Here is a 115,343-nt window from a genome sequence, read left to right as displayed (position 1 = left end):
AGTGGAAGCCGCGCAAAAAGAGATCCTGGCAACGGCTCGACGCCTTGCTGATTCGGGTGAAATTATGCTCGGCGGCGGTGGCGGTGAGGAGTTCCTGTAACCCATGGCAGAAAAAAAGCTATATCGTGGCAAACCGGTCAGCTCCGAAGCATTAGATGAGTTGCTGGAAAACTGGCCAATTCCTAATGTCGAAGAAGACTTAAGCAAATATTCCGGGCGCTCCACGGCAATGGGCACGCCACTTGAGGAGCTGTATCAGCAAAAGACGCAACAAACCGCGCCTGAGCCTGAGGAAGAAGAAGTGCCCATGCTTACGCTGGAAGAGCTGGAGCAGATCAGACAAGATGCCTTTGAAGAAGGTCTGAAACAAGGTCACGAGCAAGGGTATATTGAAGGCTTTGACAAAGGCGTCAGTGAAGGCAAAGAAGCGGGTTACAAAGAAGGCGTGACACTCGGTAAGGAACAGGGGATTGAAGAGTCAAAACCGCTCATTGAAGAACGCCTGCAATCGCTGTCTGCATTATTGGAGGCGACACAAAAGCCGTTGCGACAAATTGACGAAGCCGCTGAAAAACAACTACTTCAATTAGTCAATTTATTGGCAGAGCAAGTCATCTTCGAACAAGTTAAAACCCGTCCAGAGCTGATTCTGCAAGCCTTAAAAAAGGGGCTTGATGCGCTGCCACTGCACGATACTCAAATGCGGATTAATCTACACCCTGAAGATCTGGCGTTAGTAAAAGAAGCCTATGGGGAAGAAACCATTGCCGAGCAGCATTGGCAGCTGGTGCCCGAACCAACGCTTGAGCGTGGTGGGTGTCACATCAGAACGCCGGACTCATCCATCGATTTGAGCCTGAAAAATCGTATTAGCGAAGTACTTGGCAGCTTTTTACAAGACAGTGGTGTAGACCCTTAACACTTTTCATTACTCGGTACCTGCTGGTGGCGGTACCGTCCTTTCTAAAAGTTGGTTAGGTTTTTGCATGAGTGGACTATCTCAATTTTTCACTGATAGCAAATGACAATATCCAGTTCATCAGAGCAGCCACTGGCGGAGCGCCTGCAAAAATTTCAAAAACACATTCAACCCTATGGGGTTGCGGTGGCGGGCAGCCTGACTCGTGTGGTTGGTTTAACCTTGGAGGCAAAGGGCCTCAACGCACCGGTCGGCAGTCAGTGTAAAATAGAAACAATACGTGGCTTTGTGGATGCTGAAGTCATTGGCTTTAATCACGATACCCTCTACCTGATGCCGAACGATCATATCTCTGGCGTGTTACCCGGTGCCCGGGTTATTCCACAGATCAAAGAAGCTGGTTTGCCAGTGGGAATGAGCTTATTGGGTCGGGTTGTTGATGGACTGGGCCGACCATTGGATGGCTTAGGAACTATTGAAGCAGAAACTCATCTTAAATTTGCACAGTCAGCCATAAACCCATTGGCCAGACGCCCAATCAAAGAGCCTATGGATGTAGGTGTACGTGCAATCAATTCTATCGTGACGGTCGGTCAGGGGCAGCGTATGGGTCTGTTTGCGGGCAGTGGTGTTGGTAAATCCGTCCTGCTTGGCATGATGACACGCGGCAGTGAGGCGGATGTCATCGTCGTTGGGCTGGTCGGTGAGCGGGGACGAGAAGTTAAAGAGTTCATCGACGAGATCCTGGGAGTTGAAGGACGGCGTCGCTCCGTGGTGGTGGCGGCACCCGCTGATGCGTCTCCACTGATGAGGCTGAAAGGGTGTGAGAGCGCAGTCACAATTGCTGAATACTTTCGAGATCAGGGGCTGAATGTGCTGTTGTTGCTTGACTCTGTAACTCGCTACGCCATGGCGCAACGTGAAATTGCACTGGCGGTGGGAGAGCCGCCGGCAACGAAAGGATATCCGCCTTCGGTATTTGCTAAGCTGCCTGCTTTGGTTGAACGCGCAGGAAACGGCGGAGAGGGACAGGGATCCATTACTGCCTTTTTTACCGTGCTGAGTGAAGGGGATGACATGCAGGACCCGATCGCGGACTCTGCGCGTGCAATTCTCGATGGTCATATTGTTTTGTCTCGTGATCTTGCCGACAGCGGGCACTATCCGGCTATAGATATTGAGAAGTCCATTTCCCGGGTTATGCCTCAGGTGGTGTCTGAAAGTCATATGCAACAGGCCAGAGTACTCAAGCAGGTTTATTCCATGTATCAACAGAATAAAGACATGATCACGTTAGGAGCCTATCAGCAGGGGAGTGATCCTATGTTAGATCAGGCCATTAATATGATGCCAAATATTAACGCCTTCTTGCAGCAGGGCATGAAAGATGTCCTGCATTACGATGAATGTCTGCAAGGCCTGGCACAACTACTGGGACAAGGCTAATGGCAAATAATAAACTCGATTTACTTTATAAACTTGAAAGTGAAAAAGAAGAAAAGCTCCGCCTCAACTTTATCCAGGCCGAGCAAAATTTTCACGCCAACCAACAGAAGCTCAATGGTCTGAACGAATTTCGCCTTGAGTACAGCCAGCAGCTGCATCAAAAGGCATTACAGGGCCTGTCGAGCGCTGGGTTTGGCCAATATCATGCATTTATCAACAAAATTGAAGAAGCCATTCGCCAGCAGGCCAACACAGTTGCAACGGCCAAACGGGTGGTCGACCAACGCCGCAAGTTATGGTTAGAGCAGCAAGTCAAGGCCAAAGCAATCGCGAAGCTGATTGAGAAAAAGGCGCTGGAACAGCAGCAAAGACTTGCTAAAGCTGAGCAAAAAATGCTCGACGAGTTTGCCACTAATATTTTTATGCGTCGTAAGCAGGCTTACTAAGATATATCAAAAATTGCACAATAATGGCGTGTTTTTTGCAAAGTCATTACAGCACATCAATTTAATCCGGTTAGCGGCGTGAAGTTGCCGCATATAAAGGTGAGAGTATGGTCAATGTTTCGCTAGAAGTAGCAATCAATAACGGAGTTTCGGCGAAGGGAAAGGATCAAACGGAACAGTCCGAGGACTCGGGCTTTCTCGCAATGTTAGCTCAGGCAGAGCAAGACAGTAGCGATGAGGCGTCACAGTCAAATACGGATGAGACGGGAGAGTATATTCCTTTACCAGGTGGCCTTGACCGCCGTTTAGGGTTGGATGACAGCCAGATTTCCGCTGGCAAAAAAACACTGCCGGATGAACCTTTAAAGCTGGATGATTCAGAGCTCCCCGGTCAGACAGACCCGAAAGTGGTTGTCGGTACGGTTGTCAATCCTGGTAGTGATGCAGCGGCAGATACCAGCGGCAGTCATGCTGATGACTTGCTTTTACAAATCAAGTCATCGAATGCGCAAAGTACCGATTTAGCACAAAACTTGGCACCGGTTCCTAAAGCACTGAAAGATTACTTGTCTAAAGTCGAGCAGGTAACTGGTCCGGATAATAAAAAACCGGTTGATGGTATCGGGCCTGTTTTACCTATACCTGCTGAGCAAAATAGCGATGACACTGAGTTACCTGATGTGTCTGTAGATGCCCAAGCGCAAAATGGTGCAGTGAAAAAGCCAACTCAGGACGCAAGCCTGTATGCCAATGGTAAACTTGGTCAAGGTGAAGTACCGGTAGAAAAACTGGCTGACCCGATTGTTGCCAAACGAGTTGATAAGATAGGCCCTGTTATCACGCAGCCGACGGATGAACCGGGGTTACAGACTCAAAACAAGCCAGCAGAGGGAGATGCAAAACTGGATCCCGTTGTTCAGCTTGCTAAAGGTGAGAGTGCTGATAGTGCAAAACAAACCGCAAACACCGCAACTGGTAAACAAGGTAGCACAGAGACTTCTGTAAAACTGGTAAATGAGCAGCAATCAGCAAAGGCCGACGTTGAACTACGACCTGCACGGGATAGCGCACCCACTCATATTAGTGCTGCGCACAGCGATGTGAGTGAGCAACAGCCCACTAGCGCCGGGAAATCTCAACGTCCAATTGATCAGATTGGTCCCGTAATTACTGCACCTCAAGCAGATAAAGAGGACATCAAGGGTGACGAACAGGTTATGAAACCTCAGCAGCCAGCAAAAAGCAGTGCAACTTCGGCAACGTCCACTGAATTGAAGGCAATGGCAGATTCTCTCACCCCGGAGCAAAAGCAAGTACTGGAGACAAACCTGCGTGCGCAATTAAAAAGTGGCGAAATAAGTAATCCCGAGCAGCGCGCCAAGGCCGAACAACTGTTGCAGGAGCTTGGGGCAAAGCCTAGCGAGAGTGCTGCAAACAAACCACAAACAACCATAGAGTCAGGCTCCAGACAGGCAGAAGTAACGGACAAGTCGATACAGTCGGTGATTGCTGAAAAGGACGCTAAAGTGCCGAGTAAAACAGATCCTGTTAAACCTGAGAAGGTAAATACACAAGCTGCTGCGCTAAGCCAGACGGGCGTAAGTAGTGCAGATACAAAATCTCAGGGCAAAGAAAACTTGCAGCAAACAGTGGTGTCAGACTCATTAGAGGGTGAGCACCCCGAGTTAGCCCAGCTTAAAAAAGAAGGCGGCCAGTCGGAGCAGCAGAATTCACAGCAACGCAGCGCAATACCTGCGCCTGTTGAAAATATTTTTAAGGCAATTCGTGGTGAGCGTCCAGACGAGGGCATGAAGCACGAGTTCAATGAAATGCTGGCGCAAGTTGAGCAGGTTAGACAGAGTCAGCAGGTCAACCAGCAAAGTGCTGTCAACCAAAAAGCCATGCAGGCAGATCCCGCTCTCAGTCAGGCCATTAATATTGCCCGAAATGACGCAGTTAAGGCCTTACAAGAGCGTGTCAATATGATGCTAAATATCAACAATAAGGAAGCCGAGATCCGTTTAGACCCGCCTGAATTGGGTAGTATGCAGATACGCATACGCTCCGAGGGGGAGCAGGCTCAGGTGAACTTTGTTGTGCAAAACCAGCAAGCCAAAGAGCAACTAGAACAGTCCATGCCGAAACTCAGAGAGATGTTGGCCGAGCAGGGGATCCAGCTTGGAGAAAGTAACATTCAGCAAGGACAAGGCGGAGAACAACAGCAGCAGGAAGCATCACAAGGTCATGGAACACTTGCTAATAATGGCAGTGAAGCGCAAAATAACGGCCAACAATCAACAACTAGCAGACGGCAAAGTGATTCAGCAATAGATTACTATGCGTAACAGCTGCTATGATTAAGGTTAGAGTGACTTAAAGAAGCGCGGATATGGCAGAAGAAAGCGATTTAGAAATAGAAGAGACGGGTGGCTCAAAGAAAAAATTAATCATCATCATTGCTGCTGTGGTTGTTGTTTTGGCCGCAGTTGCAGGCTACTTTTTATTTGCAGGGTCAGATGACGCTCCCGAATCGTTGGCTGAAGAAACGACTGAGCAACAGGCACAGGCTACCCAGCAAAATTCGGCACAAACGGGCAGTGCATTGTATGTTGCTATGCCGCGTCCCTTTGTATTTAATGTACCCGGCGCAAGTCGGGACCGTATAGTACAGATTAAAGTACAATTACTTGTACGTGGTGACGTCAACGAAGAGGTGGCTAAAAAGCATATTCCTCTGATTGAAGGCACTTTGCTAAGTGTGTTTTCTACCACCACAGCTGACGAACTGAGTACCAGTGCAGGCAAAGAAACTCTGCGACTGAGTGCATTAGATAAGGTTCAGGCTGCAATGGAGAGTGTTGAAGGCAGTAAAGTGGTTGAACGCGTGTTATTTACCGGTTTTGTAATGCAGTAGGAAGAGTCAGTGAGCGACTTATTATCACAAGACGAAATCGATGCCTTATTGCACGGCGTTGATGAAGTCGAAGAAGAAGAAGTCCCCGATAGTGACGATGGTGGGACGAGTAACGCCTTACAATACGACTTTTCGTCGCAGGACCGAATCGTTCGCGGTCGTATGCCGACCCTCGAAATTGTTAATGAACGATTTGCCCGTCATATGCGGATCAGCTTGTTCAATATGATGCGTCGCACCGCTGAGGTATCCATCAACGGTGTACAAATGCTCAAGTTTGGCGAATATATTCATACTTTGTTTGTTCCCACCAGTTTGAACATGGTGCGCTTTCGTCCTCTCAAGGGAACTGGATTGATCACTATGGAAGCCCGACTGGTATTTATACTGGTAGATAACTTCTTCGGAGGTGATGGGCGCTATCACGCAAAAATTGAAGGGCGAGAATTTACACCAACAGAGCGGCGGATAGTTCAGATGCTGCTCAAAATTATCTTTGAAGATTACAAAGAAGCCTGGGCACCGGTCATGGATGTGTCGTTTGAGTATCTTGATTCGGAAGTGAACCCCGCGATGGCGAACATAGTGTCACCCACCGAAGTTGTGGTGATCAGTTCATTTCATATCGAGCTGGACGGCGGGGGAGGGGACTTCCATATTTCTTTGCCTTATTCAATGCTTGAGCCGATTCGGGAATTACTCGATGCGGGTGTCCAATCAGATACCGAAGATACGGATCTGCGTTGGAGTAAAGCGCTACGCGATGAAATTATGGATGTCGAAGTGGAACTGTCTACGCAGCTACTAGAGGTCGATCTGTCTCTGGAGCAGATAATGCAGTTGAAAGCGGGTGATATTATCCCTGTAGAAATGCCTGAGCATATTACAGTATTTGTAGAAGAGCTGCCCACTTTCCGGGCTAAAATGGGGCGTTCCCGCGATAATGTGGCGTTGCAGATCAGCGAGAAGATTAAACGTCCAGAATCTGTTAAGTCTGAGCTTCATGTCTTTACAAAAGGTGGCAAAAAGCTCGACTCGGATGCCGAGTTGGCAGAATTAGAAGAAGATCTGCATCTGTCTGAAGGTGTGGATTTGGATTGGTGATGAAGAAGTTGATTAAGGTAGTCAGTGCATGAGCGATGATCAAGATACAATGGACGAATGGGCGGCTGCACTTGCAGAGGCCGAGGAAGCTGACCAGGACGGTGCTGAAGCCGAAGTTGCGGAACTGGAAGAGTTACAGGACAGCGGCGCTAATCTGAGTGCAGATGAAAAGCGCAAACTCGATACGATTTTAGATATCCCGGTCACCATTTCGATGGAAGTGGGCCGCTCTAAAATCAATATCCGTAATTTACTCCAACTTAACCAGGGATCCGTTGTGGAGCTGGACAGGGTTGCCGGTGAACCTCTGGATGTGCTGGTTAACGGCACATTGATTGCGCACGGCGAAGTGGTTGTTGTAAACGATAAGTTTGGTATTCGCCTGACTGACGTGATCAGCCAGGTTGAGCGTATCAAGAAGCTTCGCTAGCAGTTAGCGTAATGAATGCTTTAATGTTCTCAAGTGTGGCTGCGGTGCAGCCACCAAGCGGGCTCAGCAGTGAGTTATTGTCGGTTGGCCTGTCACTGGCTTTAGTGGTATTGGCGATTATCGGGTTGGCTTTGCTGGTTAAGCGCTTCAACCCAAACCTGGGTAATAGCCAGGGTTTTAAAGTGATACGCAGCTTACCACTGGGCAGCAAGGAGCGCCTGCTGGTTATCGAAATTGACGATAAACAACATTTGCTTGGTGTCACGCCACACAGTATCAATTATTTATATCAGTTAGAGTCGCCACTAGAGGTGACACCCACGGCGCCCTTTGCCAAAGAACTCAGTCGCTTAATCTCTGGCGCAAATAACAATAAGAAATGAACGTATGATCCGAATTCTCCTCCTCATCAGTGTGTTTTTCTTTGCATCAAATGCCTTTGCTGATGGTATTGAGGCTTTGAGCGTTACAACTAATCCGGATGGCTCTCAGGAATACTCTGTAACCCTGCAGGTATTGGCCATCATGACAGCACTGAGCTTTATCCCTGCTGCTGTGATTATGATGACCTCGTTTACACGGATCATTGTGGTATTGGCTATCTTACGTCAGGCAATTGGCTTGCAGCAATCGCCGTCAAATCAGGTATTAGTGGGCATGTCGCTGTTTCTGACCTTTTTTATTATGGCGCCAATATTCAATCAGATTAATGACCGCGCAGTGCAGCCTTATTTGAACGAAGAATTAACGTCGATACAGGCATTGCAAGAAGCCAAAGAGCCAATCAAAGCATTTATGCTTTCCCAGACTCGTATAAAGGATTTGGAAACATTCGCCAAGATAGCCGGTTACGATAAACTGGATAGCCCGGAAGACACGCCGTTTGTGGTCATTATTCCGGCGTTTGTGACCAGTGAACTGCAGACTGCTTTTATCATTGGCTTTATGTTTTTTATCCCTTTCCTGATAGTAGACCTGGTGGTTGCCAGTGTATTGATGGCGATGGGTATGATGATGCTCTCTCCGATGATTGTGGCTTTACCTTTTAAGATCATGCTGTTTGTGTTGGTCGATGGTTGGTCTTTGATAATGGGCACGCTGGCGCGAAGTTTTGGTTTAGGAGTGTGACATGGAACCAGAAGTTTTTGTCGACATTCTCAGTGACTCGCTCTTTATTGTTATCAAATTAGTAACCGCAATTGTACTACCCGGTCTGATGATAGGTTTGGTGGTCGCGGTTTTCCAGGCTGCAACATCGATTAACGAACAAACTCTGAGCTTTTTGCCCAGGCTCATCATCACCATTGTGGCACTGATTTTCGGTGGCCACTGGATGGTGCAAGTGCTGATGGACTTCTTCAACCAGTTGGTACTCCAAATCCCCGAAATTGCAGGGTAGTGCTATGGAGTACCCCTTAGCAATCATCATACAGTGGCTGAGCGACTACATGCTACCGTTTGTCCGGATCAGCTCCATGATCATGATTATGGCCGGTCTGGGTGCCCAAAGTGTCCCAACCCGGGTGAAGCTTGCCCTCTCAATTGTGGTGACTGTGGCGGTTGTGCCTGCCATTCCTCAGACTCAGTTTACTGACTTATTTTCCTTCGCCATGATATTGGTAGTGACACATGAAATGATTGTCGGGGTTGCAATTGGCTTTGCCTCGGTATTGTTGCTAAATACTTTTATCGTTGCGGGCCAGATCCTGGCAATGCAAACAGGGTTAGGTTTTGCGTCTGTGGTTGACCCCGCGAATGGTCTGAGTGTGCCAGCCGTGGGTCAGTTTTATCTGATCCTGGCGACTTTATTGTTTTTTGTCTTCAATGGCCATCTGATGATGATCAACATGGTGGTCTATAGCTTTCAGACCTGGCCTATCGATGGTAACTGGTGGGTGGCCGATAACTACTGGTTGATAGTTACCTGGGGGAGCTGGCTGTTTGCTACCGCACTGGCGTTGTCTTTGGCACCTTTGACTGCCATGCTACTGATTAACTTGTCATTTGGCATAATGACCCGAGCTGCACCGCAGATGAATATTTTCTCTGTGGGGTTTGCGTTTACTATGGTGGCTGGCTTGTTGATCATCTGGATGACGATGGGCAACTTTGTGATTCAATACGAGTTCCAGTGGCTGAAAATGACAGAGCTGATGTGTAACCTGATTGGTTGCACGGTGTAATCGAGTACCGGGAGTAAGAAAATGGCAGAAGATTCTGGTCAGGAACGTACGGAAGAACCCACAGACAAGAAAATTTCTGACGCCCGAAAGAAAGGCCAGGTTGCTCGCTCAAAAGAGCTGGGTACGACGTTCGTGCTCATATTCTCGGCCGTTGCATTGTTGCTGTACGGACCTGACATTGCCAAAGGCCTGTATAACATGATGGGTCGCATGTTTACACTGAACCGCAATGAAACTTATGACACCACTAAAATGTTTTCTGTCTGGGGTGATGCATTTTCTGAGATCATCTTTCCGCTCAGTATGTTCGTTTTGATTATTATGGTAGCCGGTATCATTGGCAACACTCTGTTAGGCGGTTTTAATTTCAGCTGGCAGGCTGCGGCACCTAAGCCGAGTAAAATGTCACCAATGAAAGGCATCAAGCGGATGTTTGGGCCTCAGGCGGCCGTAGAGCTGGTCAAATCTATCCTCAAATTTGTGCTGGTGGCCGGATTTGCAATTTTGCTTATCAAGATGTTCTTTTATGAGATACTCCATTTAAGTATTGAGCAAATTCCAGGCAGTATTTTGCACTCACTGGAAATTCTCGCCTGGATGTTTCTGGCACTGAGCTGCACTATGATCATTATTTCCGCCATTGACGCACCTTATCAGAGCTACAATCATCACAAACAGCTCAAGATGACGCTACAAGAGGTAAAAGACGAGTATAAGAACTCGGAAGGTGACCCCCAGATCAAGGCCCGTATTCGGCGTACACAGCGAGAAATGTCTCAGCGACGCATGATGCAGGAAGTACCCGATGCCGACGTGGTTGTAACCAACCCAACCCACTATTCTGTGGCGCTTAAGTATGACACTGAAAAAGCAGGGGCACCTATGGTCATCGCTAAAGGGGTTGATGAACTGGCGATGCAGATCCGTAAAATAGCCAAAGGTAATGAGGTCCCGATTGTTGAGTCGCCTGTTTTGACTCGTTCCCTGTACCATACCACAGAAGTGGGCGACCAAATCCCACAACAGCTGTTCACTGCCGTGGCACAGGTACTGGCCTATGTATTCCAGTTGAAAAAGTTCAATAAAGGGCGAGGCAAGCGACCCGTAGCCCTGAAAAAAGACCTCCCTATTCCAGATGAACTAAAACACTAAGCTAATTGGTATTAAACTTGCTTTAATGTAACTGCGTCAATAATTTGTGGTTTGTAAGTTATGGATTTTAAAGCGGTTTTACAGCAGATTAATCGAGATAAAAAAGAGTACGCCAAAGGCGTCGGTACTCCAGTGCTGGTACTGGCGGCATTAGGTATGGTGGTGTTACCTATGCCTCCTTTCCTGCTTGATATCTTGTTTTCGTTCAATATCGCCCTGGCATTGGTTGTTCTGTTAGTGACAGTTTACACCATGAAGCCGCTTGAATTTGGCATGTTTCCCTCAGTATTGCTGATCGCGACGATTTTGCGATTAGCACTGAACGTCGCCAGTACCCGGGTGGTACTGCTGGAAGGTCATAACGGTGGAGACGCAGCCGGTAAGGTGATCGAAGCGTTTGGCTCCGTTGTAATCGGCGGTAACTACGCGGTTGGTCTGGTGGTTTTCCTGATCCTCATTATCATAAACTTTGTGGTTATCACCAAAGGTGCTGGCCGTATCTCCGAAGTATCAGCCCGTTTTACCCTCGACGCGATGCCCGGTAAACAAATGGCAATTGACGCAGACCTGAATGCCGGTTTCATTTCGGCAGACGAAGCCAGAGCAAGGCGTGAAGAAGTAACCCGTGAAGCTGACTTTTATGGCTCGATGGATGGTGCCAGTAAGTTCGTAAAAGGCGATGCGATAGCGGGCATTGTGATCCTCGCCATTAACATCATTGGCGGTCTGTTTGTGGGCATGGTGCAGCATGACTTGAGCTTTGGCAGAGCCATGGAAGTCTATACCTTACTTACGATAGGTGATGGTCTGGTTGCTCAGCTTCCTTCGTTATTATTGTCAATTGGTACTGCGATTGTTGTAACTCGTCAGAACGAATCACACAACATGGGCGAGCAAATGACCCAGCAGCTAGGCAACGAGAAATCCTTGTCTATCGCAGCAGGGATCCTGATTGTCATGGGATTAGTACCTGGTATGCCACATGTTGCATTTCTGGGCTTAGGCGCACTCATTGGCTATCTGGCTTACTATTCACACCAACAAAAACTTAAAGCACAAGAGCAGGAAGCTGAAGAATCGAAAGGCGGCGCTGTTGCTGCTCAGCAGCAGGAACAAAAAGAATTAGGTTGGGATGATGTACAACCGGTGGATGTGATAGGCCTGGAAGTGGGCTATCGCCTGATCCCGCTGGTTGATCAGTCTCAGGGTGGCGAATTGTTGAATCGTATTAAAGGGGTGCGTAAGAAGCTGTCACAGGAGCTCGGTTTCCTTGTACCACCAGTTCATATCCGTGACAACCTGGAGCTGGACCCGAACGCTTACCGTATTACCCTGATGGGTGTGGGCTCAGGAGATGGCGAACTGAAGCATGGTGATGAGCTCGCGATCAACCCGGGCCAGGTTTTTGGTCCAATTAATGGCGTTGCTACTAAAGATCCGGCTTTCGGTCTGGAAGCTGTGTGGATCAAACCAGAGCAGAAAGACGAGGCTCATTCACTGGGTTATACCGTTGTGGATGCCGCCACGGTGGTTGCCACACATATTAGTCAGCTGTTGACCAACAATGCGTCCTTACTGTTGGGTCATGAAGAAGTTCAGAACCTGCTGGATATGCTGGCCAAGAGTCATCCTCGCCTGGTTGAAGGTCTGGTGCCGGATGTATTACCTCTGACCACTGTAGTAAAAGTGCTACAAAACCTGTTAAACGAAGGCGTTGCAATTCGTGATATGCGCTCCATTGTTCAGACTCTGGTTGAGTATGGGCCGCGCAGTCAGGACCCCGATGTATTAACGGCTGCGGTGCGAATTTCACTGCGCCGACTCATCGTTCAGGATGCGGTTGGCGGGGCTGATGAAATCCCTGTCATAACATTGGCGCCTGAGTTGGAACAGATGTTGCATAAGTCACTTCAGAACGCAGGTGATGAGGGGGCAGGCATAGAGCCAGGCCTTGCAGAGCGGCTTCAAGGTTCATTAAGAGAAGCCCATCAAACGCAAGAAATGCTCGGCGAGCCGTCCATCTTATTAACCTCAGGTATGTTAAGAAGTGTGCTGTCACGATTTGTAAAACACACCATCCCGGGACTCAGAGTCATGTCGTATCAGGAAGTGCCGGATGAAAGACAAATTAAGATAGTGAGCTCAGTTGGACAGTAGAGGACTAGAAGGGGCTGACCATGAAAATCAAACGTTTTTTTGCAAAAGATATGCGTACTGCTTTGAAAGAAGTGAAAGAAGAGCTAGGCGCTGATGCGGTAATTATGTCAAACAAGAAGCTGGCTGACGGTGTAGAGATCGTTGCTGCAGTTGATAATGACCGCACACCTGCTCCACAGCCTCAGACTGCGCCTCAACAGCCAGCTGCGCAAGTTGCCCCTCGTCAGGTTGCACCTCAGCAAAGTGCACAGCAAGGCTATAATCAAGCAGCCAGAATGGTTCGCCCTCAACCTCGTCGTGCCGAACCGCAAAAACAGGCACAGGTTGCAGACAGTCTAGAAGCCTTGCTTGAGCGCCAAGCCCCTCGTCCTAAGTCGCCTGAGCTTGCTTCGATGTTTTCTCAATCTGGAATCAACACCGACGATATGTTTGGCTCTCAACAACGCAGTGAAGCCCCTGCTCAGGCCATGCCTCAGGCAGCACGTCAACAGCGCTATGAGACACCGAGTCATAGTTTTGACGCACGCCAGGAAAGCACATCCTGGGAGTTTGGTGATGATCTGGAGCAGGGCTTTGGTGACGAACCTGCTGCGCAGAAAAAAGCAAACGATGATGAAATGTCTTCTATGCGTGATGAAATGAACGCGATCCGCCAGCTACTTGAGTTTCAGTTATCCGGCCTGATGACTCAGGAAATGGCACGTCGAGATCCAACTCGTGCTTGTCTTGTCGACCGTCTAAAAGGCATGGGGATCGGTGCAGAAGTTGCTGAACAGATGGCTTGTTTTATTCCTGATGATGTCTCTCGCAAAGAAGCGTGGAATGCGTTGCTTAATATGGTTGTCAATCAGATGCATACAACTAACAACGATATCTTGCGTCAGGGTGGTGTGTACGCCATGGTTGGACCAACTGGGGTAGGAAAAACAACAACTGTTGCAAAACTTGCAGCGCTGGGTGCCCAAAAATATGGTGCTGACAATGTGGCACTGATCACTACAGATACCTACCGTATCGGTGCTTATGAGCAATTGGCAACGTATGGTCGGATCATTGGTTGTCCCGTTAAGCAAGTAAAAGATGCCAATGAACTTGCAGAGGTTCTTTATCATTTACGTAATAAGCGTCTAATATTAATAGACACGGCAGGGATGAGTCAGCGCGACTTACGTTTAACCGAACAGTTGAACACTCTGATGCGCAGTAGCCGTGTTGACATTCGCAGCTACCTAGTATTAAGTGCAACAGCACAAATGCATGTACTGCAAGAGACCGTAAACCACTTCAAAAAAGTCAATTTAAGTGGTTGTATTTTTACAAAACTTGATGAAAGTCTAAGTTTAGGCGAGATTATTAGCATAGCGATTCAAAATCGTCTGCCAATAGGGTATCTTACCAATGGTCAGCGAGTGCCTGAAGACATTCGCGTGGCAAACGCTCAGAAGTTAGTCAAAAAGGCTGAGCAATTGTATTTAAAGAGAACAAAAGCGCAACATTCGCGACGTGTACCAGTGGCGTCCCAGACAGTAGGAATGTATGATTAATACAGTTTTAGATCAAGCAAGTGGCCTGCGGAGAATGAACCAAAAAAATAACCACAGTGTAAAAGTAATCGCAGTGACTGGTGGTAAAGGTGGTGTAGGTAAAACCAATGTATCCCTTAACACTGCCATTGCATTAGGACAGCAGGGTAATCGGGTCTTGGTGCTTGATGCTGACTTAGGTTTGGCCAATTGTGATGTTATGTTGGGCTTACGGGTAGAGAAAAATTTATCTCATGTTTTGTCTGGAGAATGTGAACTAGACGAAATCTTGGTTGAGGGGCCTGCTGGCATCCGCATCGTACCTGCGACGTCTGGCTCGCAAAGTATGGTGGAGTTAACACCTGCCGAGCATGCTGGGCTAATACGTGCGTTCAGTGAACTCAGTAGCGAATTTGACATTTTAATTGTCGATACCGCAGCAGGTATTTCAGACATGGTTTTGAGCTTTTCTCGTGCTGCTCAAGACGTGTTGGTCGTGGTATGCGACGAGCCGACTTCGATTACCGATGCTTACGCGTTGATCAAAGTCCTAAGCCGCGAGCATGGAGTGTATAAGTTTAAAATTGTGGCCAATATGGTACGCAGTTTAAGAGAAGGGCAAGAGCTTTTCGCAAAACTATCCAAAGTCACCGACCGGTTTTTAGATGTTGCTCTGGAACTGGTTGCAACGATTCCGTTTGACGAAAATATGCGTAAATCTTCGCGACGTCAAAAAACCATCGTTGAGCTTTTCCCCAATTCACCTGCTGCCGTGGCATTCAGAGGCCTGGCAAGCAAAGCTGTCAAGTGGCCCATCCCCCATCAACCATCAGGTCATTTGGAATTCTTTATTGAGCAACTGGTAAACGGTTAACGATGGCTTCACCGGTCAACCGCATGGCGGGATATCAAACGACGGACCACCTTCACAAGGTGGTTGAGCGTCATACACCTTTGGTAAAAAAGGTGGCCTGTCATTTGTTAGCTAGGTTACCAGCCAGTGTTCAGTTAGATGATTTAGTTCAGTCAGGCATGATTGGATTAATTGAAGCCTGTAAAAATTTTGACGCAAGCAAAGGGGCAAGCTTTGAAACGTTTGCAGGTATTCGAATCCGTGGCGCAATGATAGACGAGATACGCCGCGGTGATTGGGCTCCACGCTCTGTCCACAAAAATGGCCGAATGGTAGCAGAAGCCATTGCTGAGCTCGAATCTCAGCTTGGGCGTGAACCAAAAGATACTGAAATCGCTGAAAAACTTGATATTACGCTGGATGAGTACCATCATATTTTACATGATGTGAATGCGAGTAAAGTTATCGGCATCGAAGACCTTGGGGTCGACGAAGACGTAATTTCTCCCGCAGGCAACGATTTTGCGCTAGACAAACCATTCAATAATGTTAAAAATGAGCGCTTTAACGAGTCGTTAGTCAATGCTATCAAGACTTTACCTGAGCGCGATGCTTTGGTGCTGTCTTTGTATTACAACGACGAGATGAATTTAAAAGAGATTGGCGCGATTTTAGAGGTCAGCGAATCTCGAGTGAGTCAGATTCACGGTCAAGCAATGATCAAGCTTCGTGCAAAGATCAATGACTGGATCAATTAGAGTAAGTTTTACAATATAGGTTCAAACCTCACCGGAGGAAGTTTTGGATAAGAACATGAAAATTCTCGTGGTTGATGATTTCTCTACGATGAGAAGAATAATCAAAAACCTGCTAAGAGACTTAGGCTTTACCAATGTTCAAGAGGCTGATGATGGCAGTACGGCACTTCCAATGTTGCAAAATCAGGACTTCGACTTCGTCGTAACTGACTGGAATATGCCGGGCATGCAAGGTATCGATTTGTTACGCGCAATTCGTGCTGATGACAAGCTTAAACACATCCCAGTACTTATGGTTACAGCAGAAGCGAAAAAAGAACAAATCGTTGCCGCTGCCCAGGCTGGAGTTAATGGTTACATCGTTAAACCGTTTACGGCAGGAACCCTGAAAACCAAACTAGAAAAAGTGTTCGAACGTTTAGGCTAGTATTGATAAGGGTAGGCTTATGTCAACATCTTCTGTGCCACAGATAACTCTGGAACAGGCTAAACTGCTCGTTGAATACCTAGAACAAGGTGAGCAGGAAAAGGCTGATGAGATATTAATTGAGGCCACTAACAAAGAACAATCAGAGCTATTCGCTGAAGTGGGTAAGCTGACTCGACAACTTCATGAATCATTGAAAAACTTTGAGTTAGATACCCGTTTAGCTGATCTCACGACAGAAGCCATTCCAGATGCGAAGCAGCGCCTAAATTATGTCATGGAGATGACAGAAAGCGCGGCTAATAAAACCATGGATGCCGTAGAAGCGAGTCTTCCCTTAGCCCAAGAACTTGCCGATGAACTCTCAGAAATCAAACCCACTTGGGACAGACTGATGAGCCGGGATATCCAGCTTGGAGAGTTCAAATCTTTATGTCACGATCTTGACAGTTTTATGCAGTCGTCCAGAGGCCGTACAGATGAATTACAGAGTCTGATGACCAACGTACTGATGGCGCAAGATTATCAAGATTTAACCGGACAGGTGATCCGGCGTGTTATAGAGCTGGTTCGTGAAGTAGAAGACAGCCTTATTCACTTGTTGACTGTATTCGGCAGTGCAGATGAAAGTCAACAAACTGCAGCCCAGCCGCAGTCACAAACTAAAGCCACCCCCGTTGCTGATGAGTTATCAGGTCCAGAGGGTCCAATAATGGACGCTGAGTCTCGAGATGATGTCGTATCCGGGCAGGACGAAGTTGATGACCTGTTGTCTAGTTTGGGCTTCTAATAGGAGAGTATGCGAATGAGCTTTGAAGTCGATGAAGATATCTTACAAGACTTTCTTGTTGAAGCTGGGGAAATACTCGAACAGTTATCAGAGCAGCTTGTCGAACTAGAAAATAATCCGGAAGATAAAGAGCTGTTAAATGCCATTTTCCGAGGCTTCCATACCGTCAAAGGGGGGGCTGGCTTCTTAAGCATGACCGAACTGGTTGATGCCTGTCATGGTGCGGAAAACGTGTTTGATGTCCTACGTCAAGGGCAGCGTCACGTTACGGCTGAGTTGATGGATGTGATTTTACAGTCACTGGACACTATCAACGAAATGTTCTCGTGTATCCAAAACCGCGAACAACCCGAGCCAGCTGATCCCCATTTGTTGGAGGTGTTACACCAACTTAGTCAGCCGGAATCTGAAGATGAGGTGATTGCTGCTCCAGCCGCTGCAGAGCCTGAGCCAGTTGTCGCGACACCCAGTGCTGACGATGTGCTTTTTGATGCACCGTCCGATCCTGTAAGCGAGTCTTCTGGTGAAAGCTCTGACAGCATTGATGAAATATCCGAAGAAGAATTTGAGAGTTTGCTGGACGAACTACACGGTTCAGGAAACGGTCCATCGGCAGCTTCACAAGAACCGGCTAAGCCGAGCGCTGCACCAAGCTCTCCGAGCAGCGATGACGGTGATATTACCGACGACGAATTCGACAGTTTGTTAGACGAGCTACACGGCGTTGGACAATTTGGTGCAACACCTGCTGCCGCAGCACCCACACCGGCACCACAACAACCCGCAGCTGCTGAAAAGGCACCTGTGTCGGGTGGTGATGACGACGAGATTAATGACGACGAATTTGAAGCCTTACTGGATGAGTTACACGGTAAAGGGCAAGCGCCTAAGTCAACAGAAGCAGATGTAGCTGCGCCTAGCGAAGCCGCAAAAGCACCGCCTAAGCCAGAACCTAAGCCGGCAGCACCTGCAGCTAAACCTGCACCGGCGCCAGCGCCAGCAGCCAAAGCTCCAGCTGCAAAACCCGCATCTGAGGCTAAGCCGGCAGCAGATAATAAAGCGGTAGCGAAGAAACCTGCCGCGCAAGCTGAAACCACAGTTCGGGTTGATACCAAACGCCTGGATGAGATCATGAATATGGTCGGTGAGTTAGTGTTAGTGCGTAACCGCTTGGTTAGTTTGGCCAATAACTCCAACAGCGAAGCAATGGGCAAGGCAATTTCAAACCTGGATGTGGTTACAGCAGACCTTCAGGGTGCTGTCATGAAGACCCGGATGCAGCCAATTAAGAAAGTATTTGGCCGCTTCCCCAGGGTTGTTCGTGATTTGGCTCGTAGTCTTAAGAAAGACATTAGCCTGGTATTGGAAGGGGAAGATACCGATCTGGATAAAAACCTGGTTGAAGCCCTTGCGGATCCCTTGGTTCACTTGGTTCGAAACTCAGTGGATCATGGTATTGAAATGCCAGACGTGCGTGAAGCCGCAGGTAAATCAAGAACCGGTACAGTGACGCTATCTGCATCTCAGGAGGGCGACCACATTCTGTTGACCATCCGTGACGATGGGGCAGGTATGGACCCTGAGAAGCTGAAGAAAATTGCTATCAGCAAAGGTGTTATTGACTCTGATCAGGCAAGTCGCTTATCAGATAACGAGGCATACAACCTCATTTTCGCACCTGGTTTCTCAACCAAAGAACAAATTTCCGACATCTCTGGCCGAGGTGTGGGTATGGATGTGGTCAAAACCAAGATCACTCAGCTCAATGGTTCTGTTAATATCCAGTCTGAGTTGGGCGTGGGCACTATCCTTGAAATCAAAGTGCCTCTGACATTGGCAATCTTGCCAACCTTAATGGTTATGATTGGTCAGCAAACATTTGCTCTGCCGCTTGCCGGCGTGAGCGAAATTTTCCACCTGGATTTGACTAAGACTAATGTCGTTGATGGGCAACTGACCATTATAGTACGTGAAAAGGCCATCCCTTTGTTCTACCTGGAGCACTGGCTTGTGAAAGGTGCTGACAGAGGCGCTCGCAAGGCTGAAGGGCACGTTGTCATCGTTCAGATGGGCACCAAGCAGGTTGGGTTTGTTGTTGATTCTCTTATCGGCCAGGAAGAGGTGGTAATTAAACCGCTTGACGCCTTGTTGCAAGGTACACCTGGTATGGCCGGGGCAACAATCACTTCTGATGGTGGTATCGCGCTTATCCTGGACGTCCCAGCATGTTGAAATATTACGCCGGTAAGTAAATACCTGGCGAATTTATACCGACAAAGTGGTGTCTTTGACACCACTTTTCGGATCTGTAACGAATAAAAGAGCAATGCCAATGGCAGTTAAAGTATTAGTTGTAGATGACTCGAGCTTCTTTCGTCGCCGAGTGAGTGAAATACTAGAAAAAGATCCAGAAATTCAAGTGATTGATTTTGCGGTAAATGGTCAGGAAGCAGTCGATAAAGCTGCTCGCCTCAGACCGGATGTGATCACTATGGATGTGGAAATGCCGGTGATGGATGGTATCAGCGCAGTGAAGCAGATCATGCAGAGCTCACCCACTCCTATTCTGATGTTTTCGTCGTTAACGCGTGAAGGTGCCAGTGCGACTCTGGATGCATTAGATGCAGGTGCAGTCGACTTCTTGCCCAAAAAGTTCGAGGATATTGCACGTAATAGTGAAGACGCGATCCGCTCTTTGCAAAACAAAGTCAAAGAGATCGGCAGACGCCGGGTAAGCAGATTTACCCGCCCGATCAGTTCTTCGTCAACGCCTTCACCTACTAGAAGTACAACAACCGCTGCGTCCTCGGGGTTGCGTTCAACGGCCAAACCGATAGCACAGCCAGACCGTTCTTTTTCAAGGCCAGCGGCCGACACTCCAAGTACTGGCGCGTCGTTTAAGGCGTCAGGCAAAAAATACCAAATTGTTGCAATTGGCACCTCGACAGGTGGTCCGGTTGCACTTCAAACAATTCTGACTCAGCTGCCAGCGAACTTTCCGCATCCGATCCTGCTGATCCAGCATATGCCGGCGGCATTCACCCCAGCATTTGCACAGCGCCTGAATAGCTTATGTAAAATCAAAGTGAAAGAAGCCGAGCAGGGTGACAGGTTACAACCTGGTGTTGCCTATCTGGCGCCGGGCGGCCAGCAGATGCTGGTTGAAGCCAGAGGTGGTAGCAAAACTCTGAAAGTGTTTGAAGATGATAGCCCCCGTATTACCTATAAACCCAGTGTTGATGTCACTTTTGCCAGTACCGCCAAAGCATACGGAGGAGATGTGCTAGCTGTGATCCTGACTGGTATGGGAGCAGATGGGCGTGATGGTGCCAGAATGTTGAAACAAAGTGGTGCGACTATTTGGGCACAGGATGAAAAAACCTGTGTGGTATATGGTATGCCACAAGCTGTTGCCAGCGCCGGTATTTCGTCAGAAGATATCGCTTTACAGGATGTTGCACTGAGAATAAACAAAGAGATAGGTTGTGCATAGTTGATATATGCCTGAATACTTGACTGTGTTTGGCCGAAGGAATAAAAGAAAAACGTGAAAATCTGGACGGTAGCAAACCAAAAAGGCGGGGTGGGTAAAACCACCACTACAGTGAGTCTCGGCGGGATCCTGGCGCTTCAGGGAAAGCGAGTATTGTTAATCGATACAGACCCTCATGCGTCATTGACTTACTACTTCGGCATTGACTCAGAAGAGTTAGAGGTCAGTGTATACGATATCTTTATTCGTGGCTCAAACATGGCCAGTGAGGAGATCTTGCAGGCACTTTGTCCATCAACCATAGAGAATTTGGATATTCTGCCGGCGACTATGGCCATTGCTACGCTAGACCGTAGTATGGGTAACCGCTCCGGTATGGGACTTATCCTGAAAAAGGCGCTTGCCAAGATCAGCGAGCACTACGACTATGCTATCCTTGACTGCCCTCCAGTACTAGGAGTGCTCATGGTCAATGCACTTGCCGCGAGCGAACGAATCTTAATCCCGGTGCAAACAGAGTTTTTGGCTCTAAAGGGATTAGATCGCATGATGCGAACAATGTCATTAATGCAAAGTTCGCATTCCAAGCAATATCAATATACTATAGTGCCAACTATGTATGATAAGCGCACAAAAGCATCTCTTGAAGCATACAAATCTCTGGTGGAAACCTATCAGGATAAAGTTTGGCCCGGGGTTATCCCTGTCGATACCAAATTCAGAGATGCCAGTCTAGCGCAACAGGTGCCAGTTCAGTATTGTCCAAAATCACGCGGCGTTTATGCGTATAGAGCCTTACTGGAACATCTGGCAGAAGTTGATAGAGGTAACGATGAGTAAGCATCTGTTTGCCAATGAACAGGTCATGAAACAGTATTTGGGTGCTTTGTTACGCGAAGAAGAGGAAGATGAAGTCGCGCTTGCACCTGTCGCGAAGCTTTTGGAATCAGTGCCTGAAGCGCAAGAGAGTCTTGCAACATCAGGCCCGGCTGAGCAAAGCGTTGCCGATGATATCGTTACTGAAGCATTACCAGAACCAATCGCTGCTGAGCCTACGGCAGAATTGGCTGTATCTCATGAAGTTGAGCCGCAAGAGCAGGTAATAACCCCGGCTGATGATCTTGAGATAACTGAAAATACTACTATTATCAAAGAAGAAGCTGAACAGGCTGTGCCGGCTCGTGCGCGGGATGCCTATCTTGAAAATGAGTTTCAGGCGTTATTCTTTGAAGTTGCCGGGCTGACTTTAGCGGTGCCGTTAAAGTCGCTTGGTGGCATACACCAGCTTACAGAAGTTAATCAGTTGTTTGGTAAGCCAAAATGGTTTAAAGGTGTGATGCTCAACCGGGAAGAAAAGCTCAATGTTGTAGATACTGCACGTTGGGTTATGCCGGAAAAGTTTACACCTGAGCTGGAAGAAAAGCTTAATTACCAGTATCTGATCATGCTGGGAGATAGCCAGTGGGGACTATTGGCAGAAAATCTGGTCAATAATATTACGTTGAAACCAGAAGACGTTAAATGGCGAACGGCCGACGGTAAAAGACCATGGCTGGCGGGCGTCATTAAAGAAAAAATGTGCGCACTGATAGATGTTGAGAATTTAAATCGATTGCTAGAGCATGGCCTCGATAGCCGAGAGCAGTAACTAGCATCTAACTGGAGTAAAATCATGAGTCAAGAGAGAATACTTTCGGCTGATAAAAATGCAGATAGTAATGATGAAGTCCTTCAGTGGGTTACCTATAAGCTAGAGGATGAAACCTACGGCATTAACGTAATGCAGGTGCAGGAAGTATTACGCTATACCGAGATTGCCCCTGTGCCAGGTGCGCCAACTTACGTACTTGGGATCATCAATCTCCGTGGTAACGTGGTCACTGTCATTGATACTCGCTCTCGCTTTGGGTTGCCTAGTTCAGAAGTAACTGACAACTCTCGTATCGTGATCATTGAGGCTGAAAAGCAGGTAGTCGGTATTTTGGTCGACAGCGTAGCCGAAGTGGTGTACTTGCGCAGCTCTGAGATTGATAGCGCGCCAAACATTGGCACCGAAGAGAGCGCGAAGTTCATTCAGGGCGTGTCCAACCGTGAGGGCGAGCTACTTATTCTTGTTGATTTGAACAAACTACTCAGCGATGATGAGTGGGATGAGTTGAGCCATATTTAACCCGTGCAAGCAGTAACCCAAAACGAGATTTTATTGCTCCTGGTCATTGCCTCAAGCCTGCTATGTTTAGTGTGCTTGGGGTTTATTTTTGCGCTGAGTAAAAAAGTACAACAACAAAACCATGAACACGGTAAGTTGCTTCAGCATATGAAGCGAGAAAACGAGCAAGTTGCTATCTTACGCAGTGAAATCGCCGAAGTTCGCGCCAGTGTACTGAGTATTGGAAAACGCCTGGTTGCTTGCGAGAATTACGCAAAGGATCTGGCCCAGCAACAGGCCGCGCAAAAGTACGATGATCCGGATGCTAAAATTTACTCACGCGCAGTCAAAATGGTTGAACTGGGCGCAGACATAGAAGAAATCATGCGCGAGTGTGAACTGCCACGCGCTGAAGCAGAACTGTTAATGTCCCTACACAACAAGCAATCATAGTGTTGCTCATAACCAGTTAACGAGAAAAAGCGGAATCAAACCTGCTTTTTTTCGTTGGCTGTAGCTCTTTTTCTCAGTCTATTTCGCGCACTCGATAACTCTCCGGTGAAAGGGCCTCAGGCCTTGATATTCAGCTTACCCTGAAAGTTTTTCCAGCCGGGGGGAAATTTACCGCGCAGAACATACGAAAAAGCAATCAGCTCTGCAATCACATAATAGAGTTCTTTGGGGATTTCTTCGTGCAAGTCAAGCTGGCTGAGCGTCTGGACCAAAGTGGCATCTTCATGGATCATGATGTCTTTCTCTTTGGCAAGTGCAATGATCTCTTCGGCAAGTTCTCCAAAGCCCTTACAGACGACTTCGGGCGACTTACCCGCTTCATATAACAGGCCAATGGCGGTTTTTTGTTCCATAACATTTAACTATACAGACATCTTAGTATCAAAGTAGCATGTAACACCGTCAGATAAAAACCCTTACCCGGATTAATATCCGGATAAGGGGGGCAATTTGGCAGTTATACCAATTTGCTTAATTAAGTGTTCTACTTTGAGGCAACACAATAGGGTCGATAACACCGCTTCGCGTCCCGCTACCGCTGAGGCACTTATATTCATATAGGCGAGGCAAAAATTTGCGAACTCATACCTTAAGTAAAGGTTCTAAATGAGAAATTTTTAACACAGCTAGCGTTATATTTGCTCCGTCAAATTGAGCAGGCATTAAGTGAAATCGGTATTGCGTTACACTCTAACTTATGGAAAACAGGCTGTGATCCTGACGAGCAAAATTTAAGTTACACCTGAATACTCACAATGGCGTGGCTGTCGTAAAAGCGCTTCACCTGGGAGGCATCTTCGCGTAACTCTATCTCACCGACCTGAAGGCCATGTGCGGCCAGCTTGCTGCGTAGTGCATCCAGGTGGGGTTGAGCCAGCTGACAAACCGACGCGCTGTCACCAACAATCTCGCAATCGACGGCTTTGTCCATCAACTCAGCTTGCACACTTAGCTGGCCAAGTTTTGCATAGTCGAAGTTAAGCCGCACAAACCAGACTTGTTTTTCTGGCATATTGGCTTTGGCCGGTTTTTTGTATTTACCTATCTGTAATTCACTCTGGCGACATTCCTGTGGCAATTTGAGGGGCATAAATAAATTGATCAGCAACTGACTTTCGCTATCGAACTTTTGTGCCAGTGGCGGTGGACTGGCATTGTTGGCTAAGTTGTTTTGCAACAGCGCCAGGTCGTCCATCAAACGAGACTGGGCTTGCTGAGTCACCGCCTGCATAAACTGACCGGGAGACGAGAGTTTAGTACCGGGCTGCAGGGTTTCAACCAGGGCTGCAACACGCTGCTCCAGGTTAGTTTGCGGCGGTAAGTCCTGGGCCTTGGCTGTCAGTTGGGTGCCGAGTAAAGTAACGATGAGCTTGTCCAGTGCTTGCGCAAAGCTGCTGTTGGGCAAAGTGGGTTGGATCTGGCTGGCAAGCGCCGGCAACCGTGCAAACAGTTCATGGCTCACCTGCTCCGGAGAGTGGCGCGTTTCGTCCATCATTTTACTAAAGGCCTGATGCACCAGGCGCATCAGATCGGCCGACTGCGGGCTGCGAAATTGCTGAGTTGCAGACAGGGTTTCACTGAGCTGTTGTTGCAGTGGGGGGCCCGATTGTGTCGGTGTTGCCTCTATCTGGCGCAGTGTTTTACTCAGGATCTGGGCGATTGGCAAAGATAAACTAGGTTTGGCCGATGCTGCCTGCTCAGCTTTTGCTGAGCTTATTTGGCTTGGTTGGTTGTCAGTGGTTTTACCTGCCGACTCGTCACTCATTGTTTGTGCCTGTTGTAACTGAGGGTTTATAAGCTGCGCGCTGTAAGGCTTTTGTTGAGGAACCACGGCAGCAAATACCTGTTGGAGTATTGCCAGACGTTGAACAAACGCGCTGGACGGCTGCGAAGCAGCAGCTGGTTTGTCTGCAATTGCAGGCGCGCCCGTCTGTGCATCTTTGGCTGTGGCAGCAGAGCCAAAGGCCGGTATCGGCGCAGGTGCGTGTGACAAAGCCTTACTGATTTTGCTTGGTTCTTGTGGTGTTGCCCCGGCTGGTGCCGAGCCGGTATTGCGTTCAGCGACTGGGCTACCTGAAGATGATACAGGGGTTTGCACGTTACCTTTAGGTGTAGCCTGCTTAGTGATGTTAGTAAATACTTGCTCTACGTTATCCAATAGCTGTAAAAGAGGTTGGCTGTGTACAGGAGTCATGCTTTTTAGTACCAGCGCGGCATTGTTGGCTGCACTGTGAGGTAAAGTCGCATTGGGTGATTTGGCAGCTGTGGCAGGCGGCTGATTGACTGTCGGTGCTTGAGGGCCCTGAGCTTGTTTGGTGTTGAAAAAGGGCCTGGACAGTAGCTGCCCCAGGGCTTGTTTGACCGTCTGTTTTATGTCTGCCATTGAGACGTTGAGCAAAGGCTTGTCGTAGCTGAGTGTAGACTTACTGTCAGACGCAGGGCTAATGGCTTTTTCCAGCTCGGCGGCGAAACGGTGTGTGGCCAGTTTGGGCAGTGCCTGCTGTAAAGGCGTGGCCAGTTTTACCTCAGTTGATTGCCTGGCTACGCCGATTTGCAGCCCGTCCGGCTGGGCTTTTAGCTGAGCATTGAACCAGCTGTTGAGCTTCAGCGCACTCTGGGCTTCAGGGGTCTTCACTTCAACCTGCTGGTTGGCAAGCTGTAATGTGGCATTGCTGCGGCCAAGCTTAATCTTGGGTTGCTCCTGATTGCCAAGTTGGGCCAGTAAGGAGGTTAGTTTGTGTTTACTTACCTGGGCTTTCATCAGCTCATCGCCAAAGGCATTAAAAATCTGTAGCAGCAAGTTATTCTGCCGTGCACTGAGGTTGGCGACGAGTTTATTCTCTTGTTTGAGTAAGTCTGCCAGGGCAGGGGGAACCGGCAGTGCCAGGCCGATTTTTTCCAGCATTAAAGTGGATTGATTGCTGCCTTTAAGCTGCGCATCCAGCTGTAACGCACTTTGTTTGCCAAGCCCTTTGAGCAGACTCAGCATGCTCAGCAAAGTTTGTGTGGGTTTGATCTGTAATTTCAGTTCCGGGGTGCTAACCGTCAGCAGTGTGCCGTCGGCACTGAGCTTGACCTCGGCTTCGGGCAATTTCAGCGGCTGCTGCAACTGGCTCTGACTGGCCAGTCGTACGCCTTGCCAGCGGCCATCTATGGTAACCTCCATTTGAATGCTGTCGGGCTTGATCACCAAATTGCGGGCATTGAAGGTCTGTTCAGTCGCTGCGGTAGTGTTTGCTGATGACCCGCGTTCATTCAGCTGTGATGTGGCCAAATGTGCATTGTTTTGAATAGAAATCGTCGGCTTATTCATTATTTTAAATCAAATTTTCGTTGATCGGTCGCATCCAATTATTCGTATTACCCTACCATTATGATAGACTAACGCCCAATTTTTTAGCGTCAGAGAGTCGCGCCTTGCTAGAGATTAAGTCCGTCACGTGTGTAAAACAGGACCGCTGTTTATTTGAGTCATTGAGTTTTTCGCTTCAGGCGGGTCAGATCATGCAAGTTGAAGGCCCAAATGGTGCAGGTAAAACGTCTTTATTACGTATTATCGCTGGTTTTGCCCGTGCCGACGAAGGCCAGATCTGTTTTGAAGGCCAGGACATTAGCCGGGACTACGATACCTTCGCCGAGTCTTTGCTGTTTATCGGGCACAAAACCGGTGTAAACCAACAACTGACGGCCTATGAAAACGTCCAGTACTGGTTACAGGTTCACGGTTACGGGGCAGACGAAGACGAAATCTACACGCTGCTAGGCCAGCTTGGCCTAGTTGGGCTGGAAGATGTTCCCGTTCGGACCCTCTCCGCAGGTCAGCAACGTCGGGTCGCGCTGGTGCGGCTATGGTTGAATAAAGCCCGCCTGTGGATCCTCGACGAGCCCTTTACTGCACTCGATAAAAAAGGCGTCGCGCTGCTGCAACAGCAGTTTGAATCGCACCTGGCAAATGGTGGCGCCATTTTACTGACTACTCACCAGGATCTGACGACTCAGTTCAGCTCCCTGAAAACCCTGGCTCTGGAGTACCGCCATTAATGAAGGTTGAGCATTCTTACTGGCATTTATTTGTCGCTGTTTATCGTAAAGATGTGACTTTGGCTTTTCGCCAACGCGCCGAAATCGTAAACCCACTTCTGTTTTTTCTGATAGTCATTTCGTTATTTCCGTTGGCAATTGGACCCGAACCGGCCTTGCTGGGGCGCATGGCTGCAGGTATCATTTGGGTAGCCGCGCTGCTGTCGACCATGCTGGGTTTGGACAAGCTATTTCGCGATGATTATGCCGACGGATCGTTGGAGCAAATGATAGCTTCACCCTATCCTATGTCTTTGTCTGTGCTGGCCAAAGTGGCCGCGCACTGGACCATCACCGGATTGCCTATGGTGCTGATGGCACCGTTATTCGCGCTGTTGATGAACCTCGACAGCCAGGCTCTGGGCGCAACCATTCTGACTTTGTTGATTGGAACGCCGTTATTAAGTTTTATTGGTGCCATAGGCGCCGCATTAACCGTGGGTCTGCAAAAAGGCGGTATTTTGATGAGTCTGCTTGTTTTGCCTTTGTATATCCCGGTTCTGATTTTCGCAACCTCTGCCATTGATACCGCCAGTATGTCGGTCGCTTATGGTGGACAACTTGCGATCCTTGGTGCCATGCTGGCCGTTGCCATCGTCACGGCGCCAATTGCCATATCGTCAGCTTTAAGAGTGAGTGTAAGTTAAAATGTGGAAGTGGTTACATCCCTATGCCAAAGCGGAGCGTGCTTACCAATTGTGTAACACCTTGCTTCCGTACTTTGTTACCGTAACGGCGGTCTGTATCGCCGTAGGATGGGTCTGGGGCCTGGCGTTTGCCCCGGCAGATTATCAGCAAAAGGACAGCTATCGCATTATCTTTATCCATGTGCCTTCGGCTATTTTATCCATGGGTGCCTATTCTTCTATGGCCATTGCCGCTATCGTTGCATTGGTGTGGCAAATTCGTAATGCGGAACTGGCCGTGATTGCCATTGCGCCGGTTGGCGCGGCGATGACCGCCATTGCCCTTATCACGGGCGCTGCCTGGGGTAAACCTATGTGGGGTGCCTGGTGGGTGTGGGATGCGCGTCTGACCTCTGAACTGATCCTATTGTTTTTGTACTTTGGTGTATTGTCTTTGTATCACGCCTTTGAGGATAAAAAATCCGGTGGTAGAGCAGCCTGTATTCTGGCCATTGTCGGGGTGATCAACCTGCCGATTATTCATTTCTCTGTTGAGTGGTGGAATACGCTGCACCAGGGCTCAACCATCACTAAATTTGATACGTCCGCCATCGACTCGTCTATGCTGTGGCCGTTGCTTATCAATATTTTAGGGTTTGCCGCCTTTGTTGGCGCGCTGTCACTGGTCCGTCTTAAAAACGAGATCCTTCAGGTCGAGAAGCACCGCCCCTGGGTGCGCCAGCTGGTTAGTCGAGGTTAAGTATGCAGTTTGAATCTTTGAGTGACTTTTTTCACATGGGCGGTTATGCCTTTTATGTCTGGTTATCGTTTGGTAGCTGTGCCTTTATCCTGCTGGGCTTGGTATGGGCATCGTTGAACGATGCTAAGCGTATTAAGCGTGAAGTCGATGCACAAATGAAGCGCGAAGCACGTATCAAACAGGCCCAAGAGGAGGCTAAAGCATGAACCCAAGACGTAAAAAGCGCTTATTTGCTGTATTGGCCGTGATATTTGGGATCGGCTCAGCGGTCGGTCTGACCCTGTATGCATTACAAGAAAACATCAATCTGTTCTATACGCCCAGTGAGTTGATTGAAGGTAAGGGCCCTGAAAAAGAGCTGCCTTATATTGGTCAGAAGCTACGCATCGGCGGCATGGTTGTACCTGGCAGTGTGGACCGGGAAGAAACGTCTCTGGATGTGACTTTTAAACTCATTGATACCGGTCCTATGGTCACTATCAAGTACCACGGTATTTTGCCAGACTTGTTCCGTGAGGGTCAGGGCATAGTTGCGCAGGGCACTCTGGTTGAACCTAATGTCATTGAAGCATTTGAAGTACTGGCAAAACACGATGAAGAGTATATGCCAGCCGAGATAGCTGAGGCCGTGAAAGGGATCAAGCACGAAAAACCCAAATATAATTTAAACAGCGAGAACTAGTATGATCCCTGAGATAGGTTATTTTTCATTGGTTCTGGCCATGGGCCTGAGCTTGCTGTTGTGTATTTTTCCTCTCTGGGGCGCTTATAACGGCAACTTACGCCTGATGCGTACAGCGCCTTCACTGGCCGTGGGTCAGTGTCTGCTGGTGCTGTTCTCTTTTGGTGTACTGATTTATATCACACTCGCCGACGACTTTACCGTTGCTTACGTTGCACATCACTCTTCCAGTACGCTGCCTTGGTATTACAAGGTCACGTCGACCTGGGGAGGCCATGAAGGCGCCATCCTGTTGTGGTTGGTGATGCAGGCAAGCTGGACGGCATTAGTTGCCATGATGTCTAAATCTCTGCCCTGGGTGCTGCGTGCACGTGTACTCGGCGTGCTGGGATTCCTGGGCGTAGGCTTTATGCTTTATACCCTGTGGATGTCGAGCCCGTTTGAGCGTTTGCTGCCTTATTACCCGGTAGAAGGGCGCGATTTGAACCCGCTGCTGCAAGATCCTGGTATGATCATTCACCCACCTTTGCTCTACATGGGGTATGTGGGCTTGTCAGTGTCCTTCTCTTTTGCAATTGCCGCACTGTTAACTGGCAAACTGGATAACACCTGGGCCAAGTGGTCGCGTCCCTGGACCATGGCGGCATGGGGCTTTTTAACCTTAGGTATTACCATAGGTAGCTGGTGGGCATACTCTGAACTAGGCTGGGGTGGCTGGTGGTTCTGGGATCCGGTTGAAAATGCCTCTTTGATGCCCTGGCTGGTGGCAACTGCACTTCTGCACTCTCTGGCTATTACAGAGAAACGCGGCGTGTTCAAATCCTGGACTGTTTTATTGGCTATCGCCGCATTTAGTTTATGTTTGTTAGGTACGTTTATTGTTCGTTCCGGCATCATTGTATCGGTACACGCGTTTGCCACCGACCCCGATCGTGGTTTGTTTATTCTGTCTTTCCTGGCCTTAGTGGTTGGCGGCAGTCTGGCACTTTACGGATTGCGGGTAAGCCAGGTTTACAGCGAAGGCCGCTACAAGCTTGTTTCCCGCGAAGTCGGGCTGTGGGTGAATAACATCTTCCTGGTCGTAGCAACCCTGATTGTATTGCTGGGCACACTGTTGCCAATGATCCATAAAGAGCTTGGACTGGGTTCCATCTCGATTGGTGTACCTTTCTTTAACCAAATGTTTGCCATCCTGATTGTGCCCTTTGCCATCTTGATGGGTATAGCGCCTATGTTGCGCTGGAAGCAAAATAAGTTGCCACCACTGGCCAAAAAGTGGGCCGCTATTTTTGTCGCCACTATCGTGATCACCAGTACCTGGCTGTTCTCCAGCTTTGATGACATCAGTACGCTGACTTATCTGGCTACCGGATTAGCGGTATGGATCTGTATCGCTACTATGGTTGATCTGGTTGAAAAAGTGAGTGTTCATCCGAGGACAGCTCAGGGTCTGAAACGCCTGGGTATGAGCTACTGGGCGATGGTGCTGGGCCATGTGGGTATCGCGTTTGTGATTGCCAGTGTGACCCTGACCTCAGCGTATTCTGTTGAACGCTCCGTGGTGATGACAAAAGGCGAAACTGCCATGCTGAACGAGTATGAGTATCGCTTTGAAGGCGTGAATGAGATCCGCGGCCCTAACTACGGTGGTCATGCCGGTGAAGTCACCGTATTTAAGGACGGCGAGTATGTAACCTTGTTACATGCAGAAAAGCGTTTGTACGATGTGGGCATGCAATTTATGACCGAAGCGGCAATTGATGATGGTTTCTTCCGCGACCTTTACCTGGCGCTGGGCGAGTCCATGGGCAATGGTGCCTGGTCACTGCGTATTTACCATAAACCTTACGTTCGCTGGATGTGGCTAGGCGGTATTCTGATCTCCCTGGCTGGTTTTATAGTTCTGGCCGATAAACGTTATCGTCGCCGTAAGCAACCCTCTGTGGAGCACGCATAATGAACAAGAAGTTTTTAGGCCTGGTGCCACTGCTGATCTTTGTATTGTTGTGTGTGTTCTTGTATCAGGGATTGTTCGGTAACCCCAGAGAGCTGCAAACTGGCCGCCTGGGTCACACTATGCCGGCGTTCGAGTTGCCCGATCTGATGGATGAACAAAAGCGCTGGACTGATCAGGACCTGTTGGGTGAGGTATACCTGTTGAACGTGTGGGGCACCTGGTGCCCGACCTGTATCGCGGAGCTGGGTTATCTGACCGAGCTGCGTGAGCAGGGCGTACGGATCATCGGTTTATACTACGAGCAAGCCTATGATCCCGATTTTGGCGATCAGTTTGATATTAACTACCTGCGCGCCGACGTACAGCAAATGCTGTCGCGTGCAGGTGACCCTTATCAGTTTAATATCCTCGACCTTGAGCGCACTCTGGCGCTGGATTTAGGGGTTTCCGGCGCGCCGGAAACTTTCCTGGTAGATAAAAACGGTAAGATCATTTTACACCACACCGGCGACATTAATCCGCGCGTGTGGCGCAGCAAATTTGCTCCGGCAATTCAGGAGTTGCAACCATGAAAAAACTAATGCTGGCATTGGCATTACTGGCAGGACTGTGGTCGCTCAGTACCCATGCTGTTGAAGACAAATACCAGTTCAAAAATGCCGAACGAGAGCAGACCTTTAAAGAGCTGGTACAGGAACTAAGGTGCCCTAAGTGTCAGAACCAAAACATTGCGGATTCTGATGCGGTAGTTGCTAAAGACTTACGCGACCGCGTGTTGGACATGGTTCAGGAAGGCAAGTCTAAGCAAGAAGTTATCGACTTTATGATCGACCGTTATGGTTACTTTGTTCATTACCAGCCGCCCGTGACCCCGGCCACTATTGTATTGTGGGTGATGCCTGTGGTGATCCTGGTGTTAGGTTTTGGCTTTATCGTGTTCAGACAGAAAAAAGCCGCCCGTAAGCAAAGCTGGAGCCCGGAAGATGAACAAAAACTGGCTGAACTAATCAAACAAAGCCAGCGTAAGGAGCGTACTTCATGAATGACATGATGCAAATGTGGGGCATGTTTGCGCTTCTGACTGTGCTGGCAGGCCTGTTTGTGGTGATGCCGTTTTTCCGTCGTGACAAGCTGGTCGCTGTGGACCACGATGCCAATGCCGAGCGCATAGACATCTATCAGCAGCGTTTACAGGAGCTGGCAGAAGAGCTGGGTAATCAACGTATTGACAAGAGCAGTCATGATGAATCTGTACTGGAACTTAAGCGGCGGTTGCTGAACGAGTTATCACCGGAGCGTACACTGGATACACGGGGTAACAACCTGGTGCTTGCCGCGACGGGTGTGACGTTCTTGCTGGTAGTCAGTGCAGTCTTTTACTCTTTCACGGGCAGCCAAAAACAAATCGCTGACTGGTACAAAGCGGTTGATATGTTGCCCGAGTATGGTCAACGTGCGGTGATGCAAACGGGTGAGCCGCTCAGTCCGAATGAGCTTCAGGCATTTGCGCTGGGGCTGCGTACTAAGCTGGCAAACAGTGGCGACGACGCAGTTGCCTGGATGCTGCTGGGCCGTGTTGCTATGTCACTTAACGATTTTGAAATGGCCATGCAGGCATTTGATAAAGCACTGGCAATGCAACCGGACAACAGTAATGTGAAGGTCAGCTATGCTCAGGCGCTGCTGGTTGAAGGTTCTGAAAATGCCATGAACCGTGCTGCCCGCATGCTGTCTCAGGTGTTAAAGCGCGAGCCACGTAATATTGATGCGATTTCTTTATTGGCCCTGATAGCCTATGAGCGCCAGGACTGGAAAGAGTCCAAAGCGGCCTTTGAAGTTTTACTGGCGAGCATGACTCAGGACGACCCGCGTTACGCGATGATCCGTCAACGTATTGCTGAGCTGAACGAGAAGTTGAGCTCAGCACAAGCCTCACAGCCAGCAATGCCTGATGATGGGCTGCAAGTGACAGTGACACTTGCGGATGAGTTAGCTGATAAAATACCTGCAAATGCAACTTTGTTTGTCTTTGCCAAAGCGGCGGAAGGTCCGCCTATGCCATTGGCAGTCGCTAAACTTACAGATTTTAACTTGCCATTGAGTGTCAACTTGGACGATAGTATGGCGATGATGCCTAACCTCAAGCTGTCAGGGTTTAAAGAAGTGGTTGTAACAGCACGTATTTCCGTGGATGGCAACGTGGCGCTGCAACCTGGTGAGTTAGAAGGCGTGACTCAGACCATCACTTTAACCCAAGAAGTGCAGCAGGTCGCGGTTACTATCAGTCGTGTTATAACCAGCACAGGAAGCTAAATGTATAAGAAACTCGTTGGCGCCGCTTTGGCGCTAATTTTATCAGGGTGTGCGCAAGTCCCCGAAGAAAAACAAGACCCCCGAGATCCGTTGCAGTCACTCAACCGTCCCTTGTATGACTTTAATATGGATGTTCTGGACGCCTATATCTTGCGCCCCGCTGCGAAAGGGTATATTGCGATTACACCAGCACCGGTGCGCAGCAGTCTTGTAAACTTCACAACTAACCTGGCGGCACCTACAGATGCCGTGAACGCCGCCTTGCAAGCTAAACCAGGTGATGCAGGTGTCAATGTTGCACGTTTTTTGGTGAACACAACCGTGGGTATTTTTGGCTTGTTTGATGTCGCCAAGACGCTGGGCCTGGAACACAAAGATGAAGACTTTGGTCAGACACTGGGTGTTTGGGGAGTTGGTGACGGCGCTTATCTGATGATCCCGGGTTATGGCCCGTCAACGGCTCGTAACCTGACGGGTGACGTCGTCGATAATGTTGTGCTGCCAGAAATTGCTTTGTCTACACCGCAAACTATTCTGGTATTTGCGCTGCGTGCAGTCGAAGCGAGAGCCAGTCTGATGTCGCAGGAAAAATTACTTAACGAGTCGCTCGACCCGTATATCTTCCTTAAGGATGTCTATTTCCAGCGTCAGCTTTATGAACTCCACGATGGCAATCCACCCGTTGAGGAGGAGCCAGAAGAGTTCGATGAGGACTTCCTCGAGAACTTATAAACAGTAATGAGATAAGCCGGCTTAATGTCGGCTTATTTTATTCCAGCTGATCCCTTCACTCTGATAGTCAGCGCCACTCAGCACGAGTTTGGATAGTTAGGGCATACTTTCTCCGCCTAAAAACCAGATTAGATGGTCTGGCTCAGCGCCTCTATAGACACTTTGTTGACATTCACACCGTTACAGTAATTGCGATTTCACTCAACAAGGACCTATGACATGAAATACCTACAATCACTTTTGGCAGTGTGTATTGCCCTGAACCTGAGCGCCTGTGGTGATGATGACAGAATTCACCCGCCAGGCGGCGGAGGTGAGGTGCCAGACACTGGCCGAGTTGTACATGATATAGCGCTGAGCTCACCTTCAGCAGAGCGTCAATTAGTCGAAGACTTTCCGGTTGCACAGTACCTGACGTATGACGGTGGTGCGCAGCCGCTGACGAGCCTCACCAGCATTGATGTGAACTGGCCCGAGATCCATACCTTTCAGCAGGGGATTGAGGTCGGCCTGATTGATGCCTCGACGGAGTCGCTGATTTATCGTTCTCTGGATATTCAATTGAGTGCGCTGGATAGTATCGTGGCCACTGAGCTGTTTGAGCATGAATTATGGTATGTGGCAAGTAGCAACGAGTTATACAGGCGCAACCTGAACAATGACGAAACGCGCTACTGGCGATTCGGGGGCGATGTTAGTCTGACTGAACTGGCGATCGACAGCGAAAATAATCGCGAAATTTGGAGCTATGATGCGCACACGCACCAGGTATATCGCTTTACTCCAGATACAGAGCAGCTATTACGCTATCCCTTGTCAGATAATATGACGATTCAGGGGCTCTCGTTTGCTCAAGAGCAGCTCTGGCTGCTCGCGGCGGAGCAGGGTCAGGCCGTGGTATTTCAGTTTGAGGTCGTGGATGAGCAGATCAACCCGGCAAATGCCTGGATGGTGAGTGGCTTTGATCAAACCGAGTTTACCGATCTGACGCTGATGCCGGATGGTCGGATCGCGGTGGCAAGTAATGATCAGGAAAACAACCTGTTTTTACTGGCCGACAGAGACAGGTTATTGGGAGATGGCCCCATCGCAGACAGTGGTAACCTGGTCGTGCAGCAACGTTTTACGCTCCCGGCGGGGATTAAACAGCCTTCGGGTTTATGGCAGTGGCAGAGCGGCGGCTGGGAAATCGTCACCGATCAGGCCGAAGTCTTCTCGTTAAATGAAAGCCTGGAGATCCAGAGCCGCAGTGAACTGGTATTTTCCTCAATAAACTGCAGCCAAGGCTGCACAGAAGCCGTTACCGGTACAGCTGATGGGTTATTTGTACTGGCAGACAACGGGCTGGTTGGACACTTTATACAAACGGGGCAAGGTTATGAACTGGCTCGGGAGTATGCTCTCACATTACAAGGAAACGACGCGCAGCCGCTGGAGTTTGCGGGTATTGCGTATGATGAGCAAAGCAACCTTTTTTTCCTGGTGTCCGATAGTGATGATGAGTCGCAACAGGACTGGCTGTTCACGCTGGACAACCAGTTCAACCTGATATCACGTCAGCCGCTCAGTTATGCAGCTGAGACTGAAGGCAGTATTAATGAATATACCGCCCAGGGGCTATACTTTGCTGATGGCGCACTATGGCTGCTCTCGGAGCAATTCACTAAAGTGGTCAAATTGAACTTGAGCGCAGAGGTGGTGGCAGTCTACGACTTGTTACCGGAAGATATGCCGATACCCAGCGACTTGGTTGTCAAAGAAGGTAAGGTTTACCTGATTGGAGACCACGAAAACGATGAGCCAGTGCCACCATTGACTGAGTTTATCATTAAATAGTGGTTTGGGGGCAGGCCCCCAAACCGTTTGCTGGATCAAAAGCGCCAGTTCACATTGGCCCACAGCGTGCGACCAGCTTCGTTTACTTTGTCTATTTGCGCATAGCCGCTGACCATAGCGCCGGCGCGACTCAGGTGCTCGGCATAGGTTTTGTCGAGCACATTGTCGACTCCGAGACTCAATAGCATTTCATCTGAATAGCTATAGGACACATTTAGTGCCAGTGTACCAAAGCCGTGGCTGGCTCCAACGTCCTGACCGGCAATATTACCCTGGCCAATGGCAACACGATTCTGACTTTTTACGAGGCGCCATAAACCGCCAACCTGCCATTTATCCAGCGTGTAATCCATAGCTAAACGTGCCTGCAACGGTGGTTGCTGCGCGAGCGCGGTATGATCCGTTTTATTGCTGCCACGCACATAATTGATACTGGTCGTGAAATTCAGCCGTTTACTGAGCTCCATTCGGGTTTCCATTTCGAGGCCCATGGTTTGAGCATCTATGTTGCGGGTAACCGCCAATGTTTTGTCCATCACTTCGTAGCGATTGTCAGTCAGCAGATAGTCTTCAATGCGGTTGTAGAATAAAGAGACTGACGTTGTCATGCCGGATTTTTGTAACATCCAGCCGATATCCAACTGGTTAGTCTTTTCCGTCTCTAGTAAGAAGGCGCTCATGCTATCCACGCTACGGCGTCCGCCACCCATCAGCTCCCAGTAATCCGCAAAGCGTTCGCTATGGCCTGCGCCAATGTAATAGCTCATATCCTGATGCTGAACCTGATAGCGAGTAAAACCGCTCCACAGGGAATCATCTCGGGTATGATTGGCCGTGGGGTTAACCATTGGCATCATCATGGAGCCAAGTTGTTGGCGCTTATCAGTGGCAGACCAGTCATCAAGGCGTAATCCACTCACCCATTGGCTACGTATTGAGCCTTCTGTGCGCAGGGCATATTCCAGCTCGCCGAATAGTCCGGTTTGTTTAAACTCGGCGTTGTTGCGGCGCGGCATAGATTCTACTGGCATCTCTGGCTGGTTCATACTGACGCGGATACGATGGCGGTTTTGTTGATGATCGACACCATAGCTCAATGTGTGCTGTTTATTGATGACAGAAGTGAGCATGATCTTGCCACCCCAGGTACGCCGATCCGGGTTGGATGAGGTCGGGCTTTTCATCATTATATTAGGGGTGAATGTTCGCAGGCTATGGTTATCCATGATGTGATCTATGTTGTTGTAATACACATTGGCTTCCAGCGCAGTAACCAACCCTGTTAGTTCGCTCAACTCAATGTTCAGCGCAACGTGATTTCTATCGAACTTGCTGCCATCCATCATGCGATCCGCGTAGGCGACCTTGCCATCACTGCGGCCAAGGCTCAGGCTATACAGGCTGTCTTCATCCGGAGTGTAAGCAAACTCTGAGTCGAGGTTCCATTTATCATACGCGGAGTGAATGGAATTGCCTTCGCCGTCTTCATAATCATCGGCATCGCTCTTACTGGCGGCAACTCGGGCGTAGTAGTCTTGTGTACCGCCTTTGATATCGGCATTTACCATACGCTTGCCAAAACTACCTGAAGTTGCGTTGGCAAAGCCTTGCCAGCCTGCCTCACTCAGGCGCTCCGATTCGCGCTCAAAAATCACTGTGGCGGCACTGTTTCCCGGGCCATAAAGTACCGTCTGTGGGCCTTTGATCACGGTCAGCGTATCGTAGGTTTGCGGTGTAATATAGGCTGTAGGTGGATCCATACGGCCGCCACAGCCACCAAGTGTCAGGCCACCATCGGTAATAATATTCAGACGCGAACCAGCCATCCCCCGAAATACAGGATCGCTGCTGGCGCCACCTTTTTTAATCAAAGAGAAACCGGCAATACTGGACAGCAAATCGGCACCATCCTGAGCGGGTAAAGGTTGTCTGGGGGCCTTTGGATCAGTTTTGATATCCAGTGGACTATGCATGGGGGCGATAACCACGATGCGTTCCAGGCTGTCTGTGTGTTTGTCGAGTTGTGTATCCTGGCTGTGTGCAGAAAAAGCGGCGGCTACTGCAAGCCAAATGAGGTTTCTGGTCATGATCCATCCCAAAGTATTTTCACGTTTTTATTGAGAGGAATTTTACTTGCCAGACAAATGCTTGGGATGTGACAAATTGTCGCACCTGAACGGATTTAGCAGCAGAAAAAAGAAAACATTGACCTAAAACAAAAACAGCCACCGAGAGGGGCTGTTTGGTAAACCATAAAACAACTGCCAGTGCTAAATTGACATCACTTCCATTTGTTGATCGCACCACTGCAGCGCTTCGTGGTAATAGTCTGGCAGCAGATCCGGGTCCAGGCTCAACTGTTGCGCCAATTCGTTCGCACCTTGCCAGTTAGCCTGTTCATACATTTTGATAAGCGTCAGGTAACTGGCCAGCAGACCCTCTTGTTTTAAAAGAGCATCTTTGATTTCAATGGCCAGTGGTAGCTTGTTCATTACACTGTCCATGCTTTCATCCAGGATGGCGTCCATCAGTGACATCATGCCCGCCAGAAAGGCCATACCAGTGTCCTTGAGCTTGTTATGTTTCACTGCCAACAGTTCAGCAAAGCGTGCGCGAGTGAGTGACAGGCGTACCAGCTCAAGCGGTTTCTCTGAAGAAACCTGCGAGGCAAACAGCAAAGATAAAAACTTTTTAAGTTCCTGGTTACCTAACACCACCAGAGCCTGCTTAATGGTAGAAATTTCGGCGCGACGCTTAAACGCGGCTGAGTTAGAGTAACGCAGTAATTTATAGCTCAGGTTAACATCGCGCTCGAATACCTGGGTAATACGCTTTAGGTCAACGTCGACGCTTGATGTTTCGTACAACAGCTCCGCCAGCGCCATCTCTGATGGCGGTAAGGTTTTACTCTGAACCACTTCGGGTTTGGCAAAAAAGAACCCCTGGAAGTAACTAAAACCAAGCTCAAGTGCCTGCTGGTACTGCTCATGTGTTTCGACTTTTTCAGCGACTAGTTCAATATTCTTGAACGGCGCAATGGCTTCCTTGATTTCTTTAATGGTTTCTATGTCTGTGGTCAGCACATCTATTTTGATCTGGTCGATAAACGGATAGAAGTGTCGCCACACCTTTTGATGCTGATAATCGTCCAGTACTATGGTGTAGCCTTTGCTCTTGAGATCCTGCACGGCAGCAAGCAGGCGCTTGCCCGGCTGCACTGTTTCGAGGATTTCCACAACCAGCTGCTCGCGTCCCATCATAGTGGGGTAGCCTTTGAGTAAGGTTTCGAGCGTGAAGTTGATATAGGCGGGTTTGTTGTCGGTTAAATCTTCCAGGCCAAAGTTAAACTGACTACCTTCGATCAACCTTGAGGTTGCCTCAGAGCCATCAATTTCCGGGAAGACATTATCTAATCCATCACGAAATAATAGCTCGTAACCCACGAGTTCTTTGTTTTTATTTAGGATTGGCTGCCTGGCGGCATAAAAATACATGAAAGATACACCTGACTAAATACTTCTACTGCACAACAATATAAGGCAATCTCAGGCTTATTTCATTAATTAATTCAGCTTGTTTCAGCTTTTGGTATTAAGGTATGAGGGTGTTTGCGCGCAATTCATGCCCGGTTCACCCCGTGTAACTTGGGTGGTGATCTATGCCATGTTATAGTGGACCTTTCGCAATGGCTTTTGTCCCAATCTCAGCTAAGAAAAACAGCATCTGATATTGTGGAGAGGAGCCCGAACTAAAGGAGGTAATTTTGGAAACAGGCACTATGATCTCACTTGCCATGTATTTCATCGCCATGCTGGGTATCGGACTGTACGCGTATCGTAAGTCAACCAGCGACGTGTCGGGTTATATGTTGGGTGGCAGAAGCCTTCCACCTAGTGTCGCGGCCTTATCTGCGGGTGCCTCGGATATGAGTGGCTGGATCCTAATGGGTCTGCCAGGCGCCATGTTTGTCAGTGGTTTCAGTAGCACCTGGATAGCCATAGGTTTGGTAATAGGTGCCTTTTTAAACTATTTATTGGTGGCACCACGTCTGCGCGTGTACACCGAACTGGCCAATGATGCGATCACCATTCCAGACTATTTTGCTAATCGCTTTGAAGACAAAGGCAATGCATTGCGTATTGTCTCGGCGCTGGTGATCATTATTTTCTTTACCCTGTATACATCAGCAGGTGTGGTTTCCGGTGGTAAACTCTTCGAAAACTCGTTTGGCATGAGCTACGAATCCGGCCTGTATATCACGACGGGTGTGGTGGTCTTATACACCTTGTTCGGCGGTTTTTTGGCGGTTAGCCTGACCGACTTTGTGCAGGGCTGTATCATGTTCCTGGCGTTAATTCTGGTGCCAGCCGTCACTTATTCACTGCTCGATAATCCGCTCAGTGTCACACTCAACGATATTAACCCTCAACTGCTTACCTGGGTTGGTGCTGGTGGTGCAATCGGCATCATCTCTGCCATGTCCTGGGGATTGGGGTACTTTGGTCAGCCACATATTATTGTACGTTTTATGTCAGTACGCAGCGTGAAAGACATGCCTACGGCGCGACGCATTGGTATGAGCTGGATGCTGGTGGCGACAATTGGCGCTATCACAACCGGTCTGTTTGGCGCGGCTTATGCGCACGAAAACGGCATTGTGGTTGAAGATCCGGAGACGATCTTCCTGATCTTATCTGAATTGCTGTTCCACCCCCTGATAGCAGGCTTTTTACTTGCAGCTATTCTGGCAGCCATTATGAGTACCATTTCTTCGCAGTTATTGGTGAGCTCAAGCTCCTTGACCGAAGATTTTTATAAAATCTTCCTGCGCAAAGATGCCTCAGACAAAGAGCTTGTTCTGGTTGGCCGTATTAGTGTTGCCTTGGTATCGCTGTGTGCCATTTATCTTGCCTACGACAGAGACAGCACGATTTTGAGTCTGGTAAGTAATGCCTGGGCTGGGTTTGGTGCTGCATTTGGCCCACTGGTATTGCTGAGCTTGTTCTGGAAACGGATGAACTTTGCAGGTGCTTTGTCGGGCATGATAGTGGGTGCTGCAACGGTACTGTTCTGGATTTATGGTCCAGTGACTGTTAACGACCAGCCACTAAGTGCGCTTATCTATGAAATTGTACCTGGATTTATCGCCTCAGCGGTTGCGATTGTGGCGGTAAGCCTGGCAACTTCTGAGCCCAGTGTTGCAATCACCGATAAGTTCGAGGAAATGCAAACCGCACTATAAGTGTTGCAGCCAAATCAATAGCCGCGGTATGCTGACCGCGGCTTTTTTGTGTCCCAAAGGTATGGCCTGGTTGCCTTCAGGGCCGAGTTAAACTTACGATCAGGTATGTGATAAGGGCCGTAAATCGGCGAGACGGCGGCCGGTTTGTCGTTTTGTTGTTCCAATTTTTCTAATTTTCCTTATCATGAACAGTATCGTGATCCGGTCAGTATTAAGCTTTTTGGCCAATTTCATGGTGTACGAGATCATCCGCAATTCAGTGAATTTAAGGCAATTAATGCTTGTTACTATATGGCAATAAGGTTAACATGTGCGTAACCTTAGTGGGTGGTCCTTTCAATTCATTAGAAGGACGGAAAATATGAAGTTTTTTATAAAGAGCTTAAATAATAAATCAAAAATGACCCAGCTAGAGAGAGTTTCTGGGCTGAGCGAAGAAAGTGCACGGCTGGTTGCCGGTGGCACTGGAGGAGGTGATGGGTCACAACCTCGAGCTCGCAATTTGTCTCCTGAGTCTGCACTATTGTTTGTTGGTGGGTAATCGGTAAGGTTTTAGCCAAGCATGAATGAGTTTTATCAAGTTACTGGATGGATAATAATAGCATTAGAGCTGTTTGTTGTTTTGTTTTTGCTCCATAGCTTTAAACAGCATCGCTTTGATTTATTTTTCGGTGGAAAAAGTACCTTGAAAAAGCAAAGCGATCACGAGCTACATTCATGCTTTCTAGCTTCCTTGGCTGTTCTTGTGTTTTACACATCTAGTCGTAGCCTGGGCCAGTACATTCTTAGCCTGCCTTTTGAAGTGATGCAGATGCGCCAAATTTACTACTTCTCACTAGTATGTACGGGGGCTGCATTTATTACTGTATTGTACTTATTGCATGCTATCCGGGGTTGCAGCTTTTCTGCTACTGCGCGTGTAGTCGCATACATCGCATTAGCAGTCATGTTTATGAACTTCGCCCAGTTAGTCCTGCGTGGTTACTTAAATAGTGACATATTGTTTGATGCATATGGGCCATTTGTTGTAATGGGGAACGTGTGTACATTTGTTATCTTAGCCAGATTTCCATTCTATAAACTAATGGAATCAAGACTTGCCAAGGGAGAGATATAATAATGGAGTTAGTCTACATCGGCAGTATGCTAATTGTCGTAGCATTTATTTTTGTATTGGCCATGATCGTCAAAGGTTTAAGGCTCAGGCCTGTTGAACAGCGTTTTAAATCGCTGATCATAGTTGCTAAGGACAATGATGATGAGGTGGAAGATAAATACACTGAAGCCTATGAAATCGTCATGGAGTTTGGTGACTTACTTGCCGCGGAAAAGAACCTGGAACAATATTACGGCGTTAAAGATATATATGACCGTGTTGAAGAGTTTCGGGCAGAAAACCACCAGATGGCCAAACAAGAAAAAGTCACACTTAAACTTGTTAAGTAACCACGTCCATTGCCCCTGAGCGGTTGTTTGGCTATAACCGCTTGAGGTAATGCCTGTCTAATTCAGCCCTCAAGTGCGCCCCTACGACTCGGTTCAGGATAATATCAACTCCTGGACCCACGCTATAAATCTCTTTGCATTATCCGTCTGGGAGCGGTTTTTCCCGGGAATGTAATAGCATAATTCCGAGGCTATGCTTGTGTTGCTTATGGGCCTTAGCTGACCCATTGCGCACAGCCGACGAGTGAGCGTTTCTGAGCAAAATACCCATGCTTTCTCTGCAATCGCCTGTTGTACGCAGAATAGTTCCTGATCAAATTCCCTGATATCAAACTCCGCTTTATTTAAGCCGTTTTCTGCCAACCAGGCCTCGAGAGGAGGTTTACACAGTGCCATATTTTTCCAGCGGGTGGTGTAGATAACCGGGCGGGTGCCAGAGGCTCTGAACGCTTGTAAGCTCTGATAACCAAACAGATTATAATGCTCCACATTCAGCCTGTCCTGCGCCTTGACCTCTTTGATATTACCGAGCCGTATCGCAATAGTATGGGGCTGACAGTCCATTAGCTCTCCGCTGGCAATGTGCACTGCGATGTCTGGGTAGTGTTGATTGAACATATACAGCTCCGGAAGCAATGTCAGTGCTGCAAATGAAGAGGTGGTACTAACCCGAACTACCTCATTAAGTTGCCTGATACTCGCCAGTGCAGTTTCTATTGTTGTAAATCCTTCGGAAGTGGCAGTTGCCAGCAAGCGGCCCGCATCGGTCAGGACTATCTTCCTGGTCTGGCGAATAAATAAACTGACATTGAGGCGATCTTCAAGCTTGCTAATATGATGAGAGATCGCAGTGGGTGTTAACGCCAGTTCTTCTGCGGCGTGTTTAAAGCTGCCATGACGTGCAGCAGCCTCGAGTGCTCTGAGTGCCTGTAAGGAGACATGTAAAGCCAAAATCAGCATCCCGAATAGAAAGTTATAGATGATTTTAACTCATTCATAGGTGCAATAGTATCATTTGTTCAATAGTGCGCTGTGGCGCACACTATATTGCGTTCAATAATCAAAAAGGTAACTCGTATGAGCACAATATTGCATATAGATTCAAGCGTCAGAGCCATCAGCAATGAAAACCCATCGCACAACTCACTGTCAAAGAGCATTGCACACAGGTTCATTGAAACCTGGCAAAGTAAAGGTGTAATAGATGAGTATATTTATCGCGATGTCGGCATTCATCCTCCACAGTTTATTACTCAGGACTGGATTGGTGCGGTGTTCACCCCTGAGCGTGAAAGAACAGAAAATCACAAGCAGCAGCTGGCGCTCTCCGATACACTCATCGACGAATTGGCACGTGCAGACATTGTTGTTATTTCTACCCCATGTACAACTATGGAATGCCAGCACAGCTAAAGGCCTGGTTTGATCAAATTATCCGGGTTAACAAAACATTCGACTTTGATCTCAAGCGCGGTGACTTTCCGTTACAACCGCTGATGTCTGGAAAAACACTGGTTGTCATTGCCTCGTGTGGCGAGTTTGGTTTTGGAAAATCAGAAGTTCGGGAAAGCAGCAATCACCTTATGCCGCATTTACGTACCCTGAGCCGTTATCTTGGGGCGGATTCTATGTATGAGATAGTCAGTGAATATCAGGAGTTTAACGATAAAAGGCATAAAATATCGCTTGCGAGCGCGTATGAAGAAGCAGAAAGTTTGGCTATGTCATTAGCATATGCTGAGGCACCTGTATCGGCAGACTGAGCACAATTCACAGGCTATAGCGGTCACTTTGCAATAAAGTGGTCGCTTTGGGTTACTTTTGGTTTTTTCAACAACGACTTTTAAAACCGCTTTTTCAGACGAATCATACTAGGCTCGTCTTTTTTCACTCTGCGCGGCATTGTCTTGCAAAAGTAAAGGTTTCAGGTCACGCAGGATAATATGCCCATAGTCCTGATAACCGGCTTGTGTACCAGGTGTAAACCACTTCATATGCGCAATAAACTCAAGTGAACTGGCAATACTGTTGATCAGGCTCTGCTCCATGTCAGTCTGGAATACCAAAGGTGGCTGCGTCTTGGCTTGCGGTGCTAAGTGCTGGGTCTGTTGCTCACCGGTTAATAACCACAGGGCACTGTCTTTGGTCGCCGGGTGCAAAAAGAACTTGCTGACTACAGACAGGGTAGGTTCTCTAACATCTTTTTCATACTTTCGGTACGAAGCAGTAGGAATATCCAGTATTTCTGAAAAGCCAACCTGAGAATACCCCAAGTTGATACGTAACTGTTTTAATCTTGTAGCAAAAGTATTTGACATATGACCCAATCCGGTTAATTATTTATCCACCTGACCCGTTCAGACTACATGACTCTTAGTCAAATGTCTAACCGGGACGAAAAATAAGCACTTTAACGACAACAAAACCAGCTAAGTGTGAAACTCAAGACCTGTGTTAAGGGGCTTACTCGCCAAAGGCTGAAACTCTATGTCTGGGTGCGTAATACACTGTGATTGATAATAAGCGGATATGTTATGACTACTGTTAGAAGAAATGAATCTGTGCGTAAAGCACACACAATAGCAGCCAGAAAGCAAATTCAAACTGCGATCCGTCGCCTGCGCAGAGAAATGAACTTAACTCAGGCAGAGTTAGGTAAGAAGCTTGTTACACCTGTTGATCAGGCCACTATCTCCAACTGGGAATGCGGTAAATCAGATCTGTCAGCCTGTCAATTACTGGATATTATGATGATTTTTGGCCAGCCAAACTTTATGAGTTTGCTGGAGCAAGGGGCACAAAGCGATTTAGTCGACGAAAAGCAGTCGGCCTAACCTACTAAACCTCTGATGGCATTCTGTCAGTCAGGTTCCCCTAAGCTAACATATCGTGTTGTCGGGGCACGCTCGTGCCCTGTTTTTACTTTTTATTCGTCTAATCTCCATTCCTGTACTAGCTTTGCTGAGGGAGCAAGGATCCTTTAGCGTCTTTGGTTGATTTCGGCTGTCTGTTAACCACTGTAGTTCCGGACAAACTCAAAGGCTTCCTGCTTGCAGTCCCATCCTGTCACGCGCCTGTCACTATTGGGTTGTCAGCGACTTGGGCGCAACCAAGCAAGTACAAGGAGCTTTTTATGTCGTCACCTAAATCACAGTTGGGATTTGATCAGAACCAACGTAAAATTATTATCGGAGAGCAACAAGACTCAGAGCTGGGCCCGTTATGTCATCTGCCCGGCAGCTGGCAAAATATAGGTAACCTCCAGGGGCACGGCTGGAACATGATCGCCTTGCCTTTTGCAGCGGGAGATCTGGATTATCGTTTGTTGATGAACCAGTATGATGAAACTCTGACTTTCAATCTGGTTGATAAAGGCGTACCAAACAGAGGCATTCCCGATGACCAATCGGTTGCCACCCTCGACTATACTCAAATCATCAACCAGATTGCGGCGGATGATTTTCCTCACTCAGGCCTGGCAGGCAAGCCTGGGCTGGCTATCCACCATGAGCTGGGGTTATGGCTGCATATGCGAGATCAATTGACCGATGAGCTGGATATTGCCCGTTTGTCCAGTATTCCTCACGGCGATGCGGTGATCGCATTGGGTAAGAGTGCAAAATCTCATTCAGGGTTCGAAATACCGGCACTAAACGGATTACCTATTGGTGTAGCGGGGATATTGATACAAGTCCCTATCTTGCCCCTTATAAGCACTTCAGGGACCACCCGTTTGAAGGATTGTTTGACCCAACTCAGGCAAATGCACTGTTACAAAAGGCGATTGCGCCTTTGCTCAGAGATGGCAAGGTACGCAATACGACCAAGCTCGAAGTGCGTACAACCGCGGCTTCGGGGTCTGTAAATAATATTCCATTCGTTACTCGTCAGGCAAATGCGGCAGAGATGCACTCTACATTCTGGATCTATGAGCTGACAGAGACCGACTCAAATGGAAATCCAAAGCTCTGGCTACAGTATTCCCAAACCGTGATCTTGGATTTCTTCAATCGTAAAGACAGACCGGGGGAACTGATCCGTTGGCCTCATATCAGCATTAACACATTGGAAAAGGTACCCACTTAATCTAGAGTTCCTGCCTCATACTGGAATCACCGCAAAGCCAGTTTTGATAACGCAGTGCCATTTTCTCATCCATGTTATGACGAGATGGCACTTTACATGGTGCCTTGCATTTTCGCTAATAAGGGAACACACTATGTGAAAATATTTAACAATAAAGCCACAAGCTAAAGGCTCGCAACGGGCTTTTGCTTTGATGTGGATAAATCAAGATGTTTACACTGGTCATATTATCTTTAGGTTGCCTGCATGGCTTGTATCTCAGTTATGAGCTCATCCGTAAAAATACAGCGAATGATGCTAACCGAATGCTTGCCCTGTGTATTCAGTGCTTTGTTGCGCTGCTGTTCTTTATTTTGCTCGATGAAAGTGGCGCGTTTTATTATGTCCCTCATTTGATAGGCTTGCAGGAGCCTGTTACGTTTTTATTGGCGCCTTGTTTTTACTACTATGTACGCAGGTTAACTTCGCCAGCCTATCTTCCTTTTGTACGCACACATCTGCTGCCATTCTTCACCGCTGTGCTGTGCGCAGTGCCTTTTTATTTACTTGATGCGCAGAGTAAATGGCAGTTTTTGTATGGAGATATGTATGCGCCGGATTTACCCGCTTGGTATCTGGACTCGTACGAAAATGTATTTATTTTTGGGGCTATGATCCAGGTAGCAATTTATCTGGTTTTGTCGTGGCGTCGACTTAACACCTATCAGATAATCTCAGAAAATAATTTTTCTTCACTAGAGCTGATTAATCTGAACTGGCTGAGGCGATTGCTGCTGATGCTAGGATCGCTGTATGGCTTATGGTTTCTCGACGAAGCCATTGAAGTGAATGCCATGGCCTGCATTGATTATGGCAGCGGTGTAGGTTGTCATTACGACTGGTTGGTAGGTGAACGGGTATTCTTTTTCTCCGAGCTGGGCGTTGTGATTGTGTTCTATTTGATGAGCTATTGTGGTCTGCGTCAACCTGAGATTTTTATCCAAAGTAATCAATATCTTGAGACAGATAAACCCGAAGCGGACAAGTACGTTAATTCGGCACTTTCTGAATCACTGGCGGCAGAGCTTTGTAAGCTTATTGAACATCAGGTTCAGGAAGAAAAACTCTTTTTAAACCCTGATCTGACACTGCATGATTTGGCTTGTGCGAGTGGGCATTCACGGCATCATGTATCTCAGGCAATCAACCAAAGTAAGAATGTCAGTTTTTTCGATTTTATTAATCAGCTCAGAGTTGCCTATGCTCAGACACAGCTGCTTGCGCATCCGAACAGGAGTGTTCTGGATGTGTCGCTGGACAGCGGTTTTAATTCGCGCTCTGCGTTTTACGGGGCGTTTAAACGATATACCGGAGTAACCCCGGGAGAATACCGAAAACAGCATAAACGGCTCACTGAAAATGTGTCCTGATCTGTCGAACAGGACGACTTAGGTCAGTTGTCGCGACAGGATGTCATTGTTATTTCAATGGAGAAAACAACAATGACAAGACAAGTACCCATTCAGCTGGGGCTGTTTCACCAGTCGCTATATCGGCACCTGAGGTTCGCTCAGTACACACCCTCCCATGTTCACTATCGTCAGCACTGCTCTTACATTGGACATGTTTATCATGAATCTGAGGTAGAGGTGCATGTCCAGTCAATGCGCCACGGGGGGTTAATATGACTTTACCCAATTTACCTCGAGTAGCCGCTTTATATGGTGCGTTGAACACCGCTATGGTCTGCGCCAGTTCACCGGACACGGATCTGGAGCGTATAACAGTTAGTGGCAGTCAGTACACGCTTGCTGCTGAGCAAAAGGTACACTTTCTGTCGAAAGAACACATAGAAGTCATGCCCCATATTGCCGACGATATTTTTCGTCTCATGCCAAGTTTACCGGGTGTGGCAGCAGGAGATTATTCTGCTAATTTCTTTGTTCGTGGTGGTCACTCGGATGAAGTACTTGTCTTGCTGGATGGGCAGCCGCTTTATCGGCCATTCCATATGAAGAGCTTTAACAGTGCTTTCAGCATAGTAGACACCGATAATGTGGGGGCATTGGAGTTTTCCAGTGGCGGATTTACGGCGCGCTATGGTAACAAAATGAGTGGCGTTATGGCCATTGATAGTATTTATGATATCGCTGAGCAAAAAAACAGTTTGGGGGTCAGCTTTATCAATGCCAGAGTTGGCTCACAAGGCACATTTGCAAACGAACGTGGCACTTGGATGGTGTCGGCTCGACGCGGCTATCTGGACTTGGTGCTTGAAGCGGTTGAAGATGAGTCTAATAAATTCGAACCAATCTATGCCGATCTATTTGTGAAAGCGAGCTACAACCTGTCGGATAGACATTCTCTGTCGGGTCATTTCCTGTATGCCTGGGACGATGAAATACTTGATGATACCTTTCAAGAATGGGATGGGGTCAAAGAGTATCAGGTTCAGGAAAAGGTGAGCGGTCAGTACAGTAGCGTTTATTTTTGGACAACACTGAATTCAGACTGGCACGCAGACTTGAGTAGCCAGACCTTATTGTCAGTGGCCAAAGTAGAGGAAGACCGAAATGGTGGTCAGTATGACCCAGGGAAATCTGGCTTACTCTGGATGATAATAAGTTTTTTTATGCCTACTCCCTGAAGCAAGACTGGCAGTGGCATCTTAGCGAAGATCATTACCTGGAGTCAGGTTTTGACGCTAAATATCTGGATGCAGAATATGACTACCGGATGGAAGCCTGGTATCGGCTCAATTATGATGGTGAGGACTACCGCTACCGGAAGACCCGGTTAACCGCATCCGGCAATGTGTTTGGTGCCTATGTCAGCGACCGCTGGCGGCTCTCTGACGCCTGGTTCGCTGAGCTGGGCTTACGCTGGGATCAGCAAGATTACTATGGATTCACCAAAAGGCAATGGAGCCCCAGAGTTGCGCTTTTGTATCAATTTGCAGAAGGTCACCGGGTGTCCTTGAGCGCCGGTGATTACTATCAGCCAGAGGATATTCTTGGTCTGCAAGTGGCTGACGGTGCGACAAAGTTTCACGGTGTCGAAAAAGCCCGGCATATGATTTTGTCGTATCAGGGGGAATTAAGCCCGGGTTTCCAGTGGCGCGCCGAGGCGTATCTGAAAAAACTTTCTGATCTTCGGCCATGGTACGAAAATGCCTTTGATATTTATGCGTTCTTGCCCGAAGGTCAGGCAGACAGATATCAGGTCGCGCCTCAGTCTGCTAAAGTTAAGGGCGTTGAGCTTAGCTTGCGGCACAGTATCTCGCCCCAATGGCAGTGGCAGGCAAGTTATAGCTGGTCTAATGCACAAGACAATATCAACGGGCACTGGTATCCGCGTAGCTGGGATCAGAGGCATTCTGTGAAACTGGCAAGCAACTATGAGTTCGATAATGGCTGGCAGCTTAGTGGGTTGCTGTATTTTCACTCTGGGTGGCCTATTACCGGAGAATCTGGCTCTTTGGTGAAAACTGCTGGGGGGCAGTTAGAAGTTCAGCGTAGTCTGAATGAGCGAAACCAGCTTAAACTGGGTAACTATAAACGGGTTGATGTCCGGATCCACAAAATCTATCCTTTATCAAACAGCGAGTTAACTGTATTTTTTGAAGTGTCTAATTTACTGAACTTTGACAATGAATGTTGTATCGAGCGTACCAGCTATAACGTCAATGATCAGGGACAGCTGCTTAAAAAAGAAGAGCGGGGTCACTGGTTGCCCGTTATTCCATCGTTTGGTGTTAAATGGGAGTTTTGAGGTGAGAAATATATAGCCCGGTTACTGTACCGGGCTATGAGTTGAAAGCTTATTAATCCTGAACAGAACGAAGCAGGGCGTTAATACCCACTTTCTCTCGTGTTTGTTGGTCAACTTTCTTCACGATAATGGCGGCATACAGGCTATGTGTGCCGTCTTTGCTAGGTAGAGAGCCTGGTACTACAACCGCACCGGCTGGTACACGACCGTAGTGGATCTCACCGGTTTCGCGGTCGTAAATACGGGTGCTTTGTGAAATATACACACCCATAGAAATGACAGCACCTTCTTCAACAATCACACCCTCAACAATCTCGGAGCGGGCGCCGATAAAGCAGTTGTCTTCAATGATGGTTGGGTTGGCTTGCAATGGCTCCAGCACACCGCCAATGCCCACACCGCCTGACAGGTGTACGTTTTTACCAATCTGTGCACAAGAGCCAACGGTAGCCCAGGTATCAACCATAGTGCCTTCGTCAACATAGGCACCAATATTGACATAAGAGGGCATCAGAACCACGTTTTTGCCAACAAAGCTGCCCTGACGTGCAACGGCGTTAGGTACGACACGCATACCACCTTGCTGAAATTGCTCAGGTGTATAGTCGCTGAACTTAAGCGGCACTTTATCATAGAACTGGTTGACGCCATCATGCAGAGGCTGATTATCGCGGATACGAAATGACAGCAGAACCGCCTTTTTTAGCCACTGGTGTACAACCCATTCGCCGCTGATTTTCTCGGCAACGCGAGCTGAGCCCGAGTCCAGCATGGCCAGGGCGTCAATAATGGCATTTTTAACCTGAGGAGACACATCACTTGGCGTGATGGTATCGCGTTGTTCCCAGGCTTGTTCAATAATGGTTTTTAAATCCGACATAGTGTCCTCATTTATTCAGATTCTGCATTGAGTTTTTTCATCAGTGAACGATGTAACGATGCCTTGGCATCTTCACTGAGACGTTGATAATCTTTGTCAGAGACCACAAAGAAATCCTCCGCGCGTTCGCCCACAGTGGTAATACGTGCGGCGTGAATATGCAGTGAATGCAATTGAAATACCTCGGCTATTTTAGTCAACAAACCGGGAATATCCACTGCCTGGATCTCTATCAGGTTACGGTCACTGCGGGCGTGGGGGCGGACCACAACCTTAGGTTTAATATTGAAGTCTTTAAAACGTTGTGAGCGATTTTTCTTGAGCCGAATCTTCTTCTTCGGATCGGTCAGGATCACTTCTAAGCCGCGACGCAGAGTTTTGGCTCGTCCACCGCTGATAGGCCGACCATCAACCTCCAGAATGACAAAACTAAAGACCACGTAACCATCTTTGGTGGTCAGGACCTGCGCATGCTGGATCTGGGCTTTTTTGGAGCCAATTACAGCCACCAGTTTGGCAAACAAGCTGGCTTCGTATGGCGCATAGACAAATACCTGAGTGCCGCCGTGCATAGGTTGTTCTGAGACCACCACACAAGGCAGGCTCAAATCATCACGGCTGAGCAGGTACTCTGTATGCCAGGAAATTTGCTGTTCGCTAAACGCGGTAAAGTAGTTGGCTTTAAAGCGCGCCCAGATCATATCAATCAGGTCTTCGCGGTACTCTTTGTTGATAAGCCGTTGTTTGGCTTGCTGCTTCTTGTCGCGGATCTGATCTCGCATATCCATAGGGTTTTCAAGCCCAAGTCGCAGAGCACGTTGGGTGAGTAAGTAGAGCTCACGTAATAGCGTATTTTTCCAGTCGTTCCACAGGTTGTCATTGGTGGCACGAATATCGGCAACGGTCAGGCAGTAGAGGTAATCAAGCTGGCGCTCGTTTTTGATGCGAGAAGCAAATTCGTTGATCACATCCGGGTCATTGATGTCCTTTCTTTGCGCGGTGACTGACATCAGCAAGTGATTTTCGACCAGCCAGGCAACCAGTTTGCTGTCGGACGAAGAAAAGCCGTGCATGCGTGCAAAGGCTGAGGCATCTACGGCCCCCAGCTCTGAATGGTCTCCGCCACGGCCTTTGGCAATGTCATGGAAAATCCCGGCCAAATACAATAACTCGGGCTTGTCCATGCGAGTAACAATTTCAGAGCACAGCGGAAACTCGCCTTGATGCTCATGGCTGAAGTAACGATAAATATTATTGATCAACTTATGGGTGTGCTCATCCACGGTATAGGCGTGGAACAAGTCAAATTGCATTTGACCAAAGATATTGCGCCACTGTGGCAAATAAGCGGCAATGATCCCGTGCTTGTGCATCAGGGTAAATGCACGGCCCATGCCATTGGGGTGCTTCAGCAGGCGCATAAACGCGTCGCGACACGCTGCATAATCCTGTAAGTCACCGAGCAAACGACGTCTAACCTGGCGCACCGTACGGATGGTGCTGGGGTCGATGTCGGTTATCTCAGGATGATCGGCAATGTGCTCAAACAATAAGATCAGATTTTCCCGACGAAAGAATACCGAAGGGTTCTTGACCCGAATTTTTTTGCCAACACGTTCAAAGTGGTTGTCGAGTGGCACTACGGTCGGTTCGCTTTGGTCCGGTAAAATGCTTTGCTCAAAATAGGACAGCAACATTTGATTCATTTCCCGCACCCGGCTCATGATCCGGAACAGGCGTTTCATCATTCGTTCAACGGAAGCTTTCCCTTCGGAGCCAAACCCTAACAGTTCAGCTGCATGGGGCTGATAATCAAATAGCAGACGGTTCTCGCTGCGCCCGGCGGCCAGATGTAGTGCAAAACGGATGTTCCAGAGATTTTCCAGACATTCCAGCAGTTCCTGATATTCTTCATGAGTCAGATAACCGTGGCTGATAAGCTCTTCCAGGGTTTCAGCGTGGAAGTGTTTTTTAGCCACCCAGAAGATGGTCTGAAGGTCGCGCAGGCCTCCGGGGTTCTCTTTGATATTTGGTTCCAGGTTATAAGCGGTGCCATGGCACTTTTTGCGTCGCAGGCGCTGCTCTTTAACCTTGGCGATGAAGAACTCATCGGATTGCCAGATGGGCGTTTCAACAATATGGCTCTTCAGCCGCTCAAATTCCACGTGATTACCGCAAATCAAACGGCTTTCCAGTAAGCTGGTGGTAAAGTGCACGTCTTCACGCTTTTGCTCCAGCACCTGCTCGTGGGTTCTCACACTGTGGCCAATATCCAGATTCAGATCCCAGAGTAAAGTCATAAAAGACTCTAATGATTCTGTTAGCTCGGGTCCTGGCTCTACTTTACAGAGCAATAGAAAATCGATGTCTGAATACGGGTGCAGCTCGCCGCGGCCGTATCCACCTACGCCAATGAGGGCGAGGTCGGGAAATTGAGCCAACCCGGTGTCGGAGTAGAGCTTGATCAGCAGCCTGTCTATAAACTCAGCTCGGGCATTGATCAGCTGCCGGACTGGTTGTTTGGAAAACTGATTGTTTAGCCATTTATAAAAATAGGCCTGGCAGTTTTTGTAGTCATTCAAGGTTTGCGCTTCGTCGAGAAGCGTTTTTACTTTATTTGGTAGTGCCACCTGGGCTCCCTATGTTACGCGCAAAACTCACAGCTCAGTTTTACACTAAGTGGCAAAAAAATGCGAGGAAGTGATAGGGGTAGGGCGCTTAAATGGATGAAAAGGCAGCATACATGTCAGCTAAGCAAGACGCCACCGGCTGGTGGCGTTTTTGAGTTCATAACAATTTGCTTAATTAAGTGTTCTATTTTGAGGCGAGAAAATATAGTCGATAACCAGGCAAAAATTTAGCTATTTAGTTGCTCTAAATGAGAAGTTTTTAACACCGTTAGCGTTATATTTACTCCGTCAAATTGAACAGGTATTAAGTGAAATTGGTATCAATTATGCTTTGTGCTCGATTACCCGCTCAATGGTGTCGTCGCTACGCAGCGTCAGGACTTCGACGCCAGTTTCTGTTACCAGCAGAGTATGCTCCCACTGGGCGGACAGGCTGCGATCTTTCGTTACTACAGTCCAGTCGTCTTTAAGCAGTTTACAATGACGTTTACCGGCATTGACCATAGGTTCAATGGTCAGGCACATACCGGCTTGCAGGGCTTCACCGGTTCCTGGTTTGCCGTAGTGCACGATTTGCGGTTCTTCGTGAAACTCTGCACCAATACCGTGGCCGCAATATTCGCGCACGATAGAGTAGTTAAATCCTTCCGCATATTTTTGGATAGCAGCGCCGATGTCACCAATGCGTACGCCCGGTTTTACCATGCGAATACCGATATACAAAGCTTCCTGGGTGACTTCGCTCAAACGTTTACCCTGAATACTTGGCGTACCAACAAAGAACATCTTTGAAGTATCGCCGTGGTAACCATCTTTAATGACTGTGACATCAATGTTGATGATGTCGCCCTCTTTGAGCGGTTTGTCGTTTGGAATACCATGACAAATGACGTGATTCACAGAGGTACAAATAGACTTAGGGAAACCGTGGTAATTAAGTGGTGCGGGCACTGCCTGCTGTACATCCACAATATAATTATGACAAATGGTATTCAGCTCATCGGTCGTCACCCCTGGTTTGACATAAGGTTCAATCATTTCTAATACTTCAGCGGCTAACTTACCGGCAACACGCATTTTTTCGATTTCTTCAGGGGTTTTGATCACTGCACTCATTGAGACTCCAAGTCATAGTTTCGACGCAACAACATCAGGCTAGTTTATGAACGATTTTTAGCCCAAACGTTGAGTTAATTTCTTTTATATGGTATAAAGCGCGCCGTCTTTTTACAAATAAATCTTTCAGCCGGTTCGGCTATCAGGTTGTTTGTAACGAAGGCAACACGAAATTTAATTTTAACACACACACATATCGGCACATACACTTGGGTGCAGGTTTGGGACAAATTACCGGGTAACCGGACTACCTAACCTGTTGGTGTTATGGGATATGTGGAGGCCTAACCCTAAATAAATTAGAGGAAAATACAAATGGCAAACGTTTCAATGCGCGATATGCTTCAAGCTGGTGTTCACTTCGGTCACCAGGCTCGTTACTGGAACCCTAAGATGAAGCCTTTCATCTTCGGCGCTCGTAACCGTGTACATATCATCAACCTGGAAAAGACTGTTCCTATGTTCAACGATGCACTTAAGTTCCTTTCGAACGTTGCATCTAACAAAGGTAAAATCCTTTTCGTAGGTACTAAGCGCGCTGCAAGCGAAGCAGTTAAAGAAGCAGCTATTCAAAGCGAGCAGTTCTACGTAAATCACCGTTGGTTAGGTGGTATGTTGACTAACTGGAAAACAGTTCGTCAATCAATCAAGCGTCTTAAAGACCTTGAGACTCAAAGCCAAGACGGTACTTTCGAGAAGCTGACTAAAAAAGAAGCTTTGATGAAAACTCGTGAAATGGAAAAGCTTGAGAAGAGCCTTGGTGGTATCAAAGATATGGGCGGTCTTCCAGACGCTATCTTCATCATCGATGCTGACCACGAGCACATCGCTATCCGTGAAGCAAACAACCTGGGCATTCCAGTAGTATCTGTTGTTGATACTAACTCTAACCCAGATGGCGTTGACTTCATCATCCCAGGTAACGATGACGCGATCCGCGCTATCCAGCTTTACACTGGTGCTGTTGCGACAGCTATCACAGAAGGTCGTGAAAGCAACATCGTTGCTCAAGCTGAAAGCGACGACTTCGTAGAAGCTGAGTAATAGATTACAAACCGTGCCACTGGCAACACAGGTGTGCGGGTGGCCGGTTGTAACGCACTAAGCTGTCATCAAGTCTTCATCTTATTTTTCCGAAGACTTGATATTCTTTACAAGCGGTAATTCGCTTATCAAAAAACCGAATTCAGAATTGAGGATATTCTAATGGCTGTAACTGCTGCCCTAGTTAAAGAACTTCGCGAGCGCACTGGCGCTGGCATGATGGATTGTAAAAAAGCACTAACTGAAACTAACGGTGACATCGATCTAGCTATCGAAAACATGCGCAAGAGCGGTGCTGCTAAAGCGGCTAAAAAAGCTGGTAACATTGCTGCTGAAGGTACAATCCTTATCAAGCAAGGTGAAGGTTTCGCTGCACTTCTTGAAGTTAACTGTCAAACTGACTTCGTTGCTAAAGACGAAAACTTCCTAGGTTTTGCAAACACTGTTCTTGACGCTGCTGCTGAAGCGAAAACAGACATCGAAACTTTGAAAGCTAAGTTCGAAGAGACTCGTGTTGCACTAGTTGCTAAAATCGGTGAAAACATCAACGTTCGTCGCGTTGAGTACATCGATGGCGAAAACATCTCTGCATACCGTCACGGCGACCGTATCGGTGTTGTTGTAACTGGTGACGCTGACGAAGAGACTCTGAAGCACGTTGCAATGCACGTTGCTGCTTCTAAGCCTGACTACCTAAACCCAGAAGACGTACCTGCTGAGGTTGTAGAGAAAGAAAAAGCGGTTCAGGTTGAAATCGCTATGAACGAAGGCAAGCCTGCTGAAATCGCTGAGAAAATGGTTGTTGGCCGCATGAAGAAGTTCACTGGTGAGATCTCTCTTACTGGTCAAGCGTTCATCATGGAGCCTAAGAAGTCTGTTGGCGAGTACCTGAAAGAGAAAGGTGCTTCTGTTTCTTCATTCATTCGCCTTGAAGTTGGTGAAGGTATCGAGAAGAAAGAAGAAGACTTCGCTGCTGAAGTTGCTGCTCAAATCGCAGCTGCGAAAGGCGAATAATCACGCTTAGGTGATTAAGTGATGCAAAAGCCCCCTCGAGATGAGATTTGCTTTTGCGTCACTGCACAAAATTCTCTAAAATAACCGCGCATTTATGTGTAGCATAAGCGCGGTTATTTTGTATCTCACTTTTAATTTGGCCCGGAAATTATGACTATCAATCGAAAACCTGTTTTTAGACGCGTTCTTCTTAAACTTAGCGGCGAAGCTTTGATGGGAGATGAAGGCTTTGGAATCGATCCTAAAGTATTGGATCGTATGGCCCAAGAAATAAAAGAACTTGTAGAACTCGACGTAGAAGTGGGTTTGGTTATCGGCGGCGGTAACTTCTTACGTGGCGGCTCTTTGGCCGAAGCGGGTATGAACCGCGTAGTGGGTGACCACATGGGTATGCTGGCAACTGTGATGAATGGTCTGGCAATGCGTGATGCTCTGCATCGTGCATTTGTGAATGCCCGTCTGATGTCTGCTATTCCACTCAATGGTGTATGTGATGCATACAACTGGGCAGAAGCAATCAGCTTGCTGAAATCAGGTCGCGTCGTGATCTTCTCAGCGGGTACTGGTAATCCGTTCTTCACGACAGATTCAGCAGCTTGTCTGCGCGGTATCGAAATTGAAGCGGACACTGTGATCAAGGCCACTAAAGTCGATGGCGTATTTAGTGATGATCCGGTGAAAAATCCGGACGCAGAACTACATCGTCACCTGACTTACAATGAAGTGATTGAAAGAGAATTAAAGGTTATGGACCTGGCGGCATTTACCCTGGCTCGTGACCACAACATGCCTTTAAGCGTATTCAACATGAACAAACCAGGCGCGCTAAAGCGTGTTATCATGGGTGAAGAAGAAGGCACTTTAATCAGTACACAACCAGCTGCGGAGTAAGGGCTTAGGCTAATAGCCTTGGCAAAACAGTAATTAAACTCGCCAGCTGAGTCCGATTAATACAGTAAAGAATAGGATAGCACTGTGATTGATGATATTAAAAAAGATGCGCAAGAGCGCATGACAAAAAGTGTAGCTGCGCTGGCAAGCCAGCTGTCTAAAATCCGTACTGGCCGTGCACACCCGGCATTACTTGACGGTATTTCAGTATCTTACTACGGTGCTGATACGCCTCTGAACCAGGTTGCTAACGTGACGGTAGAAGACTCTCGTACTCTGGCTATCAGCGTATTCGACAAGTCTCTGGCACAAGCGGTAGAAAAAGCGATTATGGCGTCTGATTTAGGTCTGAATCCTATGTCTGCTGGTACAGTTATCCGTGTTCCACTTCCTCCATTGACTGAAGAGCGTCGTAAGGACCTTATCAAGATCGTACGTGGCGAAGTTGAAGGTGGCCGTGTGGCGGTACGCAATATCCGCCGTGATGCAAATGGTGACGTTAAGTCTTTACTTAAAGACAAAGAGATTTCTGAGGACGAAGCACGTCAGGCAGAAGACGAGATCCAGAAGCTAACTGATAAGTTTATCAAAGAGATGGACACCCAGCTGAGCGCGAAAGAAGCAGAGCTGATGGAAATCTAAGCAGCCACAAATTTATTAGGTTTGCAGCGCCGTCTAAGGTATACTAGACGGCGTTTTTTTTTACTTAAATAGGCATTATGATTTTAACCGCTGACGCAATTTCACAGCAATCTCTGCCCAAACATGTTGCCATCATTATGGATGGAAATGGTCGCTGGGCTCAGGCGCGCAAACGCCCCCGTGCATTTGGACACAAGAAAGGGGTCGATTCAGTTCGCAGTGCTGTGCAGTTTTGCTCTAAGCTAGGGATAGAGTCATTGACGTTGTTCGCCTTTAGTAGCGAAAACTGGCGTCGTCCTGAAGACGAAGTCAGTACTTTGATGGAATTATTCCTGTTTGTTTTGAGTAAAGAAGTTAAAAAGCTCCATAAGAATAATGTGAAACTGTCCATCATAGGTGACATCTCGCGCTTCCCAGCCGGGTTACAGCAAAAAGTCGCTGATGCAGAGCAGTTAACCGAAAGCAACACGGGTTTAAAGCTAAATATCGCAGCAAACTATGGTGGCCGTTGGGATATAGTGCAAGCGACCCAGTCCCTTGCGCAGCGAGTGGCCAGTGGTGAGATTCAGCCAACCGACATTACGGAAGAAGCGCTATCATCACAGCTTACCATGGCGGACCAAAGCCCACTGGATCTACTGATCAGAACGGGTGGAGATTATCGCATCAGTAATTTCTTACTGTGGCAAGCTGCGTATGCTGAACTCTATTTTACCGAAACGCTATGGCCAGATTTTAATGAAGAAGCGTTTTCAGAGGCGCTTGCCTGCTACGTTTCCAGAGAGCGACGTTTCGGTTGTACCGGCGAACAAATAAAACAATTACTCGCCGAGCGTAAAACAACAAGTTGAAGGTATAAAGTTTGTTAAAACAACGTGTTATGACGTCGGTGGTGCTGGCGCCACTGGCCTTACTATTGGTGTTTTTCACACCACTAAATCTGTTTAGCGTGATTGCCGGCGCCATTATTTTGATGGGCGCCTGGGAATGGGCGGCGTTCATTGGCCTGACTAACCGGCTCCACAAAGGTATTTATGTCCTTATAATGGCGGCGGTACTGGGGGGCTTCACGTACACTGGCCTATCACTGAATTATGGCAACAAGGGCGTTTAGTCGCAGATGCAAACTATGTCTTCACGCTTGCTGCAGCCTGGTGGTTGGTAGCAACGGTCCTTGTGATGAACTACCCGCGTATGGCCAAAGCGTGGAACGAAGGCATGATTATGCGCACCATCGCAGGCTTTCTGACCCTGATCCCGCTTTGGCTGGCTCTCAATGTACTGCGTAGCGCTGAGTATCATCAGGCGCAGCAGTATGGTTCTGTACTGATTATGGTGGTGCTGGGTATTGTCTGGAGTGCAGATATAGGCGCCTATTTCGCAGGTAAGAACTTTGGTAAGCATAAGTTGATGCCCAATGTCAGCCCCAATAAAACCATTGAGGGATTAGTTGGAGGTCTGCTTACCTCTGTCATATTTGTCATTATCTTCTGCTACTGCAGCGATGTGGCGAGTCATCAATGGTTGTTATACGCAGGTCTGACTGTGATCATTGCTCTATTCTCAGCCATTGGCGATCTACTCGAAAGTATGTTTAAGCGCGAAGCAGGCTTAAAGGACTCAGGTAAATGTTTACCGGGTCACGGTGGTATTTTGGACCGTATAGATAGCCTGACAGCCGCTGCGCCGATTTTCGCTTTGCTGTATGCCTGGACGGTAACACTATGAGTGATAAACAAAACCTGGTTATCTTAGGGTCTACCGGCTCAATTGGTACATCCACGCTTGATGTCGTAGGCAGAAACAGCACGCATTATCAGGTTTTTGCACTGGTAGCTGGCAGCAATGTATCGCTGGTTATTGAGCAGGCCCTTCAGTATCAACCTCGTTACGTCGTAATGCGCACCGAAGAGGCAGCCAGACAGGTAAATGAAGCACTGAGCGCTCAGTCAACAGAAGTCCTCAGCGGCACTCAGGCAATGTGTGATATGGCAGCCCACCCTGACGTTGATATTGTGATGTCGGCTATCGTCGGCGCAGCCGGTTTATTGCCTACGCTGGCAGCGGTGGAGCAGGGCAAGAAAGTCCTGCTGGCCAATAAAGAATCGTTAGTGATGTCTGGTCAATTATTTATGGATAAAGTGAAGCGCCACGGAGCGACTTTGCTACCCATAGATAGCGAGCACAATGCCATTTTTCAGTGCCTGCCCACAGCAGTTCAAAATGGCCAGAGTAATCAACTCGATACCCAGGGGATCAAAAAAATCCTCCTTACCGGCTCTGGGGGCCCTTTCCTCAACCGCGCAATTGACACGCTGGCTGATGTTACCGTTGCAGAAGCGGTTGCACATCCTAACTGGTCAATGGGGCAGAAAATCTCAGTTGATTCCGCGACCATGATGAACAAGGGCCTTGAATTTGTTGAAGCAAAGTGGCTTTTTCATTGCCAGGCGGATGACATAGAGGTGGTGATCCACCCGCAAAGTATGATCCACTCTATGGTGCAGTACATTGACGGTTCTGTTATCGCACAGATGGGGCAACCTGATATGCGCACTCCGATTGCTTATGGTCTGGCCTACCCAGAGCGAATCGAAGCGGGTGTTAAACCACTCGATTTTTCAGATATTGTTGATTTCACCTTCACTAAGCCCGATTTCAATCGCTATCCCAATTTAAAACTGGCAATTGATGCCTGTCGCAGTGGTCAGTCAGCAACAACCACGTTGAACGCAGCGAATGAAATAGCGGTTGCTGCTTTTTTGAATGAGCAAATTGGCTTTTGCGATATTTATCGCATCAATGCCGAAGTGCTTGAACGCTGCCATCAGGAACCATTACACTCTGTGGACGCGATTATGGCACAGGATGCGCAGGCGCGCAGAATTGCCAGGGAATTGATCACTAAGTAGGAGTTGTTATGTTGGAATTTTTCTGGAACCTGGGTTCTTTCATCGTCGCACTGGGGATCTTAGTGGCTGTACATGAATATGGCCATTTTTGGGTTGCCAGAAAAGCTGGCGTCAAGGTACTTCGCTTTTCTATCGGATTCGGAAAGCCCTTAGTACGTTGGCACGACAAACTCGGCACTGAATATGTGATAGCTGCGATTCCTCTGGGTGGATACGTTCGCATGTTAGATGAACGAGTGGATGAGGTTGAAGCATCAGAGCAGCACTTGTCTTTCAATAACAAACCCGTCCTTTCCAGAATCGCAATTTCAGCAGCGGGACCACTCGCAAACTTTATTTTTGCTATTTTCGCACTCGCTCTGATGTACATGGTTGGGGTGCAAAATGCTAAGCCCATTGTCGGAGGCGTAACGACAAACAGCATTGCCGAGCTGGCGCAGGTACAATCCGGAGACCGCATCATAAGTGTTGATGAGCAGCTGGTTCAGTCATGGCAGGAAGTAACATTTGCCCTGATGAGTGGTTTAGGCGAATCAGAGGTGATACTCAAAGTGCAGGACAGCAAGGGTCAACTTGCACTGCGTCAACTCGATACCCGCCAGTGGCGACTGGACGAGCAAGATGTACCACCCCTGACATCTGTTGGGATCGAACCCTATCGCCCCAATCTGAAACTGGAAATCGCTCAGGTTGCTAAAGGTTCAGCTGCAGAGGCTGGTGGATTGGAAGTTGGCGATAAATTGCTGCGCTACAACAATGAATCACTAGACTCCTGGGAACAGTTTGTCCAGCTAGTACAGACCTCAGCACAAAAGCGCAGTCATTTGGTTGTACAGCGTGCAGGAGAGGAGATAGACCTTTACCCAACACCACAGGGACGCGAAGACAGCGCTGGGGTGCTTACAGGCTATTTAGGGGTTGTCCCTGTGCTTGAACCCTGGCCCGAAGGCTACATTGAAACTAGACAATACGGGGTATTCGATAGTATCGTGCTGGGCGTTAAAAAGACCTATGATTTGACGGCGCTCAGTTTTGAGATGATTGGTAATTTATTGACCGGCCAGGTATCGGTCAAGAATCTCAGCGGTCCGGTTGGCATTGCTGTTGGTGCCGGAAATAGTGTGAGTTATGGGTTTGTCGCGTTTTTAGGCTTTTTGGCCTTAATTAGTGTGAACCTAGGGGTTTTCAACCTTTTACCCCTGCCGGTCTTAGATGGCGGGCACTTAATGTATTACTTTATTGAACTTATTCGCAAAAAACCGGTCTCTGAAAAGACACAAGAGTTAGGCTACAAGGTGGGTGCGGTTGTGCTCCTGGCGCTAACTTGTTTTGCACTACTTAACGATGTATCGAGGCTTTAGGCCGTTAGGTGCGATAGCAATTGAGGCGCACTGTTCGCCGTAAGCTGTAAAGGATAAAGATAATAAAATGCCTATAAAAAAACATTTAGCTGTAACGAGTTTACTGGGCGCGAGCTTTGCTGCTCTTGGGCAAAACTCCTTTATCGTAGAAGATTTGAAAGTTGAAGGCCTGCAGCGCGTTGCGCTGGGCGCTGCGTTAACGCACATTCCCATCAACGTTGGTGATCAAATTGACGATTACACTGTGTCTAAGACGATTAAGGCGTTATTTGCGTCCGGTCACTTTGATGATATTTCCGCATTCCGTGATGGTAACCAGGTTATTTTCAAGGTCAAAGAGCGTCCCACGATCGCCTCTATAGAGTTTGATGGCAATAAAGACATCAAAGATGAACAGCTACAAGAAAGCTTAGATCAGCAAAATATTCGTGCCGGTGAGACCCTCGACAGAACCGTTATTGACAGCGTTGAGAAAGGTTTGATCGAGTTTTTCCACAGTATCGGTAAATACAACGCCAAAATTGAGACGAGCATTGTTGAGCTGCCTCGAAATCGGGTAAGGCTGAAGTTGGAATTCAAAGAAGGTGATGCGGCATCGGTCAGGCAAATCAACCTGGTAGGTAATGAACTCTTTTCTGATGAAGAACTGTTAAAGCTGGCCGAGTCGCAACAAGACTTACCCTGGTGGCAATTCCTGTCGAGCGACCGTTATCAGAAGCAAACTATTGAAGGCGACCTTGAGAAGATCCGCAGTTACTATTTAGACCGCGGCTATTTACGATTCAACATAGATTCAACTCAGGTTTCTGTCAGCCCTGAACGCGAGTCTGTCTATGTCACAGCAAACCTGACTGAAGGTGAGCAGTACATGGTTAAAGATTTCGAATTCATTGGTGACTTGTTAGGTCGTGAAGAGCTGATCCGCAGTGTTGTGCCACTGAAAACTGGCGAGCTTTACAATGGTTCAATCGTAACGGCGACTGAAGAATTCATCAAAAGCTATCTGGCACGGTTTGGATATGCCAATGCTGAAGTGCGCACCGTTCCTGATATCGATGACGAAAACAAAGAAGTTAAGCTGACGCTGGCCGTAGACCCAGGTAAACGTGTCTATGTGCGTCGTATTGCTGTCAATGGTAACCAGGTTACTGCTGATCATGTGGTGCGTCGTGAGATGACTCAGCTCGAAGGTGCTTGGTTGTCTAACCAAAGCCTGGAGCGCTCAAAGCTTCAGATCCAGCGTTTGCCTTATATGGAAAGTGTCGACTTTGAAGTTAAACCAATCCCGGGTATTGACGACCAGGTCGATGTCGATTTCAAAGTAAAAGAACAGCCTGCAGGCAGCTTCCAGGCAGGTGTTGCCTATGGTTCATACGGCGGTTTACAGTTCAACGTTGGGGTGAGTGAATCTAACTTCCTCGGCACCGGTAATCAGCTGGCATTTAACATTAATACGGGTCGTGGTTCTAAGCGTTACACGGTATCTTATACAGATCCTTATTTCACGCCGGATGGTGTATCTCAGGGAAGTAGTATTTTTTACAGCGACTTTGATGGTAGTAAGCTGGGTCTGATTGACTACGACCAAACCAACTATGGCCTCGGAACTAATTTTGGTTTTCCAATCGATGCCGTTAACCGAATTAATTTCGGTGTTCGCTGGATTGAAGAAGAGCTGGATCGTATTCCTGATTACGAGCAGTCGCGCGTAATGCGTCTTGCCTTTGCCGATCCCGATAATCCGGATGCAGGGTTTGACTTTACCAAGTATGAGCTAAGTGTAGGCTGGTCTCGTATCACAGTGAACCGGGGTATGTTCCCGACAGATGGTTCACGTCAGAATGCCACCTTCAGGATCACCACGCCTAATTCAGACCTGAATTTCTTTAAAGTCAACTACGACTCACGTTTCTATTGGCCAGTCAGTAATGACCACCGTTGGGTCTTCTCTGCTCGCGCGGGACTTGCCTATGGTAATGGCTACGGAGAAGTTAACGGCTTTGAACAAACATTGCCATTCCAGGAATTCTACCGTATCACCGAAATGGAATTGCGCGGCTTTGACCGCAACACCATTTTGCCACGCGCGTTGCAACGTGTACCCACCTCTATCGGTGGCACACCACTACCAGATGGCACCGTAACGGGCTCAATTGGTGGCGATCCGCAATTTGATAACCTCATAGAGGGGGGGCGTATCGGTGGTAACGCAAAAGCGCTGGCAGGTATAGAAATGATTGTTCCGACTCCTTTTATGGATGAGGAAAACACCAGTTCAGTGCGCACCAGCTTCTTTATTGATGCTGCCAACGTTTGGGACACAGAGTTTGACGCCGATCGTTACACTAACTTGTCACCAGATGTTTATAAAACACTGTCAGACTACTCTGATCCAAGTCGATTCCGAGTGTCTACGGGCCTATCTGTACAGTGGATCTCGCCTATGGGACCTATGCTGATCAGTTTCGCCTACCCACTGAAAAAAGAAGAAGATGATGAAACAGATTTCATCAGCTTCAACATAAGTAATACTTTCTAAGGAGCTAATTGTGAAAAACCTATTTAAAACTTCGGCCATGGCGCTGATGGCAACACTCATGATGGGTGCGTCTGCGTCTGCTTTTGCACACAAAGTTGGCCTGGTTGACATGCAAAGCATTTATGGCAAATTGCCGCAAATGGCAGAAATTGAGAAAACCTTGCAAGCTGAGTTCGCTGAACGTCGCCAAGAATTAGAAAAACTACAGGGTGACATTCGTTTCGAAGCTGAAAAATTCAAGCGTGAAAGCGCGACAATGAGTGAAGACCAGCAAGCAGCATTGCGCGAAAAGATTCAGGGCATGCAGCAAGAGCTGGCTAAAAAAGGTCGTCCTCTTGAGCAAGAAATCAAAGTGCGTCAAAACCAGGAGCTGGCAAAAGTTCAGAAACTGATCGTTGATGCCATTGAAGAAGTTGCCAAAAAAGGAAAATATGACGAAGTTCGAGTAAAAGATACGACAATTTACTTCAACCCTGATAAAGTTTCTGACCTGTCTGATAAAATTGTTGAAGTAGTCAGTAAAAAGTAATGACCAAACACTACACTTTGTCGCAGTTGGCTGAAGCTCTGGGCGCCGATTTACAAGGCGATCCAGCTCAGCCAATTGAGAAAATCGCCACCTTGCTGAATGCAGGTGACAGGGACATAGGGTTCCTTGCGAACAAGAAGTACCGCAGCCAACTTGCATCTACGCAAGCAGGTGCAGTGATACTCTCGCCGAGTGAAGCAGAGCACTTCTCTGGTAACAAGCTTATCTGTGATAACCCTTATGTTGCCTATGCTAAGCTTGCACAATATATGGATACCACCCCAAATGCCGCACAAGGTATTCATGAGCGAGCATCGGTAGATGCATCCGTGAAGCTAGGGCAAAATGTCAGCATTGGCGCAAATGCCGTCATCGAGGCAGGTGTTGAGCTCGGCGATGACGTACAAATTGGCCCTGGTTGCTTTGTCGGTAAGCATACCCGCATAGGTGCAAAAACTAAGTTGTGGGCCAATGTCACCATTTATCACGAAGTCGTTATTGGTGAATCATGCTTGTTCCAGTCTGGTGCTGTGATCGGTAGCGATGGCTTTGGTTACGCCAACGAAGGGGGAGAGTGGGTTAAAATTCCTCAGCTTGGTAGCGTCATTATCGGTAATCGCGTAGAAGTTGGTGCGAGCACGACTATAGACCGTGGTGCGCTAGATGATACTGTGATCCACGATAACGTGATCCTGGATAATCAAATTCAAATTGCACACAATGTTGAGATTGGCTACGGCACAGCCATTGCTGGTTGTAGTGTGATGGCCGGTAGCGTGAAGATCGGTAAATACTGCCAGATTGGTGGTATGGTGGCCGTCAACGGTCACAACGAAGTGTGTGACGGAGTGGTCATTACAGGCATGAGTATGGTGACCAAAGGGATCTCCGAGCCGGGGATTTACTCATCGGGTATGCCACACACTACCAATAAAGAGTGGCGTAAAAATATCGCTCACCTACGCAATCTTTCTGATTTTAAAGCGCGACTTAAAGCGCTGGAAAGCCTCACTGAACAGCTTAAACATACTGATAACTAAAGGATGTTATTTTGGCCAACGAATTAAATAGCTTCGATATTCAAGAAATCCTCAAGCTACTGCCACATCGCTACCCGATGCTGCTGGTAGACAAGGTCATTGACCACAAACCAGGTGAATACTTACACGCAGTTAAAAATGTGACTGCCAATGAGCCTATCTTTACCGGTCATTTCCCTGATCAGCCAATCTTCCCTGGCGTGATGATTTTAGAAGCACTGGCTCAGGCGACTGGCCTTCTGGGCTTTAAGACAGTCGAGAACCGCGGCGATAATGAACTATACTTGTTTGCAGCAATAGATAACGCGCGCTTCAAGCAACCTGTTGTGCCTGGTGACACCATGCATTTACACGTTGAATTTGTCAAAGAGCGTCGCAATATTTGGAAATTTTCTGGTGTTGCCAAGGTCGACGGTAAGGTCGTATGTAGCGCTGAGATAATGTGTGCAAGAAGAGAGTTTTAAGCGTGATCCATCCTACTGCAATTATTGAGTCAGGTGCTCAGCTGGGCGAGAACGTTTCGGTTGGTCCCTATAGTTATATCGGCAACGATGTTGTTATCGGAGACAACTGTAAAATTGAATCTCACGTGGTGATTAAAGGACCCAGCGTGATTGGTTCAGGTAACCATATATTTCAGTTCGCATCAGTGGGCGAAGCCTGCCAAGATAAAAAGTACAAGGATGAACCAACGAAACTCGTGATTGGTGATAATAATATTATCCGTGAGTGTGCCACTATCCATAGGGGCACAATCCAAGATAAAGGCATTACCCAAATTGGCAGCAATAACTTGTTTATGGCATACACTCATGTTGCGCATGATGCTGTCATCGGTAACAACGTGATTTTTGCTAACAACGCCAGCGTGGCAGGGCATGTTCATGTGGGCGACTTTGTTATCCTGGCCGGTAACTCCGGTGTACATCAGTTTTGTAAAATCGGCGCACATGCTTTTGTTGGCATGTACAGCGGCGTGAATCAGGATGTGCCGCCATTTGTTACAACTACAGGTACTCCAGCCCGACCTGCCGCGATTAACACCGAAGGGTTAAAGCGCCGAGGGTATGAGTCGGATGAGATCATGGCGATTCGCCGAGCGTACAAGACTTTATTCCGCAAAGGCCTTAAGCTTGACGAGGCATTGGAAGTCATGCGTGAGGATGCTGCCAAGTTTGCTGGTGTCCAGCAAATGATCGATTTTATTGCGACCTCAGAAAGAGGCTTGGTTCGTTAAATTTATATAACGACCGATAACCTTTCTACATCGCATATCTGTATCTGATATACTAACGCCATACAGCCTGTATGGCGTTTTTTTATTCTAAAAGAATCACATGGCCAACGAAAAACAAATTACGATAGGGATTGTTGCCGGCGAGCTCTCTGGTGACATTCTAGGTGCCGGGCTAATTCATGCCCTGCGCGAACATTACCCAAATGCACGATTTATCGGTATTGCCGGTCCAAAAATGCTGGATGCAGGGTGTGAAACCTTATTCGATATGGAAGAGCTGGCTGTGATGGGCCTGGTAGAAGTACTGGGACGTTTGCCGCGCTTGCTGAAGATCCGCAAGCAACTGGTGGAGCAGTTTATCGCTCATAAGCCTGATATTTACATTGGTATTGATGCACCCGATTTTAACTTACGCGTAGAAAAACCATTAAAAGCGGCCGGCATTAAAACCGTGCAATATGTGAGCCCGTCCGTCTGGGCATGGCGACAAAAGCGCATTTTCAAAATCGCTGAAGCGACCAACCTGGTGTTGTCTCTGCTGCCTTTCGAAAAAGCATTTTATGACAAACATGACGTGCCCTGTACCTTCGTCGGCCATACCCTGGCGGATGAAATTCCTTTGGATGTGGATGTCGCAGCAGCACGTGCGCAACTGGGCCTCAAAGACTCTGATATAGTGCTGGCTTTGTTGCCTGGCAGCCGGGGCTCCGAAGTCAGCCAGCTCAGTGAAACCTATTTACTGACCGCGAAAGCTTTGGCAGATAAAATTCCTAACTTAAAAATTCTTGTCCCTTTGGTAAATGAAAAGCGCAAAGCTCAGTTCCAGGCCATTCAGGCTCAGGTAGCGCCCGAGCTGAGAACGATTCTGCTGGATGGTCAGTCTTCCCTGGCCATGACTGCGGCCACTGCCGTTTTGCTGGCGTCAGGAACTGCCACGCTCGAAGCCATGCTCTATAAAAAGCCCATGGTGGTAGGATACAAGCTTAAGCCTTTAAGCTACTGGATTTTTAATACCTTTTTTACCTTCAACATCAAGCATTTTTCGTTGCCCAACCTGTTAGCAGACGAAGCCTTGGTTGAAGAGTTTTTACAACAGGATTGTAATCCTGATGCACTCACGGATGCATTGCTACCTTTGCTGAAAGGAGACAACTCAGCCCTGATCCAAAGATTTTATGATATTCACCAGAGTATTCGCCGTGACGCCAGTAAACAGGCGGCACTGGCTGTAGTGGAGTTAATTGATGCAAATTGAACGTCCTGATGTGCAGTTTATTGCAGGCGTAGACGAAGTGGGTCGAGGCCCGTTAGTTGGTGATGTGGTTACGGCAGCTGTGATCCTGGACCCAGCCAATCCGATAGAAGGTCTGACGGACTCTAAAAAACTCACCGAGAAAAAGCGCTTGTTACTGGCGCAAGAGATAAAGCAAAAAGCACTTTGCTATCATGTGGCTCGTGCCACGGTCAGTGAGATTGATGAGCTAAATATCCTTCATGCCACCATGCTGGCTATGACGCGCGCCGTAGAAGGCTTAGCGGTGAAAGCGCAATTTGTATTTGTCGATGGTAATCGTCTACCTGAGTTGAGTGTGCCAGCGCAGGCTATCGTTAAAGGCGATAGCCTGGTTGCAGAGATCAGTGCCGCGTCTATACTGGCCAAGGTGACGCGCGATCAGGAAATGCTGGATCTGGATAAGCAGTATCCACAATATGGTTTTGCAGCGCACAAAGGCTATCCAACGAAAGCGCATTTTGCAGCGCTGAGTGAACATGGTGTCACACCGCACCACCGAACCAGTTTTAAGCCCGTACAGCGTATTCTGGCGGAGAAGCAGTAGTTATGGCAGTACCTGAGTTTGTTCATTTAAGAGTACACAGCGACTTCTCTATGGTCGACGGGCTGGCTAAGACTAAGCCCATAGTGGCGCGTGCCGCTGAGCTGGGCATGCCCGCATTTGCGATAACGGATCAGATGAACCTGTGTGGCCTGGTGCGGTTTTATGGCGCAGCGCACGGCGCGGGTATTAAACCGCTGGTTGGTGCCGACTTTTGGCTCAAGAGCGATCAATTCCCGGATGAGCCCAGCCGTATTGTGATACTGGCAAAAAACAACGAAGGCTACAAAAATCTCACGCTGTTGATTTCCGAGGCCTATTTACGTGGCCACGTGTTTCACCGGCCCGTGATAGACAAAGCGTGGCTTGCCAAATATAAAGAAGGCCTGATCTTACTTTCCGGTGCCAAAGATGGTGATGTCGGTAAAGCACTACTCAAGGGCAACCCGCAGGTTGTCGCCGAGACCGTAGAGTTTTACGAAACTCATTTTAGAGATCATTATTTTCTGGAGCTGCATCGCACGGGTCGTGAGCAGGAAGAAGAGTACCTGCACGCTGCCATCGCGCTGGCAACAGAAAGAGGGTTGCCGGTCGTTGCAACAAACGAAGTGGTATTTCTCCATGAACACGACTTCGAACCCCACGAAATTCGTGTGGCCATCCACGACGGCTACACACTGGAAGATAAGAACCGCCCCAGACGTTTCTCCAAAGAGCAGTATCTTAAAACCCCTGAACAAATGCAGGAGTTATTCAGTGATATTCCGGAAGCGTTGCAAAACACGGTAGAGATTGCCAAGCGCTGTAACGTCACCGTTCAGCTGGGCACTTACTTCCTGCCAGATTATCCGACCGGCGATTTAAAAATCGAAGACTTCTTGGTGAAGGTCTCCCGTGATGGTCTGGAAGAGCGTTTACAGTTCTTATTCCCGGACGATGCCGAGCGTGCAGAGAAACGTGGTCCTTATGATGAACGTCTGCAAATTGAGCTCGATGTAATCAACCAGATGGGGTTCCCGGGCTACTTCCTGATCGTAATGGAGTTCATTCAGTGGAGTAAGGATAACGATATTCCGGTAGGGCCGGGTCGGGGCTCCGGTGCCGGCTCACTGGTGGCCTATGCATTAAAAATTACCGATCTGGACCCACTGGAATTCGATCTGCTATTCGAACGTTTCCTTAACCCAGAAAGGGTCTCGATGCCCGACTTCGACGTCGACTTCTGTATGGATCGCCGGGATGAAGTAATCGACCACGTATCTAAGCTGTACGGCCGTCAGGCGGTTTCCCAGATCATTACCTTTGGTACCATGGCGGCTAAAGCGGTAATTCGAGACGTCGGCCGGGTGCTTGGTCACCCTTATGGTTTCGTAGACCGTATTTCTAAGCTTGTCCCAGGCGACCCGGGTATGACACTGGCCAAAGCATTCGAGGTGGAGCCGCGCTTGCCAGAAGTGTACGACGGTGACGAAGAAGTGCGTGAGCTGATCGACAAGTGTCGTATTCTTGAAGGGTGTACGCGTAACGCCGGTAAGCACGCCGGGGGCGTGGTAATCTCGCCCACCAGTATTACCGACTTTGCCGCGCTGTATTGTGACGAAGAAGGTAAGTTCCCGGTTACCCAGTTTGATAAAAACGACGTAGAAACTGCGGGTTTGGTAAAGTTTGACTTCCTCGGTCTGCGTACCTTAACCATCTTGCAGTGGGCGTTGGACATGACCAACGAGCGGCTGGCGCGAGAGGGTATTGAGCCGGTGGATATTGCCGCCATTCCGTTAGACGACCCGGCCAGTTTCGAAGTGCTGCTCAGAGCCGAAACCACCGCCGTGTTCCAGCTGGAATCGCGCGGGATGAAAGACTTGATCCGTCGTCTTAAGCCGGACTGCTTCGAAGACATGATCGCACTGGTAGCTCTGTTCCGTCCGGGGCCGCTGCAATCGGGCATGGTAGATAACTTTATCGACCGTAAGCATGGTCGCGAAGAGATCTCGTACCCGGATGCACAATACCAGCATGAGAGTCTGCAACCGATCCTGGAGCCCACTTACGGGATCATCCTGTATCAGGAGCAGGTAATGCAGATAGCCCAGGTTCTGGCGGGATACAGCCTGGGTGGCGCAGACTTGCTGCGTCGAGCTATGGGTAAGAAAAAGCCCGAGGAAATGGCCAAACAGCGCAGCACCTTCGAAGACGGTGCTAAAGACAACGGCGTTGACGGCGAACTTGCTATGAAGATCTTCGATCTTGTAGAGAAGTTCGCAGGTTACGGCTTTAACAAATCTCACTCCGCAGCTTATGCACTGGTGTCATACCAGACACTGTGGATGAAAACCCATTATCCGGCCGAGTTTATGGCAGCAGTAATGTCGGCGGATATGGATAACACCGATAAAATCGTTACCCTGGTAGATGAATGCGAAAACATGAAGTTGACGCTGCTGCCACCGGATGTTAACGCTGGCGTGTACAAGTTTGCGGTAAACCGCCAGGGCGAAATCGTCTATGGTATCGGTGCCATCAAAGGCGTGGGTGAAGGCCCGGTTGAAGCTATCCTTGAGGCTCGTGAGCAGGGCGGCCCGTTCAAGGATTTATTCGATTTTTGTGCCCGGGTTGACCTGAAACGCCTCAACCGCCGGGTGATTGAAAAACTGATCTACGCGGGTGCACTAGACCTGCTGGGCCCCGAGAAAACCCAGCCAGGGCGTGCTACCTTATTGGCCAGCCTGAAAGACGCCATGAAGTCTGCCGAGCAGCACCACAAGGCAGAGTCATTGGGACAAAGCGATTTGTTTGGCTTGCTGGCTGTGGAGCCAGACGACGTTGAGCAGGCATTTGTTAAAGCCCTTCCACTATCGGATGACGAGTGGTTGCAGGGCGAAAAAGACACGTTAGGCTTGTATCTGACCGGTCACCCCATAAATCAGTACAGAAAAGAGTTAAAAAATTACACCTCGGGTCGTCTAGTAGAATTACAGCCGACGAATCGCGATGTGCAATCGACGGCTGCTGGTTTGGTTATCAATGCGAGGGTGCTGATCAATAAAAAGGGCAAACGCTGGGGTCTGATAACTTTAGATGACAAGAGCGCACGAATTGATGTACGCTTATTCCCTGAACAGTTTGAAATGTACCAAGATATGCTGCAAATGAACCAAATCTTGGTAATATCCGGACAGGTCAGCTTTGATAACTTCTCCGGCGGCATTACAATGACCGCCAGAGAAGTCTGCACCATAGCTCAGGCCCGTGAAAAGCGGATCAGTGCGATAAAAATGACATTGAATATGGTGCAAATTGACGCGAATTTCATCGATAATCTGAAAAAAGTACTGGAACCGTATAAATTCGGTACGTGTCCGGTAAAAATCCAATATCAGCGCCCGGACGCGATAGCGGAAGTGACATTAGGTATGCAATGGTGTGTGACGCCCAGTGATGATCTCCTCAGACGGTTATCCAAGATGGCGGCGCAGGAAATAGAACTAGAATTTAATTAAACAGGTAGTTTAGAGCATGAGCCTCAATTATCTTGAATTTGAGCTTCCAATCGCAGAGTTAGAAGCAAAAATCAATGAATTACAAAACGTAAGCCGCTCTGGCAGTCTTGATCTTAGCCTTGAAGAAGAGATCAGCCGCCTCAAGGAAAAAAGCGTAGAACAGACGAAAAAGATCTTCGACAACCTGGGTGCCTGGCAGGTATCTCAGCTTGCGCGTCATCCGCTTCGTCCTTATACACGCGATTATATCGAGCGTATTTTCACTGAGTTTGACGAATTTGCGGGTGACCGTACGTTTGCAAACGATCCGGCTATTCTGGGTGGTGTTGCACGATTAGACGATAAACCAGTCATGGTTATCGGTCAGCAAAAAGGCCGTGACACAGCGGAAAAAATCAAGCGCAACTTTGGTATGCCAAAGCCTGAAGGCTATCGTAAAGCCTTGCGCCTGATGGAGATGGCCGAGCGTTTCAAGATGCCAATCATCACCTTCATCGACACACCGGGTGCGTATCCGGGTGTTGGCGCAGAAGAACGTGGTCAGAGTGAAGCAATCGCACGTAACCTGAAAGTCATGGCGGCTCTGAAAGTACCTACAATTTGTACTGTTATTGGCGAAGGTGGTTCTGGTGGCGCACTGGCGATTGGTGTGGGCGACCGCGTTAACATGCTGCAGTACAGCACATACTCTGTAATCTCACCTGAAGGCTGTGCCTCTATCCTGTGGAAGAGTGCTGAAAAGGCACCACTGGCCGCAGAGGCCATGGGTGTATCAGCAGCACGTGTCAAAGAGTTGGATCTTATTAATACTATCATTGATGAGCCAATGGGTGGCGCACATCGTAACTATGATGCGATGGCGAAAAACCTGAAAGCACAGCTTAAGCGCGATCTGGGTGAACTGGAAGCACTGAGCACAGAAGAAATGCTGGAGCAACGTTACCAGCGTCTGATGTCATTTGGTTATTGCTAAGCCACATTGACACCACAAGATTGAAAAAAGCCGCATCGCGGCTTTTTTTGTACCTGAGAAATCGGGATAATACGACCTAAGTACCGACAACGTCCCTAATTATGATTCAGACCCCGCTTTATAAACGTTTTGCTGCCAGCCTGGATAAATTACTGGTCGATGAGGGTATGCACGCTACAACGCAGGCGGTAATGCATGGCCTCACAGTGGCGCTCTCCGGTGGGGTAGACTCTGTCGTGCTGCTGCATTTGTGTCGTCACTATGTACAAGCTCATACTCATCTGGCTTTACAGGCGATTTACGTGGATCATGGTTTGTCGCCTAATTCTGCGCAGTGGCGGGCATTTTGCCAGGCACAGTGCGATGCACTGACCGTTGACTTTACTCCGGCCTCGGTCACAGTGGTGGCACAAAACCGTCAAAGCCTTGAAGCACAAGCCCGCACGGCACGTTATCAGGCACTGGATGAACACGCCTATCCGCATCATGCATTAGTGCTCGGGCAGCATGCGGATGATCAGGTTGAGACCTTTTTGCTACGCCTGAAACGGGGTTCAGGCCTCAAAGGGCTGGGGGCGATGCACGCACGCACTGCGCTACCATCCGGCCGGGTGTGCCTGAGACCTTTGCTAACCTCCCAGCGCGCTGACATCGAAGCGTTTGCGCAAACATTTGGGATCTCACATATTGAGGATGAATCAAACCTCAGTGACCGGTTTGACCGCAATTTTTTGCGTAACCAGGTGTTACCCCTGTTAAAGTCCCGCTTTTCTGGGTTTGTTCCCAGCGTGATGCGCTCCGTTGAGCTGTTACAGGGGCAACAGGCGCTGCTGGATGAAATCACTCAGGCGGATTTGGCCTATTGTTTGAACGAAAACAGCTTGTGTATTGAGCGCCTTGGCGAATTTTCACTGTTACGTCAGCAAAATCTGGTGCGAGCCTGGCTGGCGGAGCAGGACGTTCAGATGCCCTCGCACAAGCAGCTTGAGCAGATCCTCGAACAGGCACTTAACGCCAGAGCAGACGCACAAATGGCAGTGACTTTACCCCAGGGGCAGGTTCGACGCTTCAGAGGTGCACTCTACTGGGTGATTGAACAACCAAAATGGCGTGAAAGCCATGATATAGGTCAGACGGCAGTGGTGCTTGATGATACTCATGTTTTACAGGTGCAGCAGGGCAAAGGAGTACGCTTACCTGCGCCAGACGAACACATATCGGTGCGCTTTAATTGTCTGAGCGAAAAAATTAAACCTCTCGGGCGAAGTGGCCGTAATACCCTGAAACACTGGCTTAAAGATTATGGTGTCCCCACCTGGGAGCGCAGCCGTGTGCCTCTGATTTATTACAACGACGAGCTGGTGCAGGTGGTGGGTTTTTTCGTCAATGAGGCGTATGCGTCGTCTCAGGGACTCAACTGGAAGTTAGAAGATGCAAGAAACAAAAAAGATCGGTGAATCGCTGGCGAACAAAGCTATCTGGGCAGTATTTGGCTGCGTTGCATTGTTTGCAATCCTGGCGGTAAATGGTGGGCTGAATATTGCCAATGTTGTGCTCGGCTTGAGCGTGGGCGGGCTCAGTGCAGCACTGTTGCTGGCTTACTGGCACGGTAAAGGCGGCAGCTTTTTTATCTTTGGCCTGGGGGCGCCTATGCTGGCCATCATATTCAGTGATCTGCCTGACTTTTTGTCACTGGCTTGGGTGATCAACAGTTTCTTTGGCGGCTTTGCCTTACTGCTGTTGTTATACAAACTGGCAGTGCTGCGTAAGTAATACCAATTTGCTTAATTAAGTGTTCTATTTTGAGGCGAGAAAATATCGTCGATAACCAGGCAAAAATTTGCGAACTCATACCTTAGGTAAAGGTTCTAAATGAGAAATTTTTAACACCGTTAGCGGCATATTTGCTCCTTCAAATTGAACAGGTATTAAGTGAAATTGGTATAAAGACCATATCGCGTTAGGGGACGCAATATGGTCGAGCTGTTGCAGGTTAAATTGTACGGGCGCAGTTTCGGCCAGCATCCTTAGCGCGATACAGCCCTTTATCCGCCCGCGAGAAAATCTCATTCGGACAATCCTGACTGGTGGCTAGTGTAAAGCCAATACTGGTTGTGACATCATGATTCTTCATGACAGTGCAGCATCTGACCGATGCCATAATACGCTCTGCAATCACTTTATTGGTAGTAAAGGCCGGATCGTCAATGAGGATCGCAAACTCATCGCCGCCAAAACGAAACACGGTGTCTGTGGCCCGCACTGATGATTCCAGAATGCGCGCAAACTCAATCAATACATTGTCACCCATTTTATGGCCGTAGAGGTCGTTCACTTGCTTGAAGTTATCCAAGTCCAGCAGCATCAGGCTAAAATTGCAGTGGTGACGACGACTGCGTTCAAGCTTCTTCGCTAAAAACTCATTGAACTGGCTACGGTTTGATAATCCGGTCAGCGAGTCCTTGGTTGCCAGCTTCAACACGCGTTGATACATTAATGCATTTCTCAGTGGATACAGCAAGCAAGTGTGGAGCTGAACCAGTCTGGCTTGCAGTGCCTCACTCAGGCGATATTTACTAAAATACACAATCTGACCCAGATGCTGGTTGTTTAACTCCAGATCAAAGGTATAAGGGCTGAGCTGGTTGTTGCTCTGCTGCATCTGAAACACGCCTTCACTAGAGTGAAACTGGAGTCCGGCCAGATTTATGATGCGCTTAATATAACCGGCAAAGATGTCGAGTAGTCCATTTACATCCAGAGTTGTTTGCAATTTTTCAGTCAGGCTCATCGGGTTTTCGGGGATATGCGACATTTGCATTTGCGCGTTAAACGGCAAAAAATCCCCGCGCGTCGGCGCCCGTTGAGTCAAAATATGGACATTTTCCATCTAATATTCCCCTAAAGTACAACATTCGCTATGTTCTAAGCGAGTTTCATGCCAAAAATTTAAACTGGCTGAAAAACAGCTGCTTGCTATATTTAGTAGTGAATAAAAATTGCTCAACACTATTTTATTGACGCTTGGGAGGCGGTTTGCAGCAAAATTTTGCCGGGTTTTTAGGTGAGGATGTCACCAGTACATTAGTTGCCGCCCTGGAGGGTCAGTTTGCCGGGTTGATAGCGTTATTACTCTGTGCCGTTGCGCTGGTGTGGTCGTTCAAGCGTGTTGGGCTGCCGCCGATCCTGGCGTATTTGCTGACCGGCTTACTGGCAGGCAGTTATGGATTCGGCTGGATAGATAACAGCCATGAGATCCAATTAATAGCTGAGCTTGGAATAGTGTTTTTGCTATTTAGTCTTGGTTTGGAATTTTCAATTCCTAAACTTATGGCAATGCGCAGTGTGGTATTTGGTCTGGGAAGTTTGCAGGTTCTGGTAACCACCGTGGTGCTGGCGGTGATCTTAAAGTATCTCGGTTTTAACTGGATAGAGGCGCTGATCATTGCCAGCCTGATTGCTCTGTCTTCTACTGCCGTTGTGGTCAAAGAGCTTAAAGAGCGGGGAATATTAAACATTCGCCGTGGCCAGCTTGCCGTAGGCGTATTACTTTTCCAGGATATCGCCGTTGTTCCTCTGCTTATCACCATTCCTTTACTAAGCCAGTCAGACAATCAAGTGCTGGTGGGCGCTTTGATCCTCGCGCTCGCCAAAGGGGCGTTCGTCTGCATGTTGCTCTGGGCCATCGGGAAATGGGTATTGCCTAAAGTATTCAATGAAGTTGCAATGGCGCGCACCGACGAGTTATTCGTACTGACTACATTGGTGGTGGCGCTGTGTGCCGGGGCGCTGACCTATGCGTTTGGTCTGTCTATGGCGCTGGGGGCTTTTTTGGCCGGGATGATGCTTGGTGAGAGTCAGTACCGGCATCAGCTCGAAGCTGAGATACGACCATTTCGCGATATTCTGATGGGGCTGTTCTTCGTTACTGTGGGCACTCAGCTAGATGTTTCTTATGTGATTCAGTCATTCTTTTACATTATTCTGGTGCTCACGTTGCTCATAGTGCTGAAACTTAGCATTATTTTCCTGCTCGCGCAGTTGATGGGAGAGCGCCGCAAAGATGCTTTTGCAGCGGGCATCTTACTCTGGCAAATGGGGGAGTTTGGCTTTGTACTGGTTGCGCTGGCCGGCAAACATCAGCTGCTCAGCACAGAAGCTGCGTCTTTCCTGATTGCACTGGGGGTGTTGTCTATGGCACTTACGCCATATTTGATCAGTGAAACAGACCGCCTTGTAAAGCTGCTGCGCATTGACAGTGAAGGCCGACCTGGACCGCACGAGCAGGGGTTTATTACCTCCAGTAAAGTGAAAAATCATGTGGTGATATTTGGATATGCCCGTGTCGGTCAGACCATTGCCCGGTTCTTGCGTCCGGAGGCCATTCCGTATATTGCGGTAGAGCGCAACCCGGCGATTGTGCAGGAAGCCCTGACCGCCGGTGAGCCTGTGGTGTTTGGTGACCCAACCCAGCAAGAGGTGCTCAAGTCTGCCAATGTCAGTGAGGCCCGCCTGGTGATCATCTCACTGAATGACTTTGATAAAGCTCAGGCAGTTATTGATGCAGTGAAACGTTTTGCGCCAGAGGTAAAAATTCTCGTCAGAATGAAAGATGACACCCACCTTGAGGCCCTTAAGGAGCTGGGAGCGACAGAAGTGGTGCCCGAATCGCTGGAAGCCAGTCTGATGATGGTGTCGCATGTTTTATATATGTCGGGTGTGCCGATGCGGCGGATCCTCAAACGGGTGAGTATTGAGCGACAAAATCGCTACGAATATTTGCATGGTTTTTTTACCGGCGACAGCCAGGAAATGAAAGAATACGCGGGTCCGGAGGGTGCAAGCTACAGCTCAGACAGGCTTGAATACTTACATGCAATCGCATTGCCAGATGACGCCTATGCCGTAGACAAGTCTATCGCAGAGCTGGATTTGGCGCGCCATAAAGTGGTGGTTAAGGCGCTGCGCCGCAACGGAGAGGAAATTTCCATCCCCGATGAGGACACCACCTTGTGCGCCAGTGATGTATTGTTGCTCAAAGGCAAGCCGCGCCGGGTAGAGCGAGCAGAGCAGTTCCTGCTAGACGGCCTGCCTTAGGCTGCTAATCCAGTTCCAGAAAAGCGCGTATCTCGTCTAGTCTGTCCATGCCGTCCTGATAGCCATATTCAATTAACTGCCGGGTGTAGGCTTTTTCGAAAAGCAGGTAGCTGGTTAAACTCGACGGAGAGTGCCGTTTCACCCCGATAGAACGCAGCAACAGCTTGATAGCCATTGGCAGTTCATCGTAATAGTGCAGTGCCAGCTCATTAAAGTTGTGGGTAGGATTGACCACCAGAGTATTAATTTGTTTGAGCTCCTTGTGCTTGTCTCTGGCTGGCAACAGGCCCACAGTGCGATTAACTCGCTCCAGCCGCTCAAGATCAGACTGCAGCGTGTCGCTGAATACACTATCAAGTAAGTGACCTGCCACCACCGACATGCCCGGAAAATGTGGTTCGTAACCAATTGGTGTGGGTATTTTGGGTTGCTCCACACCAATGATAAAGATTTTTTCTGCCCCTAGGTGAATCGACGGACTAAGTGGCGACAGCTGGTGGATGGAACCGTCGCCATAGTAATGATGTCTTACTCGCACGCTGGGAAACACCATAGGAATTGCACTGGACGCCATCAGATGATCAAGCGTGATGTGATCGGGTACGCCAATACGTTTGGCGCGCTGCCAGGGCTGTGCATCTTTGGCCTGATAAAATGACACAGAGCGACCAGTCGAGTAACTGGATACCGTAACAGACAAGGCATCCAGAAAACCGCGCTGAATGTGGCGGTCGATCCGAGAGAGATCCAGCACATCGCGCAATAAATGGCGAAGGGGGGTGTTGTCGAGCAAACTCGCGGGTGGCTGGTTAATATACTCCGCCTGAAAGCTTCGCATCATATTACCCAGGATATGGCCAAAGGCACCGATAAACCCGCTCTCATAAACCATATCGGTATGAAAGTTTTTCCAGATAGACTCTACTTTTCGAATGGCCAGATGCATATTCGAGGCATAGCAGGCGAGACCCGCGGAGTTGATAGCCCCAGCAGATGTACCATTAATAATACGAAATGGTAGCGGTGCGGTTCTGGGCAGGCTATGTGCCAGTGCCTTAAGTACACCAATCTGATAGGCCGCACGCGCGCCGCCACCGGTTAACAGCAGGGCTGCCTGAGGTCGTGAACGCGAAGTGTGATGTTGACTCATATGCTTCCTTAACCACTCAAATTTATTAGGCTGAATTGAGATTGCAATATCAGCCATCAGTGGGCCGACACTATTACTATAACGGTATGTTTAACTTAGTAAAACAGTAATACATCGCTTAACCAAAGCAAATTCATTGACGATTCATATTGAGCCCATATGCTCACTAACTTGTAATTGGTATTGCACCTTATCAGGGATGCGATATCTTTTACTATACTGATCCACTCAATTGAGTAGCGAGCCTGATGGCAAGCGGTGCTGAGCGATACCGAGGCAAAAATGACACGGGCCTGGTGTAGTGCAAATGGGTGGCCCGATACCGCGAGCGGTTGATTTTATCCACCTCATGGTGACCTGCTCATCTGGATTAGTATTGAATACTCACCAATACAGGAAGCATAGGTGAGTAGACGCGTTTAAAGATACCAAAAAAGCCACAGGTTGCAGGTGCAAAGGTCGTCAAAACGGCCATCAATAAGCTATAATCTTTTGTATATTATAGATTATTTTTGTTGTCTGGTGAGTGGCAGGCCGCTATGCCTGGTACTTTAAGCACCCTAAGTGCAACAAATTCGTTTAGCAAAATTAATGGAGTTTCCATGTCAGAGCACAACTCAGCAGAATCAAGGAACAGCAAGCCTTCTAATAGCCACTTATTGCTTGCCGTAAGCGTGGTCGTGGTCCTAGTGATAGTGGCCATTTTTGTGCTTTCAAACCGGGACAGTCAACAGGAAAACACAAAGTTTAAACAGGATGTTGTGGTGCCAGAGAAAACACCAATGGAAGTCGTTAACACCGCACGCCCTGAACCACAGCCTCAGGTTGAAGAGCCTGTTGAGCCAGTACCAGTTGTGGAACCTGATCCAATCCCAGAGCCTGAGCCTCTGCCACAGCGCGAACCAGAGCAACCTGTTGCACCACCGCTGCCTTCACTGGATGACAGCGACACAGCGCTGAGTGAACAAATCGCCAACTATCTCAATGATACCGCGATGGACTTGGTTGTAACTGAAGACATGATCCGCCGCAGCGTGGTATTTGTGGACAACCTCGCAAAGGGCAAAGTGGCAAAAAATCACTTTCCGGTGAGCAAGCCAACAGATAGCTTTATGGTGATTGAAGACGACATCATCATCACAGATCCAAACAGCTTTGAGCGTTATACACCTTATGTCAACATGCTCAATGCCATGAGCACTGCTCAGCTGGTGCGTACTTACAACAAGTTCAGGCCTCTGATCGGTGAAGCGTACGAAGAAATTGGCTACGACGGGGGCGAGTTCGACCTGACTTTGCAAGAAGCCATAGGCGAGCTGCTGGAAACCCCAATTCCGGAAACCAGCCTGCCGCTGCTACAAGAGTCAGTTACCTACAAATATGCCTATGCAGAATGGGAGCAACTGTCTGATGCACAAAAGCTATTCCTGCGCATGGGCCCGGAAAACATGAAAAAAATGAAAAAACGCCTGCAAGACCTAAAAGCCGAGCTGGCCAAATAAGCTAAAAACCCAAGAAAAAACCCAACCAAACCAACAAAGCTCGTCTAATTGTATACTCACTATGCAGTTAGCCGGGCTTTTTAACATTTCCCCTTGCAACCAGACGCGAAACTCGCGATAATCCTTTCCGCGCCAAACAAGGCCCTCAATGGTAGTCTTATTGGTCCTCTCGCAACGATAGTTCGTGAACCTGGTCAGGTCCGGAAGGAAGCAGCCACAGCGAATGACTCGTGTGCCGGGATGTGGCTGGTAAGACTGCCACCCAAACTCTCAGGTTTGTTTCTCAGTCTTAAAATCTCTCAATTTTACTCCAAAACGTTATCTTTTGAATGCACACAGAACTTTTCTGAATCTCTGTCAGTTGTATTTTTCAGATAAATCAGTACTCTCCAAAACATCGCTATTAGCTGACTCATATCTGATTGGCTACTCCTGATTAGGACGCTTACCCACAATGTTCGGACCAATGAATTATACCAATTTCACTTAATACCTGTGCTATTTGAAGGAGCAAATATGACGCTAACGGCGTTAAAAATTTCTCATTTAGAACAACTAAATAGCAAAATTTTTGCCTTGTTATCGACCCTATTTTCTCGCCTCAAAATAGAACACTTAATTAAACAAATTGGTATTACTGATTTTGCTTTAAATTAACGCTAATTCACGGTGCGAGTTTAGCTAGAAAAAATGACAGCAGGGTATGCATTGACAGATAGACTTATTTTCAAGGGAGTAATTAAGGCGCAATTCTCATGCATCAGAAGTGCGCCTTATCATAGGTTAATTGGTTAGCTAGTTGCTAACCATGACAGGCGTGTCGGTTAATAACACTCTACCGCAACGGTATTCCAGGTATTTGGGCTGCCGTCGACATATTTGTTGCAAATGCCTTTGGCAAACAGGTTTTCCAGGTGGTAGCCAAAGCTGGTGAAGTGGACCAGGTTGCCGAAGAAGGGGAACTGGCCATAGAATTGTAGCTCGGCGAGCATGTCGTCGAGATTGTAATTTGTTTGCTCTGCAATAAAGCTTTGATCAATGGCTTGCAGGTTGATGATGGTTGGATCCGGGAAGCCTGGAACGACGACGTGCAGGTATTCTTCATCATATTTACCATCGTAAAACTTCACTGTTTTCATCATTTCTGTTGGCGACAGCTGAGTCATGGCTAGTCTGAAGTCAGTGACTTCAAACACTTCGCGCGTCAGGTTGCGGTTTACGTAAATTTTGCCGGGTAAGACATCGTGTAGTGCACGCATCACAGCTTGCTCTTCGTCGGTAACGGCTTGTGCCAGCGCATAGTCAGGGAACCTGGCATTGGTAAAGCGCTCATATGACTCTTTGACCATACCCATAAAGAAGGCAACCGTTTGCTGGCGGGCGATGATGTGTGCCTGTTCTTCAGTAACCGTTCTGGACATCAACAATGCGGCTTTTTTACCTGCATAGAAGCTGACCAGATTCTGGGTGATGGAATACACCGCAGCATTCGATGAGTTTTTAGGGTTACCGCCCTGATGAATTCGGGTGCCATCGGCATAGTCAAAAATAGTACTCAGGTCAAAGCGACCGTTTTCTTCATTTTCACGCGCTTGTGCATTCCATTGAAACAGATCATGAGAGGCGAGTCCCATTACACCGATATCGACAACCCGGATTGGCTTTTTAGCCAGGGCCGGCAATGAGAACAGCAACAGCAGCAGTACAGAGAGTATTTTCATGGTTATATTTTCCTTAAATACAAATGAGAATAATTATACTAATCGTTTTTATGGTGGGGATCAACGTAAGTGTTTATGTTAAGTCTGGTTGAACTTTGGTTGTTGATTGATACAAGAGCGAGCTGTTAAGTGCGATTGGTTTTTGAAGCGTTTGCAGGCAGAGAACACTTTTAATTTGTAAGTGTGTGCTTACTTTTGTTCTCGTTTATAGGGTTGTCAGGCTTGCAGTTGACCTCACTTGCTTTTAAATACTCCACATCAAAAAATACCTTTTGACGAATGCCGAATATTCACAGTGCCAATTACAGCGTGTGAACGAGTACAGGTGTCATTGGTAAGTCTTAAATCAGCAATGTATATCTCAAAAACCTTCATCAGAATAGCGGGTTAGTGCAATGGAAGCGTCACTTTTTGTCACTAAGGTGTGCAGCGAAATTTTTTACTCATCCGGGTTACTTATGCTGTGGACCTGTCTGGGTAATGCCTTAATAAAGACAAAAATAACAACGAACTACCGGAGAATAAGATGAAAGTTAAGCACCTGGTGCTTTGTGCACTGATGCTGTTGAGTACACACAGTATGGCCGATTCACTCAAAGTCATGGCCTACAACATTATGCAACTCAATGTACAAGACTGGGACCAGCAAAACCGGGCAGAGCGTTTGCCCAGTGTGCTGACCTCGTTGAGTGACAGCCCGGATGTGATCCTGATAAGCGAGGCCTTTAACAGTGATGCAGAGCAGGCGCTTGCTGCATTGTCTGCGATTTACCCCTACCAGACACCTAACGTCGGACTGGATTGTAGCGGCAGCGGCTGGGATGGTTTAACGGGTAATTGTTCAAACAGCCCGTTTGTGATCCGTGGTGGTGTGGTGATCTTGTCTAAGTATCCAATCCTCAAGCAAAAAGCACACGTATTTCACAGCAGTCTGAGTGGTAGCTGGGATTATCTGGCAAATAAAGGATTTGCCTACGTAGAAATAGAAAAAGGCAACCAACGCTATCACCTGATAGGCACGCATTTACAAGCCACACATGACGGCGATACGGCACAAGAGCACCGCGTACGTATGGGCCAGCTAAATGAAATTCAGTCATTTATTGAGGCAGAAAATATTCCTGCCAGCGAGCCTGTTATCATTGGTGGTGATATGAACGTGGAGTGGAGTAAGCAGCTGGAAGTAGCGGATATGCTTGCAACAGCGCGTGCGCAATTAAACTTTCAGACGCCAGAGGTAGGATCATTCCCGGCAAAACATAACTGGTTCACCAAGGCCAATGCATATTACTTTGACTACAGTCTGGATTATAACGACACACTGGATTACGTTTTCTGGCATAGTGACCACAAACAACCCAGCAATGCGCCAAGCATGACAGTACGTTATCCAAAAGCACAACAAAACTGGTACTGGAGCTACCTGCGTGGCAACTGGCGTTTAAGCGACGGCCGTTACTATCACAATGGCTACTATAACGAATTATCAGATCACTACCCGGTACAAGTTAACTTTGAGTTTTAATGCATGTTAGAAACTGCCCTACTCAACGTTTTATTGAGTAGGGCAGGGCAAGCCAACTGACTACACCGTAGTGCCTCGTTAAAAGCAAACCAAACAAATAGCTCCTTCATCCCAGACGGCTCGTGAGTCGCGCTCTACCTATACACCGCGCGTTTTTTCCTTATTTTTCCTTATATAGACGAGTCGTATGTTATCCCGGACGCTTGCGAGCCGGGGGTCTACCTTAGCACCACTCAGTTGTGTTTCGTTATAGCCACTACTAATCTGGCCGTATAAGTGTTTCTTGACAAATGAATATAGCGGTGAGACGACTTTGCCAATGCAAGATGCAAGATGCAAGGGGGAGTAAGTCATGCTATGTCGAAATCATAACACCTTGCCAAATAGGAAAAAAGTGGTTTAATAATACGTATAAATAACGTTGTTCGGGCAGGGAATGAGTCACGTTGTAACGGTTTAAGTCACAAATGGTTGAAAACAAAAGTTACTCCTCAAAAGCAAATTCCTATAGCGTAATACGGCCTGTAGGTAACGGCCCAGTTCAACAAGCGGTTATGTGTACTGCGTACGCATTAATGCTAAAGCGTTAGCATGAGTAAGGAATAGTATGCATTCACCGTACGAAGATATTCAAAATAGACAACCCGATTTTATTGTCAGATATGAAATTGATCTTTGTGACGATATAAAAAATGCTAAACCTCATCAAGATATGAGAACAGATTTCTTATATCATGGTGATGATCCAGAAGTAGATGGAATTTACATGATTTGGCCAGAGTTACTCGATGAAAACGGGCAAGTTATAGAAGATACAACCCCGGGAAGTGCACCACTCAAAGGTACAGCAAATATGTGGATTTTGTCTGATGAAATGCGAGAATTTCATCGCAATCGTTTAAAGGTTGGTACAAAGGGGTATTGGGTTCAAGGCAAATATAGAGTGGCAAATGTAATTGTAATAAAACTCTGTGGGTTGCCATACTAACAAGATGCTCAAGAGAGCACACAAAAGTTTGGTTTGTCGTTCGAACCTTAGTAATTTTCGCCAAACTTTCCCCTTAGCACGGCGCTGAGGGACTTCCTCATAATTGAACTCTCCAAGCTGATGAATCAAGCGTACGTATTCGAGTATAGCCCAGTATAATTGTTTTCCCGTCATAGCATAATCGTTTCGTCACCTAACCTCTTTACCAAGTCTGGCAGTAGACAGCAATGCACGAGCCTTGATTGTATGTACTTTGAACTTTCGTTGCCAAGCAGTCGGCCCATACGTTTAATGTTGTGCTTGGCTGCGACAGGGCCCTTCATATTTCGGTCCAGCTCTGCAGGTGGATGTAGATCGCAATCGAGCAAAGTCTCAGTTGCCAGCATTAACGGATCAAGGCGCCGAGCATGAATTTGGGGCAGTTTTTTCTGAGCATATCGTGTAGGATAGTGATATCACGCATGGTGTTGTTATCTATTTGGTTTTTGGCGAAATAAATTAGATAAAACAATGCTGTGCGTGTCCATCACATTGATTTTAAATATGATTATCTGGGGATTCCTCAGATGCGGGCGTTATACGCCAAGGAAAATTCATGCGTAAACTTTTAGTTCTAATAATTTTATTGTTTCCCTTTTATTCGTTAGCTCAAAATACATCAACTCATATTCATACACCTAAAGGCGGTGTACTGCCACAAACAGGCCCAGTTATAGTTAAAAGTATAGAATTACTAACACATGAAAGTGTGATAGGTAAAAACCTAACGATTAAAGCATTAAGTGGCTTTATCAAAGAACTGGAGACCGCAGTAAAAAACAGTTATAAGTCACCTGCGCAAGGTGAATTACTTCTGCAAGTTGAAATAAAAAGTTCAGAGCGTTTCGCTACAACATTAAAGTATCAAGGTAATTTTCCCTCTGAATTCCTTCAAAAAATTTATGATAATGTTGCTCAGATAAGTTCTATCAATACAAAAAAAGAAAATATAAAATTTCAGGTGCATTATGTAATTGGCGTATAACAAGCCATTAAGGCTATGGGGCAGCTAACAGCTTGTTCGGCTTCGCTTCGCATTACAATTTTAGCAAGCTATTATTAGCCGCTTATTGGGGCGCTATAAAGTAGAGAATGTATGAGAAAAATCCAAAAAATAGGTGTTTACTTTCTAATGCTTATTTTGGCAGCTGTTGTAGCTGGCATTTATGGCATGCTGCACGACCAAATAAGTTATACATTTTCAGAAGAGTACTTTACCCAATTCAAGTTTAAGCAATTCGGCATCCCCTGGGCGTATGAAGCTCCACGTTTGGGGGCTGCTTATGTGGGCGCCTTAGCCACATGGTGGATGGGTATTTTAGTTTTTATTGTCTTAGGCTTTTTCGGCTTCATGTTCAATTCACCGAGGCAAATGGTAAGAAGTCTAAGCAAATCATTTTTAGTTGTAATAGTTGTAGCGCTTTTAACTGGTTTTGCTGGTCTTGCATTAGGTTACTATCAGGTCAACGAACAAACAGTATCACAATACATACAATGGATAAGGCCAGGCGTATCTGATCCCGTACAATTTGTTCGTGTAGGTTTTATGCACAATGCCAGTTATTTAGGTGGCTTAACAGGCTTACTGTCGGGCATTGCTTATCTAGTTATTTGCAAGCTACGTTATAACAAGTTAAACCTGCAGGACGCGCAAAAAACGCGCGTCTCCACTTAAGGCGTTATATGTTTAAGGAAAACTGAGTGAATAACCAGCCATGGGTAAAAATATACGACGATGAAGCATGGGACGATGCTATTGTTGGAAATCGAGAGGGACTTCTTGCCTTAAAACATGCCATCGATGATGCTCTAGAAACTGAATGTGTAGAGGTAGCTGACAGGTTTAAAAGTGACTTCGGCGTTGTTGCTTTTACCGAACAAAACTGGGAGCAAACTGAACCTACAGAAGTAAAAGGCATATGGGGTTTTATTGTTCCCTTTGTTGTATTTCTCTGGGGTGTAGTTTTACCCCTGTATGCTATTTACAAACTAGCATTTGAGTAAATCGGCATATAGCACACGCTTTAACCACAAAGGACGCAAAACAGCAGGCTGCGCTCCTTCGTCGCTAATTTTAGCCTGCCATTTTGCGCCGGTTAAGCTAGGCGCTAACCATTTAGTTATGAAATTTAGAATTTTAACGTTAATTTTTGTCTTATTAGCATCGACTAAATTGATTGGTTGTTCTGGAGAAACACGTATTACTTCGCCAGATGAAAATCGTGAGGCCTCCGTTCGGAGTGACTCAGGAATATTAGTTCTTTCAATACTGGATGCAGGTGGCGAAAATTTATATACGGTTAATACTGGGGCTAGTGATTTCCAACATTGGTCTATCGAGTGGTTAAATAATTCAGAATTACTATTAAGAAGTAGCGATATAGGGCCAGTACTTTTCGTAAATCAACCCGATGGTTCATGGGAAAAAGTAAACCCATTGAAAAAATTATCCCCTGATGGGCTAGAAGTGATTCACACATATTGGAACAATTACAAAGAAAAAACACTGAGTCTCAATATCTTGGAAGCTCATGGCGATGCAGAGGCGGCTTTTATTGTTAAGCAAAAAATTGAAACTAAGATCGTAGTCTTGGATTTAGTAAATTGCGCACAGTGGCAAGGAAATAATAATTTTGTCATTAAGACAGGTAAAGGTGAGCGTATATTTACAAAAGATCAGGATGGCACTTGGGTCGAGAAAATGGCTAACAACAAGTTGCTCAAAAAGACGCCTTTAGTTTAGCGTTTTCTGACAACATGTGGTTATAAAATTACATTGGTGTATGCATTTAATTTAGCGCAATTGCCTTCCTTCATAACATAATCGCTTGAACCTAACCTTTTTGCCAAGCCTGATAGTCGACCTGCAAGGTCGGTTTGAGATTAGCACCACATATCACGTGTATGGAAGCGGTAAATAGCAAGTTGGTCGTTATACATGGCGATGCTGCCAAGTTGCTAAACCAAACGCCTGAAATTGCGCTTGGCTGCGACAGGGCCCTTAATATTTCGACCCAGCTCTGTAAGTAAGAGTTGGTTGCTATCGAGCAAAGTTTCAGTTGTTGGGATTAATGAGTCAAGGCACTGAGCATGAATTTGGAGGCAGTTTTTTCTGAGCATATCGTGTAGGATAGTGATATCACGCATGGTGTTGTTATCTGGTTTGTTTTTTTCTGTATCAGTTTGACTAAACAAGTCCGTTTGTTCATCATGTTAACTTGAAAAACAAGTATCCGACGGCTTGAGGTTGCGGTGGTAAATGCCTAGGGAGAGATATGCGATATATACTGTTTTTGGCGTTTGTTTTATCCCTAAACGCCTACTCTAAGTCCATGTTAATTCCATCTGAACATAGCCTGAAGCCAGGGCAGGCAGAAATTCTTCCATTCAGCATTAATTGTATAAATGAGTGCTTTTTCTCTTTTCACCTTGTTGTGAGTAAATTTGATATGGATAGTAGCGCTGAGTCCGGGGCTATGTACCGACTTTGGAATAAGGAAAAAACGGCCGGAATATTGCTCGGCTTAGGTGTAAATAAAAAATCAAAAACGCCTGAAATTACTGTCCAATATTTTGGAGAGGGTAGTGCAAATAAGAAAGTTGTACTTGGTGACTCTAAAATTGAGGAGTGGGAAGGTTTTAAAGTATCCTGGAACGAATCAATATTTAATATCACTAATATGAGAGTAAAAAAACATAAGGGTTATAGTCAGCTAAAGGAAAGTGGCATTTCTCATAAAGACAAGCTATTTTTTAAGCCGCACTCGATGGAGTACCTTTTTCTTGGGGTTGACTTAAAGCACTATTTGGATATTGGTGAACAAAATATCAATGAAGACTGGCGCTACAGTGTAAGCGGCAATTAACAAAACTTAGTCGGATTCGTAACAGCTGGTTAGTTCCACTTCGTTTGACATTAAAGTCCGCTGTTAATGAATGTTTATGCCGACGTCCAATACCACAAAAATGGATATTTTGGAGTCCACATGAAAAAAAATAGAATGACAATATTATTCCTGTTGTTGGCCTTAGGTGGTTGTGCGTCCTATACCACTCCGGGTGGTGGTGTGCAGCTTAGCAATTTGGCAGACGCAGACATCAATGAGTTAATGTCAAAAGAACCGGCGGCTTCTTTTCCTGCGAGACTATCAGTGGCACGAGTCCAGGCGCCCGGATATCAATCATACAAATTAAATAGCTTTGGTCATGGTCGATATAGCGTGGTTACAACACGTGAAGTGGAGTCCGAAGATGATTTCAGAAAGCTTTCCGAGCTTCCTCAAATTCAAGGCATTGCCCCGTTAAACAGAATTTTACTGCCAACAAACCTGGATTCAATCAAATCACTCCGCGAAGCTTCAGCGCGCTTAAAAACGGACATTCTGCTTATATATACCTTTGATACTTCCTTTCATGCAGGCGAGCAAAAATTTGCTCCGTTAAACGTCATTTCACTTGGCTTTCTTAAGAACAAAGAAGTTTCGGTTACAACCACGGTATCCGCTGCATTTTTTGATGTACGTACAGAGTATTTATTCGGTTTGTCTGAAGCAACAGCACGAGAGAGTAAAAACGCAAGCATTTGGGGCACATCTGATGCTGTAGATGATATGCGAGTCACAACAGAAAAAGCGGCTTTTCAAAAACTGCTGCCAGAAATTGAGAAAACCTGGGCAGGCATAGTGCAACAATATGCGAGTAAAGGCATCTAACATGTGCGGTCAACACTGATGCACGCATTATGCACTATGAATAAGTTATTTGCTTTTACTCTTTTACTACTTGCTAACTCAACCGTTTGGGCGCAGTGTTCTTCTTCACAACAGGCAGCAGCGCTTGAATTGGATGTGAAACATATTCCCGCTGGCACTGCAGCTGGGGGAATCACGAGCATATGGATAAAATCATTATTCAAGCACCAATTGAGTTGGCAGGGATGTACTTATCAGGGATGGAGCTTACTGAAGGAGAGGTAGCAAACTTCTGGGTTCCTTTGGCTTATGAAGTTAAAGGAGCCATTGCGAGTTCTATTATCAGTGGTTACAAAGAAGCAATTGAGAATTTTGAAGTGGCGGTGTACTACGGTGATAGTAACTGTCAAAGATCAATACTACGCTCACTTCGGTAAGAGCAAAACAAAGCCTGCTTGAATGAACGAAGGCGCCAGGCTGATTTGAAGACAGTTTTTTCTGAGCATATCGTGTAGGAGGATAGCACACGCTTGGGGTGTTATCTGGCTAGTTTTGGCTACATAAACTAGATTAAATAAGGCTGTATGTATCTAACATATAGACTATAAATACAAATATTTGAGGGATTCTTCAAAGCAGAGCGTTAATCGCAAATCAAGGAGAGGTTATGAAAAAGCTTTTTTAGTTTTTGTAGCACTATGTCTATTTGGCTGCTCGAGCATTCCGATCTCGACCATGCTTAAATATCGCAACTTTGACGAACAGAGTTTTACTGCGTTAAACCCTTCGCAAATACGCTCGAAAGTTAAGGTATCCAAACCTTTTACCTTAAACATGGAAAAAATGAATCTAAGTCTCAGTTTAGAGAATGAAAAAGGGGTTAGTCATTTTACGTTTCCACTCATTCTCGAAAAACAGGATAGGATAGATGCGCAAGAAGGCTTCTTTTCATCTGAACCTGCAAAAACTGAATACACATTCAGGCTGTCGGAGCTCGCAGTCAACAATTTCCTGAAAACGCAAAATTTATTGTCACAAGAAACACAACAAAAAATTTCTTTCTCTATCGGTGCTGGTTTCAACGAAGAACCACAAGAAAGGCAAACTGTTCATATTTCAATTTCGCTTCAACTCGATGATAAGGAAGGGTATTTTACACTCATTGATGAAGCCGAGGTCGAACTTGGACAGGACGGCTGACAAGGGCTCAAAAGGATGCAAAACGCTTGGCTTTCATTCCAGGGTAGTTAATTTTAGCCAGGCACCTATACACCCAGTAGTAATGCGTTTGGAGCTATGAATAATCCGTTAATTACACTGTTACTTGGGACTTTGACATCCCTAGGAGTGGCTGAAAACATGCTGTGGCGTGCCGATAACGGTGCTCAAGCTTATTGCAACAAAGATAAAAACACTGTTTGCTTTGTAGTGATTAATGGAACCACCACCCAGGTGCGTGCAATTGAAAGTAAGAATATTGGTAAGTTGGGCATTACACCTAAAGCGCATTACGAGAAAGTCGTTACGTTTCCATCAAAATGGATAAGCTCTACTAATCAAGGCGACCTGATTGAGTTCACAACACTGGCTTGGTTAAAGAGTGAAAGGTATACAGTCAGAGGCGTGGTTTTCGTTGATAATAATGGCAAATATATACATCAATAATAGCGCACCTCACATACCAATTTAGTACTTGCATGGTCGGTGTTGCTGGAATGACATAGGGCGTTGAGTAACGGTAGGGCTCTTCATATTTAGCCCCGGCTTGGTAAGCCAAACTGATAGGTATCGAGCAAAGTTTCGGTTGCCAGTATTAATGTATTGAGAGGTCAGGCATGAATTTTCTGGTTTTAATGAATCTTTTAGTCTCAGTTAGCTTGCATGCAAGCACATTCAAACTGGTCGGAGAGACTAGCGGCTCAATGAGTCTGATTTTAGAACAATTGGGTAACCCCACTGAACGTGAAGAGTTTACTGCGCCAAACTTTCAAATTAGAGGGATTGTCCCGGCGACATGCTCTGTAAACTCTTTGCAAGAGATCGAAGTTTGGGCTTACAAAAGAGAGGGTGGCTTCTATCAACTAATATTTAAGGAAAACGACTTGGTATGTTTAAGATGGTCGTCGGGACCCGAATCCTTTTCAAATATACAACTGTAACAATAGACTATGGCGTCTATAGCTAGTTTCTTGGAATTCCCGAGGCTTCAGTATTTAAAATTGAGAGTATGTTTATGAAAAAATGGCAACTTCTTTTCGGCTTTGCAGCATTTGTTACTGTGAGTGAGCTAATTGGCCTGCCATTTAAAGAGAATGTTGATCTTAGTAATTTCGTATCCCTCATTGTGTCAGGTATTTTACTAATCCCCTTGTATGGGTATGCTTTCAATGTGGCAATTGGGAGTAAAGCCATAGCGATTGCCATATTTGTATTCACTGCAGTAGTGCCTGGTGGCTTCACTCTTATTTTCGGTGTTGCTTTTACTATTCAGCATTTTAGTGTTGTGCAGCTTGTATTTTCAACAGGCTCATTCGCCTTACTACTGTTCATGCTTTACCCTGTTTTTATGTATGCATTTAAGTCTGATGAACTTTGGTTAAAAAACACCAAGTAATGCCATTGAGTAATGAGAAAAAACAGGCCTGTACCTAGTTCTCGTTCGGCATATCTACTATTTTATTAATCCTACCAAGGTGTTATCTCTGTATGATTAAATTTTCTAGTGCGCCTTTGATATTCATGTTTCTTCCTGCGCTTGCATGTTTCCAGAACAAGGAGAGGAATATGATGCGTTAATTAAAATTGAAAAGCAGCAGGGTGAAAATACGTATAAACTCTCAGTTCCGCGGCTCGTTAAAAATTCTAGTGGCTGGCCAACTGTTACTTTAATCTACTCTTCTGATGATTCAGATAAAAACTGTAGAGAAGAAACTCTTAGTGACGGGACGCTGCTGTCGTGCTTACCACAAAGCGTTATTCGCGAGGAAATAGTTCTGAATAGCGCTTGGGAAAAAGCAATAGACTGGATATCAAGCAAACCACTATATGAAGGAGTGTTTGAGGTTATAGAGCGAGAAAACTTTTCCGTAGAAGTATCCGTGATGTGGGAAACTGAGGTTTGTTTAACATTTGGGCGTGCAGAAATCATCAAGTAGCGTGCGCTGCAAAGGACTAAGTCGTCAACCGATCACCATAAATGTTTAGTCTGCTCTTATTTAGTTGCTATCGAGCAAAGTGTTTCGGTTACCCGCATTTGTAACTCCTCCATAAACAGCGACGTTGTAATGGACCTTTCGGGGAATGCCAGAATGTGGGTTGTAACCCACAACGTGATTCAGGTTGGTTTAGTGCTCGCGAGAGCCTGACATAGTTAAAAGTATTAAGAATGGCCGGTAAGGACAGTTGTTTCCGGGCATATCTGGTAAGCCCTCAGGGGCTAACATGGAGGGAGATATTTGAAAGTAATTTTAATGTTGGCGTTGTTATCTATTGCCGGTTGTTCTCCAAGTTGGAAAGAGACGCCATATGAAGTTTACTATATCGATGGTACTGACACGCTAGGTTACTCGCTCGGTGGTGGCGGTTTTATCGGCCGGTTGGATAAGCCAAAGCTTATTTCATCAAACTCTAAATATATTTCGGTGTATGCTTGTCCAACAAGCACTTGCTCGTACTTTTATATAGATAAGATCAATGACCATAAGTTTGCTGAGCACAACGAGTTTGTGTTCGGTCCTTTTACCAAACAGCAATTCTCCCATCTGGAACATAAGCTTGGATTGCCACTATTAAAGGATGAGTCGTAATCTATCATAGGTAATGAGAGTTAAGTTTATGCCACGGTCCGGGAATCTTGTAGATAGCATAATTTTGCGCTCGGCAGTTTTAGTTATTAGTGTTTCGATGCTGGTGGGTTTTGTATTTTTTATTAACTCAAAGCAACCTGCTTGGGCGTGGGTGACAGGTGCCGTTTTTATGCTTTTTAGCGCAGAGCATATCTATAATTTTCTCTCCCGCACTCGTATTTTGTGTTTAAATCGACTTTCAGGTTCAAGAACTCAAAGCGTGTTAGCGTTTCTATTACCGCTATTGGCACTGTGTGTGTTGTACTATGTGTTTGGAACATAGCGATTGTGGTACTGGCAGGCGTTTTTACGAGCATGGCCTGTGAGCTGTTAGGTATACAACGATTACTCACCTTGAATGTGAGCTGACCAAGGGAACTAAAAAATGGATGCGCTTTTAACACCAATGCTCCTGCACATTTTGTTGTGTATAGTACTTTATGTACTCTTAACGATTGCCAGAGCGCCTGCTGTTTGGGGCTTGGGGTCCAGGCAAGATGGCTCAAACCCTTTCGAAGATATTCAGCCAAGGATCAGTGCTAACCTTAGCAACCAGTTTGAGTGGCCTGTATTTTTCTATGTTGTTTGTTTAGTTTTGATTTTTACAGGTGAAGCCATTAACCCAATTCAGGTATATCTGGCGTGGGGCTTCGTCTTTGGTCGCTGTGTTCATAGCTGTGTTCAAGTCTTTACATCCAATGTCAGGATGCGCGGCATTGTATTTACCATTAACTTTGTTGCGGTGTTGGCCATGTGGGGCGTGCTTTGCATTGACAGGGGCATTATATAGATTAGGTTTTAAGGTATTTTGACACAAAGATCAGAGATGAACCGATAGAGTAGTCTGGCTTCATATCTGCATGGACTGACAGGTGTATTTTATGGCAACACACAACAAAATAAAAAGATTGAATGCTGGCAGGGACTATATTGCAGATCATTTTCAGGGGCCGCTCTGTCTATCCGATATCGCCAGGAGTTCATATATGTCTCCTTTTCACTTTTTGCGTGTGTTTAAAGATATGTATGGAGAAACCCCCAATGAGTTTCTGGTCCGGCTGAGAATCGAACAAGCCAAGAAAATGCTCATTACCGAAAACCTGAGTGTTTCCGAGGTGTGTGAACAGGTAGGATACGCAAGTCTTGGTAGCTTCTCTTCGTTGTTTGCAAAGCAAGTGGGCATGGCACCGACTTCCTATCGCCGTAAGCTTTGGGCTTTGTCTTCAGAGGCTTATCGCTTCCCCGCGCAGGCTATACCGGCATGTTATGCCTACCGTTTTTTGGGTAAGCTGACAAAGTGAGCAATTTTGGAGAAATATCTTTTTGATTGTTTCTATACAATAAAGATAAATCAACTACAGGAAATAGGAAAATGATCACATCTATAGCGCATGCCACAGTATATGTACTAAATCAGGACGAAGCGCTTGATTTTTATAAAAATAAACTCGGATTTGAGGTGGGTGACGATATGAAAGTGGAAGGGGATTTTCGATGGCTCACTGTTTACCCGAAATCTAAGCCACAGCTTCAGCTGGTATTGGCTGAGCCCAAAGAAGGCCCAATGTTCAGCAAAGACGCAGCCGAAAAAATACGCAGTTTAATTGCAGAGGGCGCATTTGGGGCGGGTGTGTTCGAAACCGAAAATTGCCAAACAACCTACGAAGAACTGGTGGCCAAAGGCGTGGAGTTTATCCAGCCACCAACAGAGCAGCTATACGGTATCGAGGCGATGGCGCTGGACAACTCCGGTAACTGGTTTAGCTTGGTGCAGCGATAGTACATATTCCAAAAATCTGGCAGGGTCATTAATGACCTTGCTGTACGACGCTGATGTTACATCCCACCTTTTAAGTCTTTCATTCACTTGTCTACTTTCAAGCTGTCAAATTCAATCACTTTTTATGATGCGTGAAGTTGAGAAAGTTTTTTCCAGCTATCTGATGTAAAATCCGGCGACTTAATTAGGTGAGTGAAGATATCGCCACCAGCTAACTAGGCGCAAAAGGCGCTGTAACTATGGAAAGACACAATGGCTATCGGCCTTTTTATTCCTGATTCATTCGACCCGCCTGTTTGTTTTGAGACACGGCATTTCTATTTTCGTACTTTAGATAGCAGCGTCGCTGCACCTGATTACGAAGCGGTTATGTCGAGTCTGAGCAGGTTAAAGGGTATATTTGGCCCAGACTTTGACTGGCCAAAGCCAGGCATGACCTTTAATGAGAGTCTGCAAAGCCTGAGAGTGCACGAGCGTGAGTTTGAATTGCGCCAGGCGTTTGCGTATTCCGTGTTTGATCCCACGCAGAGTAAGTGTCTGGGCTCTGTATACATTGACCCAAGTCGATCGCCACATTACGACTGTGAAGTGTATTTGTGGATCCGCACTGATAGCCAAGCGCAGGATGAGCTGCTGTTCACCACAGTTCAAAACTGGTTGAAGGAATGCTGGCCGTTTGATAAAGCCGCGTTCCCGGGCAGAACACTCTCATGGGAAGAGTGGCAGCAGAGTTAGGTGGTGTGCGGCATAAGGCTAATTTATAACAGGAGAGGTAATGAATAAAATATTGATAATGCTGGTGGCATTTTTCTTGTCGGCGAGTGTATTTTCAACAGAGTCGCTCTTAAGTGAGCGAGCGTTCACTGAAAATTTCATAAAACATATTAAGAAGAACGGGAGTAAAAGGGACTATGAATTTGAAAGTGAACTAAAAATCAGAGCAAAAGATGATAATGGTGGTGAGCATATTATTTATATGGGGAATGCTTACGATACTTACCGCTCTGGGCACAAAACCTTAGAGCAGGTCTATACGAGCTATTCTGCGGCGTTAAACAATCAACTAACTGCACTGAAAAATACAGAAGTTCAGACCATCATGCCTGTCATTAAGCCAATTGATTATCTTGAAGGCGTTAAAAGACAGCTCAAGGAAGCTGGCTATGAGGGAGAGGCGCTGCCATTTTTCTACCAGCAACTCAACGAGGACCTAATCAGGCTGTTTGCATTTGACTCCGAGGATAGCATGCGATTTGTATCGCCGGATGATGTTAAGCAGCACGATATTGAAGCCACTATCTCGGATATTGCCGGTCAAAATATGCGTCGTTACTTTGAGAGTTTTGATACTGGGGTACAGAAGCTGGATACCGAAGGTGAGGGAGACGTCTACGTCTTTGTGGCTGATGATAACTATGAAGCCTCAGTGCTAACTGTCTTCGATCATTTGCAAAGTAAATTGAATCTGAAAGGCGAGCCAATCATCTTCGTCCCCGCAAGAAATATAGTCATTATTGCCGATATAACGGAGCTCGCTGCTGTACAAAAAGCACATATGATAGCCGTGGGCGTCTACTCAGAGTATAGCTATACAATCTCACCTCATGGCTACGTTTATCAGGGGGGAGAGTGGATAAGGATCACGCCTGACTTGTCAAAGAAATAAGTTAATACTCAGTGTGTCAGGAGTGTTTTCTACAGCTGGCAATATGAAGTGCTATACAGAGCATATATGCTCGGTATAGCACTAAGCATGCAATCACTCCTGATCGTGAAACATGTCTTCTAGCTTAAGCCCGGTCAATTTTTTCAATGAATTGAGCAGGTAATAGAGTGCGATAAAAAAGACGATCATCGTCGGCACCATGATCACCGGATAGCTTAGTGCGGTCATTCGGCCCAGCTCATTATTGTATGCTTCTGTGCCCGCCGGGCTGACTACTATCATTTTGGCCAGGATATAGTTCAGGGCAGAAGACAGGAAAAACGCGCTGGCGAGAATTTTTGATGCACCCATTTGGACCTTTATCAACTTGTCGCTGTTGCCCTTTTCTGCCAGTGCCTTTTCTATTCCTTCAATGTCCATAACCGTGTCGTTAAACATCAGAGTTTTCAGCAAAGGATACTTAGTATACTGGCTGACAATAATGCCGATACCGATAAGGCCTGGGATCAGCGCTTCTTTAATGGCGATGTACTTAGCATCCAACTCCAGCAGGCTGATCCCACCGGTGAGCAGTACAGAGACGATCCCCAGTCCGGAAATAAAACTAAACTTACCGGTATTCTTGCGCTCCCAGAGACCAAACCCGAGAGGAAAAAGCAGAGCGATGATCACGCCAAGCGCCGGACCCAGATGTTGCTCGCCTGAAAATTTAGTCAGGATAACCACTGGAATAATAATGTTAAAAATCATTTGGCTGAAAAAGCCACTTTGTTTCTTATTGGACGACGACACTTTGTCCCCTGTAGATCTAAACAACGAATGGCCTGAGTGTACGGCAAAGCGGGGCAAAAGGGCAACTTTAGGCGTAGGGTGAATGGCTGGCAAAAACAAAGAAGCCGCATACAGCAGCTTCTTTACAATGGATGAATGATGGGCTAGTTACAGAGTTAGTTACAGAAATTTTTAACCCAGGTTAGATCATTCACTCGATGCGGAACATGGAATAGTTTGGTTGCGGCAGCTGTTTGAGGATCAATCTCGTAGATTGCTGCATCGGCATTGCGCTCCCGGCCAGAAACATACAGTGTCCCTTCAGGTGAAATAGCCAGTCCGGAAGCCCAGTTTACGCCATGCTTGCCTATCAATGTCAGCTCAAGGTTTGCATCTGCGCTATACAGTGCAGTACCGGTCAGAACATACAGTGTGTTGCCGTCTGCTGAGTAGGCAATATCACCATTTTTAAAGTCTTCATCTGAGGCTTTCATTTTGCCCAGTACACGCTTTTCACCCGTTGTTACGTCATAATCGTAGGCGTAAGTACGGCTGGTGGCTTTTAGCACGTCACCGGATACATCATAAGCCAGTCGGATCACTTTATAGCCGTCGGTGACAGACTCCAGTGCTTGTGTCTGCGTGCTGAGGTCATAGCTGTAAATATGAGAAGCGCGTGTTTTACTGCTCTGCTGATCAATAAAATACAGTTTGCCGTTGTGTGAAGCGATATTCGACGCTGTATTGTTCAGGTTGATCACTTTGTCAGACTGACCTGAGCTTAGATCTATCTGGTGGACATAACCCTGTTCAGCATCACCGTAATAGTTAATGGCATATAACCCGCCCTTACAGACAGCGTTGTCACTTGGTAGCTGACCAATGAAGGCTCCGCCGCGTAATTCCATAGAGCCGCTGAAGCTGTTCGCAACAATGGGCATAGTCGCCGTGCCATGGGGAGCCGTAATATCTGCTTGAGGTGCCAAAATTACGCCTTCCGTTTGCAAACCCGCCAGATTAAGTGTGGTTGCATTCGTAAAGTTAAAAATAGTGCGGTGTCTATGCTGGGTCAGCGTCGCGTAGCTCTTGTTATTAAGTGGCGCGAAGTTATGTCCATCACCTGAAATATTGAAAATAATCGTGGCATTGTCTGGAACACCTGATACATCAAAGGTATGGCTGGCCTGGACGTCCTTACCAGATAAATTAAACACCTGTACGTCGCTGCTGTTATCACCTGTCAGATATAAACCACCCCATTGTTTCAGGATGTCACCAGTTTGCGGCAGGGCTGCCAGGCTGGCTGAGAGTGCCAACATATCAGACTGAGCATCAGCAAAGTCAACTGGTAGAGTCGTGGCGTTGGCAGTCACCTGAGCACCGGTTTCCAAACCTAAACGCACTGCTTCGCTGATTTTATCTGTCTGGCCACCGGCAATGATATGACCGACATATTGTCTGCCATTGATGTACTGAATGTCGCCACCTGCAACCAGATAGTGTGCGTTAAGGGCACTGCTATGACCATACCCGATAGAATAGCCATTGAGGTTGACGTCATCGCCTGCAAATACAGCACCCAATGCATTTCCCGATGTTGAATAAAAATCATCAAATACCAGCGCGGCATAGCCTTTATTGAGATCATGCTCAGTTAATGCGCTTACCGAAAATGCACAGGCAGCCAGTACGCCTGCGAACAGCTTTTTCTTCATTAAGTTCTCCACGAGTTAGGCCTGCACTTATGCTTGAGTGCAGCTGCCCTTGTCAAAAATTCGCCTATTCTAGTTCTTTTATACTAATTTGTCTCTACTTTTCTTTGAGTTTGTACCTTATTTGTGTTTTTTCTGGTTCGGCGTGAGTCAAAGGTGAAATAAGAAGTGAGCGACCTCAGGTGCCTGGAAAAAAGTGTTTCGCAACTTTGAAACTGATAAAAATCCTCGGCTTGTTAGTTAAACAGACTGATGCGTATTTGTGTATAAAGCGTCTGAGTTGTTTAATCCTGTAGATCCAATACAATGCGTCAGTTGGGCATAAAGTGCCCCCTAAGGACAATAACAATAATAACAGGACCTCATCATGGAGATCAGAAAGCTCAATTCCCTGAGAGGGATGGCAGCATTAATCGTTTTTGTAACCCACTTCAGTGATATTACACATTGGCTGGACGGCGCGCTGGGAGGCGGGGCAGGTGCATATGGAGTGATGTTGTTTTTCCTGCTGAGTGGTTTTTTGATGTCTTACCTTTATCTGGATAAAGACTTTGGTGCAAACAGTATAAAACGCTACCTGGTTGCGCGCTTTGCCCGTGTTGTGCCGCTTTATGTGCTGGTGGTCTTCGCCTCGTATGCATTGACAAAGGTTGGCAGCGATCTGCTCTATCATATTCCCGATCATCAGGCTTTGCTGGGGCACCTTTTGTTCCTTTACGGCGACAGTGTGCTCTGGTCTATTCCACCAGAAGTTCAGTTTTATTTTTTGTTTGTGCTGCTATGGTCGCTCGCCACGAACCGGCGTGGTTATATTTATCTGCTGATTGTCGGGTGTTTGTTGCTGTTATTTTTTACAAACTTTCCTCGTATCCATGGCGACTTTTACGGTGTGCCTTATAATCAGTTCACTGTACTGCGCAGCCTGCCTTATTTCTTTATTGGCGTGGTATTCGGATTACATTACAAAACCCTGATTATTCCTGCGTACCTGAAAAAACATCGATTTGTGTTTGTACTGTGTCTAATTCCCCTGATGTACCCAGAGTTGTCGCCCATAACATCGGACGCCAAAAACCGCATGTGGCTCAGTTATGAGGTACTGCTGGTCATGAGCTGTGTGTTTTTCTGTGTCGTTTTTCTGGTACCCGATAACAATGTCCTGCTGGCTAACAAGGTTGGAGACTTTTTTGGCAAAATCTCATACTCCCTGTACTTGTTACATATGCCAGTGATCACTTTTATTCATCAGTTTGACTGGGCTATTGAGTTTAAACTTATTGTTTCATTTGCATTGAGCACCGCGATTGCGTTTGTGTCTTTTGTTTGTATTGAAAAGCCAGTTGCTGGTTTAGTCAGGCGTTCGGTTTATGTGGGCAATTCAAAACGACCCGCTAGAGGACGCTGTAATGCATGAAGTCTGTAACTGGGTATGTCTTGAAACATCGCAAAATACTGCGACATAAATTCATCGCAGGTCGAGCACAAACCAGCTTTTTGTATTTCTTAAACGCACCCTCTTGTATCTATTGTAAAAATGGACACTATTGTGAAGCTTGGTGAGTTTTCTCAACAAAATATTGCGAAAAATAGCATAGTTTTTATTTGACCTGCACGGCGATTTAATTAAAATCGCCTCTTTTTTGTTCAAATATCTGTTGTTGAAAGTGAGGCATTGCATAGTGGTAAATAAGATCGTTGGTGTAGTGAGAAGGTCCTTGGTGATCACGCTGCTGGGTTTGGGACTAAGTGCTTGTGGAGGAGGGGGTGGTGATACACCAGCTGGGTCCCAAACAAACACTCAAACAGGCAACGGCGGGTCTACTGTTTCTCCTGGCAACAGAGTACCGACAGTGTCTATCGCCGGAGCGCAAAGTGTCAACGAAAATGAAACGTTGACTCTAACAGCCGTTGCTGATGATCCTGATGGTCATATTAGTCGCTATGCGTGGTCATATCAGTCTGATTCTGAATTGCAGCTAGGCGGTGAAGACAGCCCGACGCTCGATATTATAACTAAAGATGTCAATGAAGATACCCAGATTACAGTATCTCTGACCGTCACTGACAACCTGGGCTCACAGGCAACAGCCACTTATCCGGTGACTATCAAGAATGTATTAGCCCCATTCTCGATTGAGATAACCGGGGAAAGTGCATATACAGAACAAACCGATTTTATCCTCACCGTTGTGCCTTCTGTAGACGTCAGCCAAATCTCGCAGATCACCTGGACACATGATGCAGCAATTGAGTTGCTGCTCAGTGATACAGATAAGCCTGAGCTCACCGTTAGCACCCCGGATCTGACGGATAATCTGGGGGTGAATTTCACGGTCAATGTTGAGCACATTGATGGTCGGGTACAATCTGAGTCACATTGGGTACAGATCCTGGCGTTACCGAATGTCTCACCGACGGTTATTGTGTCCGCGGATGGAGAAGTGGCAGAGGGCGTTACCTTCACTCTGGCTGCGGATGCCTCTGATGGCGATGGTCAGATAGTGCGCTACTTCTGGTCATATAGCTCTGAGCTGCAACTGGTAGTGTCAGATGTGACAGAACGAACCTTGCAGGTGACAGCACCCGATATAATCGCAGACAAGACAGCTCACTTTAGTGTGACAGTTGAAGACAATCAGGGGGCAACGGCGACGGCTTCGCATTCTGTCGTGGTTCGCGCGCTGCCTAACGTCGCGCCAACGGCAGCCATTCAGGGAGAGTCAACTCTGCTTGAAGGGCAACAGCTAATACTTACAGCACAGGCCAGTGATAGTGATGGCGAAATTGAGCGTTATAGCTGGAGTCATACCGCATCTGTTGACCTGGTATTAGACACCTCAGTGGAGGGGCAGCTTAGCCTTTCAACCCCCGATATTATGCTTGACAGTACTGCCATCGTGTATCTTGAAGTCATCGATAATCAAGGCGCGGTTACCAAAGTTGCACATAATATTGAGATAAAAGCGCTGCCAAATGTTGTACCGCAAGTGAACATAAGTGGCCCTGTACAGGCCAGCGAACGCACGGTTTTCTCTCTGGTTGGTGATGCGAAAGACTCTGATGGCGAAATTGTCGCTTATCAGTGGCATCACGATTCAAATCTGGCTCTGATATTAGACGGTAGTGAGCATGCCAGCCTGTCGGTGACCAGCCCGGATATTCAGCAGGCGCAAGATGTCACATTTACCTTGACTGTAACAGATAATCAGCAAGCGCAATCCAGTTATACTCACCTGGTAACCATTGCACCTAACATAGTAGAACTTACCATACAGGGTAGGGTAACGGATGCCCCGATCCCATTTGCCGATGTTGTCCTGGAGGTCGCACAGAGAAGCTTTACTGCGCAGGCTGATGAACAGGGCGATTACCAACTGACCTTCAGTGTCGATGAGAGTGAAGTAAATGCGCTGGGTACTTTGCGCGCAACCGACGCCCAAACGCAAGGGCGTGTAGAGCTTGTATCGCAGTTGGGCGCCGTGTCTGAGCTTCAGGAGGCTGCCGGAGAAGACAGTACACTCAACAGTGATGAGCTATTCGATGTGAACGTCACTAACGTGACTACAGCTGAGTACGCCTTACTGCGGCGTATGCATTCGGCCGGGTTCAATGATGCGAACGAGCTCAAAGAAGCGCGCAAACACATTGCCGCGGGCGAAAAACTCTCGATTGCGTCACTATTAAAAGCAGTGATTGACCACGGGGTTGCTCTACCAGAAGGAGCTGCTTCGACACTGGCGCTTGCACAAAATGCCGAGTTGCTCGCTCAGCTGACGGACTCCCTGGACACAGAGCAGCCCGCGTTACTGGCGCAAATTGAAGAGGAAATTAAACAGGATAATACCTTAGTTGATGTTTCCAGTTTTTCGCCGTCAGGCACTTATTACTTACTTGAAACCTCCGTGGTTGACGGTTTTGGCGCCAGCATAGAGTTTAAAGAAGACCACACAGGTTCTCTGGCAGGCAGATCTCTGTCTAACTTCACATGGGAAAAACAAGGGCAGCAAATCCAAATCACCCTGGAGAATGAACTTGATGTCAATACCAGCCAATTTAGCACCCGCGCGGGCTTTAAGACGACCCAGCTTACTCTGACTATTTTCGACAGTGCGGAGCACGCTCAGGCTGTCACTCTTGATTTTGTGCCAACTCAGGAATTGCCCCAGGCACCTGATGGCAGAATCTCTGTCAATGCCCAATTGTTTGATAGCCGCCAGATCACTCAGCTAGCAGACGATGAGTTTATTGGTAAATGGTCGCTGCTTTTCAGTGATGACTATAGTGGACAAAGGCGTATTCGTTTTGACATGAATGCCGGTAATCAAAGTGAGGTGTTCGCTGATGAACCAATGCTCTCCGATGACGGAGGCTTTAAACTCATAGGTACTTGGTATTACACCCGGCCCTGGGAAGAGGTCAGGATCAATGCTCCCTTTTTTAACTTCGGATTTGTGCCGGTCAGGGAGACTGAATTTGGTTATCAGGGCCTGATGTTGTCGGGGTTCGATGAACACAGGCGGGTCGTTCAGGCAAATCTAATTAAGTATCAGGACATTAGCTTCGACGACATTGATTACCAGAAAATGTGGCGCCAGATAGCTAACAAGGGAGCGCAAAACCAATTTAAGGTTGATAGCAAAGACAACTACCATTATCGGTGGCACAGAGATATTGAAGGGGTTAAGGAGAATGGGTCTTTGCATCAGTATCATTATGAGTTCGCCAATCAGACCGTGGCGTACTGTGACACCAGTCAACCAGAATGTGAGATTAGCAAAGTATTCCGTCACACACTGCTTGCTGTTCATGGTGATCACATTGCCGTGGAGCTTGCCACAGATGAATATAACAGAGGTGATTTCGGCATATCCTATGATATCTCAAGAAGTATACATTTTTATCGCCTGTCTGACAGAGACTGGAAACTGGGGCAGTTTGACAAGTCGCTCTTCAAGACTGATCGCTTTGGACAAGCACTAGATCATGGTCTGGGTCTTTATTATGTTAGTGATGATGGTGTGTCGCATATTGAACGAGACTCTCATTGTCCGACTAGCCCGTCACCAGCTCAATTGTGTTCCGACACCTTAATTATAAATGGCGTTGAGTACAAAGCACGACTGGATGGCGCTCGAATCGAGCTTGAGCATCTTGTAACTGAAGCTCGTTCGTATTTGTTGATCCAAGATGAATCTGAGTCTGAACTGGTGTTGTGTCATGTTACGGAGGGAGAATCCTGTCATGCCAATAATACGTTCCGCTTTAGCTACACCAAGCCGGCATTAAGCATTAGCTTTGCTATTGAAGGCCTAGGGGAGTTATCGCCAAGTACCTCTGACTATTATTATGGTGAAGCGTTCTTAGTTGCTGTGAACGTGCAGGAAGGTTCACGCCTGGCAAATATTGAAGGGTGTAATGGTTATCTTACTGAACTTCAGGGACAAGCCTATTATCGGGTAAATAACCCGGTTGCAGATTGTGAAATCAACGCCAGCTTTATTGAGGATTTTGTGCCGACAGAGTCATCCTTACTCGTCGATACAAGCGCGGAGGCTATCCCGACGGGTTGGTACTATGAAATGACGGGTGATAACCGTGGGGTATTTTATGGTACAGACACTAGTGCTAGTTTCTCAGTGACACAGAGTGAAGGTACTTCTGTCTTTACCTTCGATGATCAAAAGAAAGTAGCAGTACAGCTTAATTATGGCGAGTTAAAGTGGGTGAATGGGTTCACACTCACTCATCAGGGCCAGGATGTGGATATTCGCTGGAGTGCGTCTGACTGGCAATGGGGGAAGGTCAGTATGACGGAAGTGCGCTCTGTACAACCCAGTCACTATCTGGCGCCGCTTGACATAGGCAGAGATAATTTGATCGGTGAATGGTCAGTCACTTCTATTGAGCACGGAAAAACAGTTCGGCTGACTCTCAATGATGACCATACCGGAGTGTTATCGAGAATTGAGCCGGGAGTGGGTGTACCGTCACAGCTTACCTGGGAGTTGACCGCGCAGGGTGAAATCCGCTTGTATGGCGAACAGTCTGGTGATTCAGCCACAGTGAAGCTATATGAACAAAGGGAAGGGGGCTATGCCTTTGCCGTCGAGCAGGTTGAATTAGGTGGCATGTCAAGTGGTGCTAAGCCAACCTGGTTGAGTTACGGGGCAGGTTTGCTGGTTCCACTTAAAGGCATGACTATGGATGATTTGGCTGGGAGCTGGCGTTTCAATCTCAATGATTCATATTATGGTTTTGAATTGTATCAGGGCGGTGAGGTTCGCTCGGGTCGCTTTAGCGGCGCCGCGACAGCCAAGTTGGACAACCATCAACTCACAGTGACTGCTTTTTACAATCGTGTTTTGAGAAGACATGATGCGTTATGTAGTGCTGGAAGAGATGAATGCCAACAGCAAACAGTTGGTTCGTATACTGTTTTATCCTTTATCTCAGGTCGCCTTTATGTGTATGAGCATAACGAATCGGGGTCAGCCGGGACTCTGGTAAAAGTGGATATTGACCCGGATGGCAAGCTCAATGGAATTGACTACTCCATGAGGTCAAACAACCAGTATTATCAGAAAACAGGGTCCTCACTTCGTAAGTGGTCTTTCTATCACCAAAGTGGTTATTCACATGGCACTTTGTTGATCGATGATAAATTCCCGCAGACCAAATATCTCGTCGACGAGCAAAATGGTCTTATTGAGTTATTGGATCTGAGTGGCGAGTTAGTTGACCAGTATAAAGTAATCGATAACGACGTTGACTCTATTACCTTGTGTCGATTAACTGATGGTCAATGCAATCCTGCTGAGCACGTTATTTTGTACTATCAGCCAGCCATGGTTGAAGTGGCTATTACTGCACCACAAAGTGTAAACATATCAAGTAACCTCACTTTACCTTATATCCAATATGGTAGTCATTTGGAGGTCTCTGTTTCTCTTGATTGGGACAGTGGTTTGTTTGTGTCGTCTTTCGAAGGCTGTGGTATCGAAAAGCCCAAGTATATTTTTGGCAACGGGTTATCTTTCAGAGTCGATTCGGTCACCGAGTCCTGCGATTTCAGGATAACCGTGGAGCAAGAGCCTGAGTCGCACGCTGACAGGTTAGGTATTACAGATGACTACCTGCGTGGTTGTATTGATGCTCAATCAGGCAACTATATTGAATATAGTTCTGAGTTGTCTTGCTATTATAACCGAGAAAATCAACCAACAGATTTAACTGGCTTAGAGAAGCTGCGGTACCTGCAATGGCTCCGTTTAGAAAATACCGTATTGAGTTCGGATGGGCTGCGCACAATTGAAAAACTGACAAACTTAAAAGAGCTGACCATCCGAAATGGTGAAAAGGACGATGGCGTGATTGAGATGGATTTAGCTAACCTACCGTCTCTTCGAACAATTGACTTAAGTCTTGGGAGCTTTGGTTCGGTTACGTTGCACAATGCACACTCACTGACAAAGCTAAATATCTCCGGGTCTGACGTTAGCGAGCTTGATATAGCAGAAGCTACGGGACTACAAACTCTCTCTGCATCGGGTATAAACGCGACCAGTTTGGATATCAGTCATAATACGCAGTTAACTGAATTGGACATATCTTATTCTCAAGTACTCGAAGTGGTTGGTGTGACGCAAGCGCACATGCTTGAATCCCTCTCGGCTATGAACTCCCAGTTAAATTACCTGGATTTAGGTCAATTCACGCACCTTGAAAAATTGGATATTCGAAGGACGCAGGTTGCAGCACTGGATATCACTTTTGCACAAAACCTGGTTGAGCTGAAAGCGTCAGATACGCCACTGAGTGTTCTGACACTCAGTCGAGAGTCAAATATCACTCTTTTGGAAATTAGAAATGTCCCTGTGACACAACTAAATACCCCGTTCATGAAAAAATTACGCAAACTTGTTGCGACGCGTTCTATGCTCTCGAGTCTCGACTTATCACTCAACTCTGAGTTGTCGACAATCTGGCTAGCAGACGCTCAATTAACGAGCGTTATCATGCCTGAAGAGGGGGGCAATATTTCAACCGTGGATTTGCTGAACAATCCCCTGACGGAGTTTATTGCCAATAAGCTTGATACCGATAGTTTAGTTCTGCGCGGTACCAGATTAACCTCGCTCGATTTGACAACAGTGAAGCGTGTTGACAAGCTAATTATATCTGAGACTAATATTACGCAAGTAACCTTGCCTTCTGGCCTGAGTAGTTTGAGTGCATCCCGTGTCCCAATGACAGAGTTCACTATTCCTGATAATTCACAGTTAGATTATGTGGTTTTTCAGCACAATACGCTCAATGCGATTCATGGACTTGATGCTTTCATCGAAAGTGGCAGGCCATTAGCTCTATATCTGTATGACACTCAGGTGGATGAAGACCTACTGACACGGCTTGAATCGATAGAATCAATCTCAATTTTAGGCCGGTAAAAACCAGGTTGAGCGAAACTGGTCTGTGTTACCAGTTTCGCTCAGCTCCATCTGTTCGTTAATTCTGTCCAATTTGTTGCCAGCAAGAATAGACGGTTGTGACACCCATAAGTTATTCACCCCCCAATCTTGTTCGTTAATCGAATTCCCTCTCACACTGCGTGAACTATTGCCCTGGATCCGGGTCAGGTTTATTGGTAGCCAGTGACTGTCAGGTTAACTGCTGGCGAAGCACCGAATTTTAGGTAATACACTGCGTTATTCAGGGAGTAACTTCTCAATTATGGGTTCTGACAATTCACCGGCATTGAGCCTGGGCGAGCCGCTCCAGGTATGTGATAAGCAAAGAAAGCGGGCGGTGCGCAAGCGCTGGATCTTAACTGGTTCCACCAGCGCGGTTCTAAAACAGCTAACCCTACCTATGTTGTGGGCGATTCTGGCCTTATTCAGCGCAGACTTGATTGAACTCTATTTTGCCTCGCGTCTGGGTGTTGAAGAGCTGACCGCGATGAGCTTTACCTTGCCTGTTCAGGCGACCTTGTTCGCTTTTGCCATTGGTCTTGGCATTGTGGTGGCCACCCGACTGACACAGGCAAAAGAAGTGGAGCAGCTGGCCGCTGTGAGCCTGATATTCACGGTACTCGTTGGTGCTGCTCTGGCGATTGTCATATGGCTGGGGTTGCAGCCGCTGTTGACGATGCTGGGGTTTACTGAGTTTGCTGCGCGAGAGCAGGTTTGGCCTACGCTTGAGCGCTACATGCAGTATCGCCTTGGTGCTGTGGTGTTTTTCTTCATCGTGATGGTTGTATTTGGGGTACTTCGTGCCTTTGGTAATATGCGTGGCGCCGCACAGTTATTGGTGTTATTTGCCGGGTTACAGATAGTGATGAGCGCTGCGCTATATACGCCCTGGGCGCAATCAGCTTTACCCTTAAGTGGGCTGGAGCGTCTTGGGGTTGCCCATTTTGTAGCGGCAATGAGTGCAAGTTTGTACGCTCTTTACTTGCTGCGTGTTAAAGAAAATATAGCGCTGAAAGTTCATCTGTTGTCACAGCAAAGTCGCCAGGCGTTCCGTCGTTTGTTCAGACTCTTCATTCCGGTTGTCGCTATGCAACTACTAACACCGCTGGCCCAGTCGTTATTAATGATGATCGTGGCCTCTCAGGGCAGTGACGCCGTTGCAGCCTTTGGCGTGGTGATGCGTATAGAGCCGCTTGCGCTGCTGTTGCCTATGGTGCTGACCACTTCACTGCCTATCTTCGTCGGCCAAAACTGGGCAGCGAACAAATCATTGCGGGTGCGCAGAGGAATAAAACAGGCGCTGGCCGTTTGTATTGTCTGGCAGGGCGCCATAGCAATTGCCTTATTCTGGGGGGCCGATATGCTGGGTGTTGGCTTCTGTAAACAGTCTTTTGTTAGCCAGTCAATTGAGCTGGCGATGTGTATCCTGCCGATATCTTATGCGGCACTGGCAGGTGTGATGCTGTATGTGAGTTGTTGTAATGCCATAGGTCGCAGTGGGTTAGCGTTGAATGTCACGCTGGTGCGCTTGTTTGTGTTGTCGCTGCCGGGGGCGTTTATTGGCGCTCAGCTCAACGGCTTTCAGGGTATTGTCTGGGCACTGGCATTGGCAAACTTTTTGGTTGGAGCGTGGTTGTTGTATGGGACCATGCATTCACGCAGTATGCAGCCAAGAGTAGCCACAGGCTGATAAGATACGCAGGGCCTGATAAGTCAGGCCCTGTAACCGAACGGTGTTACTTCAGGTCGATACTTAAAGCGCAATGATCTGCAAGCATATTGTCTGGGGTCATGTCAGCAAAGTAGTGAAACTGAGCACTGCCTGCCTGATAGTTTTCTTTCATGGACTTAGCCACAAGAATATGATCAATCGGTGCCGGATAGTAGGGGTGGCAACCGGTTAGCATTTGATTTGCGTTGAACACGGGGGCTTTATCCATATTATTCGGATGGGCATTTGCAGCACCCTGAGGGTAATACAGATCTCTGCTCAAACGGTTGTAAGGCGCAGTTAACCTGTGGTTAAAGTCACCCAGCACGATGAAGTTGGCTTGCGCTTTGGCTTTTTTCTCGACCCAGTTATCTAAAATAGGCGCTTGTTGCGAAAGTATCTTACAAGCTTCTTTGTCGGAGCGCTTGTAGTCATCTACAAAGCAGCCACTTTTCAGGTGCACGTTCAATAGGTGAAGTGCTTCGCCCTGATAATTGAGCTGGATCTCAAGGCCATTTCTGAGGCCCGGTTTAACAGCTGAGAAAGTACTATGCTGGACGACTTTATCGATGGTCAGGGACTTTTTCACCACGAAGGCCACTTTTTGTTGCGTTGAGTCGTTACCACTTTTACGGCAGGCATAGGTTTTACTGTCGGCTCTGTCCGACATGACGATATGCCAGTACTTATCCGAAAAAACCTGACTTACGGCAGCAGCAGAAGCGACTTCCTGTAGCGCAATCACATCTGCGTTAAGCGACTGAGCATACTGTTTAAGGGCCTGAATGTCTTTTGCACTTCGAGGCTTACAGCCCGTGTTGTCTGATGCAGAAAGGTGTTCAATATTCCAGGTTGCAACGCGCAGCGTTTGCTTTGATGTTGTCTGATCCTGATGAGAATGTGACAGTACGGGTGCTGCACATAGCAGTGCACACAACGCCGCTGCATTTTTTAGCATAGAGGGAGTCATAAAGCGTCTAAATTCATAAAATTGCAATAGTGTTATAGTGTATCAAGATTATTGCTGTTTGATGATACAAGTTAGAATATTTGCGTTAAATTCATCAAAAAATCAGACGTTCTGTTACTGGGTTTCCGAACATGCCGCTCGTCCACTGTGGGCCAATAAAAAGTCGCTCAGCACCCGTACGCGCTTGGCTTTGTTAAACTCAGCTTAATGACGAATACAAATATGATTGTGGGAGTTGGCATTAACACTACCCTAACAACCATATTTATGCGCATCTTGCAGGAGCTGAGTGAAATACACTCGTATTTAAAACTCAGTGATTACGGTGACACCAGGTAGCCTTATTTCATCCATGGTCGTCAGGATATTAATTGAACTGGCCAGATCAACCTTACGGCCAATCAGCTGTTCGGGCTGTAATTTTCCTGACAAGATCATTTGCAACATTGCCTCATAGCGGTATGCCTGCATACCATGACTGCCTATGATTTCAAGCTCTTGGGCGATCACTTTGTCCATTGGCAGGTTTGGTTTCGCATGGTCTGCCATTAATAATCCTACCTGAATATGTTTGCCACGGTTACGCAGACTGTTGATTGAGTTTATGCAGGTGGTTGAATGTCCAAGTGCGTCGAGCGATACATGCGCACCACCTTGTGTTAATTCAATGATAGCTTGCGGTAGGTTTTGTGTTGTTCTTGCGTTCAATGTAATCGCAGCACCTACCTGTTTTGCAAGCGATAGAGCTTGGTCTGAGATATCGACAGCAATAACATTAGCGCCTGCTGCATTGGCTATCATTATTGCTGAAAGCCCAACCCCTCCGCAACCATGTACAACGACCCACTGTCCGGCTTGAACCTTACCTTGATCTACAACCGCTCTGAACGAAGTAACAAATCGGCAGCCCAAACTGGCTGCTGTTGCAAAGTCTATCTGTTGAGGCAGGTGGACTAGATTCGTATCTGCGTGGTCTACCGTGACATATTCTGCAAAAGAGCCCCAGTGAGTAAATCCGGGCTGGGTTTGATTTGGGCAGACCTGATGGTCACCTGCGTTACAATCGACACAGGTTCCACAGGCATTGATAAAAGGAACTGTGACGCGCTCACCTACCTTGAAATGTCTTACCTCTTTGCCCACTGCTTCAATGACACCTGAAAATTCATGCCCAGGCACATGGGGTAATTCAATACCTGGATCGTGTCCCATCCACCCGTGCCAGTCACTCCGGCAAATCCCAGTCGCTTTTACTTTAACTACAACACCGTGTGAGGCTGGCTCAGGGTCTGGCACTTGAGTGAGTATCGGTAAAGCTGAAAAACTCTCGTAAACAATGGCTTTCATTTGTGACTCCTGTAAGGACAAGCTGATTGAGTGTTTAAAAAACTATACGTCAGCGATGTGAAATTACCTTGCTTTTGAAAGTGGAAAAGACATCAGTTGTGAAATACTCTTCTATTAAGATTGGTTAAATTAGAGAGTTCTTTCTATGTACACCTTAGATAAGATAGATAAACGAATTTTGGCGCGTTTGCAGCAAGATGGTCGACTGACCAACGCCAAGCTGGCGGATGAGCTGTCGCTGAGTGAAACACCATGTTGGCGTCGGGTAAAAAAGCTGGAAGAAGCGGGCGTGATCGAAGGATATCAGGCTCGTCTGAATCGACAGAGCCTGGGCTTTGGCGTTGTCGCATTCGTTCAGCTAACCTATATTGCACACGATGAGGAAACAACCTATGCCTTTGAGCAAGTAATCCGACATTGTGACTATGTACTGTCATGCCACAATACAACAGGGGAGGCGGACTTTTTGCTACACGTTGTTGCACGCGACCTTGATGATTACAGTAAGTTTGTTGATTCTGTGCTCAGAAAACTCAAAGGGGTTTCATCGATTCGATCGAGCATTTCACTCAAAGAAGTTAAGGGATCTTCACAGTTACCGGTAGTTTGATGTCGTCCTAGATCGCTTAAGTACGCACTTTATTGAAAAGTAAACTAGCTAGTGTAAAAATACCCTCAGTATAAGCCATAGAAAATAACTCAATACTATGACCGTTAAAGTTACCCGCAGCATGCTGAAACGCCAGGCTATTATTGATGGAGCCCTGAGCGCCTTTCAGCAATATGGTGTCAGCGACACCAGTATGGACAAGATTGCACAGACAGCTCAGGTTTCGAAACGCACCGTTTACAATCACTTCGAGAGCAAGGAACAGTTAGTTACCCACATAATCAAAGAGATTTGGCGTCAGAATATCCTCACCTGTGATATTGAGTATCAGGCAGATATTGCGCTGGATGTACAGTTAGCCGCCTTATTAAAAAATGAACTGGACTTTCTGAGTAACCAAAATTTGCAGGAGCTTACCCGGGTAGCGATTGGGTATTGTCTGTTTAACCCTGATATTTTTACCGCTGAAATGAGCGAATTTTTCGAGCAGGAAACTGCGTTAATCCGCTGGATAAAGCAGGCCGTTTTAACTGGTCGACTGCGTCAGGTTGAACCGCATAAAGCACATGCTCAGTTGATCAGTTTGCTAAAGGGGCAGGCGTTCTGGCCACAGATCTTACACCAGCAGCCAGCATTAACGAATGTACAAATTGAGGAATTGACAGAGGATACAGTGGCTTTCTTTCTGGCGTATTATCAGGCGTGACTGTTAGGTCGCAGTGATACACCATATAGTATTGCAAAAATAGCAAAACAAAGAGTTCCCAAAAAGGGGGATTTCTCTGGGGTGAAATTTTTAGTTGTTGTATTATAAGGTTTTACCTTAAGTATTCTACAACTATG

105 protein-coding genes, 1 other RNA gene and 4 pseudogenes (2 of these 110 cut by a window edge) are annotated in these 115,343 nt (G+C 47.1%); 93 read left to right on the top strand and 17 right to left on the bottom strand.

The features are described from left to right. The 25 genes and pseudogenes from fliG to ELR70_RS18595 all read left to right on the top strand — a co-directional run. Positions 1-100, top strand: the 3' portion of a protein-coding gene (gene fliG, locus ELR70_RS18715) for a flagellar motor switch protein FliG (RefSeq protein ID WP_054015617.1). It extends 941 nt beyond the left edge of the window; the window shows 100 of its 1,041 coding nt (coding positions 942-1,041); the start codon falls outside the window, past its left edge; it ends in the stop codon at positions 98-100. Positions 101-103: 3 nt separating this feature from the next. After that, positions 104-919 (top strand): flagellar assembly protein FliH, encoded by an 816-nt coding sequence (fliH, locus tag ELR70_RS18710; RefSeq protein WP_054015618.1) that lies wholly within the window; start codon positions 104-106, stop codon positions 917-919. A 102-nt stretch (positions 920-1,021) separates the two neighbouring features. After that, positions 1,022-2,365: a flagellar protein export ATPase FliI gene (gene fliI / locus ELR70_RS18705; protein WP_054015619.1), complete on the top strand. Its 1,344-nt coding sequence runs from the start codon at positions 1,022-1,024 to the stop codon at positions 2,363-2,365. Continuing rightward, complete coding sequence (fliJ, locus tag ELR70_RS18700; protein WP_054015620.1) at positions 2,365-2,811, top strand: flagellar export protein FliJ; 447 nt, start codon at positions 2,365-2,367, stop codon at positions 2,809-2,811. The genes fliI and fliJ overlap by 1 nt, the downstream gene beginning before the upstream one ends. A 107-nt stretch (positions 2,812-2,918) precedes the next feature. Beyond that, on the top strand, positions 2,919-5,156 hold the full coding sequence (locus ELR70_RS18695) for a flagellar hook-length control protein FliK (RefSeq protein WP_054015621.1): 2,238 nt from the start codon (positions 2,919-2,921) through the stop codon (positions 5,154-5,156). Between the two features lie 44 nt (positions 5,157-5,200). Next, the gene (gene fliL / locus ELR70_RS18690) at positions 5,201-5,725 is read left to right on the top strand and encodes a flagellar basal body-associated protein FliL (RefSeq protein WP_054015622.1); all 525 of its coding nucleotides are present in this window, start codon (positions 5,201-5,203) and stop codon (positions 5,723-5,725) included. 9 nt (positions 5,726-5,734) lie between these two features. Then, a complete protein-coding gene (fliM, locus tag ELR70_RS18685) occupies positions 5,735-6,829 on the top strand; it encodes a flagellar motor switch protein FliM (RefSeq protein ID WP_046003911.1) in 1,095 nt (364 codons plus the stop codon). Positions 6,830-6,857: 28 nt separating this feature from the next. Continuing rightward, a complete protein-coding gene (gene fliN / locus ELR70_RS18680) occupies positions 6,858-7,259 on the top strand; it encodes a flagellar motor switch protein FliN (protein WP_054015623.1) in 402 nt (133 codons plus the stop codon). A gap of 11 nt (positions 7,260-7,270) precedes the next feature. After that, complete coding sequence (fliO, locus tag ELR70_RS18675; RefSeq protein WP_054015624.1) at positions 7,271-7,642, top strand: flagellar biosynthetic protein FliO; 372 nt, start codon at positions 7,271-7,273, stop codon at positions 7,640-7,642. A 4-nt stretch (positions 7,643-7,646) separates the two neighbouring features. Next, positions 7,647-8,387, top strand: a complete 741-nt coding sequence (gene fliP / locus ELR70_RS18670; RefSeq protein ID WP_054015625.1) for a flagellar type III secretion system pore protein FliP — start codon at positions 7,647-7,649, stop codon at positions 8,385-8,387. Position 8,388: 1 nt separating this feature from the next. Continuing rightward, positions 8,389-8,658, top strand: coding sequence for a flagellar biosynthesis protein FliQ (fliQ, locus tag ELR70_RS18665; RefSeq protein ID WP_054015626.1), 270 nt, complete (start codon positions 8,389-8,391; stop codon positions 8,656-8,658). A gap of 4 nt (positions 8,659-8,662) precedes the next feature. After that, positions 8,663-9,442, top strand: a complete 780-nt coding sequence (gene fliR, locus ELR70_RS18660) for a flagellar biosynthetic protein FliR (RefSeq protein ID WP_054015627.1) — start codon at positions 8,663-8,665, stop codon at positions 9,440-9,442. A gap of 21 nt (positions 9,443-9,463) precedes the next feature. Beyond that, positions 9,464-10,594 carry a flagellar biosynthesis protein FlhB gene (gene flhB / locus ELR70_RS18655; RefSeq protein WP_054015628.1) on the top strand — a complete coding sequence of 377 codons (1,131 nt, stop codon included), beginning with the start codon at positions 9,464-9,466 and terminating at the stop codon, positions 10,592-10,594. A gap of 60 nt (positions 10,595-10,654) precedes the next feature. Next, positions 10,655-12,751: a flagellar biosynthesis protein FlhA gene (gene flhA / locus ELR70_RS18650; protein ID WP_054015629.1), complete on the top strand. Its 2,097-nt coding sequence runs from the start codon at positions 10,655-10,657 to the stop codon at positions 12,749-12,751. A 20-nt stretch (positions 12,752-12,771) separates the two neighbouring features. Then, entirely contained in the window at positions 12,772-14,295 is a 1,524-nt protein-coding gene (gene flhF, locus ELR70_RS18645) for a flagellar biosynthesis protein FlhF (RefSeq protein ID WP_054015630.1), read from the top strand. Next, positions 14,288-15,148 carry a MinD/ParA family protein gene (locus ELR70_RS18640; protein ID WP_046003902.1) on the top strand — a complete coding sequence of 287 codons (861 nt, stop codon included), beginning with the start codon at positions 14,288-14,290 and terminating at the stop codon, positions 15,146-15,148. Before flhF ends, ELR70_RS18640 begins: the two co-directional genes overlap by 8 nt. 2 nt (positions 15,149-15,150) lie before the next feature. Then, positions 15,151-15,885, top strand: coding sequence for an RNA polymerase sigma factor FliA (locus ELR70_RS18635; RefSeq protein WP_054015631.1), 735 nt, complete (start codon positions 15,151-15,153; stop codon positions 15,883-15,885). 43 nt (positions 15,886-15,928) lie between these two features. Then, positions 15,929-16,312 carry a chemotaxis response regulator CheY gene (gene cheY, locus ELR70_RS18630; RefSeq protein WP_054015632.1) on the top strand — a complete coding sequence of 128 codons (384 nt, stop codon included), beginning with the start codon at positions 15,929-15,931 and terminating at the stop codon, positions 16,310-16,312. A gap of 19 nt (positions 16,313-16,331) precedes the next feature. Beyond that, positions 16,332-17,102 carry a protein phosphatase CheZ gene (locus ELR70_RS18625; protein WP_054015633.1) on the top strand — a complete coding sequence of 257 codons (771 nt, stop codon included), beginning with the start codon at positions 16,332-16,334 and terminating at the stop codon, positions 17,100-17,102. 15 nt (positions 17,103-17,117) lie between these two features. After that, positions 17,118-19,354: pseudogene (locus ELR70_RS18620) on the top strand (chemotaxis protein CheA). Between the two features lie 80 nt (positions 19,355-19,434). Beyond that, positions 19,435-20,595, top strand: coding sequence for a chemotaxis response regulator protein-glutamate methylesterase (locus ELR70_RS18615; RefSeq protein WP_054015635.1), 1,161 nt, complete (start codon positions 19,435-19,437; stop codon positions 20,593-20,595). 54 nt (positions 20,596-20,649) lie between these two features. Then, a complete protein-coding gene (locus ELR70_RS18610; RefSeq protein ID WP_054015636.1) occupies positions 20,650-21,435 on the top strand; it encodes a ParA family protein in 786 nt (261 codons plus the stop codon). Then, positions 21,428-22,243, top strand: a complete 816-nt coding sequence (locus tag ELR70_RS18605) for a chemotaxis protein CheW (RefSeq protein ID WP_054015637.1) — start codon at positions 21,428-21,430, stop codon at positions 22,241-22,243. The genes ELR70_RS18610 and ELR70_RS18605 overlap by 8 nt, the downstream gene beginning before the upstream one ends. A 24-nt stretch (positions 22,244-22,267) precedes the next feature. Further along, positions 22,268-22,765 carry a chemotaxis protein CheW gene (locus tag ELR70_RS18600; RefSeq protein WP_010385708.1) on the top strand — a complete coding sequence of 166 codons (498 nt, stop codon included), beginning with the start codon at positions 22,268-22,270 and terminating at the stop codon, positions 22,763-22,765. A gap of 3 nt (positions 22,766-22,768) precedes the next feature. Next, positions 22,769-23,197, top strand: a complete 429-nt coding sequence (locus tag ELR70_RS18595) for a DUF2802 domain-containing protein (protein ID WP_054015638.1) — start codon at positions 22,769-22,771, stop codon at positions 23,195-23,197. Between the two features lie 116 nt (positions 23,198-23,313). Here the strand turns inward: ELR70_RS18595 and ELR70_RS18590 are convergent, their stop codons facing one another. Continuing rightward, on the bottom strand, positions 23,314-23,610 hold the full coding sequence (locus ELR70_RS18590; RefSeq protein WP_054015639.1) for an EscU/YscU/HrcU family type III secretion system export apparatus switch protein: 297 nt from the start codon (positions 23,608-23,610) through the stop codon (positions 23,314-23,316). A 383-nt stretch (positions 23,611-23,993) separates the two neighbouring features. Further along, on the bottom strand, positions 23,994-26,570 hold the full coding sequence (locus ELR70_RS18585; RefSeq protein ID WP_054015640.1) for a flagellar hook-length control protein FliK: 2,577 nt from the start codon (positions 26,568-26,570) through the stop codon (positions 23,994-23,996). A 104-nt stretch (positions 26,571-26,674) separates the two neighbouring features. Here ELR70_RS18585 and ccmA point away from each other — a divergent pair, with 104 nt between their 5' ends. The 11 genes from ccmA to ELR70_RS18530 all read left to right on the top strand — a co-directional run bounded on the left by ccmA (position 26,675) and on the right by ELR70_RS18530 (position 36,243). Continuing rightward, positions 26,675-27,298 (top strand): cytochrome c biogenesis heme-transporting ATPase CcmA, encoded by a 624-nt coding sequence (gene ccmA / locus ELR70_RS18580; RefSeq protein ID WP_082353204.1) that lies wholly within the window; start codon positions 26,675-26,677, stop codon positions 27,296-27,298. Next, positions 27,298-27,984: a heme exporter protein CcmB gene (gene ccmB, locus ELR70_RS18575; RefSeq protein ID WP_046003892.1), complete on the top strand. Its 687-nt coding sequence runs from the start codon at positions 27,298-27,300 to the stop codon at positions 27,982-27,984. The genes ccmA and ccmB overlap by 1 nt, the downstream gene beginning before the upstream one ends. A gap of 1 nt (position 27,985) precedes the next feature. Continuing rightward, positions 27,986-28,723 carry a heme ABC transporter permease gene (locus ELR70_RS18570; protein ID WP_054015642.1) on the top strand — a complete coding sequence of 246 codons (738 nt, stop codon included), beginning with the start codon at positions 27,986-27,988 and terminating at the stop codon, positions 28,721-28,723. A gap of 2 nt (positions 28,724-28,725) precedes the next feature. Next, positions 28,726-28,929, top strand: a complete 204-nt coding sequence (ccmD, locus tag ELR70_RS18565) for a heme exporter protein CcmD (protein WP_054015643.1) — start codon at positions 28,726-28,728, stop codon at positions 28,927-28,929. Next, positions 28,926-29,405, top strand: a complete 480-nt coding sequence (gene ccmE, locus ELR70_RS18560; RefSeq protein ID WP_054015644.1) for a cytochrome c maturation protein CcmE — start codon at positions 28,926-28,928, stop codon at positions 29,403-29,405. Before ccmD ends, ccmE begins: the two co-directional genes overlap by 4 nt. A 1-nt stretch (position 29,406) precedes the next feature. Then, positions 29,407-31,362, top strand: coding sequence for a heme lyase CcmF/NrfE family subunit (locus ELR70_RS18555; RefSeq protein WP_054015645.1), 1,956 nt, complete (start codon positions 29,407-29,409; stop codon positions 31,360-31,362). Continuing rightward, on the top strand, positions 31,362-31,934 hold the full coding sequence (locus ELR70_RS18550) for a redoxin family protein (RefSeq protein ID WP_054015646.1): 573 nt from the start codon (positions 31,362-31,364) through the stop codon (positions 31,932-31,934). The genes ELR70_RS18555 and ELR70_RS18550 overlap by 1 nt, the downstream gene beginning before the upstream one ends. After that, positions 31,931-32,404, top strand: coding sequence for a cytochrome c-type biogenesis protein (locus ELR70_RS18545; RefSeq protein ID WP_054015647.1), 474 nt, complete (start codon positions 31,931-31,933; stop codon positions 32,402-32,404). Before ELR70_RS18550 ends, ELR70_RS18545 begins: the two co-directional genes overlap by 4 nt. 5 nt (positions 32,405-32,409) lie before the next feature. Further along, on the top strand, positions 32,410-33,675 hold the full coding sequence (ccmI, locus tag ELR70_RS18540) for a c-type cytochrome biogenesis protein CcmI (RefSeq protein WP_054015839.1): 1,266 nt from the start codon (positions 32,410-32,412) through the stop codon (positions 33,673-33,675). Beyond that, a complete protein-coding gene (locus tag ELR70_RS18535) occupies positions 33,676-34,407 on the top strand; it encodes a VacJ family lipoprotein (protein ID WP_054015648.1) in 732 nt (243 codons plus the stop codon). 219 nt (positions 34,408-34,626) lie between these two features. Next, positions 34,627-36,243, top strand: a complete 1,617-nt coding sequence (locus tag ELR70_RS18530; protein WP_054015649.1) for a hypothetical protein — start codon at positions 34,627-34,629, stop codon at positions 36,241-36,243. A 35-nt stretch (positions 36,244-36,278) separates the two neighbouring features. On the opposite strand, the gene ELR70_RS18525 is transcribed toward ELR70_RS18530, so the two are convergent. Continuing rightward, positions 36,279-38,330 (bottom strand): TonB-dependent copper receptor, encoded by a 2,052-nt coding sequence (locus ELR70_RS18525; RefSeq protein ID WP_082353205.1) that lies wholly within the window; start codon positions 38,328-38,330, stop codon positions 36,279-36,281. Positions 38,331-38,513: 183 nt separating this feature from the next. Then, entirely contained in the window at positions 38,514-39,737 is a 1,224-nt protein-coding gene (locus tag ELR70_RS18520) for an HDOD domain-containing protein (RefSeq protein ID WP_054015650.1), read from the bottom strand. 269 nt (positions 39,738-40,006) lie between these two features. Here ELR70_RS18520 and putP point away from each other — a divergent pair, with 269 nt between their 5' ends. From putP to ELR70_RS18505, 3 genes are all read left to right on the top strand, one after another. After that, positions 40,007-41,485, top strand: a complete 1,479-nt coding sequence (gene putP, locus ELR70_RS18515; RefSeq protein ID WP_054015651.1) for a sodium/proline symporter PutP — start codon at positions 40,007-40,009, stop codon at positions 41,483-41,485. A gap of 562 nt (positions 41,486-42,047) precedes the next feature. Beyond that, positions 42,048-42,602 (top strand): hypothetical protein, encoded by a 555-nt coding sequence (locus ELR70_RS18510; RefSeq protein ID WP_054015653.1) that lies wholly within the window; start codon positions 42,048-42,050, stop codon positions 42,600-42,602. 2 nt (positions 42,603-42,604) lie between these two features. Further along, positions 42,605-42,931, top strand: a complete 327-nt coding sequence (locus ELR70_RS18505; RefSeq protein WP_054015654.1) for a hypothetical protein — start codon at positions 42,605-42,607, stop codon at positions 42,929-42,931. A 93-nt stretch (positions 42,932-43,024) separates the two neighbouring features. Here ELR70_RS18505 and ELR70_RS18500 read toward each other — a convergent pair whose 3' ends face one another. Then, a complete protein-coding gene (locus ELR70_RS18500) occupies positions 43,025-43,882 on the bottom strand; it encodes a LysR family transcriptional regulator (protein ID WP_235577101.1) in 858 nt (285 codons plus the stop codon). A gap of 126 nt (positions 43,883-44,008) precedes the next feature. Here ELR70_RS18500 and ELR70_RS18495 point away from each other — a divergent pair. Beyond that, positions 44,009-44,694, top strand: a pseudogene (locus tag ELR70_RS18495) (NAD(P)H-dependent oxidoreductase). A 108-nt stretch (positions 44,695-44,802) separates the two neighbouring features. Here the strand turns inward: ELR70_RS18495 and ELR70_RS18490 are convergent. Then, entirely contained in the window at positions 44,803-45,249 is a 447-nt protein-coding gene (locus ELR70_RS18490) for a helix-turn-helix transcriptional regulator (protein WP_054015657.1), read from the bottom strand. A 216-nt stretch (positions 45,250-45,465) separates the two neighbouring features. Here ELR70_RS18490 and ELR70_RS18485 point away from each other — a divergent pair, with 216 nt between their 5' ends. From ELR70_RS18485 to ELR70_RS18465, 5 genes are all read left to right on the top strand, one after another. Then, positions 45,466-45,765, top strand: coding sequence for a helix-turn-helix transcriptional regulator (locus ELR70_RS18485; RefSeq protein WP_082353206.1), 300 nt, complete (start codon positions 45,466-45,468; stop codon positions 45,763-45,765). Positions 45,766-46,064: 299 nt separating this feature from the next. Continuing rightward, positions 46,065-46,796, top strand: a complete 732-nt coding sequence (locus ELR70_RS18480; RefSeq protein ID WP_241566321.1) for a heme-binding protein — start codon at positions 46,065-46,067, stop codon at positions 46,794-46,796. A 430-nt stretch (positions 46,797-47,226) separates the two neighbouring features. Next, entirely contained in the window at positions 47,227-48,426 is a 1,200-nt protein-coding gene (locus tag ELR70_RS18475) for a helix-turn-helix transcriptional regulator (protein WP_054015660.1), read from the top strand. Positions 48,427-48,680: 254 nt separating this feature from the next. Continuing rightward, the gene (locus ELR70_RS18470; protein ID WP_128064670.1) at positions 48,681-49,643 is read left to right on the top strand and encodes a TonB-dependent receptor plug domain-containing protein; all 963 of its coding nucleotides are present in this window, start codon (positions 48,681-48,683) and stop codon (positions 49,641-49,643) included. After that, positions 49,595-50,767, top strand: a complete 1,173-nt coding sequence (locus ELR70_RS18465; RefSeq protein ID WP_128064669.1) for a TonB-dependent receptor — start codon at positions 49,595-49,597, stop codon at positions 50,765-50,767. Before ELR70_RS18470 ends, ELR70_RS18465 begins: the two co-directional genes overlap by 49 nt. Before the next feature lie 52 nt (positions 50,768-50,819). On the opposite strand, the gene dapD is transcribed toward ELR70_RS18465, so the two are convergent. The 3 genes from dapD to map form a co-directional block, all read right to left on the bottom strand. Further along, positions 50,820-51,647, bottom strand: coding sequence for a 2,3,4,5-tetrahydropyridine-2,6-dicarboxylate N-succinyltransferase (gene dapD / locus ELR70_RS18460; protein WP_054015662.1), 828 nt, complete (start codon positions 51,645-51,647; stop codon positions 50,820-50,822). 11 nt (positions 51,648-51,658) lie between these two features. After that, positions 51,659-54,277 (bottom strand): [protein-PII] uridylyltransferase, encoded by a 2,619-nt coding sequence (gene glnD, locus ELR70_RS18455; protein WP_054015663.1) that lies wholly within the window; start codon positions 54,275-54,277, stop codon positions 51,659-51,661. A 324-nt stretch (positions 54,278-54,601) separates the two neighbouring features. Continuing rightward, on the bottom strand, positions 54,602-55,393 hold the full coding sequence (gene map, locus ELR70_RS18450) for a type I methionyl aminopeptidase (RefSeq protein WP_054015664.1): 792 nt from the start codon (positions 55,391-55,393) through the stop codon (positions 54,602-54,604). A 315-nt stretch (positions 55,394-55,708) separates the two neighbouring features. Between map and rpsB the strand changes: the two genes are divergently transcribed. The 19 genes and pseudogenes from rpsB to ELR70_RS18355 all read left to right on the top strand — a co-directional run bounded on the left by rpsB (position 55,709) and on the right by ELR70_RS18355 (position 76,680). Further along, positions 55,709-56,437, top strand: a complete 729-nt coding sequence (gene rpsB, locus ELR70_RS18445) for a 30S ribosomal protein S2 (RefSeq protein WP_049866374.1) — start codon at positions 55,709-55,711, stop codon at positions 56,435-56,437. A 162-nt stretch (positions 56,438-56,599) separates the two neighbouring features. Then, on the top strand, positions 56,600-57,451 hold the full coding sequence (gene tsf / locus ELR70_RS18440; RefSeq protein WP_054015665.1) for a translation elongation factor Ts: 852 nt from the start codon (positions 56,600-56,602) through the stop codon (positions 57,449-57,451). 150 nt (positions 57,452-57,601) lie between these two features. Further along, entirely contained in the window at positions 57,602-58,342 is a 741-nt protein-coding gene (pyrH, locus tag ELR70_RS18435; protein WP_010385750.1) for a UMP kinase, read from the top strand. A gap of 84 nt (positions 58,343-58,426) precedes the next feature. Beyond that, entirely contained in the window at positions 58,427-58,984 is a 558-nt protein-coding gene (frr, locus tag ELR70_RS18430) for a ribosome recycling factor (protein WP_010385751.1), read from the top strand. Between the two features lie 77 nt (positions 58,985-59,061). Beyond that, positions 59,062-59,835: an isoprenyl transferase gene (locus ELR70_RS18425; protein ID WP_054015666.1), complete on the top strand. Its 774-nt coding sequence runs from the start codon at positions 59,062-59,064 to the stop codon at positions 59,833-59,835. Positions 59,836-59,846: 11 nt separating this feature from the next. Beyond that, positions 59,847-60,712, top strand: a pseudogene (locus tag ELR70_RS18420) (phosphatidate cytidylyltransferase). Next, positions 60,709-61,896 (top strand): 1-deoxy-D-xylulose-5-phosphate reductoisomerase, encoded by a 1,188-nt coding sequence (gene ispC / locus ELR70_RS18415; protein ID WP_054015668.1) that lies wholly within the window; start codon positions 60,709-60,711, stop codon positions 61,894-61,896. The pseudogene ELR70_RS18420 and the gene ispC overlap by 4 nt, the downstream one beginning before the upstream one ends. A gap of 8 nt (positions 61,897-61,904) precedes the next feature. Beyond that, positions 61,905-63,257 carry a sigma E protease regulator RseP gene (gene rseP, locus ELR70_RS18410; RefSeq protein WP_054015669.1) on the top strand — a complete coding sequence of 451 codons (1,353 nt, stop codon included), beginning with the start codon at positions 61,905-61,907 and terminating at the stop codon, positions 63,255-63,257. 67 nt (positions 63,258-63,324) lie between these two features. Beyond that, positions 63,325-65,796, top strand: a complete 2,472-nt coding sequence (gene bamA, locus ELR70_RS18405) for an outer membrane protein assembly factor BamA (protein WP_054015670.1) — start codon at positions 63,325-63,327, stop codon at positions 65,794-65,796. A 10-nt stretch (positions 65,797-65,806) separates the two neighbouring features. Further along, positions 65,807-66,325: an OmpH family outer membrane protein gene (locus ELR70_RS18400; protein ID WP_054015671.1), complete on the top strand. Its 519-nt coding sequence runs from the start codon at positions 65,807-65,809 to the stop codon at positions 66,323-66,325. After that, on the top strand, positions 66,325-67,365 hold the full coding sequence (lpxD, locus tag ELR70_RS18395) for a UDP-3-O-(3-hydroxymyristoyl)glucosamine N-acyltransferase (RefSeq protein WP_054015672.1): 1,041 nt from the start codon (positions 66,325-66,327) through the stop codon (positions 67,363-67,365). Before ELR70_RS18400 ends, lpxD begins: the two co-directional genes overlap by 1 nt. Before the next feature lie 11 nt (positions 67,366-67,376). Continuing rightward, positions 67,377-67,829 carry a 3-hydroxyacyl-ACP dehydratase FabZ gene (fabZ, locus tag ELR70_RS18390; RefSeq protein WP_054015673.1) on the top strand — a complete coding sequence of 151 codons (453 nt, stop codon included), beginning with the start codon at positions 67,377-67,379 and terminating at the stop codon, positions 67,827-67,829. Positions 67,830-67,831: 2 nt separating this feature from the next. After that, positions 67,832-68,602 carry an acyl-ACP--UDP-N-acetylglucosamine O-acyltransferase gene (lpxA, locus tag ELR70_RS18385; RefSeq protein ID WP_054015674.1) on the top strand — a complete coding sequence of 257 codons (771 nt, stop codon included), beginning with the start codon at positions 67,832-67,834 and terminating at the stop codon, positions 68,600-68,602. Between the two features lie 100 nt (positions 68,603-68,702). After that, the gene (lpxB, locus tag ELR70_RS18380; RefSeq protein WP_054015675.1) at positions 68,703-69,857 is read left to right on the top strand and encodes a lipid-A-disaccharide synthase; all 1,155 of its coding nucleotides are present in this window, start codon (positions 68,703-68,705) and stop codon (positions 69,855-69,857) included. Further along, positions 69,847-70,440 (top strand): ribonuclease HII, encoded by a 594-nt coding sequence (gene rnhB, locus ELR70_RS18375; protein ID WP_054015676.1) that lies wholly within the window; start codon positions 69,847-69,849, stop codon positions 70,438-70,440. The genes lpxB and rnhB overlap by 11 nt, the downstream gene beginning before the upstream one ends. A 2-nt stretch (positions 70,441-70,442) precedes the next feature. Then, on the top strand, positions 70,443-73,934 hold the full coding sequence (gene dnaE / locus ELR70_RS18370; protein ID WP_054015677.1) for a DNA polymerase III subunit alpha: 3,492 nt from the start codon (positions 70,443-70,445) through the stop codon (positions 73,932-73,934). 16 nt (positions 73,935-73,950) lie between these two features. Next, positions 73,951-74,907 carry an acetyl-CoA carboxylase carboxyl transferase subunit alpha gene (gene accA, locus ELR70_RS18365; protein ID WP_054015678.1) on the top strand — a complete coding sequence of 319 codons (957 nt, stop codon included), beginning with the start codon at positions 73,951-73,953 and terminating at the stop codon, positions 74,905-74,907. Positions 74,908-75,008: 101 nt separating this feature from the next. Next, positions 75,009-76,364 (top strand): tRNA lysidine(34) synthetase TilS, encoded by a 1,356-nt coding sequence (gene tilS, locus ELR70_RS18360; protein ID WP_054015679.1) that lies wholly within the window; start codon positions 75,009-75,011, stop codon positions 76,362-76,364. Beyond that, a complete protein-coding gene (locus ELR70_RS18355; RefSeq protein WP_054015680.1) occupies positions 76,339-76,680 on the top strand; it encodes a hypothetical protein in 342 nt (113 codons plus the stop codon). Before tilS ends, ELR70_RS18355 begins: the two co-directional genes overlap by 26 nt. A gap of 220 nt (positions 76,681-76,900) precedes the next feature. Here ELR70_RS18355 and ELR70_RS18350 read toward each other — a convergent pair whose 3' ends face one another. Then, positions 76,901-77,797: a GGDEF domain-containing protein gene (locus ELR70_RS18350; RefSeq protein WP_054015681.1), complete on the bottom strand. Its 897-nt coding sequence runs from the start codon at positions 77,795-77,797 to the stop codon at positions 76,901-76,903. 206 nt (positions 77,798-78,003) lie between these two features. Between ELR70_RS18350 and ELR70_RS18345 the strand changes: the two genes are divergently transcribed. Then, positions 78,004-80,004 carry a monovalent cation:proton antiporter family protein gene (locus ELR70_RS18345; RefSeq protein ID WP_054015841.1) on the top strand — a complete coding sequence of 667 codons (2,001 nt, stop codon included), beginning with the start codon at positions 78,004-78,006 and terminating at the stop codon, positions 80,002-80,004. 4 nt (positions 80,005-80,008) lie between these two features. On the opposite strand, the gene ELR70_RS18340 is transcribed toward ELR70_RS18345, so the two are convergent. After that, positions 80,009-81,154, bottom strand: coding sequence for a patatin-like phospholipase family protein (locus ELR70_RS18340; protein ID WP_054015682.1), 1,146 nt, complete (start codon positions 81,152-81,154; stop codon positions 80,009-80,011). 602 nt (positions 81,155-81,756) lie between these two features. On the opposite strand from ELR70_RS18340, the gene ELR70_RS18335 reads away from it, so the two are divergent. From ELR70_RS18335 to ELR70_RS25505, 3 genes are all read left to right on the top strand, one after another. Beyond that, on the top strand, positions 81,757-82,656 hold the full coding sequence (locus tag ELR70_RS18335; RefSeq protein ID WP_054015683.1) for a DUF3014 domain-containing protein: 900 nt from the start codon (positions 81,757-81,759) through the stop codon (positions 82,654-82,656). 158 nt (positions 82,657-82,814) lie between these two features. Next, an RNA gene (gene ffs, locus ELR70_RS18330) (signal recognition particle sRNA small type) lies at positions 82,815-82,911 on the top strand. A gap of 261 nt (positions 82,912-83,172) precedes the next feature. Beyond that, positions 83,173-83,313, top strand: a complete 141-nt coding sequence (locus ELR70_RS25505; protein WP_235577102.1) for a hypothetical protein — start codon at positions 83,173-83,175, stop codon at positions 83,311-83,313. 167 nt (positions 83,314-83,480) lie between these two features. Here ELR70_RS25505 and ELR70_RS18320 read toward each other — a convergent pair whose 3' ends face one another. Continuing rightward, complete coding sequence (locus ELR70_RS18320) at positions 83,481-84,377, bottom strand: hypothetical protein (protein ID WP_054015684.1); 897 nt, start codon at positions 84,375-84,377, stop codon at positions 83,481-83,483. Positions 84,378-84,903: 526 nt separating this feature from the next. Here ELR70_RS18320 and ELR70_RS18315 point away from each other — a divergent pair. Continuing rightward, positions 84,904-85,902 (top strand): sphingomyelin phosphodiesterase, encoded by a 999-nt coding sequence (locus tag ELR70_RS18315; RefSeq protein WP_054015685.1) that lies wholly within the window; start codon positions 84,904-84,906, stop codon positions 85,900-85,902. Between the two features lie 607 nt (positions 85,903-86,509). Then, positions 86,510-86,890, top strand: coding sequence for a hypothetical protein (locus tag ELR70_RS18310; protein WP_054015686.1), 381 nt, complete (start codon positions 86,510-86,512; stop codon positions 86,888-86,890). A gap of 263 nt (positions 86,891-87,153) precedes the next feature. Here ELR70_RS18310 and ELR70_RS25500 read toward each other — a convergent pair. Further along, positions 87,154-87,353: pseudogene (locus ELR70_RS25500) on the bottom strand (IS4 family transposase); the annotation flags it as partial. A gap of 132 nt (positions 87,354-87,485) precedes the next feature. Here ELR70_RS25500 and ELR70_RS18305 point away from each other — a divergent pair. The 17 genes from ELR70_RS18305 to ELR70_RS18225 all read left to right on the top strand — a co-directional run bounded on the left by ELR70_RS18305 (position 87,486) and on the right by ELR70_RS18225 (position 98,911). Further along, on the top strand, positions 87,486-87,914 hold the full coding sequence (locus ELR70_RS18305; protein WP_054015687.1) for a hypothetical protein: 429 nt from the start codon (positions 87,486-87,488) through the stop codon (positions 87,912-87,914). Positions 87,915-88,025: 111 nt separating this feature from the next. Next, complete coding sequence (locus ELR70_RS18300; protein ID WP_054015688.1) at positions 88,026-88,604, top strand: hypothetical protein; 579 nt, start codon at positions 88,026-88,028, stop codon at positions 88,602-88,604. A 26-nt stretch (positions 88,605-88,630) separates the two neighbouring features. Further along, complete coding sequence (locus ELR70_RS18295) at positions 88,631-88,933, top strand: hypothetical protein (protein WP_054015689.1); 303 nt, start codon at positions 88,631-88,633, stop codon at positions 88,931-88,933. Positions 88,934-89,051: 118 nt separating this feature from the next. Continuing rightward, positions 89,052-89,672: a hypothetical protein gene (locus ELR70_RS18290; protein ID WP_054015690.1), complete on the top strand. Its 621-nt coding sequence runs from the start codon at positions 89,052-89,054 to the stop codon at positions 89,670-89,672. Positions 89,673-90,204: 532 nt separating this feature from the next. After that, a complete protein-coding gene (locus ELR70_RS18285; protein WP_054015691.1) occupies positions 90,205-90,795 on the top strand; it encodes a hypothetical protein in 591 nt (196 codons plus the stop codon). A gap of 120 nt (positions 90,796-90,915) precedes the next feature. Next, positions 90,916-91,641, top strand: coding sequence for a hypothetical protein (locus ELR70_RS18280; RefSeq protein WP_054015692.1), 726 nt, complete (start codon positions 90,916-90,918; stop codon positions 91,639-91,641). 182 nt (positions 91,642-91,823) lie between these two features. Continuing rightward, positions 91,824-92,057 (top strand): hypothetical protein, encoded by a 234-nt coding sequence (locus ELR70_RS18275; protein WP_128064668.1) that lies wholly within the window; start codon positions 91,824-91,826, stop codon positions 92,055-92,057. A 298-nt stretch (positions 92,058-92,355) separates the two neighbouring features. After that, positions 92,356-92,820: a hypothetical protein gene (locus tag ELR70_RS18270; RefSeq protein WP_128064667.1), complete on the top strand. Its 465-nt coding sequence runs from the start codon at positions 92,356-92,358 to the stop codon at positions 92,818-92,820. Positions 92,821-92,916: 96 nt separating this feature from the next. Beyond that, positions 92,917-93,285, top strand: coding sequence for a hypothetical protein (locus tag ELR70_RS18265; RefSeq protein ID WP_128064666.1), 369 nt, complete (start codon positions 92,917-92,919; stop codon positions 93,283-93,285). 568 nt (positions 93,286-93,853) lie between these two features. Then, positions 93,854-94,234: a hypothetical protein gene (locus ELR70_RS18260; RefSeq protein WP_128064665.1), complete on the top strand. Its 381-nt coding sequence runs from the start codon at positions 93,854-93,856 to the stop codon at positions 94,232-94,234. Between the two features lie 145 nt (positions 94,235-94,379). After that, positions 94,380-94,775, top strand: coding sequence for a hypothetical protein (locus tag ELR70_RS18255; RefSeq protein WP_054015698.1), 396 nt, complete (start codon positions 94,380-94,382; stop codon positions 94,773-94,775). Positions 94,776-95,075: 300 nt separating this feature from the next. Continuing rightward, on the top strand, positions 95,076-95,426 hold the full coding sequence (locus ELR70_RS18250) for a hypothetical protein (RefSeq protein ID WP_054015699.1): 351 nt from the start codon (positions 95,076-95,078) through the stop codon (positions 95,424-95,426). A 424-nt stretch (positions 95,427-95,850) separates the two neighbouring features. Next, on the top strand, positions 95,851-96,255 hold the full coding sequence (locus ELR70_RS18245; RefSeq protein WP_054015700.1) for an MAPEG family protein: 405 nt from the start codon (positions 95,851-95,853) through the stop codon (positions 96,253-96,255). A 91-nt stretch (positions 96,256-96,346) separates the two neighbouring features. Next, a complete protein-coding gene (locus ELR70_RS18240; protein WP_054015701.1) occupies positions 96,347-96,766 on the top strand; it encodes an AraC family transcriptional regulator in 420 nt (139 codons plus the stop codon). Positions 96,767-96,837: 71 nt separating this feature from the next. Next, positions 96,838-97,245, top strand: coding sequence for a VOC family protein (locus tag ELR70_RS18235; RefSeq protein ID WP_054015702.1), 408 nt, complete (start codon positions 96,838-96,840; stop codon positions 97,243-97,245). Positions 97,246-97,497: 252 nt separating this feature from the next. Further along, positions 97,498-97,980, top strand: a complete 483-nt coding sequence (locus tag ELR70_RS18230) for a hypothetical protein (RefSeq protein WP_054015703.1) — start codon at positions 97,498-97,500, stop codon at positions 97,978-97,980. A gap of 40 nt (positions 97,981-98,020) precedes the next feature. Continuing rightward, on the top strand, positions 98,021-98,911 hold the full coding sequence (locus tag ELR70_RS18225; protein ID WP_054015704.1) for a DUF1444 family protein: 891 nt from the start codon (positions 98,021-98,023) through the stop codon (positions 98,909-98,911). A 93-nt stretch (positions 98,912-99,004) separates the two neighbouring features. Here ELR70_RS18225 and ELR70_RS18220 read toward each other — a convergent pair whose 3' ends face one another. Then, on the bottom strand, positions 99,005-99,661 hold the full coding sequence (locus ELR70_RS18220; RefSeq protein ID WP_054015842.1) for a VC0807 family protein: 657 nt from the start codon (positions 99,659-99,661) through the stop codon (positions 99,005-99,007). Between the two features lie 197 nt (positions 99,662-99,858). Further along, the gene (locus ELR70_RS18215; RefSeq protein ID WP_054015705.1) at positions 99,859-101,397 is read right to left on the bottom strand and encodes a choice-of-anchor A family protein; all 1,539 of its coding nucleotides are present in this window, start codon (positions 101,395-101,397) and stop codon (positions 99,859-99,861) included. A gap of 364 nt (positions 101,398-101,761) precedes the next feature. Here ELR70_RS18215 and ELR70_RS18210 point away from each other — a divergent pair, with 364 nt between their 5' ends. The 3 genes from ELR70_RS18210 to ELR70_RS18200 all read left to right on the top strand — a co-directional run bounded on the left by ELR70_RS18210 (position 101,762) and on the right by ELR70_RS18200 (position 111,552). Continuing rightward, a complete protein-coding gene (locus tag ELR70_RS18210) occupies positions 101,762-102,808 on the top strand; it encodes an acyltransferase (RefSeq protein WP_054015706.1) in 1,047 nt (348 codons plus the stop codon). A gap of 436 nt (positions 102,809-103,244) precedes the next feature. Continuing rightward, entirely contained in the window at positions 103,245-109,841 is a 6,597-nt protein-coding gene (locus ELR70_RS18205) for a hypothetical protein (RefSeq protein WP_128064664.1), read from the top strand. Positions 109,842-110,124: 283 nt separating this feature from the next. Continuing rightward, on the top strand, positions 110,125-111,552 hold the full coding sequence (locus tag ELR70_RS18200; RefSeq protein ID WP_054015708.1) for an MATE family efflux transporter: 1,428 nt from the start codon (positions 110,125-110,127) through the stop codon (positions 111,550-111,552). Positions 111,553-111,598: 46 nt separating this feature from the next. On the opposite strand, the gene ELR70_RS18195 is transcribed toward ELR70_RS18200, so the two are convergent. Then, a complete protein-coding gene (locus ELR70_RS18195; RefSeq protein ID WP_054015709.1) occupies positions 111,599-112,531 on the bottom strand; it encodes an endonuclease/exonuclease/phosphatase family protein in 933 nt (310 codons plus the stop codon). Positions 112,532-112,849: 318 nt separating this feature from the next. Further along, positions 112,850-113,890, bottom strand: coding sequence for a zinc-dependent alcohol dehydrogenase family protein (locus tag ELR70_RS18190; RefSeq protein ID WP_054015710.1), 1,041 nt, complete (start codon positions 113,888-113,890; stop codon positions 112,850-112,852). Between the two features lie 145 nt (positions 113,891-114,035). Here ELR70_RS18190 and ELR70_RS18185 point away from each other — a divergent pair, with 145 nt between their 5' ends. The 3 genes from ELR70_RS18185 to ELR70_RS18175 all read left to right on the top strand — a co-directional run. Continuing rightward, a complete protein-coding gene (locus ELR70_RS18185; protein ID WP_054015711.1) occupies positions 114,036-114,500 on the top strand; it encodes an Lrp/AsnC family transcriptional regulator in 465 nt (154 codons plus the stop codon). A gap of 97 nt (positions 114,501-114,597) precedes the next feature. Continuing rightward, positions 114,598-115,206, top strand: coding sequence for a TetR/AcrR family transcriptional regulator (locus tag ELR70_RS18180; RefSeq protein WP_054015712.1), 609 nt, complete (start codon positions 114,598-114,600; stop codon positions 115,204-115,206). A gap of 134 nt (positions 115,207-115,340) precedes the next feature. Continuing rightward, positions 115,341-115,343, top strand: the start of a protein-coding gene (locus ELR70_RS18175) for a hypothetical protein (protein ID WP_054015713.1). Its footprint extends 438 nt past the window's final position; only the first 3 of its 441 coding nucleotides appear in the window; the start codon lies at positions 115,341-115,343; its stop codon lies off the right edge, out of view.

The organism is Pseudoalteromonas sp. R3 (assembly GCF_004014715.1).
GTDB lineage: Bacteria > Pseudomonadota > Gammaproteobacteria > Enterobacterales > Alteromonadaceae > Pseudoalteromonas.
The sequence above is the reverse complement of the archived record's forward strand: the minus strand, read 5'-3'. Positions and strand labels throughout refer to the sequence as shown.

Excerpts from the sequence above, each read along its gene's own strand:
- map (WP_054015664.1), bottom strand. The coding sequence starts at position 55,393 with ATGAGTGCAGTGATCAAAACCCCTGAAGAAATCGAAAAAATGCGTGTT.
- ELR70_RS18215 (WP_054015705.1), bottom strand. The coding sequence starts at position 101,397 with ATGAAGAAAAAGCTGTTCGCAGGCGTACTGGCTGCCTGTGCATTTTCG.
- ELR70_RS18530 (WP_054015649.1), top strand. The coding sequence starts at position 34,627 with ATGAAATACCTACAATCACTTTTGGCAGTGTGTATTGCCCTGAACCTG.
- flhA (WP_054015629.1), top strand. The coding sequence starts at position 10,655 with ATGGATTTTAAAGCGGTTTTACAGCAGATTAATCGAGATAAAAAAGAG.
- fliO (WP_054015624.1), top strand. The coding sequence starts at position 7,271 with ATGAATGCTTTAATGTTCTCAAGTGTGGCTGCGGTGCAGCCACCAAGC.
- ELR70_RS18320 (WP_054015684.1), bottom strand. The coding sequence starts at position 84,377 with ATGAAAATACTCTCTGTACTGCTGCTGTTGCTGTTCTCATTGCCGGCC.
- ELR70_RS18585 (WP_054015640.1), bottom strand. The coding sequence starts at position 26,570 with ATGAATAAGCCGACGATTTCTATTCAAAACAATGCACATTTGGCCACA.
- ELR70_RS18605 (WP_054015637.1), top strand. The coding sequence starts at position 21,428 with ATGAGTAAGCATCTGTTTGCCAATGAACAGGTCATGAAACAGTATTTG.
- ELR70_RS18480 (WP_241566321.1), top strand. The coding sequence starts at position 46,065 with ATGTCGTCACCTAAATCACAGTTGGGATTTGATCAGAACCAACGTAAA.
- lpxB (WP_054015675.1), top strand. The coding sequence starts at position 68,703 with ATGGCCAACGAAAAACAAATTACGATAGGGATTGTTGCCGGCGAGCTC.
- ELR70_RS18185 (WP_054015711.1), top strand. The coding sequence starts at position 114,036 with ATGTACACCTTAGATAAGATAGATAAACGAATTTTGGCGCGTTTGCAG.
- ELR70_RS18600 (WP_010385708.1), top strand. The coding sequence starts at position 22,268 with ATGAGTCAAGAGAGAATACTTTCGGCTGATAAAAATGCAGATAGTAAT.
- ELR70_RS18425 (WP_054015666.1), top strand. The coding sequence starts at position 59,062 with ATGATTTTAACCGCTGACGCAATTTCACAGCAATCTCTGCCCAAACAT.
- ELR70_RS18335 (WP_054015683.1), top strand. The coding sequence starts at position 81,757 with ATGTCAGAGCACAACTCAGCAGAATCAAGGAACAGCAAGCCTTCTAAT.
- ELR70_RS18550 (WP_054015646.1), top strand. The coding sequence starts at position 31,362 with ATGAACAAGAAGTTTTTAGGCCTGGTGCCACTGCTGATCTTTGTATTG.
- ELR70_RS18220 (WP_054015842.1), bottom strand. The coding sequence starts at position 99,661 with ATGATTTTTAACATTATTATTCCAGTGGTTATCCTGACTAAATTTTCA.
- ELR70_RS18555 (WP_054015645.1), top strand. The coding sequence starts at position 29,407 with ATGATCCCTGAGATAGGTTATTTTTCATTGGTTCTGGCCATGGGCCTG.
- ELR70_RS18505 (WP_054015654.1), top strand. The coding sequence starts at position 42,605 with ATGGAGTTAGTCTACATCGGCAGTATGCTAATTGTCGTAGCATTTATT.
- pyrH (WP_010385750.1), top strand. The coding sequence starts at position 57,602 with ATGACTATCAATCGAAAACCTGTTTTTAGACGCGTTCTTCTTAAACTT.
- ELR70_RS18240 (WP_054015701.1), top strand. The coding sequence starts at position 96,347 with ATGGCAACACACAACAAAATAAAAAGATTGAATGCTGGCAGGGACTAT.
- ELR70_RS18350 (WP_054015681.1), bottom strand. The coding sequence starts at position 77,797 with ATGGAAAATGTCCATATTTTGACTCAACGGGCGCCGACGCGCGGGGAT.
- ELR70_RS18270 (WP_128064667.1), top strand. The coding sequence starts at position 92,356 with ATGCTTAAATATCGCAACTTTGACGAACAGAGTTTTACTGCGTTAAAC.
- accA (WP_054015678.1), top strand. The coding sequence starts at position 73,951 with ATGAGCCTCAATTATCTTGAATTTGAGCTTCCAATCGCAGAGTTAGAA.
- bamA (WP_054015670.1), top strand. The coding sequence starts at position 63,325 with ATGCCTATAAAAAAACATTTAGCTGTAACGAGTTTACTGGGCGCGAGC.
- ELR70_RS18245 (WP_054015700.1), top strand. The coding sequence starts at position 95,851 with ATGGATGCGCTTTTAACACCAATGCTCCTGCACATTTTGTTGTGTATA.
- ELR70_RS18625 (WP_054015633.1), top strand. The coding sequence starts at position 16,332 with ATGTCAACATCTTCTGTGCCACAGATAACTCTGGAACAGGCTAAACTG.
- ELR70_RS18280 (WP_054015692.1), top strand. The coding sequence starts at position 90,916 with ATGAAAAAAAATAGAATGACAATATTATTCCTGTTGTTGGCCTTAGGT.
- ELR70_RS18290 (WP_054015690.1), top strand. The coding sequence starts at position 89,052 with ATGAAATTTAGAATTTTAACGTTAATTTTTGTCTTATTAGCATCGACT.
- ELR70_RS18590 (WP_054015639.1), bottom strand. The coding sequence starts at position 23,610 with ATGGAACAAAAAACCGCCATTGGCCTGTTATATGAAGCGGGTAAGTCG.
- flhB (WP_054015628.1), top strand. The coding sequence starts at position 9,464 with ATGGCAGAAGATTCTGGTCAGGAACGTACGGAAGAACCCACAGACAAG.
- ccmI (WP_054015839.1), top strand. The coding sequence starts at position 32,410 with ATGATGCAAATGTGGGGCATGTTTGCGCTTCTGACTGTGCTGGCAGGC.
- ELR70_RS18570 (WP_054015642.1), top strand. The coding sequence starts at position 27,986 with ATGTGGAAGTGGTTACATCCCTATGCCAAAGCGGAGCGTGCTTACCAA.
- ELR70_RS18615 (WP_054015635.1), top strand. The coding sequence starts at position 19,435 with ATGGCAGTTAAAGTATTAGTTGTAGATGACTCGAGCTTCTTTCGTCGC.
- ELR70_RS18210 (WP_054015706.1), top strand. The coding sequence starts at position 101,762 with ATGGAGATCAGAAAGCTCAATTCCCTGAGAGGGATGGCAGCATTAATC.
- ELR70_RS18195 (WP_054015709.1), bottom strand. The coding sequence starts at position 112,531 with ATGCTAAAAAATGCAGCGGCGTTGTGTGCACTGCTATGTGCAGCACCC.
- ELR70_RS18200 (WP_054015708.1), top strand. The coding sequence starts at position 110,125 with ATGGGTTCTGACAATTCACCGGCATTGAGCCTGGGCGAGCCGCTCCAG.
- ccmE (WP_054015644.1), top strand. The coding sequence starts at position 28,926 with ATGAACCCAAGACGTAAAAAGCGCTTATTTGCTGTATTGGCCGTGATA.
- ELR70_RS18300 (WP_054015688.1), top strand. The coding sequence starts at position 88,026 with ATGAGAAAAATCCAAAAAATAGGTGTTTACTTTCTAATGCTTATTTTG.
- ELR70_RS18545 (WP_054015647.1), top strand. The coding sequence starts at position 31,931 with ATGAAAAAACTAATGCTGGCATTGGCATTACTGGCAGGACTGTGGTCG.
- rnhB (WP_054015676.1), top strand. The coding sequence starts at position 69,847 with ATGCAAATTGAACGTCCTGATGTGCAGTTTATTGCAGGCGTAGACGAA.
- ELR70_RS18275 (WP_128064668.1), top strand. The coding sequence starts at position 91,824 with ATGGATAAAATCATTATTCAAGCACCAATTGAGTTGGCAGGGATGTAC.
- ELR70_RS18255 (WP_054015698.1), top strand. The coding sequence starts at position 94,380 with ATGTTTCCAGAACAAGGAGAGGAATATGATGCGTTAATTAAAATTGAA.
- ELR70_RS25505 (WP_235577102.1), top strand. The coding sequence starts at position 83,173 with ATGACGCTAACGGCGTTAAAAATTTCTCATTTAGAACAACTAAATAGC.
- fliJ (WP_054015620.1), top strand. The coding sequence starts at position 2,365 with ATGGCAAATAATAAACTCGATTTACTTTATAAACTTGAAAGTGAAAAA.
- ELR70_RS18315 (WP_054015685.1), top strand. The coding sequence starts at position 84,904 with ATGAAAGTTAAGCACCTGGTGCTTTGTGCACTGATGCTGTTGAGTACA.
- fliQ (WP_054015626.1), top strand. The coding sequence starts at position 8,389 with ATGGAACCAGAAGTTTTTGTCGACATTCTCAGTGACTCGCTCTTTATT.
- ELR70_RS18525 (WP_082353205.1), bottom strand. The coding sequence starts at position 38,330 with ATGACCAGAAACCTCATTTGGCTTGCAGTAGCCGCCGCTTTTTCTGCA.
- ELR70_RS18285 (WP_054015691.1), top strand. The coding sequence starts at position 90,205 with ATGCGATATATACTGTTTTTGGCGTTTGTTTTATCCCTAAACGCCTAC.
- ELR70_RS18635 (WP_054015631.1), top strand. The coding sequence starts at position 15,151 with ATGGCTTCACCGGTCAACCGCATGGCGGGATATCAAACGACGGACCAC.
- rpsB (WP_049866374.1), top strand. The coding sequence starts at position 55,709 with ATGGCAAACGTTTCAATGCGCGATATGCTTCAAGCTGGTGTTCACTTC.
- ELR70_RS18190 (WP_054015710.1), bottom strand. The coding sequence starts at position 113,890 with ATGAAAGCCATTGTTTACGAGAGTTTTTCAGCTTTACCGATACTCACT.
- ccmB (WP_046003892.1), top strand. The coding sequence starts at position 27,298 with ATGAAGGTTGAGCATTCTTACTGGCATTTATTTGTCGCTGTTTATCGT.
- ELR70_RS18305 (WP_054015687.1), top strand. The coding sequence starts at position 87,486 with ATGCGTAAACTTTTAGTTCTAATAATTTTATTGTTTCCCTTTTATTCG.
- tilS (WP_054015679.1), top strand. The coding sequence starts at position 75,009 with ATGATTCAGACCCCGCTTTATAAACGTTTTGCTGCCAGCCTGGATAAA.
- fliR (WP_054015627.1), top strand. The coding sequence starts at position 8,663 with ATGGAGTACCCCTTAGCAATCATCATACAGTGGCTGAGCGACTACATG.
- ELR70_RS18535 (WP_054015648.1), top strand. The coding sequence starts at position 33,676 with ATGTATAAGAAACTCGTTGGCGCCGCTTTGGCGCTAATTTTATCAGGG.
- ELR70_RS18640 (WP_046003902.1), top strand. The coding sequence starts at position 14,288 with ATGATTAATACAGTTTTAGATCAAGCAAGTGGCCTGCGGAGAATGAAC.
- flhF (WP_054015630.1), top strand. The coding sequence starts at position 12,772 with ATGAAAATCAAACGTTTTTTTGCAAAAGATATGCGTACTGCTTTGAAA.
- ELR70_RS18235 (WP_054015702.1), top strand. The coding sequence starts at position 96,838 with ATGATCACATCTATAGCGCATGCCACAGTATATGTACTAAATCAGGAC.
- lpxD (WP_054015672.1), top strand. The coding sequence starts at position 66,325 with ATGACCAAACACTACACTTTGTCGCAGTTGGCTGAAGCTCTGGGCGCC.
- ELR70_RS18520 (WP_054015650.1), bottom strand. The coding sequence starts at position 39,737 with ATGTATTTTTATGCCGCCAGGCAGCCAATCCTAAATAAAAACAAAGAA.
- ELR70_RS18695 (WP_054015621.1), top strand. The coding sequence starts at position 2,919 with ATGGTCAATGTTTCGCTAGAAGTAGCAATCAATAACGGAGTTTCGGCG.
- ELR70_RS18510 (WP_054015653.1), top strand. The coding sequence starts at position 42,048 with ATGAATGAGTTTTATCAAGTTACTGGATGGATAATAATAGCATTAGAG.
- dnaE (WP_054015677.1), top strand. The coding sequence starts at position 70,443 with ATGGCAGTACCTGAGTTTGTTCATTTAAGAGTACACAGCGACTTCTCT.
- ELR70_RS18180 (WP_054015712.1), top strand. The coding sequence starts at position 114,598 with ATGACCGTTAAAGTTACCCGCAGCATGCTGAAACGCCAGGCTATTATT.
- ELR70_RS18355 (WP_054015680.1), top strand. The coding sequence starts at position 76,339 with ATGCAAGAAACAAAAAAGATCGGTGAATCGCTGGCGAACAAAGCTATC.
- ELR70_RS18475 (WP_054015660.1), top strand. The coding sequence starts at position 47,227 with ATGTTTACACTGGTCATATTATCTTTAGGTTGCCTGCATGGCTTGTAT.
- fliL (WP_054015622.1), top strand. The coding sequence starts at position 5,201 with ATGGCAGAAGAAAGCGATTTAGAAATAGAAGAGACGGGTGGCTCAAAG.
- ELR70_RS18225 (WP_054015704.1), top strand. The coding sequence starts at position 98,021 with ATGAATAAAATATTGATAATGCTGGTGGCATTTTTCTTGTCGGCGAGT.
- ccmD (WP_054015643.1), top strand. The coding sequence starts at position 28,726 with ATGCAGTTTGAATCTTTGAGTGACTTTTTTCACATGGGCGGTTATGCC.
- fliN (WP_054015623.1), top strand. The coding sequence starts at position 6,858 with ATGAGCGATGATCAAGATACAATGGACGAATGGGCGGCTGCACTTGCA.
- dapD (WP_054015662.1), bottom strand. The coding sequence starts at position 51,647 with ATGTCGGATTTAAAAACCATTATTGAACAAGCCTGGGAACAACGCGAT.
- ELR70_RS18230 (WP_054015703.1), top strand. The coding sequence starts at position 97,498 with ATGGCTATCGGCCTTTTTATTCCTGATTCATTCGACCCGCCTGTTTGT.
- fliP (WP_054015625.1), top strand. The coding sequence starts at position 7,647 with ATGATCCGAATTCTCCTCCTCATCAGTGTGTTTTTCTTTGCATCAAAT.
- fliH (WP_054015618.1), top strand. The coding sequence starts at position 104 with ATGGCAGAAAAAAAGCTATATCGTGGCAAACCGGTCAGCTCCGAAGCA.
- ELR70_RS18260 (WP_128064665.1), top strand. The coding sequence starts at position 93,854 with ATGAAAAAATGGCAACTTCTTTTCGGCTTTGCAGCATTTGTTACTGTG.
- ELR70_RS18310 (WP_054015686.1), top strand. The coding sequence starts at position 86,510 with ATGCATTCACCGTACGAAGATATTCAAAATAGACAACCCGATTTTATT.
- ELR70_RS18485 (WP_082353206.1), top strand. The coding sequence starts at position 45,466 with ATGACTACTGTTAGAAGAAATGAATCTGTGCGTAAAGCACACACAATA.
- ELR70_RS18340 (WP_054015682.1), bottom strand. The coding sequence starts at position 81,154 with ATGAGTCAACATCACACTTCGCGTTCACGACCTCAGGCAGCCCTGCTG.
- tsf (WP_054015665.1), top strand. The coding sequence starts at position 56,600 with ATGGCTGTAACTGCTGCCCTAGTTAAAGAACTTCGCGAGCGCACTGGC.
- rseP (WP_054015669.1), top strand. The coding sequence starts at position 61,905 with ATGTTGGAATTTTTCTGGAACCTGGGTTCTTTCATCGTCGCACTGGGG.
- ELR70_RS18265 (WP_128064666.1), top strand. The coding sequence starts at position 92,917 with ATGAATAATCCGTTAATTACACTGTTACTTGGGACTTTGACATCCCTA.
- ELR70_RS18470 (WP_128064670.1), top strand. The coding sequence starts at position 48,681 with ATGACTTTACCCAATTTACCTCGAGTAGCCGCTTTATATGGTGCGTTG.
- ELR70_RS18490 (WP_054015657.1), bottom strand. The coding sequence starts at position 45,249 with ATGTCAAATACTTTTGCTACAAGATTAAAACAGTTACGTATCAACTTG.
- fliI (WP_054015619.1), top strand. The coding sequence starts at position 1,022 with ATGACAATATCCAGTTCATCAGAGCAGCCACTGGCGGAGCGCCTGCAA.
- ispC (WP_054015668.1), top strand. The coding sequence starts at position 60,709 with ATGAGTGATAAACAAAACCTGGTTATCTTAGGGTCTACCGGCTCAATT.